We start from the raw sequence: 115,343 nt of genomic DNA on the forward strand, positions 1-115,343 counted from the left end.
GGTTCTTGTTCGGGTGCCGGAAACAGCGGTTATATTTATTACACCGCCTTCCACAATCACGCTTCAGGAAATATCGGGAATGCTGCTGGAATTCTTCAGTATGTGATTTTAAATCTTTAAAAAATCGGCTTGGAAATTGATAAACAAAAGTGGCCTGAAAAGGTCACTTTTTTTATTATTAAAAATTTAAATTATGGAATACTCTCTCATCGTTTTGCTCAGCCTTGTTCTATTGGTTTTAGGCATAGTTGGAACAATTCTCCCCGTTTTGCCCGGACTTGTTTTAAGTCTTGCCGGATTGCTTATTTACAAATATGGAGCAGAAGCAGACCTTTCAATGATCTACATTTGGGCATTTGTGATTCTGACTGTAGCTTCAGTTATTTTAAATTATGCCATCCCCGCAAAAGCCACAAAAAAGTATGGCGGAACTCGCTGGGGCAGCATCGGGTCAGTGATTGGAACCATTGTAGGAATGTTTATCCCAATTCCGCTGGGATTTTTGATAGGAATGTTTGCAGGAGTTTTCATTGGCGAACTTTTACACGACAGCAAAGACATGAATAAAGCTTTGAAATCTACAAAAGGAGCCTTTATCGGATTTCTTTATGGCACAGGATTCAGTTTTGTAGTTGGTGTGGCAATGTTTTTAGTTGTAGTTTTGGATCTTACAAATGTTATTTAAAAAAATGTATTACAAAACAATTATTCTGAGTCTGGGATTTTTAAGTTTAACCAACTGTAAATCTCAAAAAGCAAAATCTGATGTTATTAAAGCCGAAATATCAGAAATTGGCGATGTAAAGACTACCACCAAAGAAGGTGAAATCATCTATCTCAAAGAAGGCGAAAACAAATTTCTGAAGGAATACCAAATGAATGTAACGTTCAAAGGAATTTCTGAAGACAGTCGTTGCCCGAAGGATGTGCAATGCATCTGGAGCGGTGTTGCCGTTGCACAGGTTGAAGTGATGGCTACTACTTCAAGACCGGTAACCTTGCAGATTTCAAGCATCGAAAACAAAGCTAAAAACTATCACAAATCAGCAGATTTCAATGGCTACACGATCTCTCTAGCAGATGTAAATCCGTATCCTGAATCTTCAAAAGGCACTAAAGACTTAAAAGGTAATTATAAAATCGGAATAATCATCAAAAAAGCCGGAGAAAACACTACCACGAGATAGGTTTTTTCCCTTTGGAAACTAAATATTCATTGATTTTAGAGAAAGGTTTGCTTCCGTAAAAGCCTCTGTAAACAGAAAAAGGCGAAGGATGCGCAGACTTAATGATAAAATGTTTAGCCGGATTGATCAATTCGGCTTTTTTCTGCGCAAAAGCGCCCCACAAAACGAAAACTACATTCTCTTTCTTATCTGAAATTTCTTTGATGATATAATTTGTAAAAGTTTCCCATCCCAAATCTTTGTGAGAATTTGGAGAATGAGCACGGACAGTCAACGTTGCATTAAGCATTAAAACGCCCTGTTCTCCCCAGTCATCAAGTTCTTTTGAAGTACGGTTGATTCCCAGATCATCATTTAATTCTGTAAAAATATTTTTGAGAGAAGGCGGCGCAGCAACCTGTTCGGAAACCGAAAAACACAAACCATTCGCCTGAAAATCATTATGATAAGGATCCTGCCCGAGAATTACCACTTCAACATCATCAAAAGGCGTGATTTCCAACGCTCTAAAAATCTGTTTTTTTGGTGGGAAAACTTTTATGGTGGCATATTCCTGTTTTACTTTTTCCCAAAGCTGTTCAAAGTAAGGGGTATTTTTTATGGGTGCTAAAATTTCGGTCCAGGTCATATTTGATTTGTGATTTGAGGTCTGTGATTTGTGATTTGAGATTGCAATTCAAATACCATTATCCTTGTCTGATACTGAAAACCAAATTATCCGGAAAACCTTCATCTTCTCTCACATCTTCCAAAGCAAACCCACTTTTCAAAAGCAGACCTTTAGAATTTTCATTAAATTTATTGGTCATCGCAACGATTTCCTGTAAATGTACATCTGTAAAACCAAAATCTACAACCACTTTCAACGCTTCAGACATCAATCCCTGATGATGAAACTCAGGCAACAATTCGTAACCAACTTCTGCCGTTTTTCGGTCTTCTGTAAAATTATACAGACAAATTGTTCCGATTAAATTCTGTTGATTTCTAAGCGAAATTCCAAAATAAAAAGATTCATTATTCTTCGTTCGTTCCTTGATCATCAGAATGAACTGCAATGCATCAAAATTATTTTTGGGCGTATTTCTTACCACATATTTGTTGGTAATTTCATTACTGCGAATCTTTAAAATATTTTCAACATGAGTTTCGTTGATAGGTTTTAAAATTAGTCTTTCGGTTTCCAGTTTCATATTTCAAATGTAATTAAATGATTTGAGATTTGAGATTTGAGATTTGTAATACATTTTCAAATTCTCAAATTAAACCCATTTTCAAATTAAATTCTCATTTTCAAATTAATTATCTTTGCACTGTGTATATAAATAAAGAAGATTTAGACGAACTGGAGTTTCCGCAACTGCTCGCGGAGATTGCTCCTTTTGCATATTCCCATAAAACTAGAGAGAAAATCCTTGAACTTCGTCCGATGAAGATTGACGAGGCTGAAATTTCGTTAAAAAAGACCTCAGAATATCTTTCAAGTTTTGAAAGTTCGAATGCGATTCCTTTTGATGAATACGAAGATATTGAGAACGAACTCAAACTGATGCTGATCGAAAATTACCGGTTGGAAAACGTTGCTTTCATTAAAATAAAAACGTTAACCGAACAGATCGGAAAACTGCAGAAGTTCTTCCCAACCATGCCTGAAACTTTCCCGAATTTAATTGAGGATGTTTCTGCTTTGGAGTTTAAAAAAGAAATCATTGATAAAATTGATAAAGTTTTCAACCGTTTTGGTGAAGTAAAAAGTGAAGCTTCCCCGATTTTAAAGGTGTTGAGAACGGAAATTCAACACGCCAAAAAAGCGATTACGGAAAATTTCAACAGAGCTTTATTCAATTACGGACAAAGTGAATTTCTGGACGATATCAGAGAAACAATCATAGACGACATGAGAGTTTTGGCTGTGAAATCTGCGTACAAGAAAAGAGTTGCGGGACGTGTTTTAGGTCTTTCAAAAACAGGTTCTATCACTTATATGCAGCCGGATTCTGTGGTGAAGCACTATTTTAAACTTAAAGAAAGCGAAGAAGAAGAGAAAAAGGAAATCGATAAAATCCTGAGAAAACTGACTGCGGAGCTGGCAGAATTCCAACCACAGCTTTGGAGATATCAGATGTATATTTTTGACCTTGACCTCACGAGAGCCAAATCGAAATTTGCCGAACTGATTAATGGTGTATTGCCTAAAATCAACCGTCACAAGACTTTAAAACTGAAAGATGCTTTCCATCCCTTGTTGTTTTTGAGAAATAAGATTGAAAATAAAACCATCTATCCTCAGACCTTAGCGTTAACCGAGCACAATAGAATTATCTGTATTTCAGGGCCGAATGCCGGTGGAAAATCAATCACTCTGAAAACTGTGGGTTTACTTCAACTGATGATTCAGAGCGGGATTCTGGTTCCTACGCATCCGAAATCCGAAATGTTTTTCTTTGATAAAATTATGACCGATATTGGCGACAATCAATCTATTGAAAATCATCTTTCGACCTATTCTTCCAGACTGAAGAAAATGGGAGGAATAATCCGTGAAGCCGATGGAGAAACACTTTTGTTGATTGATGAATTTGGTACAGGCTCAGATCCTGAATTGGGTGGTGCTTTGGCAGAAAGTTTCCTTGAATTTTTCTACGACAAAAAGAGTTTCGCCATTATCACAACGCATTACACCAATATCAAACTGGTTGTGGAACAGCTTCCGAATGCTCAGAATGCGGCAATGCTTTTCAACGAAGAAACTTTGGAACCGATGTACAAACTGGAAGTGGGCTCGGCCGGAAGTTCGTTTACTTTTGAGGTGGCAGAAAAAAACAAAATTCCGAGGTTTATTATTCATTCTGCGAAGAAAAAAGTGGAGCATGATATCGTTAATTTAGATAAAACAATTGTCAAGCTTCAGCAGGAAAAATATGAAGTTGAAAAACTGAAAACCGATCTTGCCGAAAGAAAAGAATCGGTGGAAGACAAAAGAGATAATCTTCAGAAACTGAATGAACAGCTGCAGCAAAAACTCTTTAATTTCCAGAAATTATATGAGGATGAGCATCGTAAACTTCAGTTTGGAAGCAAGATTGAAGCTTTTATCGACGGTTACGTAAAAGGCAGATCGAGGAAAGATGTGGTGAAAGATTTTGTGAAGATTCTGGAGCAGGAAAAATTCAAAAAAATTGGAGCTGATAAGGATGAAACCAAGAGACTACAGGTTGTAAAAAGAAAAATCACGCAACAACTGAAGAAAGAAGATGTCATCGAAAAAATCACAGAAACCAACGAAAAAATAGAGGAAAAACGCAAATCTGATCGTGAACTGTGGATGAAAGTCGGACAGCGCGTGAGAATTACGGGAAGTACGAGCGTGGGAACGATTGAGAAAATTTCGAGGAACAAAGTTACGGTGAATTACGGGACTTTCAAGACTTTGATTAATGCGGATGAGCTGGAGAGGATTTAATTTAAATGACGGTAAAAACGCATATCAGTTTTAAGGATTTTCTGAATTTTAATATTAAAAATTCGTTGCCGAGGATCATTATTTTTTCTTTGGTTTTACTTCTGTTTTTTGTATTAAATTTTTATAATTCTGAAAATGGTTCTAATGAAATCTACAAATATGTTCTGATCTGGTTTCCTGCGATTGTAATTTTCATTTTTATCCGTTCCTATCTTAGTCTGAAAAACGCATTTTATTCAAATCTGAAGATTCAGGAGGAAATCGTCTACACTTTTACTGATGAAAAAATTCAGACAAGAGGCGAAACTTTCGAAAGTGATTTTGCGTGGAATACGGTTTACAAGATCAAAGAAAACAGAGATTGGTTTCTGATTTATCAAAGCAAAACGGTCATGAATATGATCCCGAAAAAGTATTTTTCTAGAAATGAAGTTTCGGAATTGAGAAAATTAATTAAAAACAGCGGTGTGAAAGCGAAGCTTTTAAACAATTAAACTAAAAGAGAGCAAATTTTAGTTGCTCTCTTTTTGCCTTATTTCTTAATAAATTTCTGTTTTATATTTTTAATTTCAACGAAATAAATTCCCTTTGCCAAATCATGTACATCTACGGATGATTGCGATGTCTTTCCCGTCTTTACCATTTGTCCGGTAACTGAATAAATTTCATATTTTTCATCAGAAAAAAGATCCGAAATAAAGAGTTTTTCAGTTGCGGGATTGGGGTAAATATTAAATTTCTCATACTCTTTTTCATCGGTTGATAAAACTTCGGGGGCAACTTTAACTACCCAAATGTCGGAATAAGTAGGATTTCCATAATGAAAAGAAACATCACCATTATCAGAAAAAGAACGGCCATTCATAATAAATCCACCATCAGTTGTTTGACTCATAGATTGTCCATAATCAAGTAAACTGCCACCCATGGATTTTTGCCATATAATATTTCCTACATTGTTTATTCTTACAATCCAAAAATTTCCCGATCCACCTGAATTCCCAACTGTATCGCCATCTGTGGACGAAGAGTATCCTGCAAATGTATACCCACCATTTGGCATCTCTTTAATTGAATACGCACCATCACCACCGGTACCACCTAGTGATTTTTGCCACTGAATAATTCCGTTTACATTTAGCTTGACGATCCAGGCGTCATAAGATATCGCCGAGCCATGATGTCCCGATACATCACCATCATTTGACTGACTTGAACCAGCAAATATATATCCGCCATCGTTTGTTTGAATTATAGACTGTGGAATATCATTACCGCTCCCACCATATGATTTTTGCCATTGAATAACTCCATTACTACTTAATTTTACAATCCAGGTATCATTACCGCCGTAATGAGAAGTTACATCGCCACTTACCGCATCTGTCACCCCGGCTACAATATATCCACCGTCAATCGTTTGTCGTATAGAAGAAGAGTAATCATAACCTGAAATATTCCCCAAGGTTTTATCCCACTGAATTATACCCATACTATCAATTTTCACAATCCAATAATTTGAATAATTAACAGGTGGCACTGTAATATCACCATTGTTAGACATTGTTGAACCGCCAATAATATATCCACCATCTGCAGTTTGCATTATTGAAGATCCAATATCGACGCTTGAACCACCAAGTGATTTCTGCCATTCAATATTTCCAGTATTACTCAATTTCACAACCCAAATATCACTGTAAGTTCCTACCGTTCCATGATGATTTGTTATATCACCATCTACAGAGCTAGATTCTCCTACTACAACATATCCACCGTCCGTAGTTTGCTGAATTGCATAAGGCATATCATATCCACTACCGCCTAACGACTTCTACCATTGAATGTTACCCGCAACATCTAATTTTACAACCCAATAATCTCCATTACCATGGTTTCCGGTAACATCACCATTTATCGATGGTGAATAACTCGCAAGTATTGATCCACCGTCTGTTGTAGCCCATACAGCCTGACCTTGATCCCAATCTGTTCCTCCTAATGTTTTTTGCCATTGGATAGGAGGTGCTAATTGAGCTTTTGTAAGAAAGCCTGACAATACAATTATAATCGAAAATAATTTTTTCATATAAAAAATCAGTTTTTTTTCAATGAGAACTTAATAGATAAATTTAGCAGCAAAAATAAGATATTTTGTTTCCCTCATGCATCTGTTTGATCAATAAATCATATTTCATTGACAAATAAATTATAGATTAAAAAAAATTAAATGAAAATGAAGAGATACATATTTTTAATGCATTAATGTTTGACAATTATCTCCCGAAAAATATTTAATTTATATCTTTGAGCTAAATATTCTTTCAAATGACTTTCATCAACAAAGCAGTTTTATCTTTATTCAGTATATTTTCGTTAAGTCTAATCGATGCGCAAAACAAAATTCCGTTTGGAGTTGTAAAAGCACAGGAAGGTTATGCGATGGTGCGTGTACACAAAGAAGATTACCGCAAGATTGTTGATAAAATCAGAATGAAAAAAGGCGATGTTTTCGTTTACGTAAAACCCGCTCCAGGAGAAACCGAATGGATATGGATAAAATATCCCGAAAAAACCGAAGACGAAAAGCCATTCGTGAGATACGACAGCCTTACTAAAGAAGGTATGGTCAACAAAGACCGTGTCGCTTTCATTGATCAGCTACCGAAATTTACACCGTCGAAATCTAAAAACGGAAGATCTTACACCTTTACAGATAATTCCAATGAAAAACTTCCGACTGCACAACGTACGAAAGTAGTGATCGACATCTACCCTTCCAACGCCAGTTTTAAAAGACAGGAAAAAGATGCCGACGGAAACATTATTAAAATTGATAAAGCAAAGCCGTGGGGCATCGGAAAAATCCTTCCTGAAGGTCTGACAGAAGTAAAATCCATCCGTGTACAGCAGCCAGGACGAGGAACTGTTTTTGTGCGTGACGCCATTAAAAATTTATTTGACCCAACCACCGACTTTGAAAATATTGGTGTTACTGCAATGGATGCTGACCATATTTACATTTATATGATCAATGGAAAAGGCGAAAACAGATACACTACTTTTTGGACAGTGAAGGAAGGAAAAGTAATAAGTCAGATTATTTACAATAATCCTGAATAATTTTTGGACTTTTGAAACATTAACAGCTTAATCTGTCTTAATGGTTCAAATTTTCTGCAGATCAAATTCATCCCTGATTTAATCAAACTTTATTTGTACTTTTGCCGACGGAAAATCACCGAAAATGATCTTCCAGGAAACTGGTTTTGCTTAGCCGCAAATGAAAAGGGAATCGTGTGCAAATCACGAACTGTCGCGCAACTGTAAGTAACCGAAATCTTTATAAAAACCACTGTGCGTAGGCATGGGAAGGAATAAAGATGTTACAAGTCAGGAGACCTGCCTGTTTCTTTAAACAAAAAACTTTCGCGATCTGAAGTTTATTGACCAAATATTATTTCGGGAATTATCCTTCCTGAAAGATTCTTTTTGTATCAGTAAAGTTCATTTTTCGCACAAATTTATAATGAAATATGACTACAGAAGAAAGAATTGATGCCTCGGAAACCAGAATTTTCAAAGCCGTTTTTCCCAACACAACCAATCATTACGACACCCTTTTCGGAGGAACTGCAATGCAGCTGATGGACGAAGTTGCCTTTATCACTGCCACAAGATTTGCCAGAAAGCGTGTGGTAACCGTAAGCAGCGACAAAATTGATTTTAAAAAACCAATTCCTGCCGGAACCATCGTGGAATTAATAGGAAAGGTTTCTCACGTTGGAAAAACGAGTATGAAAGTGAATGTTGAGATTTTTACCGAACAGATGTATTCTTATGAAAGGGAAAAAGCGATTACAGGCGATTTTACCTTTGTAGCCATCGATGAATTTAAGAAACCAATTCAAATTTTATAATAGATAGAGCGGTAGTTTTCAATTGCCACTTCATCACTTTCAGTCTTTATTTAAAAGGTTTCAGAAAACTTAACTGTTCGCTGAAACCTTTTTCTTTAAATGAAATCTATATTTCCTGATCTGAAATTTCCACTACAATATCCATCGGAACGCTTGTAATAATCAGTATTTCATGATTTTGTTCCCGAATTACTACGTCTGCATCAGAAAAACTTCCGTCTGAATTTTTTCTTTTTACTTTTAAATTCTTTGCATCTAAAAATTTTGCAGGAATTGACAGCGTGTAATTGTTTTCACTTTGATGATAATCAAACTCTTCGCGATTGTATTCTTTTATCTGCATTGCTTATTTTTTGAAATAGAAACAATCTGCACACCAAAAGTTGTAAGCTCTCGCAGATTGTGCGGATTTCGCAGATGAAATTTAATAAAGAAAACGCTTCGACAGGCTGAGAGTGACATCGCTAAAACTAATTATCAAGTAATACGTGTCAGGCTGAGCTCGTCGAAGCCTTCGTGTTTTAAAATAATTTGAAATCAGACTAAAATTAATCAGCTCGATCACCAAAATCGGCGTGAGATTTCCAATTATCTTAAAACCTTTGCAGATTCAAGATTTAAATTCATTAAATGATGAAAGGCCTCTTCCATTTCTTCTGATGCTCTACAGATGGCATTTTCAAGGATTTTTCTTACCTGAACTTCTGTTACTTTGGCTTCAGTCCAGCTTTTTCCGGAAGTGTGCGAGTTTAAAATGAAAGGCATAATTCTGTCGATGGCGCAGGCAAAAATAGCATCCGGCGTTTCTTCCTCTTCAAATTCAAGCCAGAGATTAAAGAAATCTGAACGGATGGGCTCATCTAAAATTCCGAAAATCTTTTGGGCAGACAATTTTTCTCTTTCAAATTTTCCAACCATTGCAACTTCATCAAAAATAAACGTGTCGCCCGCTTCAATTTCTACCAAATCATGGATGGAAAGCATTCTGATGACTCTTAAAATATCAATATCTGCTCTGTTTTTAGCATAAGGAAAGAGTATTTGTGCTAAAATAATAATCTGCCATGAATGTTCCGCAGTATTTTCTCTTCTGGAATCATCAGCGTTGTAATTTCTTCGCTGAACGTTTTTCAAAGCATCAACAGCGATGATAAAATCGATTTCTTTTTGAATTTTCATCCGTAGATTTTATTTTTTAATTTTTCAGATGTTATCGCCCAATCTTCATAGTTGCTGGCTTATAAAGTTTTTTATGGGCGATTTCATGGTTCAAAAATAATAAATCTGGATGGAAAATTGATTTTGTTTAAAATTAAAAATTTCTCACTTTAAATTTATTAATCTGAAAATCAACAAATTAAATGATATTATAAATTTATTTTACTACTTTGTATTGCATATTACCATCTTTATTACATATCTTTGTAATGTAAAATCGAAACAGGTTCAACTAGCTAGGAACTGAAATTCGGAAATTATAACCAATTAATTAAAACCTTATTACCAATGAATACCGAAAATACCAAAGCGCAAATGCGAAAAGGGATTCTGGAATTCTGTATTTTAAGCCTTATCAATGTTCGCGAAATGTATGTTTCTGATCTGATAGACGAGCTGAAAAAAGGAAAACTGGATGTAGTGGAAGGAACCCTCTACCCTCTTCTTACAAGACTGAAAAACGGAGAATTTCTCTCCTACAGATGGGAAGAATCTACCGGAGGACCACCGAGAAAGTATTATCAGATCACAGAAAAAGGAAAAACCTTTCTCACTGAACTGCAAAACACGTGGAAGGAATTAACAGATTCTGTAAACCAAATCACTCAAAAACTTTAAAAACAAAAGCTATGAACAAAACACTCTCAATAGGACTCGCAGGTTTTTCTTTTACCATTGAAGAACACGCATATATAAAGCTCAGCGATTATCTGAACGCCCTGAGAAGCTCTATGGAAGCTTCGGAGGCTGATGAAGTAATCCACGATATAGAAATCAGAATTGTAGAAATCTTCAGAGATTCTTTAGGAAAACGTGAGGTGATCAACGATACTGATGTAGAAAGAGTAATCGCCCAAATTGGTTCTCCTGAAAAAATCGAAGAACAGGAAGAAGCTTATTATTCTGAAAAAAATACCAAGACAAAAGCATCCGGAACGATTCATTCAGATAAAAAACAACTGTTCCGTGATCCTGAAAGACAAAAAATTGCAGGTGTATGTGCAGGTTTGGCTCATTATGTTGGGATGGATATCACTGCGATGAGAGCAATCTGGATTGGGGTTTTCATCATTGGCGTCTTCACAGCAGTTTCTGCACCGCTTATCGTAGTTCTTTACATTATTTTATGGATTGTTTTACCTCAGGCTGAAACCGCCGCAGATTTCCTGAAAATGAAGGGAAAGCCTATGAACTTCGACAATCTTAAAAATGAGTCTAATAAACTGGTACAGTTTGCCAACGAATCTACTCAGAGGGTCGGAGAAATCTACATCGAAAACAAACCTCATATTCAGAATGCAGGAAGCGGAATCTGGAATGTCTTCAGATATATTTTAGGAGCATTCTTCGCACTTCTTGCCTTCAGTATGTTTGCCGGGTCTTTCGTGGTCTTTGCTTTTATCGGAAATGATTCTTTCCCACCGATGAATCACATGAACTATCTTTTTGACGACGGAAATATGGAGTATATTCTTGCTGCCATGATCGTGATTGGATGTATCATTCCTGCAATCCTGTTTGCGCTTTTGAGTATAAAACTGATTTCGCCTAAAACCAAACTGAGAAACATTGGATGGGTAATTGGCGGATTATTTTTAATCCTGATCGCTTTGAGTACTTATTTCGGAATTAATATGGCTAAAAAAGATATGTTCTGGAAAGGTCATAAGGAAGATACAGAAGAAATTGCAATCAACACAGATTCTGACACTTTATACGTGGATATCAAACAAATCACTGTTCCTCAGACTTTTAAAGGATATGATGATGACCTTTATTCTGATAAAAAATCTGTATATCAAAAAGACTGGATTCACGTAGATGTAACAAGAAAAGCAAATATTTCAACGCCATATCTTATTATTAAAAAAGAAGCAAAAGGATATAACCTACCTTTAAACATCAGCGTTCCTGTAGAAGTAATCAATAATAAAATTTTGCTTCCAAACTATGTAAAGTTCCCATACGAGCATCGCTTCAGAGACAATTCAGTTGATTATGAACTGGTAATTCCTCAAAATATGATTGTGATCGGTTTGAAAGATTACGGTTTGAATTTTAACGGAGACTTAAACAACAACGGAATCAATGATGATGAAGAAGACAATGACGACAGCGATGGAAATGACAAAGACAACTCGGTAAAAATTGAGAAAAACAAAATTACCATCAACGGTTCAACCATTGAATATGCAGACGGAGACAAAGACAGCGTGATCATCAACGGTAAAAAATATCCTAAGGAAAAGGCGAAGCAGATGATGGATTCTGTGAAAGTGGATCTTGAGAAAATAAAGGATGTAGACATCAAGATGAACGCCAACAAAAAGTAAATCTCTATAAAAACCAAATAACCAACCATCGAGAGTGGCAGAAGGTGTGGATGAATAGCCAAGTGTTTGACGTTCACACTCTTCTTCTCTCGACAAAATCACAAAAAAAATCAAATTTTTGTGTATTATGAACAGAATTTTTATTAAATTCGTACAAAATTAATTAACCCCAACACAAAAAATAGTTCCAAATGATACAACTTGTTTTAGAAATTGCAGTTATGATCGCTGATTTCATCAGCAGTCTGTTTTAAGAGCCATAATATTTCAATATATTTGTAGAGTATAACCATACAGTTGGTTATACTTTTTTGTTTTAAAACTGAATCTTCATGAAAAAGTTATTAGGTAAACTGATCTTAAAAATCGTAGGATGGAAAGTTGTTTTGCAGGGCGACGTCAACGTTCTAAACCGATGCATTCTGGTAGTTGCACCACACACCCACAACTCTGAGTATCTACTGGGAAATCTTGCTTACTGGTCTCTGGAAAAACCTTTAAAAATAATCATCAAAGATGCCCATACCAAAGCCTGGTACGGTTCTGTAGTAAAAGGTCTTGGTGGTGTGGGGATCGACAGAAGTCAGAAAAATGACTTGGTTAATTTCGTGGCAAAGCAGTTTGAAAATGAAGATTTCAGCTTGGTAATCACTCCGGAAGGCACCAGAAGCTGGGTTCCGAAATGGAGGAAAGGTTTTTATCACATGGCATTGGCAGCAAAAGTCCCAATCGTTCTGGCCGCTGGAGATTTCAAAAGAAAAACAATGTTTTTAGGCTACACAATTTCCTACGAAAAATTATCTACCCTTCCCTATGAAGAAATCATGCAGGAAATTGAAGATTATTATGTAAAATACGACATCGTCCCAAAAATCCCAGCCAACTGGAATCCTGATATCACGGGAAGAAAGCAAGCGGGGAGTTAGATGCTTCGGAATGAGCGGTGCGGTTGCGGGATATGTGATGCGAGATTCGGGATACGTGATACGTTATTCGAATACCAAGATGTTATCCACCATAAGCAATCGCCATAAACCATCAGCAAAAAATTACTCATTACTCATTTAACTATGTATACAAAAGACAAAACCAAAGAAGAAATATTAGCATTCATCAACAATTGGGGCGAAGAAACGTTTGCGAAAACACTCGACATTCATTTTACAGATATTGATTTGGATAACGAAACTTTAACAGCGACAATGCCCGTTACGCCAAAAATTCATCAGCCTTTCGGAATTATGCATGGCGGTGCAACTTGTGTTTTAGCTGAAACGATGGGTTCCAGCCTTTCCAATATTTTTATTGATGGCGAAAAGCATTTTGGTGTGGGAACAAATATCAACTCCAATCATTTACGAAGTAAAAAAGACGGTGTTGTAACCGGATTTGCGAGATTTATCCGAAAAGGAAAAACAATGCATGTTTCTGAAATTGAAATCAAAGATGAGAAAGGAAATCTCATCAGCCACACCACGATGACGAATAATATTATCAACAGATAGAATATTTTAAAATTATATTAAAGCTCATTTTTTTGAGCTTTTTTTATTTCCTGCTGCAACCTTTCTCTAATTTTTCATCTTATATATAATTGAAACCCATAAATTTATACATTATGAAAAAATATTTATTAATTCTCTTCAGTGCCCTTTTCTTTATTCTGAATTCCTGCCAGGATGATGAGGAAAATGTGGCTGTACAAACGCCTGTTAGTTTTTCTTTGATCGGAAAAGGAAATTTTTACGGTGGAACTTATGTAACGCCGCAAAAGTCAGTTATTAATAACACAACCGACTGGAATAATTTTCTTACACAGGTAAATGCACAAACCAATGTTTCTGACAGTTTTACCGAAACCAACATCAACTTTAGCCAATTTATGCTCATCGTAGTCGTCGATCAGGTTCAAAATAGTGGAGGTCATTCCATTGACATTATGACTGCGATTGAAAATTCTCAAAACATCACCATCGATGTGGAAAAACTCCTCAATGGCAATGCAGCCACCGTCATTACACAGCCTTATCACATCGTTAAAATTCAGAAAAGTACAAAACCTGTGATATTTAATTAAAATTATCTGCAACCTTTTTACATTTTTCCATCATTAGAGAAAAGAATATCTATGAAAAATTTAATCTTACCTTTTCTACTTTTATTGACGTTTGTTTTTTCTTGTACAAACAGTGATGACAATGAGACCTTAGAAAAAAATATTCAGTCCTACAATGTCTATGTTGGAGGTGTAGATGAGTTTAATGCATGCTACTGGAAAAACGGTCAGAAAGTACTTTTGTCACAAGGTGAAAATCTTCAGGGAACAAGTATTACAGTCGATCAGGGAAATATTTATATGTTAGCAAACAATATTGCAAAACTGGGAGGAAATCACGTAATACCTGCATGGTATTTCTGGAAAAACGGTACCAGATACAATCTTGCAGAATATCTGAACGTTGCTCCCAACAATATGAATGAAACTGATAATCTCCAGATATGGAATAATATAACTGTAGATCACGGAAATGTTTATTTCTTTGGGGTAATAAAAAATCCTTCCACAACTTCCACATCAAATCAATATCAGATATGCTACTGGAAAAACGGAGTTAAAACCGTATTGGAAAATACAGATTACTACGGTTCTTTTTCAGGATGTTTAAGTGTTTACAACAACGACGTTTACACTGCAACTCGCAGAAATATTACACCTTCCGGCGGAATTTTTACTTGGGAAACTATTCTTCATAAAAATGGAATTTACTCACCTCTTTCAAACAACACAATACCCAAATATTTCCTTAAAGACAATTCAGGAATTTCAATATTTACACAAAATTTTAATGGAATTCCGGCTGTAAAAAATATCACTACAAACACTCAATTAACGATTCCCGATTATATCACCCAAAATGGAATTAACGATATCATTTTAGACAACTCAGACCGTTACTTTATTGGCAGCACATTTTATTATAAAAACGATGTTTTAAATCAAATCAGTGACTCTAACAATTTTAATACGATTGGTCATTTTGTTTCAAAAGATCAGAATATCTATATGACAAGATACAACACAAACGCTGGCGGAAAAGCAGTTAAATTTTATGTTAACAATACTGAAATGATGTTTCTTCCCGATGTTTCGCGAGGATGTTTCAATTCAATTTTTGTTGTTCCAAATTAAATCAATGTCTCAATCAACGTTAAACTGGCAAAAAATCTATCTCGACTATTCCCCAAAACTTCTGGGGATTTGTCGCAGATATATAACAGATCTTCAGGCTGCGGAAGATATTGTGCAGGACAGTTTTATGACGGCAATGCAGAAAGACCATCAGTTAAAGGATGAAAAAGCAATTTTTGGATGGCTCAAAAAAATTGTTGTCAACAACGCTTTACAGATGATCAGAAAGACCAGCAAAGAAACTTTTATTACAACCGAACCATCAGAAATTCCAGATACATTAACCGAAATGACAACTTCTGCACCTGACGACAAAAAAAACATTCTAGCATACGACTTTACAGGAGCACAGCTTCTGCAGTCGATCGATAACTTACCTTCGCAGCAAAAATCAGTTTTCAATCTATATTTTATCGAAAATTATTCCCATGTGGAAATTTCACAAATGATGAAAATTCCGGTCAATACTTCAAAATCTCATCTGTTGAGAGCAAAAAAATCGGTGCATAATTATTTATTGACTCACTTTGTAAATAAGGAAACGCCAAAAAGCAAAACGGCTTTGCTCCTTATTTTTTTCGGGTTTGGAAACAGCCTTTGGGGACGGACTTTCCAAAGCAAATTTTCAGATTTTGCGATTATGCCTGAAAAAAGTTTTAATATTCCGTCAAACTCAGCCGTAGATCAGGTGAGTTTTTCTTCAGCCACAAGTTTTTTAACACAAAATCTAATCATCGGAAGTACTGTAGTAATTATCGTTTCAGGAACAGTTGTCTGGTTTAATAAGAAAAATGATATATCAAAAACAACTTCTGCCAATATTTCAAAACCAATTTTTAAGAACGAAAAACCAAAAATTACAACTTTAGAAACGGAATCCGACAAACAGGTTGAAAACAATCTTATTACCGTGGAAATAGTTGCTGACAAAGTAGATCAGGAAAAAATTGAGACTGTAAAAGAGGAAACAAAATCAACTTCGAAAAAGCAAACAACGCAAATAAAAGATTCAGCTGAAAAACCTGCTCAGCAAATCGTCGTAGTAAAAAAAGTTATTCAGAGAGACACTGTTTTTATTGAAAGGTAAATTTTTGAATTATGCTCCAAAGATTCCTGATATTCTGCTTTCTGATTACTCTGACTTCCGTTTCTTCGCAGCGTAAAAAAGTTGATACGGTCTATGTCTATGAAAAAGTAATCGTTTATGACACTATTTATCTGGAGAAAGCTGTCTATTTTAAGTTCATCGATATTAATCTACCAAAAATTTCAACAGGTAACCTGATTTTCAAACAGATATCTTCCGAGAAATCGGATTTTAACCCTGAAACGCCAGGAAATTTGAATTTTGGAGTTGAAGCGGGCATTGGACTGAAAAAAAATATCTGGTCCGAAAGTACCTCAGAAAAAAAACAGTTTGGTGAAAACATCGGGCTTTGGATTTCGGGAAGTTTTTTCAGGTCAAAACTTTCATTTCAGTTATCAGCAAATCTTCATCACTGGAACCAGACTTTTGAGCTCGATGCCAATCAGGATGATACTCTCCTGAATGGTTACTATTTTACTGAAGACAACCAACCTCTTCTTTTTCAAAAATTTAATGATGAACATTTTGAATTGGTTTTAGAGTTGAAAGCGATTTATGAATGGAAAAAATTCCGTCCTTTTGCCGGAATTTTACTGAACAGGAATTGTTATAAAATGAAATTTCTTGTTCCTGAAAACAGAATGCTCGTGAGAGAGGAAAACTTCACAAGTAATCAGATCAACATTGGATTTTCCTTGGGATTACAATATCGAATATTCAAAAGATTTTTATTGGAGCTGGAATATCAGAAGTTTAAAATCAATAATTTATCTTTAAAAAACAATGACTTTCATTTTGACATTTTTAAGACTAACAATACCTTTGCTGAAAGAAAACTGGGTTTAGGAATTTCCTATTTTATTTCTAAATAAAAGTTTTCAAAATGCTTCAATATTATGATTTATTTCAAATTTCCTTTTGACGAGAAACTATATTCTACTGACGAAAATTCAGAGATTAATTTTATCAGTTTTCATTCATTCAATAAAATTGAAAAAATTGATATTAAAGGAAATATCATGGTAAAAGATCTTTTGGAGCTTGAAAATTTAAACTTAAAATCTGAAATTCTTTCTGAAGATAAAACCAATTTTAAAGTAGAAACCAAAGAAGAATATCTGGACAAACTGGAAGATGTAATTGAAATTATTAAAGAAAACAGTCTTCCAAAACTGGTTCTTTCAAGACGGAAATTAGTAAATGACTTTAATGTACTTGATTTAAAAAGCAGTTTTCTCAATCTCTGTAAAAATTATCCCAATGCTTTCAGATATTTATTTATTGAAAAAGAGGCAGCCTGGATTGGCGGATTTTCTGAAGTTTTGGGAAAATTTAATAAGCTAACTCACGAATTTGAAACGATGAGCATTGCCGGGACAATTCCGGTTGCTGAAGAGTGGACTGCCAAAGAAATTGAGGAGCAAAAACCGGTTTCAAACTATATCAGAGAGATTTTGAAAAAGTACTCCGAAAATATAATTGAATCGGAAACTTACGACCATATTTCCGGAAATATCAAACATTTAAAAACAGATTTTAAAATAAAAATCAATCCTGAGAATTTAGATTCGATTATTCAGGAACTTCACCCAACGCCTGCCGTTTGTGGTATTCCTAAAGATTTTTGTAGGGAAATCATTCAAAAAGTCGAGAAATTTCCGAGAGAGCTGTACGCCGGTTACATCAAAATTGAAACGGAAGACTATATTCAGTATTTTGTAAATCTGCGTTGTGCGAGGCTGTATAAAAGTTCGGTTCATCTCTTTGTTGGAGGCGGAATTACAGCCCAAAGTAACCCTGAAAAAGAATGGAACGAGACCGAACTCAAGTCTGAAGCCGTTTTGAAAAATCTTGTATTTAAATAACATAAAAAGCCTTTCATTTCTGAAAGGCTTTCCGTTTGAATGATAAAATTCAAATTATTTTTTTACGCCGATTTTACTCCATGTATTCATTACGAAAATTATAGCGACACCCAGAATACCGGCGATTGCTGAGAATACAAATTTAGAATTGTCTTCTTCCGTAAGTTTCAAATTCCAATCGATTGCGTAAACGTTGATTGCCGTAAACACAATAAAAACTACTAAAAATACCTTATAAAATTTCTGCATAACCTTAAAAATTAATATAATTCTGCACCAGCTGTGTAAAGTTGGCCGTAAATAATTTAACTGAAATTGCCAGCAATATAATCCCGAAAACTTTCTGCAGAATAGACAGTGTAGCCTCCCCCATCTTTTTCTCGAGCCATGGTGCCATTTTCAGCACCAAATATACAAAAATTGTGTTGAGTACGATTCCTAAAATAATGTTAATATCATGATATTCCGCACGTAGAGAAAGCGTAGTTGTTAAAGTTCCCGCACCTGCAACCAATGGAAAAGCGATAGGAACAATAGATGCAGCTTTAGCTTCAGTGGTTTTGTTAATTTCGATACCAAGAATCATTTCTAAAGCAATTACGAAAATAACGAAAGCTCCCGCCACTGCAAAAGAGTTGATATCTACTCCGATAAATTTCAAAAGTTTGTTCCCTACAAACAGGAAGGAAATCATAATTAAACCCGCAGTAATAGACGCTTTTTTGGAATCAATATGACCAAATTTCTGTTTTAAGCTGACAATAATAGGAATGGATCCTAAAATATCAATCACCGCAAAAAGAACCATGAAACAGGTGATTATTTCCTTAATAGAAAAACCGTCAAAAATTTCATTCATAACCAATTTTTAATAATTTCGCAAAATTATGAATAAAAAATGATTATTTGCTAATTTTAGAATAAATATTGACGATATCTTGATAAAGCTCGTCCAGAGACTGCGCAGAATGGAGTGGCGAATATTTTTCCATCTGAATTCTTTGCTGGAGATTTTCATATTCTTCTGCTACAGATCGTCCCTTATAGCTTTCAATAAAAGATACGAAACTGCTTCCGTGACCTTCAAAATACTCGCTCCGGACAGTCGCATCCAGCTCGGAAACTGTTGAAAAGAAACTTTGATAATTCTCTTCTTTCTTCAGACTGTTCAGATATGAAAAATAATCATTTACATCAGTTTTAAGACTTTCTCTGATTTCTGCTTCAGTTTCTGCAACAGACCCTAAGGATTTAGTACTTATACTTTCAACAACTAAACGCTGTTTTTTTTGCCATTTTCTAAATGCAAAATAGATAAACAATAATCCCGCAAGAATTGATGCGTTGATCATTAAAATATTCCAGTGAAACTTTCTTTTTTCCTTTACTCTAAATGCAGTAGTTTTCAAAACCGGGCTGTCTACCGTTTCAAGGAAATCGTTGGTGTAGTCGTTAACCTTTTCCACAGCAGTTTTGCTTGCATCGAGCTGCTCTTCAGTGAGTGCATTCAGAACAAGCGACTTTCCACCCAGGTCTACATACTGTGCATTTTCAGGGTTAAAGAATGAAAATTTTTCCGTTTTTATATTCAGAATACCTGCTTTGTGCGGAATAATAATATAATTAGCTGAAATATCTCCGGTAAAACCTGTAGGCCCCGCCACAATGTTGTTAACAATTTTCGGGGCAAAAATTTCGTAGTCTTCAGATTTTTCAATTTCTGGCAGATGCATATTCGCCAAATTACCTTCCCCTGAAACTTTCACTGTAACGTTAATCGGTTTTTTAGCTTCAATTTTTTCGTCGGTAGTTTTATAAACGTCTACTTTGAATTTCCCAACAGCATTTTTAAATCCTTCAGGAGCATCTGCCGGAAGTTTTTTTACATTAAGTTTTACCTTATTCGAACTTATCTTACTGCTGTTTGAATAGGAGCTTACAGAAGCTGAGACCGATGGCACCTCTACATAGCCAGACTCATTGGGAAAGACCATAAATACGGCCAGAATCTGTGTCGGCATATTAGAAATTCCTGACGGATCAATTTCAGATTTATTAAAATTGATTGGGTGCACATCAAGATGATCATCCTCCGGAAGTGCAATGTTTTTAACCCTTCTTAAATTATCAATATTTTTTGAATATCCTCTTAAAATTGCGATGGTGGGCTGATCCTGATAGACTTCACGGTCATCGATTTCCATATTCAGGTAAACATCATTGGAAGCTACAGTCTTTGCAGGAATTTTTTTCTCAACATCTTTTATGAAAATATCAAAAGGTTCGGTTTTATAAATTTTATTATTCACCGTTACCAGAACAGATCCTATTCTGATTTTACCCTTTTGCTTAGGCTCAAGGGCAATTCTGGTGATTGATTTTGTAGAGCTTGTATTGGTTTCAGGATCCAGAACACCGTCGCGGTAAGATCCGCTACCTACCATATTAAATTTTGAGAGATCAGGAAGGTTCAATCGGCTTTGCTGTACCAGATCATCACCGTTCAGCTCAAGAACTATTGTTAAATTTACTACATCCCGACTCTCATAATCTGTTTTATCAGGCTTCATAGATAAATTTACCTGACCATAAGAAGCTATGGAGGTAAACAGTATCAGTATGTAAATAAATTTTTCTTTCATCACCAATCTTTCTCGTTGCTCTCTGGCATCGAATAAGAATTGTCATTTAATATTCTTCTGGCAGTCTGCTTTTCTTTTTCGCCGATATGATCCAGCAGTCTTTTCTGATCCTCCTTAGAAAGTTTCCCTTCTCTGTCGCCGTCTTTGGCATTTTCAGGATTTTTTCCTTCGCCTTCATTCTGCTGGCCTTTTCCCTGGCTTTGACTTTTGTCTTTGCTGTTGCCATCTTTTCCCTTGTTCTGATCATCACCGCCGCCAGATTTTCCTGAGCTGCTGGATTGATCCTGATCTCTCTGCTCTTTTTTCTGTTTGAGCATTGCTATTTCGTAGTTCTTACGCGTTGGCTCACTGTATGGCTTCTGCTTCAAAGAACTTTTGTAAGCCTGCGCTGCCTTTTCAGCATCTTCCAGCTTCATGTACGCATTGCCCAGATTATGAAGTGCCGCAGCTTTATCTTCGGTATTCTGCGCGAGCTTCTCTGCTTTTGAAAATTCTGCTTTAGCCTCCTCATATTTTTCACTTTTGTAAAGCGAATTTCCGAGATTGTAATGAGCTGCAAAGTCTTCACCATTCTCTTTTACCGCTTCTGTAAATTTAGCAGAAGCACCACTGTAGTCTTTTGCCTTAAACTTTACGTTGCCTTCTTTTACCAAAATCCGGTATTCTGTCTGCCCAAAAACTGAATTCTGAAACAAAAAAACCATTAGAAACGACAAAAAGAATATTTTAGTATTCATCTGATGCAAAATTATTCGTTTATATGTTAATAAACAGTGTTTTAATTGTTAAAGTTGGGTTAAAGTGCCTCTTAAAAAATGAACTGAATATTGTTTAGACAGAAAAATCTCTTTTCGGATTAAAAAAGAAGATGATCAGGAACAAAAATATTGAAATTCCCAAAAAATACTGATAATAGTGATTTGCATTTTGAGATTTTACATACGTTTCAGACCTGCTTCCTTTTTTCATGAGATCTTCAATAATTCTATCCGGCGCATCTTTCAAAGAATTTCCGTCAACATAGCTCCCACCAGTAGATTGAGACATATTTACCATTGCTTCGGTCTGTCTTTTTGTAATCACCATCTGGCCGGAGTTATCCAGTTTGTATCCCATCAGCTGGCCATATTCATACGTCGGAACCGGTGCGCCTTCTTCTGTGCCTATGCCTACGGAAGTAATGGTAATTCCTTCTGAGTTTGCTAGCCTTACTGCTTTGTTATCATTACCCTCATTATCCTCACCATCACTGATGAGCACCACCTTTCTGGAACCTTTTGCAACATCTTTAAATTTGTCTGAAGTGATCTGTATCGCCTTCAAAAAATCTGTCCCCTGAACTCTCATGGCGGTAGTCTGCACTTCACTCAAATATGTTTCTGCGGCTCCGTAATCTGTGGTTAAAGGCATTACTGATACTGCATCCCCAGCAAAAACCACAATTCCGATTTTATCATTTTTCATCTTCTGCATCGTGTTGATCACGATATTTTTTGCCTGATCCAGCCGGCTCGGTTCAATATCTTCAGCATTCATTGAATTGGAGATATCGAGTACAAACATTACGTTGCTGAGTTTCTGTTCAGATTTTACTGTTTCAGAACCATTCAGCAAATCAATTATTGAAAAAATTAAAAATAAAACCGCCAGCAGATACAGAAACGGAAAGAATTTTACAAAAGACGAATTCTTATCAAATAGAGTTTCATGGAATTTCGATTCTGCAAACAGTGCCTTTCTCGCTTTTTTCCATCTTAAAAACCGAATAACGATGAAAGAAAGCAGCGGCAGAAGCAACAGCAGAAGTAAATACCAGTAATTTCCCAGATCCCAGCTCATCAGTTTAAAAATTTATATAAAACCCATCTCAAAAGTGCATCAAAAAGCAAAATCCCGAGTGCTATCCAAAGAAAAAATCTGAAATGCTCTTCATAATTAAAGGTTTTGGAAGATTTTACATCAGATTTCTCAAGTTGATTTATCTCATCATATACCTCCTCAAGCTTATCTCCTGAAGTGGCGCGGTAGTATTTTCCGCCCGTAATCTGAGCAATCTCACGTAAAGTGGCTTCGTCAATGGTTACTGGCATTTCATTGTAAATATATCCAAATTCGTCTACACCAGTGGGCATGAGTGCATAGCCTTCGGTGCCTATCCCTATACAGTAGACTTTTATATTGCTCGACTTCGCCAGTTCGGCTGCCAGAAGTGGAGGAATTACGTTTTGAATATTACTCACCCCATCGGTCATTAAAATCACAATTTTACTTTTCGCCTTGCTTTTGGTAAGATGATTAACTGCGACAGCCAAACCCTCGCCTACCGCAGTTCCGTCTTCCATTTCCCTTTGATTGATGTTTTTAATTTCATAAATCAAAGCATCATGATCGAACGTCAGTGGCATCTTTGGGAAGGCTTCCAGTTTGTATGTCACAAGACCGATTCTGTCATTAGGTCTTTTATTCACAAAATCGACAGCAATATTTTTAACAACAGACAGTCTGTCGGGCTCAAAATCTGTTGCCAACATACTCAGGGAAACGTCTAAAGCAAGCATAATATCAATCCCTTTCGTCTCATCCTGATCCTGACTGATGGTGAAGCTTCTGGGTCTTGCCATAGCAATAATCAGACAGGTCAAAATAAGGTATTTCGAAATCTTTAGAAGAAAAAGAACGGCTTTAATCCCGTTTCGGCCTTCCATATTTTTGGTGGAAGGTACCAAAACCCCTTTTCTTTTTTTTCTGGTAAAATCTAAAATAATCAGTGGCAGAAATGACAGGAAAAGAAGCAAAAACCACGGACTGTACAATTCGATATCAAACATCTTTTCTGAGATTTTCAAATTCAATATCCTTGGCAGACTTTTCCACAACGGTTTTTATATCTGCAAAATCTTTCTGCATCGTGGTTTCATCGGGAAATGTTTTGGCAAATTTCACAAGGTCACCACGAAGGAAAACCTCTTCAACAGTTTTTTCGCTTTCGGGTGAGATTGTATTGCTCTGCTTCATCGCATCTATCAAATCATCAGTAAGCAAAACATCCGCAGGCAGCTGATACTGCGTGGTTATAAAACGTCTTGAAATATCAATTAATTCCACATAAAAAGATCTGAAATCTCCGTTTTCGATGTATTTTTTCTTTTTTAAACCTTCCAGTTCTTTTAAAGTAAGGTTGGTGGTAATTTTCGGGGAAGATTTTGCTCTCCTTCCGTATTTTACAATAATGTAGATTGCTGTGATTAAAGCGATGACGGCAATTGCGGCCAAAATGTAAAATTTGTAAAGCTCCCAGTAATCTGCCATTTCAAGATCAACTTCTTTGTTGCTCATAATGTCGTTGATTACATCTTCTTTTTTGGCAGTATTTACCACTTCAATTTCATAGGCCGGAGTTTTAAGAATTTCATTTCCTACTTTAAATTCGAGCTCAGGGATGGTATATTTTCCTTCTTGAAAAACAGCAAATTCAATTTTTCTGATGTATTGATCGTCCGAAGAACCTATGCTGTCTTTAATTTCTTCGAAATGAAATGGCAAAAGTTCGTTTTCTCTGGCAGAATTTACCTTCTGTGAACCGAGATAATTGATTTTTATAATCAGCTGATCTGTCTCGCCCAATGCCAGCATTTTTTTCTGCAGGTTGGAGGTAATCATCTGCGCCATTGAAAGCGATGAAATAATTATAGAAAATATGAAAAGTATTTTTTTCAATTGAAGTTTAAGTTTTAAAATATCATTAAATTATTTCTTCTGAAAGTACTGATACAGCAGTTTCGAATATTCCGTTCCGGTGCCGATGTTCATAAAACCGGCAGACGAATTGGCGAAATTTTCTTCCAGTTGTCTGAGTTTCTGTTTTTGTGCCTCAGCATAAGTGTAACGCCATCTTGCGTTCGAAGTGTTGACGTAAATTTCTCTTCCTGTTTCAGAATCGTGTAGTAGAGCGTAACCGACATTTGGAATTTCATTGTCTTTTTCATCAAACACCCTCATTCCCAGAAGCTGATGTTTTTTTGAAGCCACCATCAGAATTTTAGAATCAAAATCATCCTCAAAGTCAGACAGGAGAAAAACCAGCGATTTCCTTTTAAAGACGCTCATCATATAATTTAAAGCTTTATCAATCTGAGATTCAGCGGGAATATATTCTGCGGTAAGAATGCTGCTGATCATCGATAAAACGTGCTTTCTTCCTTTCTGCGGTGGTATAACTTTATAGATCTTATCTGCAAAAAGAATCAAACCTACTTTATCATTATTTCCCGCTGCAGAAAAGCCTAAACTCGCAGCGATTTCCGCAACATATTCCCTTTTCAGCTGATGTTTCGTGCCGTAATTCATCGATGCTGAAATATCAACCAGAATCATCATCGTCAGTTCACGCTCCTCCTCCATCACTTTCACAAAAGGTTCCTGAAAACGGGCGGTTTTATTCCAGTCGATTCTACGGATTTCATCGCCAAACTGATATTGTCTTACTTCAGAAAAAGTCATTCCCTGTCCTTTAAAGGCCGAGTGATACTGCCCCATCAGTGAGTTTTCCGTCTTCCTTCTGGTACGGATTTCTATCTGCTTTACTTTTTTAACGATGTCTTTAATTTTCATATTCCAATATAAATGATGGATGATCATTGATGATTGATATGAGTGCGAATTCACATCAATTATCGATTATCATTTATCCATCATAATTATGGTGCCTGTATTTTAGCCAGGATTCTGTTCACAATTTCTTCGGAAGTGATTTCTTCCGCTTCAGCTTCAAAAGTCAGTCCGATTCTGTGTCTTAAAACGTCCTGTGCCAAAGCTTTTACATCTTCAGGAATCACAAATGCTCTACCTTTTAAAAATGCATAGGCTCGTGAAGCGATGGCTAGGTTGATTGATGCTCTTGGTGAAGCTCCGAAACTGATGTAATTTTTAAGTTCAGACAGTCCGTATTTTTCAGGAAAACGGGTTGCGAAAACCATATCCAAAATATATTTTTCAATTTTTTCGTCAAGATATATTTTATTGACAATTTCTTTAGCATCAACAATATTCTGCAGAGAAATCACCTGTCTCACATCCTGTGACTGCGATGTAGAAACCATTCTCATTACCGCTCTTTCGTCTTCAAATTCAGGATAATCGATGGTACATTTCAGCATAAAACGGTCGCTTTGAGCTTCGGGTAAAAGATAAGTCCCTTCCTGATCGATTGGGTTTTGAGTGGCTAAAACCAAAAATGGTTTAGGCAGTTTCATAGTCTCATCGCCGATGGTTACCTGCTTTTCCTGCATAACCTCAAGTAAAGCCGACTGTACTTTTGCCGGAGCACGGTTGATCTCATCCGCAAGTACAAAATTGGCAAATACAGGACCTCTTTTTATTGAAAAATCGTTTTCTCTGACATTATAAATCATCGTACCAACGACATCTGCAGGCAATAAATCCGGAGTAAACTGAATTCTTGAAAACTGTCCGTGAACGGCGTCTGCCAGCGTCTTTATAGCTAAAGTTTTCGCCAGACCGGGAACCCCTTCCAAAAGAACGTGTCCGTTTCCTAAAAGCCCCACCAAAAGACGATCAACCATATATTGCTGACCAATAATTACTTTGTTGATCTCCTGTCTGAGAAGAGAGAAAAAATAATTCTGTTCTTTCACTTTTTCGGTAAGCTGACGGATGTCTTCGGCTTGAAATGTATCTGACATAAGTTTATTAAATAATTGGTAAATTTCTGATAAATACTTGCATTTGCCAACATAACAAATGCCATTATTGAGTTAAAGTTTGTTAAATCTAAAATATTTTATATATTATAAAAGTTTAAACTAAGGCTTAAAATTGTCGCATCCACTTTATTAAACTATTTTTGGAGATTAAAAATTCTGTACGATGAATTATCATTTTCAGGCACACAGACAGGTGAGAAAAAACCTTCTACAGATCCTGCAGGAAACTTCGCATGAAGACCTTCTGCTGATTCCGGATGGTTTCAATAATAATCTTTATTGGAATATTGCCCACACTGTCGCAACACAGCAGCTTCTGCATTATTACCTGAGCGGAAATCCGTTCAGAATAGACAAGTACTGGGTAGAAACCTACAAAAAAGGCACACTCCCAAATCTTAATGTGCAAAAATCTGAGGTGGAAGATCTTGAATTTCTTCTTACAGAAACTTCGAAAATTTTGATGAAAGATTTCGATGCCGACCTTTTTTCAGATTACACGCCGTACACCACAAGTTTGGGGATGGATTTGAAAAGTATTCAGGATGCTATTATCTTCAACAACATGCACGAATCATTGCACTACGGATATGCTTTGGCGCAGAAGAGAGCGATTTTGGGAGAAAAGGATTAGAAAGAGCCAAGGAAAAAGTTAAAAGAGACAAGTTAAAAGGTAAAAGAGCCAAGGCTGATTAAAAGATTATAATAAAGATGAAATTGCTTCGTTCCTTGAAAATGACAATTTCAAATTTCAAATTTTAGATTTCAAATTAAAGAATGAACGACGATTTTATATTCGGGTTGCGTCCCGTACTGGAAGCTATAGAAGCTGGAAAAACAATAGACAAGATATTTGTGCAAAATGCTTTGCAGGGAGAAATATATGCAGAACTGAAAGCGGCTTTGGCAAAAAATAAAATCCGTCCCAATTATGTTCCGGTAGAAAAACTAAACCGTTTCACGAGAAAAAACCATCAGGGAGTAGTGGCATTTATTTCGGATGTGCCTTTCCATAAAATTGAAAATATTATACCTGAATTATTTGAAGAAGGAAAAACACCTTTTATCTTAATTCTGGACAGATTAACGGATGTAAGAAACTTCGGAGCTATTTGCAGAACTGCAGAATGTGTTGGAATTGACGCGATCGTAATTCCTGAAAAAGGAGGTGCACCGGTAAATTCTGATGCCATCAAAACTTCTGCGGGAGCATTATACAACATTAAAATCTGTAAAGAAAATAATCTTGCTCATGTGGTGGATTTTCTTCAGCAAAGCGGAGTTTCAGTGTTTGCAGCATCTGAAAAAGCTCAGAAATTAATCTATGATGTAGATTTCACAGAACCTTGCGCCATCGTTATGGGTAATGAGGAAACCGGAATTTCAAAAGAAGTTCTGCATCATGCCGATGAAAAAATAAAACTTCCGATTGTGGGAAAAACTCAGTCTTTAAATGTTTCTGTTGCTTGCGGAGCAATTATGTACGAGGCCTTAAGACAGAAAACTATCAAAACATCACTTTAATTTTAAACATAATTCATCAAATCGCCTGCATTTGAATACACAAAAACCAATTAAAAGAAAGCGATTGTAAATGGTGAATTAACAACAATAAATATACTTATGAAAAATATAGCAGTATTTGCATTACTATCCATCGCTTTGGTATCGTGCAAAAAAGAAACCGCAACCATCACAAAAGTAGATCCTAAGACAGGAAAAACAATCACGGTGGAAGTGCCTGCAGATTCTATAAAAAAGGTGGAAGCCAACCCTGCAATCAAAGATTCACTGGGAGTTTTCAGACAAACCTTTAAACTTAAAAAAGGAGAAACTTATCCACTTACAACCTATCAGAGAGATGTAAGAACGATGACGGATCCTTCCGGAAAAACCATTTCAGGAACAAGCGATTCTACCGATGAGATGAATTTTACTGTAAATGATATTAAGGGTAAAGTTTACGATATCACCATCAATTTAATTTCAAAAAGAAGTTCACAAAATTCTCAGGGAAAAACAATTGCTGTTGACACAAAAGAGGCCGCTCCAAAGGAAGATCAGCTGAAAATGGTTTGGAATATCAATAAAGCTTTGGTAGGAAATAAACTTCAGATGAAAATGGATGATCATGGGAACGTGATTTCTATTACAGGATTCGAGCCTATTTACAAAAAGATCGCTGACGTTGTCGCTAAAATCGTGAAAGATAAAACGCAGGAAACAGGTGTTGTCGAAAGCTTGAAACAAACCTTCAACGAGAAAGTTTTAAAAGAACAGTTCGAAAAAAACCTTTCTGTAATGCCTAAAAAAGGAGTGAAGATTGGTGAAAAATGGACTTTAAGCGAAAGTGCAGACGAAGCGGGAAAAGTAAAAGTAACATCAAACTACCAGCTGAAAAGTGTAGGAAACGGTATTGCTGAAATCTCTGTAACCGGCGGAATTCCGAAGAAGACCGATAAACAGAAACAGGGTGAAATGACACACAGTTTAACCAGCGAACTTTCGCAGGACGGCGTTATTAAATTTGACCAGAATACAGGTTGGATTACGCATCAGAACATCAGTGTAAAAACCACTCAGGTTGAGACGATTGCCAATGCAAAAGAGTCACAGTCTATGAAGAGTGTTTCTAATTCTACGGTTATGGTAAATCCTTCTGCGAAATAAATCTAAGTCGCAACTATGAAAAATACCTGGATAGCTCTTTTTGTGATTCTTTCAAATTTTTTATACTCACAGCCTGGTTTTGAAAAAGGAGAGGCCATAACAAAAAATGGTGAAAAAATAGAAGGTTTATTCAGCAGGTCGGCGTACCATTCTGTTCCGGAATTTTTAATATTTAAAAAATCTGACGAAGCAAAACCAGAAAATATTTTCACTGGAAATCTGAAAGAATTTTGGGTAGGAAAAAAAATTTTTTTCCTGGGTGAGGCAATGATTGACCGTTCTTTAACAGCCAACCGGATAAGAGCAATCTCAAAGAATCCTCATTTTGAAAGCAATTTAGAGACGATCTGGTTGGAAATCTTATTGACAGGTAAACTCAATCTATATAATTATTACAAACACGAAGTAGTGAGATATTTTTATAGAAAAGAATCAGAACAGGAAATTAAACAGCTCAATTACAAAGAATACTCAACGAATGAGAATTACTTAAAACGAAATGAAGAATATAAAAATCAATTGACAGAATTATTTTCTGACTGTCCAAAAATTACACAGGATAAAATCGAAAAATTGTATTACGACGCAGAGCCATTGAAAAGGATTTTTAAGCTTTATAATAATGACGGCATGGCAAGTAAGAGAAATTGATAACTCAATATAATTAAAAGTAATAGAGCAAAACTCAAAATACTATCTAAAGTAATGAAATATTTATTAGAATTCGTACTCATCACCATCGTACTGTTTTTCGTCTGGAATATTTTAAAGAAAATCTTCTTCAACAAATTTTATAAATATACAGGCTTCAAACCTCAGGAAAGGGCTCCAAAACAGGAGACCAAAAATGCAAACATTGAGAAAAAAGTAAAGTGGGACGCAGAAACTGTGGAATATGAGGAGGTGAAGGAAAGCAAAGACAAAAGGTAATCATTCAGACCAAATAAAAAAAGATAACAACCATCAGCATGGCAAAAAATAAAAACTTAGTTTACATTGCAATTTCAATCGTTGCATTCTTGGTTTTAGCATTTTTATATTCAACGCCGGTACTCACCGGAAAGCAGCTTTTTCAGCATGATATCGTGCAGTATCGTGGCGGCGCAAAAGAACTCATCGATTACAGAGAAAGTTTCGACAAAGAAACCTACTGGAGCGACTCTATGTTTGGAGGAATGCCAACGTATCAGATGGGAAGCCGCTTTGAAGGCGATATCATAAAAAAAATAGACAGCTATCTGAATATTTTGCCAAGACCTGTCAACTATATGTTTTTACTGTTCGCAGGATTTTTCCTTTTGGGAATGGTTGCCGTTCGAAACTGGAAATACGCACTTCTGGGAGCCACATTTTTCGGACTTTCCACCTATTTTTACATCATTATTGCCGCTGGACACAACGGAAAAGTGAATACCATCGAATATTTCGCACCACTTTTAGCCGGAATTCTTTTGGTTTATATCCGCAAAAAATACATCCTTGGTTTCATTGTCACCACCCTATTCTTCGGGCTACAGGTCGCGGCAAACCATCCTCAGATGACTTACTATCTGTTTTTAGGACTCGGATTTTTGTTTATTTCTGAACTGATCAGAGCGATTCTGAAAAAAGTTCCGATGAAACATTTTTTAATTTCTTCAGGAATCATCGCCTTTTCATTAGCCATGGGGGTTGGGATGAATTCCCAGAGAATCATGGCCAATTCTGAGTACATCAAAGAAACCGTAAGAGGAAAACAGATTTTAAATAACGAAAATCACACCGCAGGAAACTCCGGGATGGATAAAGCAAGCATCTTGAACTGGAGCTACGGAAAACTGGAAACCCTGAATCTTTTCATCCCAAGACTGATGGGTGGAGGAAGCCAGCAGGAATTTTCAGATTCTTATCCTAATAAACTGAGAGAATCATTGGCTACTCAAACCAATGACGAAAGTCAGATTGAAGAAGGTGTTCAGAGTATCGTGCAGCAGACAACACCATATTGGGGCGATCAGCCCGGAACTTCAGGGCCTGCTTATCAGGGAGCTGTAGTTTGTTTTCTTGCCATTTTAGGATTCTTCTTTGCGCCAAAAAAATACCGTTACTGGATTCTCGGAGCAACGATTCTGACAGTCCTTTTAGCTTGGGGAAGCAATTTTATGCCGCTGTCGGATTTCTTTATTGATTATATTCCTTTTTACAGCAAATTCAGAGCGCCTTCATCAATTTTAGTTGTTGTGGAATTACTCTTTCCGCTCATTGCAATCATTGGTTTGTATAAATTTTTCACAGATTCTAATTTAACTGAAGAGTATAAAAAGAAAATTCTGCTTTATGTAAGTGGTGGTACTTTAGGTTTAACTTTAATTCTGCTTCTTTTCGGAAAATCTTTACTCGGATTTACGAATGATTCTGAAAAAGAAATTCCGAATTTTATTTTGGATGTAATTATTGAAGACAGGATAAAATTATTCAGAATTGATGCTTTCAAAGCATTGATTTATGTAGGAATCACCGCAGCCGTTTTATTTTTAGCACTAAAACAGAAACTCAATCAAAACATCGCACTTGTAATCATCGCACTGGTAAGTTTGTTTGATTTGTGGAGTGTGAACAGAAATTATCTGAATGACAAAAATTATGTAGACGAAATCTTTGCTGAAAACCCTTTCCAGACAGAAGGCACAGATTATTTGGCGGAAAAAGTGGGCGACAATCCTAATTTACAGTCAATTCTCGCAAGCATTCCTGTTAACAAAACATTGGAAACTATCGCTCAGAAAGACCAAAAGCACTACAGAGTTTACAATCAGGTTTTAGGGGTAACAGGAGAAACAAATACTTCTTATTTCAGACCGTCCATCGGTGGTTACCACGCGGTAAGACTGAGAAGATATGATGATCTGATGAATGCCTATATTTCGCAGCCAGACAGTGTAAAAACTCCAAAAATTCTTAATTTACTGAATACAAAATATATGATTTTCGGTAAGCCATCCGAGCCACAGGTAGTTCCGAATCCTAATGCCAACGGAAATGCGTGGTTTGTAAGTGATTTAAAATTTGCCAATAATCCAAACGAAGAAATCGCTTTGGTGGGTGAAATCGACAGTAAGAAAACAGCAGTTATCAACGTTGATGATAAAAAATATTTTAATGGTAAAAATCTACAGCCAGATTCTACTGCAACGATTAATTTAACGAAATACGAGCCCAACGAACTTGAATTCAAATCTTCTTCAAAAACGCCACAGCTGGCTGTTTTCTCAGAAATTTATTATCCTCACGGCTGGAAAATATCTGTTGATGGAAAAGATGCTGATTATGTAAGAGCAGATTACTTATTGCGTGCCGTTCATATTCCTGCCGGAAATCACAATATCAAAATGGTTTTCGAGCCGCAAGTCATTGAAAACGGAAAATGGATTTCACTGATTTGCTTCGCCCTGTTTGTATTATTGAGCGCTGGTGGAATTTATTTTGTTTACCGTAAGAGAGACGAAGCTACAGTTATCGGTTAACGTAATTGCGAGGAGGAATGGCGAAGCAATCTTTTGAAATTAATTACAGTTGATGAGATTGCTTCGGTCCTCGCAATGACAGTTTCCAAAATTGATTATGGAATTAAAAAAAATCCTTATCATCACTTACTACTGGCCACCTGCTGGAGGCCCGGGCGTTCAGCGGTGGTTGAAATTTGCAAAATATCTCCCCGAATTCGGCTGGAAACCCATTATTTATACCCCGGAAAATCCAAGTTATCCTTTGCTGGATGAAAGTCTGATGAAAGACGTTCCTGAAGGTTTGGAAATCGTAAGAACAAAGATCTGGGAGCCTTATCAGCTGGCTGAAAAGCTCAATAAAAGCAACAAAAAATTCAAAGCCGGACAGTTTGATGTGGGTGAGAATCAAAGCTGGAAATCCAAACTTTCGATTTGGGTGAGAGGAAATTTCTTCATTCCCGATGCAAGAGTTTTTTGGGTAAAACCTTCCACGCAGTTTCTGGAAAAATATCTGAAGGAAAATAATATTGAAACTATCGTTACGACTGGCCCTCCCCACTCGATGCATTTGATTGGATTAAATTTAAAAAAGAAATTCCCCGAACTGAAATGGATCGCCGATTTCCGCGACCCATGGACGGAAATTTCCTACTATAAACATTTAAAACTGACCAACAGATCAGATAAAAAACACCGTTTTCTGGAAAGCGATGTTTTCAAAAATGCAGACATAACTTTGGCGACAAGTTATACCGATGCAGAAAATTTCCGTAAAAACGGAGCCAACGCATTCTGTATTACCAACGGTTTTGACGAAACAGATGCTTCGACTTCGCTCAGCATGACACAGAAGTCCACTAAATTTACTTTAAGTTATATCGGAGTTCTGGAGCAGTTGCGAAACCCAGAAAACCTCTGGAAAGCATTAGATAATTTAGTAAAAACAAATTCAGATTTTGCTGAAAATTTCAGTTTAAAATTTGTGGGTAGAATTGATGATAAAATTTTAGAATCGATTGAAAATTCAGCCTTAAAAAATCACATTTTAAATCTTGGCTACCTTTCCCACGATAAAGCGGTTTCAGAAATGTCGAATTCTAATCTTTTGCTGATGACCAATTTCCCGAACGATTCATCAAAAGGCATTATTCCGGGGAAAATATTTGAATATTTAGCAACCGGTAAACAGATCATTTCATTTGGACCCGACGAGGCTGATGTTGCAAAAATTTTGGATGAAACAAAAGCCGGAAAGCATTTCAGCTACAGTGATTCCAAAGAAATTGAAGATTTTATTCTGGAAAAATTTGAGTTGTGGAAAAACGGAAACCTTCTAGAAAACACGCAGAATATTGAGCAGTTTTCAAGACGGAATTTAACTAAACAACTTTCAGAAATACTATAATTAAATCGTCCACTCATCATTGATTACGGCAACAATATAATATTTCCCTTCAAATTCTTCGAAAACGAAGCGCAGTGCATTCCAGTCCATACCGCTGCTTTTTTCAGAGCCGGAAATGTAATTTTCTGTAAAATTAGTTCCCGGATATATTTCTTTCAGATTATTAAGTGAATTCCCGCTTCTAAGGAATTTATTGTATGCATATTCAGATTTGGTAAAATCTTTTTTAAACACCCAATTTTTCATATACTGGTTGATGGTCGCTTTGTAAATTTCCCCCGAACCGTCACGTGAACCCCACGTAAAAATAGTTTTTGTTGAATAATATTTCTCAAAATCTGCCCTTGAAAAATGCTTGTCTTCATTTTTATTCACAAACGCGTACATTGAAAACCTCACTCCTTTCTGAGGATGAATATATTTTGCAAAAACATCGTAAAAGTTGACTTTCAAGGCTTGCAGGATCTCATCATTGGTCTTTTTCAGCGCAACTTCTGTAGAAAATGATTCCTGTTTGGTCTCCGTTCTTTCATTGCTTCGTTTCAAATTATCTGTAGAAACTGTCGGGCTTCTGTCCTGCTTTTTATCACAGGCCAAAACGGCAAAGACAGATAGGATTGCAAGTGCTTTTCTCATTTTTTTTAATTTTTGAAAAAAGTCCAAATGCGATGCCAGTTTGAGTTGGAGGGGTGGAGTCCTTCGACGGGCTCAGGATGACATTCGTTAGAGTATGAGGGTTTGAGAGTATTAGGGTTTGGGTGATTTTTGTTGTCATCGAAATTAAATATAAAAGCAGTCACTGTTTTTACCTGACTGATTTTTACTTTTCCAAAAGGCTTTTTCGTATTTTTGATGTATGGAAATTTTGGATATTCTCATTATCGGAGCCGGACCGATTGGATTAAACTGTGCTCTTGAAGCGAAAAAAAATAATCTGAATTATTTGATTATCGAAAAAGGAACGATTGTGAATTCACTTTACAATTATCCTTTGTACATGAAGTTTTTTTCGACGGCTGATAAACTTGAAATTGCAGAAATTCCTTTTATTTCCGCCGCTCCCAAACCGGGAAGACAGGAAGCTCTGGAATATTATCAGGGAATTGCAAGGCAGAAAAATCTGAACATCAATCTTTATGAAAAAGTGTTGAAAGTTTCCAAAAATGAAGAATTATTTGAAATAAAAACCTCAAAATCTACATATCAGGCAAAAAACGTCATCATTTCTACCGGATTTTACGACATCCCGAATCTGATGAATATACCTGGAGAAGATTTGCCTAAAGTGAAGCATTACTACAACGAACCCTACCCCTTTGCACGACAGAAAATTGTGGTGGTAGGCTCGAGCAATTCTTCCGTTGATGCCGCCCTTGAAACCTACAGAAAAGGTGCTGATGTCACAATGATTATCCGCAATCCCGAAATTTCTTCCAACGTGAAATATTGGGTAAAACCTGATATTGAAAACCGGATTTCAGAAGGAAGTATTAAAGCTTATTTTAATGCTGAAATGCTTGAAATCAGGGAAAATTCTGTTATTTTTAGAGATGAAAACAGAGATCATATTGAAATTGAAAATGATTTTGTCCTCGCGATGACCGGTTATCTTCCCGATTTTGATTTCCTGAAAAATTCCGGAATTGAATTGCAGGGCGACTGTTTAAATCCTCTTTATAATTCAGAAACCATGGAAACCAATGTTCCGAATTTATATCTTGCTGGCGTAGTTTGTGGTGGAAAAGACACGCATCTTTGGTTTATTGAAAACTCAAGAATTCATGCGGAAATGATTGTGAAAAGTATTCTTTCGAAATAACGTCATTGCAAACAAATTGAAAGAATCGTCATTGCGAGGAATGAGGAAACGAATGACGAAGCAATCTGTTGAAAATGTTACGCTGTCACGAACAGATTGCTTCGTCGTTCCTCCTCGCAATGACGCTAGAAATCTACCTTCATTCCCAATACAAAATTCCGTTTCGCTGCAGGATTGTAATACCGGTTTCCAAATGCGTTGGTATCAAAGCCTAAAACATACTCTTCATTGTAAAGATTCTGAATTTGAAAATATAAATTCAATCTTGTCTTGTCGATATCTACAGGAAATCTGAACTGGATATTTCCTATTAAATTAGCTTCTGACCAAACGGAATTGGCATCATTTAAAGGAATTTTGGAAGTGTAAAAGTGGGAATAGTCAACAGATAATTTTTTGAAAAATGTAAAATTCAGTAAGCTGTTAACTGTGGTTTCAGGAACTCCGGTTAAGTCATTTCCTGAGAAATCATTTCCGTTTTGCTGATAATTCTTAAATTTAAAATCGTAAAAACTCCCTGAAAATCTGAATTTAAAATTGCTGAAAAAGTAGTTTTTCAAATCAAAATTTTTAGATTCCAGTAAAACTTCAAAACCTTTTTGTATGGTTTCTCCGGAGTTGACAAAAAATTCCTGTCCGCTCTCATTTTGCCTTCTCACAATCGCATCTTTCATCCGAAAATCAAAGTAAATTCCTTCTACAAATAATAAATTTCCAAACTGTTTTCTGATGCCGATTTCTTTGTTCCAGCCGTATTCCGGACTTAGATTCTGATTAAACTGCTGCGTTGAAGAACGGATTTCTTCACTCGTGGGTGCAGAATTTCCCTTACCGATTTTTCCTCTGGCTGAAAAACCTTTACCGAGAAAATATGTCACACCAAAATTGGGCAGCCATTGGTTTTTAAATTGAATTTTCCCGGTTTCAGTACTTGGAAAAAGCCGTTCCCAATCGTAGTAATTTGAATTTAAACTGATGGAAATATCGGTAAATAATTTTTCATTAAAATTTAATTTCTGGGAAAGAAAATAAAATCCCGAAGCATTCTTCAGCTGATCAAAATTCTGCGGATTACCCTCAATGCCTCGGTTGTTATCGTAGTTTTTAATTAAAATATCATTGATTCCACCTTCAAAACCAAAACGGTACGCCAGAGAAACTTTTTCCCACGTTTTTTCATAATTAAAATGGGTTCTTAAGGCAAAATTCTTCTCAAAACGATTTTCAAAATTGGTAATAAACGGATTCTCAAAATCCACATACGAACCCTGAAATAAAATGAAATGAGAGAAATTCTGGTTGAACTGATATTCATTTGAAAGTCCGGCCAAAACCATTTTATTTCTGATTCCTGCATTCTGATCTGCCGCTCCTGGAAGCGTCGCTGTTTTTGGTCTAGCCTGTTTTCTATTGAGATTCATCTGTTCCAGGGTAAGTCCGCCAGGTGTTTGATAATCGAGGTCGGAGTACATCAGCATTCCTTTTAAAATTCCTTTTTTTGAATACTGAAGATTGTCTTTTATGAAAATCTGCTTTCTTTTTACCTTCGACTGATCCCTGTAAGAATCTGTCTGATAATAGTTCTGAAAAACTTCCAGAAAATGTTTCCCCAGCTGTTTTGAGAAATCAAAACTTTGGTTGAATGTGCCATAACTCCCGGCTGAAATATTGGCTGAAATGTTATCCGAAGTCTGTGTTCTTAAAAGGATGGTTCCGCCTGTGACGGCACCGTAATCGCCACTTTCAGGACCTTTGTAAATCTCCATTCTGTCAATTAATTCAGGAGAGATTACATTGAAATAGGTATTTCCCGAAGCATCAGATAAAATAAAATCATCCAGATACACTTTCACATTCCGAACGCCGAAAGGTGACCTTAAAGTGCTTCCGCGAAGGGAGATCCTGTAACTTCCCGGCGACCTTTCTTCCATTCTTGCTCCTGCAATCTGGTTGATGGATTCCAGCATTCTTTCCGGCGTATTCTGATTCAGCAAATTTTCTGAAATGACTGATACCGACTTTGTGGAATTGATGAGTGCTGTAGGTTTTTTATAAGCATCGATTTTCACTTCTGAAATGAGATTTGCAGAATCTTTTTTTTGTGAAAATACTATTGAGGCGGAAAAAAGAGGGAGAACGAAGTAGAGCTTTTTCATTGCGAATGGCTATGCAAAAATTGTACTGTTTATCAATGAAAGCTTAAGTTGTGGTTAAAAAATCTTTTTGGTTTATCTGAAAAACCCTGCCAGGGTTTGGAACACTGGCAGGGTTGAGCGGTTGAGCTGGATTTTGCAGATATTCATTTTAGAAAGCCGCAAGAGTTTGAAAACCCTGAAGGTTTGAAGGAGATTGAAAAAGTTGTTTTAGGAAAAAATATGTTTTACGTGTACCCTTCTTTGCGTGAGGGATGTGGCGGGCGGCGACGAAGGAGCCGGTGCGGAGTGAGGTACGAACGGAGCACGGAAGCGAAGCGGACCCCAGAGCAGCCCGACCCGAAGTTTTGGCGGTGGAATCAGCGGTGGAAAAACGAAGGGGCACGCCCAAATTTTCATTTAAATCTTCTCTTTTTGTGCACCAATCATCCACGGAACTACAAAATAAAATGCAATGGCGATGGCAGCTGCTGTGATTCCGGTTCCGATCCACAGGATCGTGAAGCCCAGTTTTTCGGCAATTAATGTTCCTAAATAAGGAGTTACGATGAATGCGATTGAGAATGAAATCCCGTTCAAACCCATGTATGCGCCTTTGTTGTTTTTACCTGATCTTAACGCTGTAATCGTGGACATAAACGGCAACGCCCAGATCTCTCCTACCGACAGCAAAGTCATCGAAATGATAAGCGTGAAGATGCTGTAATCGAAGCCGAGCATGGCATACGAGAGTCCGCAAATAAACGTTCCTAAGAACATGGTTCTTGCAAGGCTTAAATATTTTTCGGCGACCTGAACCAGGCCCATTTCGAGGAGGACTACGATGAAACCGCTGTAACCTAAAAGGTAACCGATATTTTGCTGATTCAGATTTGCAGTGTCTTTGTAAAAGATAGTCAACGTACTGAATAACTGGAAGAAACAGATTGCAAAAAGCATACACAAAACACAGTAAATTAAAAATTTACCATCTCTGTACGGCGAGTTTTCTTTTTTAATTCCTATGATTTCTTTTGCTTTTCTGGCTTTTAATTTGGCTAATTTATTTCGTTTTCTGAAGAAGATGATGTATAAAATTCCCGCTGCCAAAGCCGCTAAAGCATTGGTATAAAACAGAAAATCATAGGAGATTGCAGATAAAATTCCGCCCAAAGCCGGACCGATGGAGAATCCTAAGTTCACCGCCATTCGGTTGAGTGAAAAGGCTCTGGTGATATTTTCCGGTTTGGCATATTTGGTAATCGCCACGGAATTTGCAGGTCTAAATGCATCACTGACAATGCTTTGCAGCAAAATAATCGCAGCAACACCTACTTCTGTTTTGAAAACGGGAATTAAACAGAACAGCGGAACGCTCAGCAACAAACTGAAATACTGCACTTTATACTCCCCGATTCTGTCGGTAATAAATCCGCCCAACCAAGAACCGATTACGGAGCCGATACCGAAAAAGCTGAGAACAATTCCTGTTTTTTCGATGCTGAATTTGAGATGCGCTGTCATATAAACTCCCAAAAAAGGGAGCACCATCGAACCGGCACGGTTGATGAGCATGACCAAGGCAAGCATCCAGCTTTCCTGAGAGAGGTCTTTGAAGGAGTTGGTGTAGAGATTTATGAGTTTCATGATGAATATGATTGAGGATAGATGATGGATGATGGATGATTGGTGTTGGGTGTTTTCTTTTTTCTGAGTGATACAGTCAATATTCGTTAATTTGGCCAGTTTAAAAACAAAAAAACAGGACTTAAAAAAATTAAGCCCTGTTTCATTTATAAAATATAAATAAATTTTTACTCCGGCTTATAGGAGTCTTTTAAAGTCACGGTTCTGTTGAATACAAAATTGGTATCTGTAGAGTCTTTATCTTTTGTGAAATATCCAATTCTCTGGAATTGAAGAGGTTCTTCCACAGCCACATCCTTTAAGCTTGGTTCCCCAAATCCTTTGATAACAGTGACAGATTCAGGATTGATAAAGTTCAGAAAATCTACATCTTTCTCAGCATCAGGTTGTTCTACAGTGAATAATTTCTCGTAATTTCTGATTTCCAGAGGGATGGCATGCTGTGCAGAAACCCAGTGAATCGTTCCTTTTACTTTTCTTAAACTTTCTTCAGTTCCGCTTCCGGATTTTGATTTTGGATCATACGAAGCGTAAATCGTTGTGATTTCACCATTTTCGTCTTTCTCTACTCTTTCACCTTTGATGATGTAAGCAGATTTCAGACGTACTTCACCGCCCAGTTTCAGTCTGAAAAATTTGTTTCCAGCTTCTTCCTTAAAATCTTCACGCTCAATATATAATTCTCTTGAGAACGGAATTTCTCTCGTTCCCGCATCTTCCTGCTCGTTATTATTTTCTGTGGTTAACCATTCTTCCTGTACTTCCAGATAGTTTTCAATGATTAATTTTACAGGGTCTACAACCGCCATTACACGTTTAGCAACCTTGTTTAAATCTTCACGGACGCAGAAATCGAGTAACTGAATTTCAATTAAATTTTCTCTTTTGGCAACGCCTACTTTATCGATGAAATTCCTGATGGCATTTGCTGTAAAACCTTTACGTCTCATCCCCGAAATTGTGGGCATTCTAGGATCATCCCAGCCATTCACTACATTCTCAGCAATAAGTCTCTGCAGTTTTCTTTTGGAAGTAATCATGTAAGACACGTTCATTCTGGCAAACTCTCTCTGCTTGTTTTTTACCTTTCCTTCCTCATACACCTGATCTAAATACCAGTTGTATAAAGGTCTGTGGTTTTCAAACTCTAATGAACACAGCGAGTGTGAGATTTGCTCGATATAATCAGATTCACCGTGAGCCCAGTCGTACATTGGATAAATTTTCCAGTCTGTACCGGTTCTGTGGTGAGGCTTGTTTAAAATTCTGTACATCACAGGGTCACGCATATTCATGTTTGGCGAAACCATGTCGATTTTTGCACGGAGAGACATTGAACCACTTTCGAATTCACCGTTTTTCATCCTTTCGAATAAATCTAAAGATTCTTCCAAAGGACGGTTTCTGTACGGAGATTCAATACCAGGTTCTGTTGGGTTTTTTCTCTGCTCGGTAATGACTTCGGAAGGCTGCTCATCAACGTAAGCTTTTCCTTCTTTAATCAACTGAACTGCCCAATCGTAAAGCTGCTGGAAGTAATCTGAAGCATACAGCACTTTATCCCATTTAAAGCCTAACCATTCAACGTCTTTCATGATAGAATCTACAAATTCCTGCTCTTCTTTTTCAGGATTTGTATCGTCGAAACGAAGGTTTACGGGAGCGTTGTATTTTTCACCCAAACCGAAATTGATGCAGATTGCTTTTGTATGACCTACATGCAGGTATCCGTTTGGTTCAGGCGGAAAACGGAAACGGAGCTCATCATTTCTGAGACCGTTTGCCAAATCATCTTCTATAATTTGCTCAATAAAATTGAGTGATTTTTTTTCTTCTTCCATTAAAATTCGCTTTATAATGCCGATTGATACGACAATTTGCAAATTTAGGAAAATTAAAGATTAAAAAAAAAAGATAATTTACTGCATATTTCATTCGGGTTGTGTTTTTTTTGACGAACTTTAATGTGGAAAAAAGAACTCCGCAAACTTTACCCGAAATCCTGTTATTACAGATTACAGTTGTGAAATGATCGCCTGAATTTTGATTAAACTCTGAATTTCAGGCATCTGTAAATGCTAATTGGAATTAAAATTTCTGATAACATTGTGACAAATGCAAACATTAAGAATTTAATGAAAAAGAAAATTCACCTATTATAGAAAAAATATTCTTAATAATGGCATAAATTTTGTTAACTTTGCAATCCCAATCATGACGTAAAATGAAAACGATGAAGAAAAAGTTTACCACATTTTTAGATTACCTGAAAAAAGCAATTTTTGCTGAAGATGTAGTTTAAAACCCTGATTTACTTAACCTTAAAATAGAGCCGGTCTCCTGTAAGTTTGAGATCGCTTTCGAAATTATTTGTAAATAATCCTCCTGTACCCAAACCTTGAGGCATGGAGTTATTTTTTGTAAATGTATACTGTGCAATAGCATTAAGACCAATATTGCTTTCCAGTGCAGATGTTATCCACCAGCCAATTCTTTTCTCTTCACAAAGAGAAATCCATTCATCACAGCCTGAGAACCCTCCTACCAAAGCAGGTTTGAGGATGATGTACTGAGGTTTTACTGTTTTTAACAATCTTTCTTTTTCAGAAAGATCAGTTATTCCGATCAGTTCTTCATCTAATGCAATGGGTGTGGGAGTCTGTGCACATAATTCTTTCATATCACTCCTGTTCCCAGCTTTTATGGGTTGTTCAATGGAATGTATATTCAAATCTGAAAGTTGCTTTAATACTATTCTTGCCTCATCTTTGGTAAAACCTCCGTTCGCATCAACGCGCAGTTCTAACTCATCTTCTGAAAATTTCTGTCTTAATTTCTGCAGAATCTGATGCTCAGATTTCCAGTTGACGCCAATTTTCAGTTTGATACAGTGGAAACCCTGTTCCAGTTTATCCTGAATCTGCTCTTCCATGAAAGAAATTTCTCCCATCCAGATTAAACCGTTGATATTTACAGGAGTTTTGCCATCGGTAAATTCGCTGGGGAAATAAAGATTACCTCCGTGTTTCAGATTTAAACCAGCCTGTTCATAACCAAACCAAATTGACGGAAACTCTCTTAATTTTTCCTTTAAATATTCAGAATCAAGGTTGATATTTTCACAAAGCCACTGCAGTTTGTCTTCATAATCCGGTCTGTCATCAAAGCTGAGGCCCCGGAAGACTGCACATTCTCCAACTCCTTTTTTATTATCCTTAAAAACCTCCAGAATGAAGGTCTCTTTTTCAAGCAAAACGCCTCGAGAGGTTCCTCCCGGGCGTTTGAATTCTAAAAGATATTTAAAATATTGTGCTGTCATTTATTTTACACTGTCAATTCGCATAAACTCTTCTGCCTTTTCCACCATTTTGATGCTCCCTGCAAAAAACGGAATTCTTTGATGCAGTTCTGTAGGCTCCACTTCAAGTATTCTTCTAAAACCGTCGGTTGCTTTACCACCCGCCTGCTCGGCTAAAAATGCCATCGGATTACATTCATACAGAAGTCTCAGTTTTCCGTTGGGCGACTGCCCGTATGACGGATAAATGTAGATCCCACCTTTTAACATATTTCTGTGGAAATCTGCTACCAATGAACCGATATATCTTGAGGTGTAAGGACGGTCGCCCTCTTCCATCTGACAGTATTTAAGGTAATTTTTTACTCCCTGAGGGAATTTGATGTAATTTCCTTCATTAATGGAGTAGATTTTTCCGGTTTCAGGAAATCTCATGTTTGGATGAGAAAGGTAATAGGTTCCCAAAGAAGGATCTAAGGTAAATCCGTTCACACCATTTCCTGTAGTGTACACAATCATAGTTGAAGAGCCGTAAATTACGTATCCTGCAGCAATCTGATTAACACCTTTCTGTAGAAAGTCTTCGAGCTGAACAGGAGTTCCCGGCTCTGTAACCCTTCTGTAGATTGAGAAAATAGTACCTACAGAAACATTAACATCAATATTTGAAGACCCGTCCAAGGGATCAATTAAAACAACATATTTACTCAGATGTCCGTTTTCTCCACATTTGATATCGATGAAATCGTCGTTTTCTTCAGAAGCAATTCCACAAACCACTTCTCTCTGAGAAAGCGCTGTAATGAAAATATCATTGGCAATAACGTCCAGTTTCTGCTGTTCTTCGCCCTGAATATTCTGATTACCGGCAGCTCCTGTAATATCTACAATCCCTGCTTTGTTTACTTCTCTGTTGACTACTTTGGAAGCCAATCTGATTGCACTTAAAAGACGCGAAAATTCACCTGTAGAATACTGGAAATCTTCCTGTTTATCAATTAAAAACTCACCTAAAGTCTGTAGTGACTGATCTGACATATTTTTATTTTAAAACGGTTTTGTCAAAGGTCGTGAAATTTAAACTATTTTTAAAGTAATTGTTAAACTTTTAATTAAATACTGTAAATCAATGACTTAAAAGCTGAATTTCAATTTAAAAACCTGTTTTTTATTAAAATTTAATTAAATTAAATCACATAAATACGAGTCTGTTGCGTGATTTTGTGCTGATTACGGCTAAGAGGTATCCACAGAAGATGAAAGGCAAGTTTTCATAATTCGCTGTAAATGTATAATTTTGACCTTCGAAAAAAAACTGAATGATTAATATCTAACAATTTTATTCTTAATAATTTAATGAAAATTTTCAAATTTGGTGGTGCATCAGTAAAGGATGCAGAAGGTGTAAAAAATGTATCTGCGGTGTTAGAAAGCCAGGGTTTTTCTAAATGTCTGCTTGTAATCTCTGCAATGGGAAAAACTACAAACGAGCTGGAAAAGGTTGTAGAACTTTACTTTAAAAAAGATAATTACCAAACCGAAATTGAAAAGATAAAACGAAAGCACATTGAAATAGCAAACGGACTTTTCCCGGAAAATCACGCTGTTTTTGCAGAGATCAATCTGTTTTTTGATGATATAGATTCTTTTTTAAGAAGAAATAAATCTCCCAACTATAATTTTGTTTACGATCAGGTGGTGAGTTGTGGCGAAATGATTTCCACAAAAATTGTAAGTGAGTACCTTAATGAAATTCAGTTTACAAACCAATGGCTTGATGCCAGAGATTATATACAAACAGACAATTCTTACCGTGAAGGAATGGTAAACTGGGCAAAAACTGAAGAATTTATTTCACGCCTCAATAAAGACATCTGCTATGTTACACAAGGCTTCATTGGCTCTGATGAAAACAATTTTACGGTGACTTTGGGAAGAGAAGGTTCAGATTATTCTGCAGCTATTTTCGCCTATTGCCTAAATTCTGAGGCGATGACCATCTGGAAAGACGTTCCCGGTGTGATGACCGGCGATCCCCGAAAATTTAAAGATGTAGCACTGCTTTCCAATATTTCTTACGAAGAAGCAATTGAGCTGGCTTACTACGGAGCAAGTATAATTCACCCTAAAACGCTGCAGCCACTTCAGCAGAAAAATATTCCTTTTTATGTGAAATCATTTATTGATCCCACAAAACCGGGAACTAAGGTTGGATTTTCTGAAAGCAACCAGAACGAAGAATCTTATATTCTGAAGGAAGATCAAACCTTGCTTAAGATCTCTACCAGAGACTTTTCTTTCATTGCAGAAGATCACATGAGCCAGGTTTTTGCCTTTCTGGCCAAATACAAAATAAAAGTTTCTTTGATGCAGAATTCAGCAATTTCATTAGCTTTATGCCTTGAAGATAAATTCCTGAATGTGGATGAGCTGAACAGCGAACTGCAAAAAGAATTCGAAACAGAACTGATAAAAAATGTATCTTTATTTACCGTAAGACACGCCAGAAAAGAAAACATCGATCAGTTTTACCAGCAGAAGAATGTGCTTTTGGAGCAAATCTCTAAAAATACACTTCAAATGGTAACACAATAAAACTAATTGCGACTAAAAAAAACATGAGTTTAATTTCGAAAAACGATCTTATTAAAGCTTCCGGACTTGGGCGGCTGGGTTTCCTTAAAAACCCTGTTGCTTCTGCCGTGATGAGTCTTACCAAAATAAATGAAGTCAACACTCTTTATAATAAGCTAAAAGATAAAAAAGACAAAGATTTTTTCGATTCTTTCGTGAAGGAGAGAAATTTAAGCTACATCGTTTTTGAAGAAGATCTCGCTAAAGTTCCTAAAACTGGACCTTTTATATTGGTCTCAAATCATCCGCTGGGTGCGATTGACGGTATTCTGATGTGTAAAATCCTTTCGGAAATCCGTCCGGATTTTAAGGTGATGGGAAACTTCCTTTTAGAGAAAATTCAGCCCATGGAACCTTATGTGATACCTGTAAATCCTTTCGAGAAAAGAAAAGACGCCTACAATAGCGCATCTGGAATGCGTGGAACGCTGAAACATCTGCAAAACGGCGGCTGCGTGGGAATTTTCCCGGCGGGCGAAGTGTCTAACAAAAATAATCCTTATGGGGAGATTTTAGATAAAGAATGGGAAACTCCGGCTTTGAAACTCATCAAAATGGCCAAAGTGCCTGTTGTTCCGATGTATTTCCATGCCAAAAACAGCAGAATGTTTTATCAGGTGGCCAAAATGCATCCCAACCTTCAGACGATCATGCTTCCATCAGAAATGATGAAAGACAGAGAAGAACCCATCAGAATTAGAATTGGTAAACCTATCACCGTCAAAGTGATGGATGACAGCGAAAGTATTGAGGAACTGGGCGAATTTTTAAGACGAAAAGTCTACATGATGAAGTCTTATTATGAGAAAAGAAAATCATTGGCACAGGCCATTAACCTTAAAAATTTATCTTTAAAATTCCCTCTCTTAAAGGAGGAAAATATTGTTCAGAACATCATCGACGAAACTCCGAAAGAGGATTTACTGAAAGATATTTCTAAACTGCGCGGAACCGAACGTATGCTTTTCAGCAACGGGAATTACGAAATTTATTTTACATCATACGAAGAAATCCCTTCTATCATGAGGGAAATCGGTAGACAGCGTGAGCTCACTTTCCGGGCAGTGGGTGAAGGAAGCAACCTCCCTTTTGACCTTGATGAATATGATAAGCATTACCATCATTTATTTTTGTGGGATAATACTGCAGAAAAGCTGGCTGGAGCTTACAGAATGGCATTGGGGAAAGATGTGATGAAAAAATCAGGAATCAAAGGCTTTTATACGAGTTCTTTGTTTGAATTTGAGCAGGATATTCATCCATTCTTCAAAAAGGTAATTGAGATGGGAAGGGCTTATATTTCTGAAGAATATCAGCAGAAACCGCTTCCGCTTTTCCTTTTGTGGCGCGGGATTGTACATGTCTGCCTGAGAAATCCTGATCATAAATTTCTGATGGGCGGCGTAAGTATTTCAAATAAATTTTCAGAATTTTCTAAATCTCTGATGATTGAATTTATGCGTTCAAATTATTACGACTCCGCTGTCGCGCAATACATTACACCCAAAAATGAATTTAAAGTAAAACTTAAAGACCGTGATAAACATCTGTTTCTGGATGAAATGGAATCTGATCTCAATAAACTCGACAAAATCATTGATGACCTTGAGCCTGAATTGAGAATGCCTGTTTTAATTAAAAAATATATTAAGCAGAACGCAAAAGTAATTGCCTTTAATGTAGATCCTAATTTTAATGATGCAATTGACGGCTTGATGTACATCCGAATCAGCGACCTTCCCGAAAGCACGATAAAACCCGTCCTGGAGGAGATGAGTGAGCAGATAAGAAGAGAGCAGGAAAATAATCAAACTGAAAATCAATAGGTTTTTAAGATTTATAGAAAAAAGTAGAATTAATATTTGCATCATATACCAAAACTTGCTACTTTTGCATCACTTTAAAACAACGAAGTATTAAGAATGGTTTCTTAGCTCAGTTGGTAGAGCAATGGATTGAAAATCCATGTGTCCCTGGTTCGATTCCTGGAGAAACCACAAAAAACCGCCTCACCAAAGGCGGTTTTTTCTTCCAGACTTTAAAGTGCAAAACTTCGGTTTCTTAGCTCAGTTGGTAGAGCAATGGATTGAAAATCCATGTGTCCCTGGTTCGATTCCTGGAGAAACCACTTAAACCACTCTTTTCTGAAGAGTGGTTTTTTGTTTTTAAGACGTTTGGGATTTTTTAATTATCTTCGCCTGGTCAATTTTTTAATTTAAAAATGAAAAACTTAGTTACTACATTCTTTATTCTCATATTCTCATTCACATTCGCTCAGGAAGATGGAATTAAATTTGACCAAAGCTCATTTAAAGAACTTCTTGCCAAAGCAAAAAAAGAAAAAAAGCTTCTGTTTATCGATGCTTACGCTGTTTGGTGCGGTCCGTGCAAAATGATGGACAGAAATGTTTTTACCCAAAAATCAGTTGGAGATTATTTCAATAAAAGCTTCATCAGCTCAAGAATTGATATGGAAAAAGGTGAAGGCAGGGAGATTGCCCAGAAATTTTCTGTACGCTCCTATCCTACTTACCTCTTTCTGAACGGCGACGGCGAAATGGTTTCCCAGAACTATGGGTATATGGAACCTGGTCTTTTTCTTTCAATGGCGCAGGATGTGAACGCCGGAAACTCTAAAGGCGGATCTATGAAAGACCGTTTTGCAAAAGGCGAAAGCAGCCCCGAGTTTCTTATGAATATTATGAAACTGAACTCCACTTCAGATTTTGAATTTGCCAAAAAAGCTTCTGAAAAATATTTTGCCGGGAAAAAAGCCAGTGAACCATTAACAAAAGAGGAAGTAGGTTTTTTATTTTTCTTCATTAAATCTTCCAAAGATGCCAACTTTAAATATCTGGTGAATAAAAAATCAGAAATCATTCAGTTTTTACCTGAAGAAAGTTATACCGAGTACAAAAATCAGATTCTTCTTTCAGACATCATCGAAACTGCCATAGACACAAAAAATAACAGAATTGATGATGCAAAATTTATGGCAGCAGCTGAGCCGTTGGTTGGGAAAGAAGTTGCAGAAAAAAAACTTAACCAAATAAAACTGGGCTATTTTGAGCAGAATGCCAACTATGCAGAATACGAAAAAACAGCTTTGGAATATTACAAAAATCCTGATCTTTTCGAGCCCAATGAAATTCTAAAGGCCGCATGGATTTTTTCTGAACATATTAAAGAAAAATCTTCCCTGAAGAAAGCTGCAGAATGGGCAGAAAAATCTGTAATGCGCGGCGAGACATCAGAAAACACATATATTCTTGCAAAAATTTATTTCCTGACGGGCAACAAAGATTTAGCCAAAAATTTTGCCGAACTATCGAACAGCCTCGCAAAACAGACAGGAAAAGACACTAAACTTTCAGACGAATTGTTGAATCAAATAAAAAATTAGAAAATTGAAAAATATTTTATTAGCTGCTGTAACATTGGTATCTGTGAACGCTCTTAATGCTCAGCAGGATGACAGCCCAAAAACACAGTATCTGTCTCAGACAGAAAATTCTGATAAAGGAATCAGGCTAAAAGCCAATGCGCTTTTTCTGCCTTTAGGTATTATAAATGTTGCCGGTGAATTTCAGGTTGATAAAAAAATCACTATACAGGGTGATGTTTTAGTTTCTCCATGGAAATCTTTTTCCGGTCATGAACTGCAGTATTATTCGGCATCTGTGGAAGGTAGATATTATTTCAAACAGGCTTTTGACGGTTTTTATCTGGGTGCCAACATTGCGGCTTCCAGCTACACTCTACAGAAGTGGAATTACTGGAAAGACGAACCTTATTACAACGAAAAAAATGAGACTTTCACAAAATCAGATTTATACCAGAAAGGGCATTCTTATCTTTTAGGAATTACTGCGGGATATCAGTTCAGGCTGTCTGACAAATGGTTTATGGATATTTACGGAACCGTAGGGAGCTCGCAGGATTTTTACAAAGGTTACGAGCGAGGTACCGGAAAAAGATATGACGATGCGGTGGGATATAACAAAAGCAGCGAGATTTTACCGTACAGAGGCGGAATTATGATTGCGTACAAAATCAGATAATTTTATGAAACTTTTCGGAAGAAACCATATCGTTTTAATGGCCATTACTTTTGCCATTTTATTTGCCATGAACTACATTGGCAATACAGAACCAGACAAACTTCAACGTGCGCTGCTAACAGCCGCCTGTGGTATTATTGGTTTAACTATAGGGCTCATCATTTACAACAGAGGAAAGAATGACAACAGCCCACCGCAGAATTTTGACTGATGAAATCTTCAAATTTTTGAAATCAGATAAATAACAAAAAATCGTCCAGAATTTCAGCTCCGGACGATTTTTTATTTTACAGAACAGATGCACAATTTAATTTTCATAAAGAACGTACTTTGCTCTGATTTTCTTAAATTTTTCAAGGTCTGCCTGCCATGAAGCCTTGATTTCTTTTTCAGATTTTCCTGCAGTAATCTGCTTTCTTAATTGGTCACTTCCGGCTAGCTTATCAAAGAATAAATTTTTCAGGAAAAAATCCTGTTGAGGATTCTTGTAATTTTTATAAGCCTTTAAAAGCCATCCTAAATTCAGCTCTCTAAGATCATTTCTGTAGTCAGAAAGATCTTCTCCGTAGCACATCTGTCCGTTTAAAAAAGGATCTTTTGCGCCATCCGAAGGTTTTGGTGTAAACTGATAAGGCAGATTTTTCGTCCACGGAGAACCGTAAATCTGAAAAGGGAGAGGCGTACCACGACCTACAGAAACCTGGGTTCCCTCAAAAAAGCAGAGACTTGGATAAAGGTTGATTGATCTATCGTTGGGTAAATTTGGGGAAGGTTTATCAGAAATAGAATATCTTTTTTTCTTGTAATAATTCTTCATTTCCACTAAAGAATATTTTGCCTGAACACCGTTCTTCAGCCACTTCTCTCCGTTTACCATTTTTCCGTATTCACCTATCGTCAAACCATACACCACAGGAACTTCGTGCATTCCCACGAAACTTTCCCATTTCTTTTTCAGTACCGGGCCGTCTACATATCCATCGTGAGGATTTGGTCTGTCTAGAACAATTACCTCCACATTATTTTCTGCACAGGCTTCCATTACATACGTTAATGTTGAAATATACGTGTAAAACCTCACCCCAACATCCTGAATATCAAAAAGAACTACATCAATACCTTTCAGCTGTTCAGCTTTAGGCTTTTTATTGGGACCGTAAAGTGAAATGATTGCAATTCCTGTTTTTACATCAATACCGTTTTTCACTTTCTCGCCGGCATCTGCATCACCTCTGAAACCATGTTCCGGAGCGAAGATCGATTTAATTTTAATATTGTTTTTAACCAAAAAATCTACAAGATGCGTTTTATCTTTCATCAGACCAGTCTGGTTGGTAACAATAGCCACTGTTTTATTTTTCAGCATCGTAAGGTAGAGCTCTGGTTGATCTGCACCTGTTTTAAAAGCACTCTGTTCTTTGCTCTGTGAAAAAGTGCAATTGATTGTTCCTAAAAAAATTAGGCACATAAGAAGTAAATCTTTAATTTTGAAATCTAAATTCATAAGCTTGAAGTTTCCTTTATATTTCTCAAGAAAAATAGCGTTTTCCAAAGATAACAAAAATAACCTATCAAGGGTGATTGTGGTGATTGGCAGACTTTCTGTAGCAATCGGAATTATCGTTTCTCTCATCACCATTTCTACGGGATATGGCTCTAAAAAAGCGATTAAAGAGAGATTGGCAGACTTTAGTGGAAATATAAATGTAAAATCAACCCGCTCCAACTCTTCTTATAACACCTCGGTTCTTGACAATGACGGTTTGGATATCAAAAAAATCGCTGAAATCCCAGAGGTGGCAGGTGTACAGAAATACGCAACCGTAACGGGAATCATGCGTACTGAAAAAGATTTTGCAGGAATCATCTTTAAAGGTATCGGAACTGATTTTGACAGTCTCAGATTTAAAAAATTCCTGGTACAGGGTATTTCTCCGAAGCCCGCAGATAAGGGATATTTCAACGGCGTAACCATATCCCAGAAAATTGCCGCAGACCTTCATCTGAAACTGCATGACAGCATTGTAACTGTATTCTCAAAAGAAGATCAGCAGCCCATTTACAGAAAATTTGAAGTAGTAGGAATTTATAAAACCGACATCAAACTGATTGACGATCAAACGGTTTTGGGAGATATAAACCATGTGAGAAAAATTCAGAATATGTCTGACACTGATGTTGGTGGCTTAGATATCTTCATTAAAGATTACAGCTTTTTTGAAACTTTCATGGCGAAATTAAAGAAAGCAGACAGAGAAGGAAATTCTATTCCTCACGTGATGGGTTTAATTTTTGAAAAATATGACAGTTCTTCAGAAGCCATGCCTGCCATAGAGAAATTTGTAGGCTACAAAAACTATTTGGAAAACGCACTGGAAAGATACCCGCAGATAAAAGATTGGATCAGCATTTTTGATATCAATATTGCTTTAATCATCGTGATCATGCTCATTGTGGTTATTATCAATATCATTATGGTACTTTTAATTTTAATTATTGAAAGAACAAATTCTATTGGTCTGCTGAAAACTTTGGGAGCCACAAACAGGCAGATAAGAGCAACCTTCATCAATTATACTTTAATCATCATGATTCCAGGGCTTGCAGTAGGAAATGCGATAGGGCTGTCTCTGCTGTTTATACAGAAATATTTTGGTGTGATTAAACTTAATCCGGAAAACTATTATGTGAGCACGGTTCCTGTAGATCTTGATCCTTTGCCTATTATATCAATTTCTTTTGGGATTTTAATTATTTCAGGGCTTGCTTTAATAATTCCGAGTTATCTGATCAGCAAAATTTCTCCCGTAAAGGCAATTAAATATAATTAATTGAGGCTTTTTAAATTCAAAAAAATTCCGAAAATTTCAGACTTTTAAACTGAAGTTTGAAACTGTTATTTATTTTTTCTGATTTTATTGATTTTATTTTTAAATTTCCAACGTAATTTAAAATTTGTATCATTTAAGATTTTATTACATTTAAAACCTTAAAATTGAAAGGTTTATATTTGTGACTTTAGAAAAGATAAGTATGAAATACGCAGAAAATATACTGGAAACCATCGGAAATACGCCTTTGGTAAAGCTAAACAGAGTTTTAGGAGAAGACTTTCCGGCACTGGTTTTGGCAAAAGTAGAAACATTTAACCCCGGAAACTCTGTAAAGGACAGAATGGCGGTAAAAATGATTGAAGATGCAGAAAAAGACGGAAGATTAAAACCTGGTGGAACCATCATTGAAGGTACTTCCGGAAACACAGGAATGGGTCTGGCTCTGGCGGCAATTGTAAAAGGATACAAATGTATTTTTGTGACCAACTCAAAGCAATCTAAAGAAAAATGTGATATTCTCCGTGCCGTGGGTGCTGAAGTGATCGTTTGCCCTACAGATGTGAAGCCTACAGATCCGCGTTCTTATTATTCAGTTTCAAAAAGGCTGGCAAAAGAGACAGAAAATGGCTGGTACGTCAATCAATACGACAATTTATCAAACCGAACTGCTCATTACGAATCTACGGCACCGGAAATCTGGGAACAGACAGAGGGAAAACTTACTCACTTTTTGGTGGGAGCAGGAACCGGCGGAACCATCACAGGATGCGGAAAATTCTTCAAAGAAAAAAACGGAAATATCAAGGTAATTGGTGTTGATACCTACGGCTCTATTTTAAAAGAGATTCACGAAACCGGAGAAATTCACCTTGAAAATGCCTACACCTACGTTACAGAAGGAATTGGCGAAGATATACTTCCTGAAAACTACGATATGTCTTTTATTGATCATTTTGAAAAAGTAACTGATAAAGACGGCGCAGTCTATGCGAGAAAACTGGCAAAAGAAGAGGGAATTTTCTGTGGTTATTCTGCTGGAAGTGCGATGGCTGCTTTGGTTCAGATGAAAGATCAGTTTACGGAAGATGACGTGATTGTTGTTTTGCTTCATGACCACGGCTCAAGATACGTTGCAAAAATTTATAATGACGACTGGATGCGTGAAATGGGTTGGTTAGACTAAGAATTTCCGTTGATAAATAAAAAACTCAGAGTGTAGGCTCTGAGTTTTTTGTTTTTGATTTATATCTCTTACAATTCAGCTGAGTTGCGTTTCAGTCATCTTTTTTAAAGCAGAAAAATCACTTCCGCTCATCGATTTTTTGGGGAACATATAGCTGTATTTTCCTTCCAGAGCAATATAATTTTCGTTGATTTCGTACGTCTGAAAATCCTGCCATTTGCTGGTTTCTTCTTTCCCATCAATGTTTACGGTAAAAAATTCCTGAGTAAAATTCAGTTCATAAATCTTACAGTTTTCGAGTTTGATGAGATATGCATTGACCTGCTTTTTCCATCGCGAAACTTTGTTGACACTTACAGAAAGAAAAACCGCCGTCAATAGAAAAAGGAAACTCACAAAGTACAGAATCCCGAATTTTTCTTTGCTTAAATCATCCTTAAAAAAGAAAAGAATCCCCAAAATCAGAGCAATAATGATGAGCGTAAAAGTTTTACCACGCGTATCGCGGGAAAGAAATAAGCTTCCCTGATTTCCGCTGAAATAGATTTCTTCAAAGTCCTGCCTTTTTGGTTTAATCATGATTTTCTTTCCGTCGCTCATATTGTAGAATCTGTATTGAGGTTGCAAAGATAGGTTTTTAAGTCATTTTTAAAATGGAAGTACAGTTCATTTTGATTTTTACTGCAAACTATTCATTTATCGTCTGTGCATTTTCTCCTGCGTATTTTTCAAGAATATGCTCTGTGGCTGGTCTCAATTCCTTCTGATTGTCGGGATTTTTACCATCCAACGTAAAAAATTCAACTTTATTCTGATGTTTTGAATACCATGTTTTTCCAAGTGCATTTTCTAAGGTTAAAGTATCATTGCGTTTGATTTAATGCGGGACAACTGCCACCACCTCCTTTTACACAGCCGTAATTTTTTTTGAAGGACAGATTGCACAAATCTGTCCTTTTTCATATATTTTGCAGTCTAAACCACCATCTCTTGAAAAAAAATTGGCCGCTCTCCTTTTACTGATTTTAGCCACTGGCTGTGGCAGGAAAAAACGAATCAGCAGAAATTCCGGAAAGGATAATGAGAGCTATGCAAAAGCCCGTAAATTCAGAGATTCCGGCCAAAAAGATTCTGCATTTATCTATTACAATTCAGCTAAAATAGAATACAAAAAAGATAACGACTCATTAGGTTTCATATGGCTCGAATTCAAACCGATCACGGTGATTACTACGGTGGTATAGAATCTTCCTTAGAAGCAGAAAAGTATTTAAAAGACATCAAAATTACTTCGGTACGGGAAAATATTTCCAGAAATTATAATTCTCTTGCGTTGGCTTCCTCCAGACTGAGTAATTATGAAGATTAAATATTATGAAAAAGCTTTGCCCCACACTGCAAAAGAATATCTCTCTTTCATTTACAACAATATTGGAGATTCTTATAATGAGCGGGGACAGTACAAGAAGGCTATAGGTTTGTTCCAACGGTCTTTTCAGGATTCAGACAGCGCCAATCTGGCTCGCGTAATTACTAATCTGGCTACGGCAGAATTCAGATTCAATCCAGAATATAATCCCGCGAAACAATATCATAAAGCTCTAAAAATCAGAATGAGTTTAAATGATCAGCAGGGATTGAACTCAAGTTATTCTGCTTTATCAAATTATTACAATGAAAAAAATAAAGACTCTGCGTTATTTTATGCCAGAAAAATGCTCGGTGAGGCTGTAAAAATTAAAAACCCAGACGATCAGCTTCAGGCTTTAAGAAAGATAATTAAAATTGATGAAGATCATTCTTGCCAATATACTAAAATATTTATTTCAATAAATGACAGCTTAAACGGCGCAAGATTTAAAGCAAAAAATCAATTCGCACTCATCAAAGCAAACATGGCTGAAGCCGAAGCTGAAAATGCAGAACTGGCGTTGAAGTTCAGTGAAAACAGAAATCAGAAAATCTATGCTCAGTTTGGAATTCTGATACTCATTATCCTGCTTATCATAGGTACAAGCTATTATATCAGAAGAAAAAAAATCCAGCAGCAGGAGAAAGAGCTTGAAGTAAAAAAGACAGAAATAAAATATTCTAAAAAAGTACACGATGTAGTTGCCAACGGGATTTATCAAATCATGACAAAAATAGAAAACCATCAGGAAATCAGCATAAATGAAACTTTGAATGACCTTGAAGACGTTTACAACATATCCAGAAATATCTCCTATGATTCTAATGATGATAAAGATGATGATCTTTTTTACTAAAAAATAAGGAAATTATTTTCTTATTTTAAGAATGATAATACCCAGACTTATCTGGCAGGTAATGATGCTGAACTGTGGCAGAATATAGCGCTGCCCACAAGGTCAGAAATTTATCAGATCCTGCGCGAAATACTGGTTAATATGAAAAAACACAGCCACGCTGACCAGGTAACTGTAAGGTTCATAAAAGAGACAGACAAAATAGAAATTGCGTACAACGACAACGGAATTGGCATTAAAAATAAATTTTTTTTTAAAAATGGTCTCCAAAATGTGGTTTCACGTATTGAAAATCTAAATGGAGATATTATTTTTGACACCGAAACAGAAAAAGGACTGAAAATTAATTTTTCATTTCCCATTTCCTAAAAATTAAATGATGTTTAAAAAAATTTTAATCGCTGAAGACCACGAAGTTATCAATCTCTCTGTTCAGCGCACTGTAAAGGAAATTGAAATACCGCTCGTAGATCACGTTTTCTACTGTGATGATGCCTTGGAAAAGGTAAAAAAGAGCCTGCGTGACAATGAACATTATGATTTAATCATCACCGATCTTTATTACAACGATCACCATCAGCAAAATCTTAAGAACGGTAAAGAAATGATTGCTGCAATCAAAGAAATTCTGCCAGATGTGAAAGTGATTTTCTTTTCCGGAGAACATTAATCCGGGGTGATTGATTCGCTTTTTACCCAATTACAGATAGACGGTTTTGTACGAAAAGGCAGAAACGATGCAAAGGAACTTAAAAAGGCTGTCACAATGGTTTGGGAGGGCCAGAAATACCTATCTCTGGATGTGAAAAATGACCTGAAAGAGCTCAACAGCTATGAATTTACCTCTTATGACATTACACTTATTTCTTTGCTGGCACAAGGTGTTTTTCTAAAAAATATCCCTACTTATCTTCAGAATAACAACATTAAGCTCCACAGTTTGAGCAGTGTAGAAAAAAAACTCACGGGTTTACGGGAAGGCCTGAAAATCAATAATAATGAACAGCTTGTGGCATTTTGTAAAGATTTGGGATTAATCTAAAACGAGATATTTAAAATTAAAATGTTTATTTTTATCGGGATTTAATATTTATTTCAATGAAAATTCCTGATTCTGACCATACCTGTTTTGAAACAGTCTCATCCTTTTCTGAACTGATTGATACTGATTTTCACGGAACGGTAAATGCACTATGCTGGAAAAGGGAACTGAACGGTGATTTCAGGGAAGTAGTTTCTCAACTTCAGCTGGAAGAAAATATTACCGTCATTACGTCTGAAGATCTTTCAAAACTGAAACTTTCTGAATATGGTGAGACAGCGAGAGAAATTATCTTAAATGATCTGCGACTCCTTAAAGATTTCGGAGCATCACCAACGCTGAATTTACTCAAAAATTATGAGCGCGATGATGAATTTGATTTTATTTCAACTGACGTCTATTCCTTTCATGTAGACCGTTCGCCAGTTTTGACCGATACTTTTTTATGCACTTATCACGGTGCCTCCAGCGATATTCTGCCGAATGATCAGGCGGTTCAGAATATTTTAATTCCCGAAATACGTGAGAAGCTGAAAGCATTGCATGAAGGTCCGGAAAATGAATTTGAAACTTTTTTAGAGGAAAATTTCTTTGATTTACATTATCAATCAAAGTCTGATTCCCAGCCCATTACTTTAGGACAGGGAAATCTATGGAGACTTGCAGTAGACCATCCGGAACAGAAGGTTTTGCCAAGCATTCACCGTGCTCCGGTGGAAAATGATGGGGAATACAGACTTTTGCTGATTTGCTGAATTGAGTTGGTCAAAAAACAAATTCGGAATGCAAAAAGATATTTCTAAAACAACTTTGCAGAACCAAAAAATCTACCGTTTTTTATCCTTCTTCGCTGGTCCGTTTCTATATTTTAATTGTGATTTCATACAGTATTTCGGAGTTTTCGAATGAGGATTATTTACTTATAATTCCATGGATTTTCATAGTCATTTGGGTATTATATTATTTTAAATTCAGAAAAATAATTAAACTTAAAAGTGAATAATTTGTTTTAAATTTAATTAAATCTAAAAACAAGCAATGATGAAATTATTAAACTACATCACTTTCATTTTCTGTTTTTTATTGATTGCCTGCAGCAACGATACTACCAAGAAAAATATAAAAATCTCTGATGTACATTCTGAAGAGAAAAAATCGGTTCCATTTACATCAGATGCGAAAACCATTCACGTTTTTGTGGCATTGTGTGACAATAAATATCAGGGGATTGTACCCGTTCCCGAAAACATTGGAAATGGTCAGGATCCCGACAACAATCTGTATTGGGGTTGCGGATTTGGCGTACGAACTTATTTCAAAAAAAGTAAGGAATGGAAATTTATCGAAAGCCGAAAACTAAAATCTGAAAAGCTTGAAAGAATAATTTTTAAACATTCCACCAAAAATTATTATCTCGTTGCCGATGCTTACGATGGTCAGTTCATCAAAAATACAACAGTTGATTTCCTTAAAAGCAGTTCAGGAAACTTAAAAGATACTTTAAAAACCGGAAAAACCGTCATAGGAATTGGTGGAAATGCAAAGCTTTTAGCATACGTTGGCCACGATGGACTGATGGATTTCCAATTAAATGAAACCTTTGAAAACACCGATCAACAGAAGCGTGACGTAATCATTCTGGCCTGCTACAGCAAAAAATATTTCACACCTCATCTTCAGAAAACCAACGTCAATCCTTTGGTTTGGACTACAGGATTAATGAGTCCTGAAGCCTACACTTTGCACGACGCCATTTCCGGCTATCTGAATTCCGAAAGTAATGAGCAAATTCGTTCCCGCGCAGCAAAAGCCTATTCAAAATACCAGAAATGCAGTGACAAAGCCGCTCGAAATCTGTTGGTTACAGGTTGGTAGAATTTATAATTTTAAATAATTTTCAGCCTTTCTTCTTCCAGATCAATTTGGTACAGCTGCTGGCGGATGATGTCTTCATTGATTGCAGGATCCTGATTGAGTTCCGTAAGATATTCCCGCTGGCTTTCCAGGATTTCAGTGAAGATCTGTTTGGTTCGTTGTTCATCCAGCTGTCGTCTGATGCTTTTGCGCGTTCTTCCCACTGGGTGAGAAGTTTTTCTATCATCAGATTTCCCTGATATTTGTTTTCATATTTATCTTTCAGCACCTCGTACACGTGTTTTTTTAAGCCCTGTTTCATTTGAAGTTTAGTAGATTCTTCGTTTTCATCGAGGATTAATTCATCAAAAAATTTCATCCTTTTAATGAAAACCGGAAGCGTTAATCCCTGAACTAAGAGCGTTAATAAAATCACGACAAAGGTGATGAACAAAATTAAATTCCGATGCGGAAATGGCTCTCCATTGCTCAGAGTAACCGGAATTGACAGTGCTGCTGCTAAAGAAACCACTCCTCTCATCCCTGTCCGCCCCAAAAGTATAGGCATGAGGAAGCGCATTTTGTTTGATCTTGCTCTTGGTGCAACACCTGGTCTGAAAATCAAGGTAGCAATGAGTGCGGAATAAGAACTGATCATTCTTGCAGCAATTAAAATTGCAGTAACCAAAACACCATAACCAACAGCAGTGCTGAGTGGAATCCCTTCTGAACGGATGCCGTCTGCAATTTCCGGAAGTTCAAGACCGATAATCAGGAAAACAATCCCATTCAAAATGAACACAAAACTTTCCCCAGACGCTGTATCCACGGATTCTGCTTGCGCTGTTTAAGAAAATCAAACGCTTTGAAGACATGTATAATCCGCCGCACACAACCGCCATTACACCAGAACTGTGAAGCTGCTCGGCGATCCAGTACATAAGATACGGTTCAATCAAAGTTAAAGCTATATGTGAAGGTGCGTCTGTAGGCAAACGTTTATGCGCCTGAACAAAAAGCCACGCAATCACCAAACCAATTGCTGCACCGCCGATAACCATCCACAAAAAACTAAGCGATGCTTCCTGCCAGATAAACTGTCCCGTTCCCACAGCAATTAATGCGAATCTGAAAATAATTAATGAAGATGCGTCATTCAAAAGACTTTCCCCCTCGAGAATTGCTGATGTGGATTTAGGAATTTTCACAAATTTCATGATTGCTCCTGTGCTCACTGCGTCTGGAGGAGAAACAATTCCGCCGAGAAGAAATCCTAAGGCAATCGTGAACCCAGGGATAAAATAGTTGGCAGCCAAAGCGACTGCAAAAGCTGTAAAAAATACAACGAGAAATGCAAAACTGCCAATGATTCTCCACCATTTTTTCATTTCTTTAAATGAAATTGCCCAGGCTGCTTCGAAAAGTAATGGTGGAAGAAAAATAAAGAAAATCATGTCTGGATCTATCTTCACAACAGGCAGACCGGGTATAAAACTGATGGCCAAACCGCCAACAACAAGCAAAATGGGATATGCAATCCTGAGTTTTGTTGCCCACATATTGAGCAGTACGATAACGGCAATCATTGCAAGAAAAAATGGAAGAAGGGTGTGCATAAAATCTATTTGTGTTTTAAAAAAAATATCGAAAAAGTTTACATCAGAACATCATTCACAGGCTCGATTGGTTTTGGCAAATCAGTCTCGCCGAGGATCTGAAGCAAATCAATCTCAATGGTTCTGCAGATAGAAAGCATGGGAATATCTGTACCAAGGCCTTCAAAAGGGTTTTCTGAATAGTCGCCAATAAGTTCCATCACAACATATATCCAGCTAACAACCGTTCCGAATGGAATCATCAGCCAAACACCCGCCTCACCTAATTTTGCAAACTCGGCAACAATACCCAAAGGCAGAAGAAAAATAAAAATACCGTTAAAAATAAAGCTCAGATTGGCATACTGACGCGGCAGAGGAAACTTTTTAATACGTTCAGCCCTGCCCTGATGATCGTAGAAATCGTTCAGAATGTTTTGCATATCAAGCTGTCGTCTCATGTGGAGAATTTCCTGTTCTTCCAGCAATGCCAAATCCTGTGACTGCAGATTGATGATTTGCGTAGCTTTGTTGGCTGCTTTGTCCCACTCTTTTTCGTTTGCAAAGTAATTTTTCTGATGTTTGTCATTCAGATAATCCTGAAACTGCCCTACCCCGAATTGATCTCTCCGCCTGGTGGCAATTCTCGCAAAATGATGAGTGAGACTCACATGCTCCCACTGTGTAGGAACGAGCAGCTGCTCCCGGAAGGTCTAAAGCCATGCGATATGACGGTAAATGAGATTGGTCTTTATTTTTTTGATTTCTTCATCAGAATACTGACCGTTTTTCACATAAGAATTAACCATCACACCCCAGCTCCGGCTGCTGTTGACAATCGCTCCCCAGATTTTCCTGGCTTCCCAGACACGGTCATAACTTTGATTATTTTTAAATCCCACATAAAACGCAACCGCCGTTCCCACCAGTGAAACCGGCAGCCAGGGAATCGAAATCCAGTGCCTTTGTATGCTACAGCCACAATCAGTATATACGCAACCAGCCACCATAGGTGATGACCTGCAAACTCCAAAACTCCTTTTACAGTAAAACTCTTCTTAACTAACATCTGTGTAAAATTTTATTTAAACTCCCGAATATAATGAAAGTTTTTTTTATGATGCAAAAAGAGAAAATTTCACACTACAGCTTCTATAGAGTTTAAAGATGACGAATCTTAAATAAAAATGTAATGTCTGAAAACATTGTGAGGAAAATTGATGGCGGTTACTTTCCGATACAAAACTTAGAAAAAATATTCCCCAACACCTCATCATTGGTAAACTCCCCTGATATCTCCCCCAGATATTCCAAAGCATATCGAAGTTCATACGCCAGAAGTTCTGTTGAGATTTTTCCGGAAATGGCAGCTTCCACCTGCTTCACAGATTCCAGAGATTTCTGTAAAGCTTCATAGTGCCGCTGGTTGGTGATGATGGTACTTTCCTGAGTTTCCAGATTTTGAATGTACTCTGTAAGTTCAGACTTTAACTCTTCAATTCCTGTCTTATTTTTAGCAGAAATTCCTATAATCTGGGAAGTATATTTTGGGAAAAGCTCAGATTTCAGATGCGTATCAAACTCATTTACAGTTTGTTCAGACTGAAGATCAATTTTATTATGAAGAAGTATGATTTTCAAATCATCACGGTAAAATTCTTTGATAAACTCAATCACTTCCTGCGGTGTAGAATCGAATTCATCATATAAGTACAGAAGAATTTTTGCCTTTTCAATTTTTTCCTTTGATTTTTTTACACCAATTTCCTCAATAACGTCGGTCGTTTCACGAATTCCCGCCGTATCAATGAATCGAAAGGCGGTTCCCTCAATGTGCAAGACTTCCTCAATCGTATCACGGGTCGTTCCGGCAATTTCAGAAACAATCGCGCGTTCTTCCTTCAGCAATGCATTCAGCAAAGTAGATTTTCCGGCATTTGGTTTCCCGATGATGGCAACATCCACCCCATTTTTAATCGCATTTCCGTACTGGAAACTGTCAATCAGCGAACGCAATTTTACTTCGGTTCTGTTCAGTGAGGCCGTCAGAGCTGCCCTGTCGGCAAATTCTACATCTTCTTCTGCAAAATCAAGTTCCAGCTCAATCAGTGAAGTAAAATTCAATAAATCAGTTCTCAGAATCGAAATTTCATTCGTAATTCCTCCTTTCAGTTGGTTTAAAGCCACTTTTCGCGAAGCCTCGTTTTCAGAAGCAATCAAATCAGCAATCGATTCGGCCTGGCTCAGATCAATTCTTCCGTTCATAAAAGCACGCATCGTAAATTCGCCTGCTTTCGCCATTCTTGCGCCATTTTTAATCAGAACTTCCAGAATTTTCCTCGCAATATGCGGCGAACCGTGAAAAGAAATCTCCACAGAATCCTCAGCCGTAAAAGTTTTCGGACCTTTGAAAAGAGAAACCATCACTTCGTCAATGATTTCAGGCTGGATGTCAGACGCTGGATGCTGGATGTTTTCCGAAGCATTTTCCGCAGTTTGCAAAGTCCCCCTCGGGGATTTAGGGGATTCCACAATAAACCCGTAATGAACCGTATGCGAATCCACTTTTTCAAGATTTTTACCCTTAAAAACGCTGTTTACAATTTCAAAAGATTTATTTCCCGAAATTCTGATAATTCCGATAGCTCCGATTCCGTTGGCAGTGGCCAGTGCGCAGATAGTGTCCTGATTCATGCTGCAAAATTACGGAATAAACATTTAAAATTTAAGATTCATAATTCAGGTTTTAAAACATCACTTTCAATCAAACTCAACTGCCCACACCCCTCAAACCCTCAAACCCTCCTACTGTAACGAATGTCATCCTGAGCCCGTCGAAGGACTCAAACCCAAACACCCTCCCACATTTTCAGGAGCCGGGAACCTGCTGTCCGCTGTATCTTTTTTGCTTTCAGAAAGGTTTTATAACAACAAAGGATGTATCAGCAAAAAAGGATGCCGCTTCCATCAGGGCTAAGGAATAACGCTTTTTTATAAATATCTCTGTTAATTGAAAAACATTTTTTGTAATTTAGATTACAGAAATACATCTGATATTTTTGAAAAGACTTTACGCTATTGCATTAGACAAAAATTGATAAACGTATATTTCATGGGAATTTTAGCACTCGTTTTAATACTTATCATCATAATAATATTTTTTATATTAAAAATTCCCAAACTTTCAGGTTCAGAGAAAATAGTAATTGTAATATCAGTGTTGCTGCTGTGTGCAATCATTTCAGCGGTGTTTTTTATTACAGGCTTTGAGCGGGGAAGAGAGCTGGAAGAGGAAGAAGAACATTTTACGGCCAAAAAAAATCAGACACGGTAAAAAAAGAAGGCAGCCCACTCACAAAAGTTTCAGAAGAAAAAATGCCATCAGCCATTAATTTTAAGGAAAACAACGCAATTTTATTTGAAATTGAAGGTACTTATCAAGCGAAGAATGAAAAAGACTGCAAGATGAATCTGATTTTATACTACTACAAAAATCAGCTTAAATATAAACTCAAAACCAAAACCCAGGAGTTCTCAAATGATGCTGAAATTGAATTGAATGAGGAAAAAAACGGTTATTACATCACCTTTAAAAATATTGAATGGAGTGAATATCTCGGCGCTCTGGATAATGAAGGCGAACCCATCAGCAAAGATATTGAAGTGCCGGACATGGTTTCCGGTTCTCTGTATAAAGATCAGATAACCCTGCAGAATTACGGCAATTCGATGAACTATTATGTATTATTTGATGATTGTGATGAAAAATATATAGAATTGATCAGGAAGTAAAAATATCCTGCAAAATTCAATGCAGGACATTTATATATGTAAACGGTTAGTTTTGAAACAAGCTTAATAATCTGAAAATATTAAATAAATCTTAATGGTTCAGTCTGAAATTCACTATTAACATTTCACTTTTAACATTTTTTAAATCGGGCTCACCAGTTCTAAAAACCAGTCTTTCACTTCGCCTTCCAGATGTGGCGTCAGTTTTTCTTCACAGGTTTTATGGTAGGCGTTCAGCCAGTTGATTTCATCCTGAGAAAGCAGTTCTTTCACGATATCATTTTTGAAAAACGGACAGAAAGTTAATGTTTCAAACTCGTAAAAAGTTCCGTGAATCGTGGTTTCAGATTCTTTTACGGCAATCAGATTTTCGTGACGGATTCCGTATTCACCTTCCAGATAATATCCCGGTTCGTTAGACACAACCATTCCCACCAAAAGCTCCTGCGGATTCATATCTTTTCTGATATTTTGCGGGCCTTCATGCACGTTCATAAAACTCCCAACACCGTGACCAGTTCCGTGATTGTAATCTTTTGCATGCATCCACAACGGCAGTCTTGCAATCGCATCCAACTGAACACCTCTCGTTCCTTTCGGGAATTTCACCATCGAAAGACGGATCATACCCTGTAAAACCAAAGTAGAATTAATTTTAAATTCCTCAGACACCGCTCCCAAGGCCAAAGTTCGGGTAATGTCCGTCGTTCCTTCCAAATACTGTCCACCGGAATCCACCAAAATACTCGCGTCACTCGTCACTTCTTTACTACCCTCGCTTTTTGCGGAATAATGCATCATCGCACCATTTTCTTTAAACCCGACGATGCTTCCGAAACTTTCACCCACAAAATTTTCACCTGCAGCACGGAAACTTTTCAGTTTTTCACCTATTGAATATTCGTTCATCGTTTCTTTGCCTGCACTGTGTGTTAACCAGTATAGAAATTTCACCATGGCAACACCATCTCTCACCATCACTTTTCTGAAACCTTCCAGCTCAGTCTCGTTCTTCTGAGCTTTCATCAGATTTCCGGGAACAGCCGCCTTCACAAATTCGTTTCCAACTTTCAAAGCTTCAAAAACCGACTGGTTGCTGTTCGGAGAAACTAAAACTCTTTCATTTTTTACAGTTCTCAGATGATTGTAAAACTCTTCGTAAGGCATCATTTTTACCCAAGCCTCATCCATTTGTTTTCTGGCCTCAACTTCCATTTTATCAAGGTCGGTAAAGAGAAATGCATCATTTTTAGTGATAATTACATATCCTAAAAATACAGGATTACTTTCTACATCGCTTCCTCTCAAATTCAGAGTCCAGGCCACATCATCCAAACTTGAAATAACGTGAACAGAAACTTCCTGCTCTTCCATTTTCTGGCGGATCGCAGAGAGTTTATCGTTAACAGACTTTCCTGCTCTCTCAACAGGATGCGTATAAATCGGATTTTTTGATGGCGTACCTCTTTCTTTCCAGACTTCTTTCAATAGAGGAAGATCCACCAAAGTCAAATTTTTCGCACTAAGTTTTTGGTAAAGAAGTTCCCAGTTGGAATGTGAAGTTGCCAAAGCATTTACCGCCACTTTTCCGCCTGCCGGGATTTCAGAAATAATCCAGTCAATATAGTTTGGCGTTCCTTCCATCCCATCTTTGAACAGGTCGATTCCTGAACCAGCGAGTTCGATGGGAGCCTGAGTAAAATATCTTCCGTCCGTCCAGAGTCCCGCCTTACCTTTTGTAACTACCACAAAACCTGCAGAACCAAGAAAACCTGACAGCCAAGCTCTTTCCTGCCATTCTTCAGGCAAATATTCGCTCATGTGAGGGTCAGCAGAATAAACTATAAATGCATCGACATTATTTTTTTGCATTTCTTCACGAAGTGCAGCAACTTTTTCGCTAGAAGTCATCTTTTATCAATTTTAAAAACGTGAAGTTACGGATTTTTGGGATTAAAATGTGGAATTTTGGTACGGGATGCGAGTTTCGGGATGCGTGTTTATACTTGTATCTAACTCCGACCTACCATCTCCCACCTCCACTCTTCCCTCCCTTCTGTACTCTTCCCTCCCTTCTGTACTCTTTCCTCTCCTATCTCCTAAAACCTACCACACAAATTCACTTTGGAAAGATTATTGTAATGTTAAATTTATGAAAACGCAGAATTACCAGAATCACCGAAAATTTTATGCTCCTCATCACTTCATTTATCTCCCTTTAGTAATTTTTTTACAGGGATATGGGGTTTATAAAGTTTTCGGTGATTCTGATAATCATCTTTTATGGATTTTATTTTCCATCATTATATTTCTGATTTTATATTTAGCAGTAATGGTTCGGCAACATTATGCCCTCGGACTTCAAAACAGATTGGTGAGACTGGAATTTAAGCAGAGATATTTTGAAATCTTCAATAAAAGGTCTGATGAAGTGGAAGCAAAATTAAACTTTGGTCAGATTGCAGCTCTGAGATTCGCTTATGACGATGAATTTAAAATTCTTTTAGATAAAGCACTACAGGAAAGGATTTCAGGCGACGAAATTAAAAAATCTGTAAAAAACTGGAGAGCAGATGAGCAGAGGATTTGATTCTCCCACACGCTCCGAAATTTGAGATTTGAGATTTCAAACATTTAATAATATTCACCCAACAATACTATAAACATCAAAAATTAAATTATTATGAAAAAGCTAAGTTTATTATTCATGTCAATGTTCAGCTTGATGCTTTTAACAAGCTGCGAAGCTGTAGAAACGATTTTTAAAGCAGGAATGTGGTGGGGAATCATCGTTGTCGTAGGAATTTTGGGAATTATCTTATGGTTATTCTCAAGGGGTAAAAACTCATAGTTGATCGTATGGAAAATTCAGATCTTGAAATTATTTCACATTTAAAACCTTCCAAGATCATCAAAATCATGAAAGATCCGGTGGCTTCTGCAAAGGCTGTAAATTTAATTTACACTTCCGATGCAGAGGCCTCCGGCATTATCCGGCGGAAGAGAGGGAAGAAATTTCAGTATTTCAAAGGCGATGAAAGAGTAAAAGACAAAGAAGAAATTAAACGAATCAACAGTTTGGTGATTCCGCCGGCATGGGAAAATGTGTGGATTTGTGCTTTAGACAACGGTCATCTTCAGGCAACAGGTTTTGATGTGAAAAACAGAAAACAGTACCGGTATCATCCACTTTGGAGTGCACTTAGAAACCACACGAAATTTTACAGAATGCTTCAGTTTGGATATGCCCTGTCAGAAATCCGTCTACAGCTAGAGAAAGATTTGGCCTTAAGAAATTTCGACAAAAGAAAAGTTTTAGCTTTGATTGTCAGCTTAATGCAACGCACTAATATCCGTATCGGAAATAACATTTATGAAAAACTTTACGGTTCTTTTGGACTGACTACTTTAAAGGAAAAACACGTAAAAGTGGAAGGTCAGAAAATCAATTTTTCATTCAAAGGAAAAAAGGGCGTGATGCACAATGTCAATCTTAAAAGTAAAAGGCTGGCAAAACTCATTATGAAATGTAAGGAAATACCGGGTAAAGAACTTTTTCAATACATTGATGCTGAAGGGAACACGCATTCTGTAGATTCAGGAATGGTGAATGATTATATTAAAGAATTGAGCGGCGAAGATTTTACGGCGAAAGATTTCAGAACCTGGTCCGGAACTGTAAATGCTCTGATCGCTTTCAAAGAAATAGGCTATGCTGAAAACAATACTCAATATAAAAAGAAAGTGAAAGCTGCCTTGGATATTGTTGCTGAACACTTAGGCAATACGAGCACGGTTTGCAGAAAATATTACGTACATCCTTTAGTCATCAATCTTTACGAAAATAATACGATTAAAAAATATCTGGATGAGCTTGAAATGATAGAAGAAAATGATGGAAAAGCTGGTTTGACACACGAGGAAAAATTAGTTTTGAAAATTCTGGAAACGGAGAAGATGTGAACAGGTGAATTGTGGATGTTTAATTCGCTTCGTTTGTCAATTTTTTTAATTTTAAACATTTAAGAAAAATTGAACCATTAAGATTTTTTAGTTTATAAGATTTCTTAAGATTCAGATAAATCTGAATCAAGCGATCCGCTCAATTATGTATGCGGATATTTTCCTAAACCAATATAAAATTTCAATATTTCAATGATTAAATTTCGCAGAGATGCTTTCAGCATGATAAAACGACGTGAAATTTAGAATTGCAATATCATCAACTCTAGTTAGAACAAATGGTGTAGATAGCTTAATAAAATCTTCAGATATTTCTTAAACCAACTTAAAAACTTCAAGACCTTAATGGTTTAAAATTCACTATTCACTCGCAAAGCAAAATTCACAATTGCCCTTCTTATTTGCAAAGCAAAATTCACTATTCACATTTTTTCATCATAAATTTTAAAAGTTGTAAATTTGTAAAACAGCAAAATAAAACAATACAACTTATATGTCAAAAGCAATTTCGCAAGTACCATTTGCAGTAAATGAGCCGGTAACTTCTTACGAACCGGGATCAAAGGAAGTAAAATCTCTTCTTGCAACGTACAAAAAAATGTGGGCAGAAAAGACAGAAATCCCAATGGTCATCAACGGAAAAGAAGTGAAAACAGGCGATACTGTTCATCTTCAGTCTCCTCAGGATCACAAACATGATTTCGGTTTTTATCATAAGGGGACGATGCAGCATGTGGATGATGCCATCAACTCTGCTTTAGCAGCAAAACAGGCGTGGAATGACCTGGGATGGGAGCACCGTGCAGCCATTTTCTTAAAGGCAGCTGATCTTTTGGCAGGGCCTTACAGAGATGTAATCAATGCTGCAACCATGATTGGGCAGTCTAAAAATGTTCATCAGACTGAAATTGACGCAGCTTGTGAATTCATCGACTTCTTAAGATTCAATGTAGAATTTATGACTGAAATGTATTCTGAACAACCGATTTCTGACGCAGGAATCTGGAACAGAGTAGAATACAGACCATTGGAAGGATTCTGTTTTGCAGTTACACCTTTCAACTTTACAGCGATTTCCGGAAACTTACCTACATGTATGGCAATGCTTGGAAACGTGGTGGTTTGGAAGCCTTCAGACAAGCAGATCTATTCTGCAAAAGTGATCATGGATGTTTTAATCGAGGCCGGGCTTCCTGCAGGAGTGATCAACATGATTTTTACAGACGGTAAAGAAACTGCTGAAAAAGTGATGGCTCACAGAGATTTTGCCGGACTTCACTTTACAGGTTCTACCAAGGTTTTCCAGGGAATGTGGAAAATGATTGGTGACAATATTCACAATTACAGAACGTACCCAAGAATTGTGGGAGAAACCGGCGGAAAAGATTTCGTAATCGCTCACCCTTCTGCAAACGTAGAAGCTGTTGCTACAGGTTTGGTAAGAGGTTCTTTCGAATATCAGGGACAGAAATGTTCTGCTGCTTCAAGAGCTTATATTCCTAAATCTCTTTGGCCAGATGTGAAAAAAGTAATGGAAACTCAGATCGCTTCAATTAAAGTAGGTTCGCCAGAAGATCCGTCAAACTTTGTGAATGCGGTAATCGATAAAAATTCTTTCGAAAAATGTAAAGGATATATTGATAGAGCGAATGCTTCAAGTGTTGCAAACGTTGTAATAGGTGGAAAAACTGATGATTCTAAAGGTTGGTTTGTATATCCTACAGTTATTGAAACTACAGATTCTCAGTACGAAAGCATGGTAGAAGAAATCTTCGGCCCGATTTTGTCTGTTTTCGTTTACGAAGATGAAGATTGGGCAGAAACTTTAAAAGTGGTAGATTCTTCGTCTCCTTATTCATTAACAGGTTCAGTTTTCGCACAAGACAGATATGCGGTAAATGAAGCTTTCAAAGCACTGGAAAATGCATCTGGAAACTTCTATATCAACGACAAACCAACTGGTGCAGTTGTGGGTCAACAGCCTTTTGGTGGAGGAAGAGCTTCAGGAACCAACGATAAGGCAGGTTCTAAAATGAACTTACTTAGATGGACTTCCGTGAGATCAATAAAAGAAACTTTTGTTTCTCCTAAAGATTATAAATACCCTTATCTGGGATAAGTAATGAATAATGGGCAATGAGTAATTGTTCCTTTTAAATGTAAGCCTCGAAATTCTGGTTTTGAGGCTTTCATTTTGAATAAATTTAAAAATCATTAATGACTGAAGGTAATATTAACAAACTTTAATGTTCTTTATCTTATTTTAAGATTTATTTCTAGTCAATTGGAATAATAATTGACATAAAACTATTACACCAAACAAAATATTATGAAAAAGTTAATAATCGCATCAATCTTTGGATTTACAGTCACAGCTTGTGGAACTAAAGAAACTTCTACCAGCGGAACAGAAAGAGATTCTACTACAGTAGACAACACGCAGAGTATGTCTCCATCTACAATGGACAGTACAATGCAGTCCGCACCAGCTGATACTGCGGTAATGAAAACAGACTCAGCTTCAGTAAAGTAAATTTTATTCAAAAACCTAATCCTCAAATATTGTTTTGAGGATTTTTTTTGCGCTTTTACCAGATTATTTTACTGAAATTAGTTTATATTTGATTAATCAATCCAAATAATTTAAAATGAAAAATACAATCCTGAGTACTTTAACCCTACTCGCATTAGCAACAAGCTGTGCAGACAAAAAAGAAAACAGAGAAGAATTTAAAGAAAATCACAACAAAGATTCTCTCAGAAACACATCGGGAGATAATGCTGTGAATAATTCCGAGCCTGTGAATTCTGCTGATTCTTCCAGATATAAAACAGACACAGCTCAAACTCCTACTAATTACAAAGACCTTCCGGTAAATAAGCAAGGCGGGGGAAGCCGTTAGTTTTATTAAAATTTAACACTGAAATTAATTCTCTTACAGCAGATATTCATAATTTTATATCATGAATTCAGAAAAGACAGGATTAGTGCTGTCCGGCGGCGGAACCAAAGGAATTGCTCATGCAGGAGTTATAAAATTTTTGAATGAAAAGAATATTAAAGTTGACATTCTTTCATGCTGCAGTGCAGGCTCAATCGTAGGCTGTCTCTACGCAATAGGAAAATCTCCTGAAGAAATTTTAGACTTTTTTAATTCTGTCTATTTTTTCAACTGGAAGCATTTTGCGTTTAATCAACCTGGGTTGGTATCTTCAGGAATCTTCAGAAACTATCTGAAACCTATTTTTAGTGACCTAAAAATAGGAGATTTAGAGAAAAAAGTAAAAATTGTTGCCACAGAACTGGTTTCTGGAACACAAAAAATTTTTGATGATGATTTTGAAATCGTAGATGCCATCATCGCCTCCTGCTCTATTCCGGGAATTACCACGCCATATATTATTGGCGGTGAAATGTATTGTGACGGTGGGGTTTTAAACAATTTTCCGGCAGATATCATCCGGAATGAATGTGAGCATCTGATTGGCGTTTTTGTCTCACCACCCCATAATATGGAAATTAATGATCTCAAAACTATAAAAGCAATTGTATCAAGATCTTACGACCTTTTGTCATATCGGGTTGAAAAAATTAAATTTGATTATTGTGATTGGCTGATTACGTCTCAGGATTTCTCCAGCTACGGTACTTTTGAAAGAAAAAAAAACCGTCTGGAAGAGCTTTTCAACATTGGATACAAGTCTGCGGAAAACAGCTATGATCAGGTTTCGGATATTAAACAAAATCCAGCAGACAGCACATTTTAATATATATCTGACTGTAAAAGACTAAAATAGCAAAGAAAAAACCGGGTTATATTTTGTATGTTCAGGTTTTTTCATAAATTTAAACTGTGGATTGGCAATTGATTTGCTGATTTCACCCAAAACCAAAAATCTCAAAATAAATAATAATATGGCAATGTTTAATTATGGCGTTGGCGGAAACGAAGTGAAAGTTGATGCCAATGAAGCAATCGCACAGATTCAGGAAAACAAATCTTTAATCGTGAGCCAGCTTACCACAGACGAATCTTACACCCCGGAAATCGTAACCGGACTTAAAACGGTAGAAGATGTTTTCAGGCACTTCCAGCCTTCCGTTGAAGTGCAGCACGAAGATGCAGAAGGCAATTCTGTTGAAGAAGAATTCCGCTTTAAAAATCTCGCAGACTTTACCCCGAAAAATCTTGTTAACAACTCAGAATATCTTCAGAAACTGAGCATGGAGCAGGATCAGTACAACAAAATTGTACGTCAGCTGAAAACCAACAAAATCCTCAGAAATATGCTTGAAAACGAACAGTCAAGAGCAGCATTTTTAGAAGTTTTGAAAAATGTAGCTCAGGAACTTGAAAAATAAAAAAACACCGCAAAATATTATGGAAAACAAACTTCAGACATCCGAAAATCCGCAAGAACAGAAGCAGTTTCAGGATAAAAGACCGTCGTCTGCCAATCCGTTGGAAGAGCTGAACAGAATTGGAGGCTTTGGCTTTATAGAATCTGTTGTGGATGGCATTGCCAATATGAATCCTACGAGAAAAGCGAGAAAAGAAATATTCTTAAATGATTCTAATAAATCTGATGAAAGGAAAGAACTTCTTCAGAAAATAAATCTTTGGGTAGAGCTTCTGGAAGGAAGCGAAAACGCCGAAAAAATGGCCGAAACCTGTAAAAACAAAGCCCAAAGTGCTGAGAACAATTTAAAAATTAATCTTAAAAACGCCTTAGATTCTGTTCGTCAGTTGGAAACTTCATACCGCACAGTCGCTCAGTTTTATAAAAATACTGAGCTCGATAAAGTAGACAATGTAAGCATCGTCAACGCAAGTCTTGATCAGGTTTCAGATCTTGATAATCCTGTATTTATTGATGCGATTGCAGATGAGTTTAAACAGTATTATGATCGTCTGGATCTTAGGGACAACTACTCTATTCTGGCCATTCCGGGATATTTGGGTTCAAATAAAGTTGTAGAAAAATGGGCTAAGATATGTAATGAAAATAAGGTAATGATGGTTACCGATTTTGCCAATCTTGACAAACCGGATGATGTGGTAGATCTTTTCCACTCTGCAAATCTTACAGGTGGTGAACTTCACAGAAGTAACGTCATTATGACCTGCAACTGGCTTGTAGGAAGAGGTAGAGCTGAAGAAGTGGGCGAAGAAGAAAATGTGGAACTGCCACCATCCACTTCACTGGCAGGAAAAATTCACAAAACTTTGATGTCTCAGGTGGCTGCCGGTAAAAAACACGGTAACATTAACGAAGTAGATGCTGTAAAATTTGATTTAAAGAAAAGTGAAATTTCTCAGCTTGAAAAGATGGGTCTTGTGCCAATGGTTAACGAGTATGGAAAAATCATGGCGTTCTCAGCAAAAACATTGTTTACAGGCGATAACATCGGTCTTCAGACCTATTCTGTAGTTCGTGTTTTTGATTATGTAACCAAAGTTTTACTCGATTTCTTAAACAGAAGAGCTTTCGAAAACTGGAATGCAAGAAACGAAGATGATCTGAGAAGACAAATCGTGAGCTTCCTTGACGGAATCAAAGGAGCAGATAAACTTATCGAAAAATTCAAAATCGTAAGATTTGAGCAGGATAAAGTGAATAAAGACAGAGTTTGGTTAGACATCAGGCTTACTCCTTATTTTCCTACAAAAAGTTTTGTTATCAAACTTGACGGTCACAAAGGCGATGACGGAAACGAGTGGGATGCAGAATATATTCAGGATTAATTTAATTATAATAAATCATAAAAACAGACTGTCATTTTTGGCGGTCTGTTTTGTTTTGATCTAATTCAATATGTGAAAAAATTGATTGCTAGCTAAAGTAAGAGAAACTTTGAATTTTTTGTATATTTTGCAAGCTTTTGAAATTTCTTACTGTAATTAATTCTTTTGTCGCTTCAGCGGTTTCAAAACATTTCATATTTAAGTATCTTTGCACTTTACTATTGAGATTCTTTACTTGAAACCAAAAAAAAACTCCACAGACTTTCTACACATCGGAAACAAAATCCAGAACTGGTACACCCAAAATGCCCGAGATTTACCTTTCCGAAATACAAAAGATCCCTATAAAATATGGATTTGTGAAATTGTGTTTCAGCAAACCAGAATTGCTCAGGGTTTGGGACATTATAACAGGTTTATTGAAAGATTTCCGGATATAGAAACTTTGGCGGAAGCCGATGAAAACGAAGTAATTCTTTATTGGAAAGGTTTGGGATATTACTCCAGAGCCATCAATATTCATAAAGCTTCAAAGCAGATTATGACGGAGTTTTCGGGGAAATTCCCGTCTGATTATGATGATATTTTAACGTTAAAAGGAGTGGGAAAATACACGGCTGCTGCTGTTTCGAGTATTTGTTTCGGGGAAAGAAGACCTGCCGTTGATGGAAATTTCTACAGAGTTTTAAGCAGAATATTTGCTGATGATTTCGATGTTTCTCAAACAAATGCATTTCCCTATTTTTCTGAATTGGCTTTTTTAATTATGCCCGAAAACGCTGGCGATTTTAATCAGGCGATGATGGATTTGGGTTCGGAAATCTGTAAACCGAAAAACCCAGATTGTGGCGATTGTCCTGTAAAAGATGATTGTCTTGCTTCTGCACTCGGGAAAGTCTCAGAATTTCCTCAAAAGACAAAAAAAGTGAAAGTTGAAAATCTTTCATTGAAATATTATTTTGTTCACAGAGACGGAAAATTTATCATTCAGCAACGTGGCGACGGCTTTATCTGGAAAAAACTGTATGAATTTTTACCTGAAATATCATCAGAACTGATTCCGTTTATAAAAAATTTTAAAATAATCAGTCATAAACTTACGCACAGGAATCTCAGCATCGAAATTTGTGATACTGAAATAACTTCTGAAACCGTTTGGAATGAATTGATTTCCGATAAAAATTTCATTATTTCCGACTTTAAAGATTCTCAAAATAGATCATTTCCCAAACCGTTGGAAAATTATATTCAAAACACATTGAAAGACTGAAATTTGTCTCTTAAAATCTAAAATCTAATTTGTATTTTTGCCGGATGATAAAAAAAGTCAGTTTTATTTGTGCATCTGTTGTACTTATTTCATGTGGAAAGGAGACAACACCGAAACCTTTTGGTGAATTAAGATTAGAATATCCAGCACCAAAATATCAGAAGATGGATAAAAACTGTAATTACAGCTTTGAATATTCAGGTTTCGCCAATCTCAGTGACGCAAAACGTCCCTGCTGGTATTACCTTAATTACCCGAAAATGAAGGCAAAGGTTTTTATATCATACTACCCTATTCAGAATAATTTTGACGATCAGGTAGCTGAAGCCGAGAAAATGGTTTACAGACATACCGTAAAAGCAAGTTCTATCGATACAAAATCATTCGAATATCCTGAAAGAAAAGTCTACGGAAATTTTTACGAACTGAAAGGCCAGACTGCCGCCAACATCCAGTTCTATGCAACAGACAGTACAAAACATTTTGTAACGGCTTATCTCTATTTCAACTCAAGACCGAAACCGGATTCTTTAGCGCCTGCTGTAGATTACATCAAGAAAGACCTGATGCACATTTTGGACACTTTTGAGTGGAAAAAATAAAAATAAATAATAAACATATCAATATGAAACCGCTTTTAACTTTTTATAAGAAAAAAATTAAATAAAAATCTGCGGAAACATATAAAAAGAAAATAAACATAAAAATATGAAACTTTTAGTAGTAGGAAGTGTAGCATTTGATGCAATTGAAACCCCATTTGGTAAAACAGATAAAATTTTAGGTGGCGCAGCTACTTACATCGCAATAACTTCATCAATTTTAGGTGTAAAATCAGGAATTGTTTCTGTGGTGGGAGGAGATTTCCCACAGGAATATCTTGATATGTTCAGCAAAAGAGACGTTAATCTTGAAGGCCTGGAAATCGTGAAAGACGGAAAGACATTCTTCTGGTCTGGGAAATATCACAATGATTTGAATTCTAGAGATACTTTGGCTACCGAAGTGAATGTTCTGGAAAACTTTGATCCGAAAATTCCAGATTCTATGCAGGATGCAGAGGTTTTATTGCTTGGAAACCTTCACCCCGGCGTTCAGCTTTCGGTTTTGGAGAAGATGAAAAACCGTCCGAAACTTACAATTCTGGACACGATGAACTTCTGGATGGATACAGCGATGGATACTCTGAAACTGATGATTGCCAAAACAGACGTGATCAGTATTAATGATGAAGAGGCAAGACAGCTTTCAGGCGAATATTCTCTGGTAAAAGCAGCGAAGAAAATTCACGAGATGGGACCCAAATACGTAATCATCAAAAAAGGGGAACACGGAGCAATTTTATTTGGTGAAGGAAAAATCTTCGCCATCCCGGCACTTCCACTGGAGGAAGTTTTTGATCCAACAGGAGCCGGTGATACTTTTGCAGGTGGTTTTGCTGCTTACATTGCTAAAAAAGGTACATTTGATTTCGATACAATGAAGGCTGCCCTGATCGTAGGTTCTGCGATGGCATCTTTCACGGTAGAAAAATTCGGAACGGAAAGAATTGAAGAAGTAGAAGAAACTGACGTTTATTTGAGAATAAAACAGTTCAAAGAATTAACTACTTTCGAAATCGATCTTGCTTAATCATTGGTTTTAAGAAATATTTATAATAAAAAATTTAGTACGTTTCATTAAGAATTCTAAATTTGCAACTTGTTTAATAGTAAAAAATGATAAATAAATTTAAAATTGCTTTTCTTTTAGGTATTTTCGCGATGCTTTTCTCGGTAAACACCTCAGCTCAGCTAAAGAAAGGTCAATTGGTAGATGGGATTGCTGCGGTAATTGGCGATGAGATCATCCTTGAATCTGATGTTGAAGAACAGCTTAATTACGCAAAACAGCAAGGTGCGGCAGAAACCAACAAATGCGAATTTCTTGAAAACCTTCTCAACAATAAACTACTTGTAGTTCAGGCAAAAAAAGATACGCTTATTGAGAACCGTTCTGCAGCCATTAAGGAGCAGGCAAATGCAAAGTACAACCAGCTTATTTCTCAGTTTCCGGACGAGAAAACAATGCTTGCAGCTTACAAATTCCGTAATCAGTATGAGATGAAAAATGCCATCGAAAAAATTGATACCGATCAATATTACGGACAGGCAAAATATCAGAGAATTACTGAAAAAGCAGACGTTACTCCTAATGAAGTAACAGATTTTTACAATCAGTTTAAAACTCAGCTTCCGCAGATTAAAGACGAAGTTTCTCTTTCTCAGATTTTTATGTATCCAAAATTAACGGAAAAACATAAAGACGAATTAATTGCAAGACTGAAAAAAATAAAAGCAGACATCCAGGGTGGTGAATCTTTCGAAAGCCAGGCAAGAATTTATTCTGAAGACAAAGGTTCCGCTGCTACGGGAGGTTTGATGAAAAACGTTTTCAAAGGTCAGATGGTAAAGCCTTTCGAGGCTGCAGCACTGAATCTTCAGGAAGGCGAAATTTCTGATCCTGTAGAGTCTGAATTTGGTTATCACATTATTCAGCTGGTGAAAAAATCAGGTAAAGCTTACGATGCGCGTCATATCCTTTTAATGGCAACACCAAATGAGGAAGAGATTGCTTCTGCAAAGGTAAAATTAGACAGCATCCGAGGTTTGATTCAGTCTGGAAAAATTACTTTCAAAGAGGCAGCCTTCAAGTTTTCTGATGATAAAAGAACAAAATTCAATGCAGGAGTAATTCCTGGTGCGGACGGTTCCAACAAAATCGAAAGAGAAGGTATCCCGGGAACCATAACGTACGAATTGGCAGGTCTGAAAAAAGGAGATATCACAACAGCATTTGATGATAAGGACGAAAGAGACAGAGTTGTGGTAAAAATTGTAAAAATTGAAGATGACATCGCTGCTCACCAGATTACTTTGGAAACAGACTACGACAGAATTAAGCAACTGGCTTTAAACAGACGCCGAAATGAAATGGTAGAGAAATATGTGAACGAAAAAATCCCTACTACATTTGTATCAATCGACGGACGTTACAACTGCGAATTTAAAAGCAACTGGAAGAAAGCTTCCATTTCTAAATAAATCTTTAAACCTTCTTAAATGAAGGTTTTTTTATGCCATAAAGATTAGTTTTAGTATTTTTATCAGGTTTGTACAGTAACATTGATTTCATTTAAAAATAAAATATGCAGGCAGAGCAAAACAGAATCACGCAACTTTTTAATATTCAATATCCTGTCATTCAGGCTGGGATGATTTGGCATTCCGGCTGGAGGCTTGCTTCCGCAGTATCCAACTCCGGTGGTTTGGGACTGATAGGTTCCGCAAGTATGTATCCCGATGTTTTGCGGGAGAATATCCAGAAATGTAAGCAAGCTACAGATAAACCTTTCGGAGTGAATGTTGCCCTGCTCTATCCTAATTTAGATGAAATTATTCAGATTATTTTAGAAGAAAAAGTAGAAATTGTTTTCACCTCAGCAGGGAATCCCAAACTTTATACAGAAATACTTCAGAAAGAAGGCATAAAAGTCGCTCATGTGGTTTCATCTACCAAATTTGCTGTAAAATGCGAAGAGGCAGGGGTGGACGCCATCGTAGCAGAAGGCTTTGAGGCAGGCGGTCATAACGGACGGGACGAGACCACCACACTGTGTCTTATTCCCAATGTTAAAAAACATATTTCGAAGCCTCTAATCGCTGCCGGCGGAATTGCCTTAGGCTCCCAAATGAAAGCTGCGATGATCTTAGGCGCAGACGGGGTGCAGATTGGCTCCAGATTCGCAGCGACGGTGGAAGCCAGCGCCCACGACAACTGGAAAAATAAAATCACGGAGCTTAAAGAAGGCGATACGCATCTCACACTGAAAGAGCTTGCTCCGGTACGTTTGGTTAAAAATAAATTCTTTAATGAACTGGAGGAAATATATAACCAGGGGCGGAACAAAGAAGCTTTGAATGCAACTCTGGGCAGAGCGCGCGCAAAACTTGGGATGTTTGAAGGAAATTTGGACGATGGAGAGCTGGAAATTGGTCAGGTTTCGGCGCTCATTGATGATGTGCTGCCGGTAGAGGATGTAATGATAAATCTCATCAAAGAGTTTAATGATTGCCGGGTACCACATTTATAAGTGCTTTTGAGTTATATTTTATTTAAAAAAAAATTCGATATTAGCAGAATATAATTTTTAGCCAAATTTTCTCAAGTCAAATGGATTCTAAACAGCAATTTTTAAATATATCTGATGAAGCGAAAGAGATATATCTTTCACATATTTCTGCAGATCCCGTAATTTTCGGGTTTGAAAATAACGAGCTCAAAGTTCTTCTCGTGAAAATGAATTACCGCAACAAATGGCTTCTGCCGGGAGGTTACATAAGAAAAGATGAAGATTTGGACGATGCAGTGCAGAGAATTATACAGGAGAGATCTGGTCTTTCTGACGTCTATCTGCAGGAATTCGGGATTTTTGGTAAAAAAAGCCGCAGTGAAGAATATTTTGAAGATTTTGATGATACGCTTTTTCACAAACAGCGCTTTATCTCTGTAGGATATCTGGCTCTCTACAACCCGTCAAGCAGTGATCTGGTGAAAGATGAGCTCAGCCAGTCATGCGAATGGGTCTATCTAAGCCAGCTGAATGATTTTGACCTGGCAATGGATCACCGTGAGATTATTGAGAAAGCACTGCTTGCCCTGAGAGAAAAAATTGCAATCAGACCAATAGGTTACAACCTGCTTCCGGAAAAATTTACTCTGTCTGAAATTCAGAAACTTTATGAAACTATTTTGGGTAAAGAATTAAACAGAGGGAATTTTTACCGCAAGATAAAAAACTTAGGCATCCTCAAAAAGCTGGATGAGCAGAGACGCGGAGGCGCTCACAAGTCTCCCGATCTCTATACCTTTGACGAAGAAAACTACAGAAAAGCCTTAGAAAACGGACTTACCAACTGGTAATCTGATTTTTCAGTCTGCATCTCAGGAAATACATTTCTGATTCTCATCTTCCAAATTTGAAGTACTCTGAAAGGGGGTGTTTTTTCCCTTTCATAAACGCTGAGGCCATTTCCATACCTGTTACCGAGAATGTAATTCCGTTTCCGCCAAATCCGCAGACGAAGTAAGAATTTTTAAAATTTTTGTGCCCGCCAATGTAGGGTAAGCCATCATCAGTTTCACCAAAAGTTCCGGCCCATACAAAATCTGTGTAGAAATGTTCACCGGGTTTTATTCTTTTAAGATTTCTCAGAATTTCTTTTTCTTTTTTGCCCAAAAGAGCATCTCTTTTTTCGGCATTATCAAAATCTTCGTCACCGCCACCTATTAAAAAACGTCCGTCATCTGTACTTCTCATGTAGAGGTAAGGCTCATCTGTATTCCAGATCAGCATATTTTCGATGCTTTTAAACCCTTTCGGATTAACCTCCGATACTAAGGCAAAAGTACTTTTAAGATTTACAAAATTTTCTTTAATTAATTCTTTCGCTTCATACCCTACACAGTAAATGATTTTCTTTGCAGCAATGGTAAATCCGCTTGTGGTTAACGCAAGATTGTGATCTTTAAGATATTTTACAGACCGGAGCTCGGTTTTATCATAAATTTCAATCCCTGATTTTTCATTAAATCTTAGAAGTTCGTGAGAAAATTTAAAGGCATCAATACTTCCGCCAGATTTGGATAAAATTCCACCGTAGGTATTGGTGATTTCGTATCTTCTTTCAATTTCCCGCGAAGAAAGATATTCAACTTCAAAACCTGCTTTGCGCCGTGCTTCAAACTCCTGTTCCAGCCAGTCTGCATCTTTCTTTCTTGCTGCATAGTAAAGAGACATTTTTTTTCGGAATCCGGATCTCGATTTGATGGTCTTCACGAGTTCGGCAATATCATTTATTGATTTTTCACAAGCTTTGTAGCACTCTACAGCTGCCTTTTCACCGATCATTTGAGACATTTTGTACAAAGGAACATCAATTTCGTACTGAAGCATTGAGGTTGTTGCAGAAGTGCTCCCATTACAGATTTCTCTTTTATCAATAAGAATTGTGGAGTATCCGTCTTTAATCATCTGATGGGAAATGAGGCTGCCTGTGATGCCTCCTCCAATGATCAGCACATCACATTTTTTATCTTCTTTCAGAGACGGATAGGATGAAATAAGACCATTTTTAATCAACCAGAACGGTTCATTAGATTTAAGATCCATAGTTTAATTTTTTTAAGGGGATTATCAACAATCAAGCCTTTTTTCCTTCAAAACAGATTGGTTTAATTATTGTTTAAACTGAACCACCCAAACATTAAAAATTAATATATGATCACAATTATTCCAGACGCTCCGGAGAATGTTGCTGCGTTCAAAGCTTCGGGTGAAATTACCAAAACAGATTTTGAAAATATTGTACATCCTGAAGTAAAAAGAAAGGTTGAAAAATACGAGGAACTCAACTATCTTATGCTGATTGATACAGATCTCAGCCAGTTTACTGCCGGTGCATGGTTTGAAGATGTACTTTTAGGTGTGAAAAATCTTGCCAGATGGAACCGTGCAGCCATTGTTACAGACAGTACAGGAATCCAGAATTTCACAGATGCATTCAGCGTTTTGATGCCGGGAGAATTTAAAGGATTTCCGAAAGACAATCTTTACAATGCACTGTACTGGTGCCAGAACGGAAACGAGGTCGAAGGCTAAGGTTTACGTTCAGGTTAAGTAAAAGTTACTTTACAATAAGCTCTGTTTTTATTACAAAACAGAGCTTTTCTATGTTAAATATTTCTAATTTATTCCGAAATCAGTTCTTTAGGCTGAGCACTTCTGTACAATATTAAATAACGGATGCTAATCAACAGTCCGATTCCAGTCATCCCCACACCAACCAGCGAAGGATAATTGTATGGAAGCTTGTACTCCAGAGGAATTCCACCTAAAAATGCACCCATCGCATTGGCAATATTGAAAGCCGCCTGCATAAATGCTGCAGCCATCATCTCACTTTTTGGTGCTGCTTTCATCATCATAATATTAATGGGCGCTGAAACCGACATCGATAAAGCGCCACAGATAAAGGTTAATACAAGTGAAATAATTCTGTGTTCAGACAGGAGAAATACCGAAAGCAAAGCAATCATCATTAAAGATAAAAACAAAATACACGTTTTTTCAGGGCTCATCTTATCTGAAATATATCCTCCGATGAGATTCCCCACCACCATTCCGGCTCCGGCGAGAATCATCACGTAAGCCATTTGGTCTGTTTCAATACCTGAAACTACAGTCATTAAAGGAGTTATGTAGCTGAACCACGTAAACAAACCTCCAAAACCAATTGCGGTAATCATTAAAACAAGCCACGCCTGTTTGGTTTTAAGAAATTTTATCTCATCTCTGAAATGTGCATCTTCATTACTTTCCATTTCGGGAAGCCAAAGTTTGATGAAGAGCAGAGCGAAAATTCCGATCAGAGCCACAATCCCGAAATAATATCTCCAATGAAAAATATGCCCAATGTAAGTAACGAGAGGCACCATCGCCAGGTTGGCAACCGTTAGCCCGGTAAACATCAGTGAAATATAAAATGCTTCTCTTCCTTTGCCTCCCATTCTTGATGCCACAACTGTTCCCACCCCGAAAAATGCGCCGTGTGGAAGTCCTGATAAAAATCTCATCACCATCATCGAACTGTAATCCGGCATAAGAGCAGACAAACCATTGAAAACCGTAAACAAAACCATTAAGGCCAACAATACCTTTTTGGGCGGACACTTCACTGAATATCCAATTAATATCGGAGCACCAATCACGACTCCGAATGCGTAGGCTGAAATTAAATGTCCCGCTTCGGGAATGCTTATTGCCAAGGATTTTGCGACATCTGGAAGTAAACCCATGATGGTAAATTCGGTAGTTCCGATTCCCAATCCTCCGATTGCCAGCGGTAAAATTCTTTTATCTAATGCCATTATTTACTTTAAAATGATTTTAATTGCCTACTTATGAAGCAATGAAAATTTGAAACCGCAAAATTCTGTAAAATTTATCAGAATTTTAGGTTAGGATGATTTAAATTTTGATTAGTAGTAATAAGATTTATTAATAATGCTTCTCCTTTAATTCTAAACCTAATCTCTTTCGAATGACTTATATTAAAAATTATCATTTTCTCAAATGGATGTCCGTTTGTAATCGTAACCATAAAATCAGCAGTCACTTTCTCATTCCGTAGGAAACCTACCGAAGTCAATCTCAACACTACAAAAATAAGGTAGGTAAGATTCCTACAGAATAACAATGAAACTATTATCATTAAACTATACTAATTAAGGACAATCATTTTTACTTTGAAGCATTAATTAAAAACAAGTCAACTGAATATTTCTACTTTTAAAAATATCTTCTACATTAAATTTAAATCAAAAGAAAACTGCCTCAAAAAATGAAGCAGTTTGTACTTTAATGAATATGTTTCTCGGCGTGGTAAGAACTCCTTACGAGTGGCGAACTTTCTACATGTCTGAAGCCTAAACTTCTTGCAAAATCTCCAAACTCATCAAATTCCTCAGGAGTAATGAATTTTTTTACTGGTAAATGTTTTTTGGTCGGCTGAAGGTACTGTCCTAAAGTAATTACATCCACATTGGCATTTCTGATGTCTTCAATAGTCTGAAAAACCTCATCTTTTGTCTCGCCCAATCCAAGCATCATTCCTGTTTTTGTACGGTTTTGACCTGCTTCTTTCAAATATCGTAAAACTTCCAGACTCTTTTCATATTTAGCCTGAATTCTCACCTCACGGGTCAGACGTTTCACGGTTTCCATATTGTGCGAAATTACTTCGGGAGCTACATCCACCAAACGATCCAGATGTTTTGTAATCCCCTGGAAGTCTGGAATTAAAGTTTCCATAGTTGTTCCGGGAGAAATTCTTCTTACTGCATTTACAGTTTCTGCCCATAGAATCGAGCCCATATCTTTCAAATCATCGCGGTCTACAGAAGTAAGAACTGCATGTTTGATTTTCATTAATTTAATTGATCTTGCAACTTTTTCAGGTTCGTCCCAGTTTACATCCATCGGTTTTCCGGTTTTTACACCACAAAATCCACAGCTTCTGGTACAGATATTTCCAAGAATCATAAAGGTTGCAGTACCCTCGCCCCAGCATTCGCCCATATTCGGGCAACTACCGCTCTGGCAAATGGTATTGAGTTTATATTTATCAACCAAAGTTCTCAGCTCGCGGTAATTTTTCCCTGTAGGAAGTTTTACCCTGATCCATTTTGGTTTCTGAACGGTTGTATCCTGAACTAAATTCTCCATCTAACTTCTTAAATTGGCTCCAAAGTTACGTAATTTTTAAATGAAACCATCTACGGTAAGCATTGACAAAATGCATAAAAAAAGGCCTGCATCAACTGCAGACCTTGTATTTTTGATTAAGATTTTAATCCAAAGGCTTTCTACCTGATATAATGTTATATAAAATAACAATAATTGCGATTACCAGTAAAACGTGAATCAGATTTCCTAATCCCATTCCACCTCCTACACCTGCTAAACCAAGTACCCAGACAATGATGCAGATTACTGCTACTAACCATAATAAGCTTCTCATAATAAAATTTTTTTAGTGTTATGAAAACTTATATACACAATCTGTGCCTTAGATTAAAATGTGGTATCTAATGTTAAAATTTATTAAAGATCACCTCCGTGATTCTCCAGCTGACCTTCCCATTTAGAAACCGCTGAAGTAGCCAGAGCATTACCCAAAACATTGGTCATACTTCTTGCCATATCACAGAAATGGTCTATCGGAAGAATCAATGCAATTCCCGCAGCGGGAATATCAAACATGGTACAGGTTGCAACAATAATTACAAGAGAAGCTCTCGGAACCCCCGCAATACCTTTTGATGTTAACATCAGCACCAAAAGCATCGTAATTTGCTGTCCCAAAGTCATATCAACTCCGTAAAACTGTGCGATAAATATCGATGCGAAAGTCATGTACATCATGCTTCCGTCAAGGTTAAATGAATAACCTAATGGTAAAATGAATGATACAACTCTGTTATTACATCCAAATCGTTCCAGCTCTTCCACCAGTTTTGGGAAAACTGCCTCTGAACTTGTGGTGGAAAATGCAATCAGTAAAGGAGATTTTATTCTTTTTAATAACTCAAATAGTCTTTTTCCTAAAATTAAGTATCCTACCAACAACAGAACAACCCATAAAACGGCAATAGCGAAGAAGAAATCTCTTAAATAAACCGCATAAACTTTAAAAATTTCAAAACCATTCGTTGCCACCACTGCAGCAATTGCCCCGAAAACTCCCAATGGCGCAAACCACATAATATAACCCACCATTTTAAGTATAGCATGAGCGATTACATCAAAAAGTTTTATTACCGGTTGAGAATAATCGTCTCCCATATTGGCCAGTGCAACACCGAACATAATTGAAAAGACAACAATCTGTAAAACTTCATTGGTGGCAAAAGCTTCAAATAAACTTTTAGGAATAATATGTTTCACAAAATCTTCCAGCGAAAAACCTTTGCTGGTTTTTACAAGCTCATCAGCCGCAGACAGTTCCTGATTCGGGAATTTTATTGCGTGACCCGGCTCGAGCCAGTTGACGAGTACCAAACCTATAAAAAGTGACACCAGTGAAGCGGAGATAAACCACAGCATTGCCTTCGTTCCTACTCTACCTATCATTTTAATATCACTCATTTTGGCAATACCCACCACTAAAGTTGTAAAAACAAGAGGTGCAATAATCATCTGAACCAATCTGATGAAAACGGTACCTAAAAGTTTAATATTTTTAGAAAAAGCTGCTGCGCTGTCCGGATATTGCAGATGCACAATTCCGCCGAGCAGTACACCCAGCGCCAGAGCAATAATGATTGCAAAAAAAAGTTTGTTCTGTCCTTTCATATAGAGATATCAATTGGCACAAATATAATATTTTTAATCTACAGGAATGATTAAAGTTTACAGTACAAAATTCGCCCTGAAAACCAGATATTTTAAAAAGAACCGAGATTTTTTTTGAAAAATTTTTTGGAAATTAATTTTCAGAACAGAAATAATTATTACATTTACCATAAACAATTTAAAAAAATAAATTCACTTATGAAAAAAACCATTACGATGGCTGCTCTTGCAATAGCAGTTTCTTTCGCATCTGTTTCTTGTAAAAAGAAAGTATCTGATGCAGATTTACAGACTCAGGCAACTACAGCTGTAACTACACCTACAGCATCTGTAGAAATTAAAGAAGGTGTGGCTCACCTGAGTGGTACTTTCCCGGATCAGGCTTCAAAAGACGCTGCAATTACCAATCTTAAAGCGATTAAAGGAGTAAATGACGTGCACGATATGGCTAAAGTGGAAGCTCCTGTAACTGCTGCGCCAATTGAAAATGCTTCAATGGTAGATCCTGCTGTACAGCAAAAAGTGAAAGATGCTCTTAAAGATTTCCCAACTGTAAATGTGGAAGTTGTAAACAACGAGCTTACGCTTACTGGTAATGTATCAGGAACTCAGGCGAGAAAAATTAAGGAATCTGTGGATGCTTTAAAAGTAGGTAAAGTAAACTTCAATTACACAGTAAAATAATTATAGATGAGCACATTAGAAGAAAAATATTCAAGCGTAGTATCTGCGGCACAGTCTGCAGGAATCTCTAATTTAAAAGTACAGGAGCAGGATGGTATTCTTTACGTATCTGGTAACGCGGCAAATACTGCAGCAAAAGATACCGTTTGGAATGCTTTAGGAGCAATTGACGCTTCATATTCTGCATCAGACATCAATATTGATGTACAGATTTCCGGTTTAGCTGCAGGAGCTGCATTGAGCGTAGCAACTGAAGATTCTAACCTGAACATCAGACAAGACCCTTCTACAGAAGCTGCCGTTGTAGGTAAAGCTGCAAAAGGTTCTTCTGTAACTCTTGTAGAGCAGACTTCAGACGACTGGTGGAAAGTGAAAACTTCTGAAGGCGTTGAAGGATATGCGTATGCAAGATATCTGAAAGCATAATAGTTCAATATTTATAGAAATATTAACACACAGAAACATCCCAGCAATGGGATGTTTTTCTATTTTTGCAGCATTAAATTAACTATTAAAAAATGAAGAAAACACTAATTATTTTCTTCCTTTTAAGCACTCTTTTTGCTGCCACCGCACAAAAACTCAGTTTAGATGGAAAAATAAAAACAAATGACCAAAAACCACTCCCCAATGCAACAGTTTATCTCTTAAAATCAAAAGATTCTACCATTATCAATTACACTTCGAGCAACAGTGAAGGAAAGTTTTCTTTAAAGACCGATGCAGTAAGTGAAAACAGTATCCTGAAAATCGAGGCCGATAAATACAATACCTACTCCAGACTTTTCGACAAAATTGAAGCTTCACTCAACATTGGTGAAATTGAGCTTGATGACAGCAAAATTCAGGATATCGCCGAAGTAAAAATTACCGCTTCGCCTGTAAAAATAAAAAAAGACACCATTGAATTTAATGCTTCCGCCATTAAGGTAAGACCCGACAGCAAGATTGAAGAACTTCTGAAGAATATTCCCGGTGTGGAAATAAGCAACGAAGGAAAAATTACAGTAAACGGAAAGGAAGCCGATCAGATTCTGATTAACGGAAAACCTTTTTTTGATAAAGACGGTAAAATAGCTCTGCAAAATCTACCAGCCGATCTCATTAAAAGCATTCAGTTTACCACCACAAAAACAAAGGAAGAAGAACTGAACGGAACTGCTGCAAAATCCAATAACGCCACCATTAATTTTACGATTGATGAGAAAAAAAATAAGGGTCTGCTTTCCAGGCTTACGATGGGATACGGTTCAGATGAAAGATATGAAGGCAGCGGACTTTTAAGTTATTTTAAAAATGATACTAAAATTAGTTTGCTCGCTTCCTCGAACAATATTAATTCACAGGGATTTTCCAATGACGAGGTTTTCGACAGTATGGGACACGGCAGAAACTCCTGGCTCATGCGGGGTGGAACTGTGGTAACCAATGGCGGTACCACTTATTATTCTCAGGGTGGAAATAACAACAAAGGAATTCAGAGATCCACTACTGTGGGGATCAGTTACAGCGATAAATTCGGTAAAGAAGTTGATCTGGAAACTCTAAGTTTAATTCATACAGACAATGATCTTACCACAAGATCAAAAGCTTCAAAAACAACACTTTTGCCTGATTTTACTTTAAAAACAAACTCTGAAAGCAGCGGCAAAAACGAAAGCAGACAATACGGAATTGATCTTACAGCAAGAATCACAATCGATTCTTTATCCAGTATTTACTTTTCACCAAACTTCAACAGAACTGAATCTAAGTCTTTCAGTAATTCACGTTCAAACACGTTAAGAGACAATCTCTTATTAAACGAAAATACAAGCTACGTCAACAACGAAACTGAAAATAACAGCTTTGCTCCCAATATCTACTATTCAAGAAAATTTAAGAAGAAAGGGCGCGTTGCGTATGCCAATATGAGCTCTGCCATCTCTGAAAACAGAAACAACAATCTGAATAATTCACAAACGGTTTTCTACAATTCACCCGATCCTGCCGACATCAGAAATCAGCTGTCGAAAATGAAGAGTCAGACCAACAGATATGATTTCCGAACAGGATACAGCGAGCCTGTCTCCGATTCTGCTACAGTGAGTCTGAATTTGAATTATAACACCACTGCCTTCAACAACAGAAGAAATGTAAACGATTTTAATGCAGCAGACAACGGTTATTCCAACTTTAATAATGATCTGTCCTACGCTATGAATCAGGATGTAGATAAAATTTCGCCTGAAATTGGTTTCCAGGTAAATAAGAAGAAATTTAATCTCTGGTCATCAGCCGAAGTTCAGTTTACAAAAATGGGTCTGAAATCACAATACCAGGGTCAAAACTTCCTTCTGAACAGAGATTTCGTACTACCCGCATTCGATTTCAGTGCAACCTATAATTTTTCAGATAATAAAAGGTTAAGTGTTTACAATTACTCCTATTTTGACATTCCGACCGCAGAGAAACTGACACCTTTTGAAGACAGAATTAATCCTTTGATATCATACGTTGGTAATCCCAACCTTAAAAATACATGGACCAACAGTTTGTACATCAACCTGAACAATTTTAATATGGTGAAAAACATCAATTACTATCTGAATGTTGGGTTTACTTACAGAAATAATGACGTTGTGAATTTTGCATATTTCGATGAATCAGGAAAGCAATATGTTTCCTATGCCAACCTCAGCGGAAACAAAAACATCAACGCAGGTTTCGGTATTACCAAAACTTTGAAGTGGAAAGAAACCAAGTTGAGCATCAACCCGAGAATCAATACCAATTACTCTTACAATCAGGGATTCATTAATACCCAGCAGTTTGTGAGCAATGCATATTCGGTAAGTCCGGGGATGAATGTAACATACGAAATTAAAGACAAAATCACAATTAAGCCTTCATACAGCCTGAATTACAATTTCAGTAATTATGAAAACTACAGTATTGATGAGGTAAAAACCAGCAACCAAATCCTGAAACTGGAACTCACCAATTACATTCTGAAAAGCAAACTGGTGATCGGAAATGACTTCGAGTACAACACTACATCCAATATCGCTCCCGGCTTTAAAAGAGATTTCTATTTCTGGAATACCAGTGTGGGATACTCATTTTTCAACAAACAGCTGACGGCAAAAGTGAAGGTTTATGACATTCTTAACCAAAACCAAAGCGTAAGAAGAACCATTACCAATGCATACTTCGAAGACCGTGAAGATCTGATCTTAAAACGATATGTAATGTTCTCACTCACCATGAAACTCAATAAATTTGCAGGAAAAAAGGTGCCGGAAAATAAATAGACAACTGTCATCGTGAGCCTGTCGAAGGACAAAAAATAACCGGGGAATGTTCTCCGGTTATTTCATTTGTAATCGCAAGTAACTGATTATAAATTTCAGCTATTATCTATAATATTTTACGGTCTTTCCGTCATAATAACCTATGCCATTATTTTTAGTTAAAAAAAGAATTTCCTTTTCACTTATAAATTCAAATTTTGTCACATTTAAATGGATACAATAATCTCTTTCATTTTGTATTTTGCACAATAGTTCTGGACTGAAAAATTTTTTTTTTGTAAATGTGCAATCGTGATTATGTAAACTATAAAAACCTTTTGTGCTATAGATATAAAGTTTTCGGTCGTATTTATTGAATGTAATAGCACCTAATCTATTAATTTCATTTTCGGTCAGTATATTTTCACGTACTTCTCTATTCAGATTTTTAAAACCCATATTATATTTTCCAAAAGCAATTTTATATTTTTCATCTTCTAAAATTTTTTCATCGAAGCAAGATTTAAAAAAATCTTTTTCCTTTTTTGAAATTTTCACTACTGTTCCATCAACAAAATAACTAAAATTATTATTTGTTGAATATATCATACCACCACCACTGGATGTAATGAATAAGTCATTTTTATCATCATACGCAACTCCAGTCATACCGCTAGATATATTTAAATTATATGGAAATCTGTAAAGGGTATCTCTTTTTGTTACCTTAATTATTTCCGGAAATTTTTCTCTTAACTTTGCGAAATAATCATTTCTCTTTTTATATTTAATTCCATCATCAAGTAGCAGCCAATCATCATAAATAAATTGTTTCGTATTCAAATCAAAAAAACAGACATTCCCACCCCACTCTCCTTCATCAAAATCAAACCACATAAAATCCTCTCTGTCAAGATAAAGATAATCGGGTTCTATTAATTTTGTTCCTGTGTATTTATCTCTAACTTTTCCATAAAAGTTAGTTTGCCTTTTCGGTATGTATTCCCTTTTATTATAGTAAATTGATTTGTCAGAATAAATTACAGGCTCATTTTTGGAAGTTATAAAAATTGAAAAAATTTTCGCGTCTATTTTGTCGATCATCCTGAGCCTTTTTCTTTTTTTTAGGATAAATACCTCGCCATACATATTTCCGACAACCAATTCATCATTAGATTTCTTTGCTATTGCAGTGATATTATTTTTTATTAACCAAAAGTTATCTTTTTTTAGATCTATTACAATAAGATCATTGTTTTGAGATAAAGCGTAAATGACATCTTTTACCACAACAAAATCTTTATATTCTGAATTCACAAAGTTTATTTGTTTAGGCGGATAACTTTTTATTTGAGGCTTACTTTGAGCACTTCCCAAAATACCGGAAAAGCAGAGAAGATATTTTATGTAGAATTTCATTAGTGATATTTATATTTATTATTTACTGGAAAATCTGCTCCCTGTAAAACCCAAACTGATCCATCTCCACAGCCGGAGGATAAGTGTTTTTAATATTTTTATGAAACTCTGCAGTCATTTTATTGAGATCCTGCACTCTCACATCTTTATCATCAATATTCAGTTCTACGCCGTTTCCTAATTGGTTTCTCTGTTTTAAGAAAGGATTTGCCAAAAAATCGCCCATCAGTTTATCATATTTCTCAACAGTGATTTCCTGTGCTTTATTAAAATCGAAAGAAAGTTTTTTGGTATCATTTTTAAACTTTTCAATTCCGATCATTTGATAGAAGAAAATATTTTCGCTGTCACTCAGTTCAAAGATCAGTCCCGGCAAATCTCTGAATTTGTAAGGACCTTCCATCATTGATATTTCCGAACAAAACCAAGCCGTCCACTGTCTTCCCCCAAAACTGGTTGTCGCCTTCTGCACTTTATAATCATCAATTTTCTTAAACTCCTCTTCAACTTTCCAGATGATTTTATCGTCAGATTTTATTTTGAAAGGTAAATTTTCGTGACTGTAAACAATCTGCATATTTTCATTGCCAGCCTGCTGATACATCAAAAACTGATTTGATTTTGAAGGATATTTACTGTTTTCCAAAAGCTTTTCATCATAGAAATAACTTTTCCCGCCATCAACATCAAGATTCATATTGTATTTCCTTTCACTTTTGTCCGGATGTACAATTTTCAGATTGTAATTGACTCTGGTTTGAGCCATGAAAATTGTTGCCAGAAATAAAGCCGTGAACAGTATGATTTTTCCCATTGATGAGTATTAAAATTCGGAGTAAATATAGGGATTTGACAGAAAATTTTTTGATAAATATCACATGGTCTTATCTAAATTTTAAATCAGTAAGTTTCGGCTAAAGCCAAATTCCCTTCTGCATTAAGAAGCCGGGCTAAAGCCCGACCCTATTGAATATTGATTTGTCGTATAATTCTAATCAGAACCATGAAATGGTTCAACAACAATAGCCATGGGTGCAACCCATGGAACAACGCAAAACATTACAATCAGAACCACGGAGTGGTTCAACTACATCACAAAAAAAACGGTCCCGAAAGACCGCTATTTAATTATTGTGGTTGATCATCATTTCCCCTTCCCGGCAATGTAGAATTTTTTGCCGCTTTTACCAGTTCATACACCTCGGCATAAGCTTCCTTCCAATCCGTCACATTCTTCATTGCGGTAAGAAGATTCAGAAACGCTTTCAGGGTTTGCTCCAAATCTCTGCGGATAGACGATGCACTTGCCATCTGTCGCAGACCGGCGTTGGCATTGGCTTGTTCGCCAAAAATCATTTCAAAATTCTGATGTTTTGTTTTCATCTCTGCAAAAGCCGTGGAAACTGAGAGTGCCGCCAATTTCTGCGTATTTTCAGGAAGTTCCAAGGTCTCAATCAGTTTTTTCATCTGAGCGGTTTGCGAAGAATAGCTCATGCGGTCTAGGTCTAAACCAAACTCCACAAAAACCTGATACAGATCTTCCGCAAGCTGAAAATTAGGCACCGAACTGAGCTGTCTGTAACCGTCAAGAAAAGCTTTGAGACTACTGAAAGCCCTGTCTCTTTCCCCATCTGCCACAGCAACATCTTTACCCTTCCCGCTGAAAGTCTGCTTCGTATACACTGCATCATAATCAGCATATTTTGTGGCGAGTTCCGTTACCAAAGGATGATTGTTGAGGATGGTATATTTGCCGGAATTTGAAAGTTCAAGGATTCGTTGTGTGAGAGTCGCCAAATCTTTGGTGCTCAATCTCTGTAATGAAATTTTCATACGTCAAATGTGTTTTTGTTATTAATAATTTAAAAATTAACCGATTCAAATATAAAATAAATTGTATTTAAATACAAACACCATTGTTTTATTTAAATGTAAACTTACAGAAAGGACAAACACCGTTGTTTTAATTAAATGTAAATTGATTTTGAATACAAACAGGGGTGTTTGGACTTAATGTAAAATGATTTTTAGGATAAATAAGGGTAGTTGGATATTATGTAGATTGAGTTTTGATGTAAGGTGAAATGTCTTTATTTTAATTAATTTTTTAGAATGATGGAAACCATAAAAATTACTAAATACAGATTTGTATATTTGTCTTTAGATGTAAACATGAATTTCAATGAAAAATATTTTTCCAGGTTATTATAAAAAAGGCGATGTTGAAATTAAGAGCATGTGGGATAATGGAATCATAGTTTTTGATACTAATGTTTTGCTGAATTTATATAGATACTCAGACACTACTAGAGACACCATAATAGATTTAATTAAAAAATTTAGTCATAAAATAATTCTGCCACACCAATCAGCTTTGGAATATAATAGAAATAGATACGAGGTTATTGCTGAACAGGAAAAAGCTTATAAAGAATTTTTAGAAAAGATTGATCAGATTCAGAAAGATTTACAGTCAACAAATAAGCCGCCATTTCTCTCTGAAAGGATTGATAAGGAACTAAACTCAACTTTTAAAGATGTAAGACGAGAAGTTGAGGAAAGTATAAAAAAGTACTGTGATTTTTTAAAAGATGATCCAATTTTCAATGTTCTGTCAGAAATTTTTGAAGAAAAAATATCCGATCCATTTTCAGATGAAGAATTAACTGACATCTATAAAGAAGGTGAATCAAGATATAAAAACAAAACTCCTCCAGGTTTTGAAGATGAAAAAAATAAAGAAGGAGTTAAAAAATTTGGTGATTTAGTATTGTGGAAACATTTTATTAAGATTGCATCAAAAGTAAACAAGGATATTATTCTAGTAACTGATGAAAGAAAAATTGACTGGTGGTGGAAAATAAAGGATGGAAGAACTATGGGGCCAAGACAGGAACTTGTTGAAGAAATAAAAACCTTGGCTAACGTTTCATTCCACATGTATTCATCTGAGAGATTTTTAAGTTATGGTCAAACTTACTTAGATGAGCAAATTAATCAAAAAGCTTTAGAGGAGATTCAGGCAATGAAGCGTGCTGAATTAAGTACAATTAATGAATTAGAAAGAGTTAAATATTCTGAAACTAAAAAGATAGAACAAACAAACCAAGAATTGGAAGATAAAATTAGTCAAATAGAAGAAGAAATACATCTACTTGGTACACATATTAATATGTTAAGAAATAATAAAGATGAGGGAAATGAAAACCCTTCACTTTTATATCAGCATATCGATACTCTTAAAAATCGATTATCCCATTTACAACGTGAGAGGGATCAAATCTCAAAAGAATATCACTATAATCGAACAAAAATTTTCCGAAATCGATCTATGAATAATAAAAGTTTGTTTTTTGATTTTAATGATGATAATTCGTATAAAAAAGATGATTAAATCTAAGTAACTCTATTACAGAATCCTTGCTCATGTCAATTACTAAAGCGGACACACGCGAGACGCCTGCGCCAACGATATAATAGCAACACAACAAAAGACCAGAAGAAATTCCGGTCTTTTTCTTTTCCTAAAACTTCATTTTTCAAAACCTCATCCCCAAAACTTTTTAATCATTAAATTAGCATCAAATTTCAACTATGAACATCCGATATTCATTTTTCCTGATTTTGCTTTTTATTCTTGGGAATGCGCAGACTCAGCAGGCAGACAGTTTTGTGAAAGACAATTTTACCAAGCAGGAATTTTATATTCCGATGCGGGATGGTACCAGACTTTTTACTTCAGTCTATGTTCCGAAAGATATTGCGAAGTCTAAAAAATATCCTTTCCTGATGCAGCGTACCTGTTACAGCGTCGCTCCGTACGGAGAAAATGAATACAAAAGAAGCCTCGGCCCCAACAAATATCTGATGAATGATAAATATATTTTTGTTTATCAGGATGTGCGCGGAAGGTATATGAGCGAAGGCACTTTCACAAACATGACGCCGCAGGTGGAGAGAAAAACCAAAAAAGATGTCGACGAAAGCACAGATACCTACGACACCATCGAATACCTCATCAAAAATATTAAAAACAACAACGGAAAAGTGGGACAGTTCGGGACTTCCTATCCCGGATTTTACACTGCTGTCGGCGTTCTCGCTCAGCATCCGGCGTTGGTAGCTTCGTCGCCACAGGCCCCGATTTCAGATTTCTGGAATGATGATTTCCTTCACAACGGAAGATTTATGCTGGGCTATTTCAGAACATTTCCTGTGTTTGGAGTACAGAAAACTAAACCCGAAAACAAAGCATGGTACACGGATTCGATGATTAAATCTACCTCGGAAGATGGTTTGAAATTTTACCGTGACATGGGAACTTTAAAGGATGGCTACGAGAAATATTACAAAAATAATTTCTTCATGACCGAAATTATGGAGCACACCAACTACGATGAATTCTGGCAAAAACGAAACCTACTCCCCCATCTGAAAAATGTGAACCATGCTGTAATGACCGTGGGTGGATGGTTTGATGCCGAGGATCTTTCAGGACCTTTAAATATTTACAAAACGATTGAAAAAACCAGTCCGAAAGCCAAAAACACGATTGTGATGGGACCGTTTTCTCATGGCGGCTGGGGAAGAGAAGAGGGAAAACATTTTCACAATCAAATCTATTTCGGGGACAGCATTGCGACGTATTATCAGAAAAATCTGGAGACGAAATTCTTCAGTCATTATCTGAAAGGCGACCCCAAGAAGGACGCCGGATTACCGGAAGCAACGATGTACGACACCGGCTCGAAAGAATGGAGAGAATTTGCAGAATACCCTCCGAAGAATACTCAGAAAATCAATTTTTATCTGGCTGACAAATCTTTAAAAAAAACTGCCGGACAGGGTTCTTCAGAATATTACAGCGATCCGAATAATCCGGTTTTAAGTTCAGACAATCTGAAGGATTTCAACGGATTTACACCAAGAAATTACATGTCTGAAGACCAGAGATTTGCCGTCGGCCGACCTGATGTTCTGACTTTCACAACAGATATTTTAACCGAAGATCTGACTTTTGCCGGAGAAATTTTAGCGAAATTAAATATCGCATCAACTTCTACAGATGTTGATTTTGCAGTGAAACTGATTGATGTTTATCCTGAAGATTTCAAACCGAAAGAGAAAAAAGAGGGCGTGATTTATGGAAATTATCATCAAATGGTTAGAAGTGAAATTATGCCTGCGAGATTCAGAAATTCAAGAGAAAAAGCGGAAGCCTTACAGCCGAATCAGAAAACTGCTGTAAATTTCAGATTGCAGGATGTGGTTCATACTTTTAAGAAGGGACATAAAATCCAGATACAGATTTCTTCAACGTTGTTTCCGCTGTTTGCTGTAAACCCGCAGAAGTTTATGGATAATCCAAATTTTGCGCCCAAAGAAGATTACACGAAGGCTTTTATTAAAGTTTTTGAGGATTCTGCAATTGAGGTGCAGGTGTTGAAATAATCTTTTTTCTTTTGCCTTGATGCAAAAGAAACAAAAAATCAAGACTGGAAATTCCGGCTAAAAATTAAAAATTTTTCCTAAAATTTCCAAACTCGGGCGGAAAGATAAATTTAAACCTAAAGAAATCTATTGCCGCCACTCAAACAGTGGAAATTTCTTAACGGAATAATTTATAATTTTTTTAACGCCTTCATTTCCTAAGTCAATAAAAAGAAACGTTACATCAAAAAGGCTGTTCAGTATTCTGAGCAGCCTTTTTATTTTATGCGTCACCGCTTAGTCATTAAAAAAATCAGGAAATTAAAAATGATATGATTAAAATTATCTTTTAACCCAATTTTCCAGTTTTATTTTATCGATTCTTTCAAACTCTCTTGTGTTTTCAGTTACCATAATCAGTTTGTTTGCAATAGCAGTACAACCAATAAGCAAATCAAAATCACTGATCATTTTGCCTTCTCTTTGCAGCCGCGCCTTCTCTTTTCCATAAAGAGGTATTGCATCAAAAATTGGTAACAGGGTAAGTTGATTTATAAAATCGTCGATTATTTTTAGATTTTTCTTTGGATTACCGCTTTTTTCTGCGCCAAAAATTAACTCAGCCAAAGTAATTTCAGAAATCGCACAGTTTTCAATTCCTACGTCATCTAAAGCATCGTTTATATTATACTTACCTCTAAAAAAATGAATGCAGATATTAGAATCAAGCAAATATTTCATAGTTGAATATCGTTGTTTTTTTCAACTCTTGAATCTCTGATATCATTTATAATCTCGTCTGAACTTCTCGCATCTTCCCACGCTCCGTGTAGATTTTTCAAACTCACATTCTCCTTCTTATCAGTTTCAATCGACTCGGTAAGCTTTATAATCAGACGTTTTTTCGATTTATTATCAAGCCTTTTTAAAAAGCCGAAGTACTTATCTATTGTTGTATTTTTTAAAACTATACTCATTGCAACTTTTTTTCTACCGTAAATTTACTAAATCTCAGCGAAAGACAGATAAGTTATTGAAAATCATAATACCTCGCTCCTATTAAAACAGGATTTTCTGCTTCAACAGATTTCAGTCCGAAACCTTCGTAGCTTGGGTTTATTGAGTGTTCCAATTGTTTTCGGTGCAATTTTTCATAGGTTTCAAAGTCGATGGCTAATCTATTTTTTAAACTTTCAAAAAGATTCCATTTTGAAACGACTTTTTTCCAGTTTTCTGAGACTTTTCCGACAAAAACTTTGGATTTGGAACCACTTCCGTAAGCTAAGAAACCAATTTCTTTTCCATATAAATCTTCATCTTCATTGAATGAAATTTGTAATGCAGACAGCAATGCCATAAAAATAGAAGCCGTGTACATATTTCCAATTTCAGATGAGGCACGCTGGGATTTTTCAATTTTATCACTGATGAATTTGAGGTAATCTTCAGACTTTGCGACTGCTTTTTGTTCCTCGGAATTGCTGTACGAAAGTCCGTTTTCTAAACTGTAAATTTCAGTAAAAACCCTTTTCCCATGAAACGCATAAGGCAGGTGGAAAATGAGATATTTCCAGTTCTCATACGGTTTTTCTTTCCCTGTAATTTCTTTATAATGCTGATACGCTTCCCTGATTCTGTCCTGATAACACTGGTTGGAATACTGCCCGTCAAACACAGGCTCATCGGTAAAAATTTCTATTTTCTCCGGAAAATTTTCGGGAGCGTTGGTTAAGTTTTCTTTTTTAAAATGCCTGCGTGGTTTAAAGAAATCAAAAACTGATTCTGTGGCAACACCCCAATTATTCTCAATTTCAATAAGATCGGGATTTGACGAGACCAAAAGCGCTACAGCTCCACCGCCCTGAGTGTATTCTCCTAAAGAAGCCAGTTCGTATTTTGCGTAATCACTTGCTATAACGACTGCTTTTTTATTGGGATTTACCCTAGCAAAATCGAGGGAATTATGAAGTGCATCTACGGCTCCGATGCATGCGAAAGTCATATCTACAACGTCACAGTTTTTAAAACATCTCTCGCCAAACTCCTCAGCCAAAACATTTTCAACCATTTGCATGACATAACTTGCAGTAGGCTTGGCGGCATCGATGGCGCTTTCTGTTCCTAAATAAATTCTTGAAATTTCTTTAGGATTTATATTGTTATCTCTGATTAATTTTAATAATGCTTCTGCCGCAAAGGTTGCTGCATCTTCGTGTACATCGGGAAATCCCATTTTATGAAGTCCTAAACCTCTCTCCAATTTTGCCGGTTCTATGCCTCTTTTTTCGGCTAAATCTTTAACTTCCAAATACAAAGAAGGTACATAGTAGCTCGCCGCTTCAATTCCAAAACTCATAATTTTTCAAATTTTATACTAATTTAGGGAAGATAATGTAAAAATAAAGGTTAAGAAGTACTGATATTTGTTAGATAATTAAAAATTCACATCAAAACTTCAAAATAAAATACCATTACTATTTTAAGGTATTTTATTATTTTTTCAAACATAAAAGCCGACATCATCTGCCGGCTTTCTAATATGATCTAATAAAAAATATTATTTGAAGTCTTCAATCGCTTTATTAATCGCGTCAATCTGTTTGTTGATGCTTGCAGCGTTTTGAGGGTTTTGTTTTAAAACTTCCATCTTTTTGTTGAGACCGTCTTTCAGCATTTGGGAAATCATCATTTTTACCTGAGGATTGTCGCCCATCTGTCCTTTTGCCTGACCTAAAATTTTGGTAATGCTTTCAGTCGCTTTCAGATTGTCTGAACTCATAATCCAGTTGTAGCCATCTTCGGCATTTTTCCCCAATTCAGGATTCTGGAATTTGATGAAAGGATAAAAAGCCACCAACTGACCCAAATGGTGCATTTGAGAAGTCACTTTATTCTTAACAATGACGGGAAGCATCTGAGTCAGCATTTCTTCAGAAGCACCTTCCAAATCAATCTTTTCAGCATACGAAGCCGCTTTTGAAGGATCGATTGCCAAAACAGCACCTACTGAATTAGCTTTTACAGCATTGGAAACTGCATTTACTCCCTTCTCAAAGACTGGCATATATTTTTTATCTTTAGTTTTCGCCAAAGCCGCAATCGCAGCTGCCTGAACCAAAGTTTTGGGATCGTTGGAAGCTAATTTTTCTACTTCTGCTCCAATTGCCTTCATCTGCTCAGGGTTGGAAAGATCAACCATTTCCAGAGCCTTCATTCTGACTCTGAAATACGGATCTTTGATTGCCGCTGCCAACAATCTTGTAGCAGCAGGATTTTTACCAACCTGATCTTTAATTCCGTTTAAAGCTGAATATCTGCTTTTAAATTCTTTTGAACCTGTGAACTGTAGAAGGTTTTGCTCAGGAGTTTTCTTATCGGTAATATCTGCGACTAAAATTCCGTCTGAATTAAGATTAACCAAATCCGGAGTTTTTGATGCATCAAAATCAAATGTATTTTTCGCAGTTGCTTTTACCCAAACCTGCTGTCTTTTTGGCTTTCCGTTGTCATAAACATCGATGGTTAAAGGAAATTCAAACGGCTGATCCTGAGACTGACTGATGGTTACTGACACCTGCTTTTTTATTGGCTCGTAAGACGTTGTGTAAGAAATTTTCGGGTGACCGCTTCCGAAATACCATTGATTGAAGAACCAGTTTAGATCTCTTCCTGAAACTTTTTCGAAAGATAATCTTAACTGATGTGCTTCGGCATTTTTGTACTCGTACGTTTTCAGATAATCTGTGATTCCTGCAAAGAAAGCATCGTCGCCAAGGTAATTTCTCAGCATGTGAAGGATGCCTCCCCCTTTTTGATAAGTTACCAAATCAAAAACATCTTCTCTTGATTTATAATCAAATCTCACCAAATCTTTTTTGAAATCTGACGGATTGTGAATGTACATATTCACATCAGTCATCTGATGGTAATCTGCCTGATCTTTTCCGTATTTGTACTCGTTCCAAAGGTATTCTGAGTAATTGGCGAAAGATTCGTTTACTGTAAGGTTGCTCCAGCTTTCTGCCGTAACCAAATCCCCGAACCAATGGTGGAAAAGCTCGTGAGCAATGGTGTCTTCCCAGCTGTTTTCGTCAATTAACTGTCCGGGTTTTTGAAGAACAGCGCTTCCATGAAGGGTTGCCGTGGTGTTTTCCATGGCACCGCTTACATAATCTCTTCCTGAAATCTGTGCATATTTTGCCCAGGGGTAATCGTAGCCTAATTTTTTAGAGAAAAACTCCATCATTTCCGGCGTGTTACCGTAAATCTGTTTTGCGTAAGGCTCGTATTCTTTTTCGATGTAGTAATCAACAGGAATATTTCTCCATTTATCCTTTACAACGGCATATTCGCCTACTCCCATGAAAAAAAGATATGTAGAATGCGGTTTATCCATTACCCAATGGTCTGTTCTTAAACCGTTTCCGGTTTTCTGAGAATCTTTCAGCAGTCCGTTGGAAAGGGTAACATATTTTTCCGGAACCGTCATGAAGATTTCCTGAGTTGTTTTTTGATTGGATTTATCAATGGTCGGGAACCATGCAGAAGAAGATTCAGTTTCTCCCTGAGTCCAGATTTGAGTTGGTTTATCCGGATCTGTTCCCTGTGCGTTGATGAAATAAAGACCTTTAGCATCGCTGATGGCAGCACTTCCCTCCTGCTTTACTTCGTTCGGACGTGATGTATATTTAATGTAAACTGTATAATCCTGATTTTTCTGATACGTTTTGTCTAAGGTAATTTTAAGAACATCATTTTTATAATCGAATTTTAACGGCGATTTTTTACCATTTTGTTCTAAAGCCACTTCGTGAATAAGCATTGATTTTGCATCAAGAGTCAGCTCGTTGGTTGGGTAAAAATAAGGCGATGCGGTAAGCCATTCTTCGCCGTTCATCTGCTCTTTCTGGTAGTCGAAATTGACTTTAAGTTTGGTGTGTTTCAGTTCGGTAACTTTAGCGTGTGTTGCTCTGTACACTTCCTTTCTGCCTGAAGTTTCGGTTTGTGCAAATGCATCTGCCGAAAAAAGAATCCCTCCCAAAAGAGCGACTGATAAAATGGCTTTTTTCATTATATATGTAAAATTATTTTTTTGTTAAAATGGTAAAAATATCGTTCACCAATGTTTCGTAATCTCCTTTTTTGAACTGTTCTTTTGTTTTTTCGAAAGCCTTTTTCAGTTCGCTTTCAGGGTTTTCTTCGTCGATGATTTCAACGGATACTACACCTTTCAGCTGAAGGACTGCATTTTGCAACAATTCTATATTGGCTGCGTCTTCGGTATTTATTTTTAAATATTTCATTTATTCTTTTGTAAAAGTGGTTTCTGTTCCGGACTGGATAATTGTAAACTGCTTTTTTGCAGTATCAAAGTTAACAACAATTCCGGCCATGTCAAATTTAAAGCTATTCTCTGAAGTAGCCTCTAATGGAAAAGCACTTTGACCGGTCGCCTGAGCCATCAATGTTTTATTTTGAATGAAAATATTAAATTTCACAGGGATATTTGGTGCAGAATAAATTCCTGCAAACTTTTGCAGATCAGTCTCAGAGACGGCAAATGATTTGAAATCAGGCATCTGAAAATCTTTTCCGATTGCTGCTTTTACCATATTGATTGCAATTTGATTGTTATCATAATCCGACTGGTTGGTCACAGAGCTTACCGCAACTTTCAGATCCGGAAAGTAATAAAGAAAAGATCTGAATTCATCAATTCCTCCGGTGTGGCCAAATCCGGAATGTTCATTAAAAGGGACTTTTACCAATCCATATCCGTAATTATCTGAGAAATTTTTCATCTGCTTCAGACTTTCTTTTGAGATCAGTTTCCCGTTTTCCAAACCTAAAATAAATTTGATCAGTTCCGTTGGAGTTGAGATGATATCGCCGGCACCGATAGGAATACTCATGTCGGTTTCAGACGACGGGTTGTATTTTCCGTTTTGATAGCTGTAAGATTTTGCCTGATTTTTATCGGAATTGATTTTACCACCGACTTCTGTCAGAGTAAGCTTTAAAGGTCTTGCAATTTTATCTTTAACTAATTCAGCATACGATTTTTTGTATACTTTTTCTAAAATGAAGCCTAAAAGAATATAGTTCGAATTGCTGTACTGGAACTTCACTCCGGGATTAAAATCACTTTTGAATTTTTTAATAATGCCAACCAAATCCTTCTCAGATTTTGTCTGAGTATTGTACTGCATATATTCCTCTTCATCTGTAAGATTATGAATACCTGAGCGGTGTTGCAACAGGTTTTCAACGGTAATTTTACCTGCGTTTTCTATCTCAGGAAAAATACTGTGAAAGTTTTGAGTTTAAGTTCAATTTCTTATCTTCTACAGCTTTCATTATCAGTACAGCAGTAAATGTTTTGGAAATAGATCCTACACGATACTGTGTATTTATATTGGCTTTCTGCGATTTTTCTGCATCTGCAAAACCTACAACTCTCTGAAATGTTGAATTTCCGTTTTCCGCAATGGCAAAACTTCCCATCAGTTTGTGATGAGAATAAAGAGAATCTATATAATTTGCGAGTTTTTCTTTAGGATTTTGCTGTGAAAAAGAAACCGCCGAAAAACTTACTGCAGATAGAAAAACTATTTTTTTGAACATGGAATGAATTTTAATTGATAAGTTTCAAAAACCTACAAATAGTTACAAAAAAAGTGAAGTTTTCAGCTCCACTATCACATTATTTTAAAATTTAATTTATATTGCCACCGGAGCTTTAATTCCCGGGTGCGGATCGTAATTTTCAAGGGTAAAATCTTCAAAATTAAAACTGAAAATATCTTTAATTTCAGGATTCAATTTCATGGTCGGAAGAGGTCTTGTTTCTCTTGAAAGTTGTCTGTTGACCTGTTCAAAGTGATTATTGTAAATGTGAACATCACCAAAAGAGTGTACATAATCTCCCACCTTCAAATCACAAACCTGCGCCACCATCATTAAAAGTAAAGCATAGCTCGCAATATTGAATGGAACACCCAAAAATACGTCTGCACTCCTCTGATACAACTGCAAAGACAATTTGCCATCAGCTACATAGAACTGAAACAGAGCGTGACAGGGAGCCAATGCCATGTTTGGGATTTCAGCGGCATTCCATGCAGAAACGATTAATCTTCTGGAATCGGGATTTTTTTTGATTTGGTCGATTACATCAGCAAACTGATCTACAACTTTACCGTCTGCACCGTTCCAGCTTCTCCACTGAGCACCGTAGACAGGGCCTAAATCTCCGTTTTCATCGGCCCATTCGTTCCAGATAGTCACTCCGTTGTCTGTAAGATATTTAATATTGGTATCTCCTTTCAGAAACCACAGCAATTCATAAATAATAGATTTTAAATGAACCTTTTTCGTTGTCACCAAAGGAAATCCTTTTGATAAATCATAACGCAATTGGTATCCGAAAACGCTTCGTGTTCCTGTTCCTGTTCTGTCGGTTTTATCGGTTCCGTTATCTAAAATGTGCTGTAGAAGTTCGAGGTAATTTTGCATTTCCAGGTTTTATTATTGATCAAATTGCGAGGTCAAATTTAGAAAAACAAATCCTAAAATCGTTATCAACTGCCAGAAATTTATCATCAGCATCAATCGACAGATTCAATGAGGAAATCTTTCAAAAAACAAACTCAGTATAAGGATTGGTTCACTAATAATGCATTGTAAACATTTTACCAGATTTTTAAAATACTCTGAGCCACATTTTTTAACGAAATCTGCTCTCCTTCAGTTTTGTCCTGCAAAGCTTTTGCTAAAGGTGAATCGGGGGAAATGCAAAATATCTTCACCTGCTCGTAATTCACATTCCCAAGAGAAACAGAGATATAAAAAAAGCCTTTATCCGTTTGCACCAATGCCCCTTTTTCAGATTTTGAAGATTCTTTACAGGATATTGTACTCAGTAAATCCTGTTGTTTCAGAACCTCATTCAGCTGAACCTGAAGATTATTAATTTCCTGCTGCAGCATTTCTCTTCCTGTTTCGTACTTGTCACCCATTGAGCTTTTGGTATCGTTGCTGGATGCACGTGTTTCGGCAATTAGGTTTTCTAAAGTCACGATTTTTTCTGAGATTTTATCTTTTAGAATGTGTAGTATTTCTTCTTTTTTCATTTTGAAAGCAATCGTTAAATTTATATGAAATATGATTAAAAAAAAGAATGATGATCAAAATTTTTAAAAATATTAAATTTCGGCTAAAGCCAGCTCTGAACTTATAAAACAAAAGCGGGCTAAAGCCCACTCCTATTGATATCGTAACTATTTATCTGATCTTACTTTTCAAAAACCGCAAAGTCTGAAACTTTAAAATTAAAATCTTTTCCCTTACTAAAATCTCTTTTTGTCTTATCAAAAACATTTTTGAAAGTTCCATTCAAATTTTCATCCTGAACAGTTAAATTGACTGCGTCTTTTGAGAAGTTTAAAACTACCAAAACTTCATCTTTTCCATTTTTTCTGATATATGCAAAAATTTTATCGTCCGCTGAAGTTTTCAGAATTACTGTAGAAACGGCAGGATCTCCTCCTCGAAGAGCCGGATTTGATGATTTCAAATTTAACAGAGTCTTATAAAATTCAGCCATTTTATAGTCATTTTTCCATTCGATCACATCTTTTTCAAAGAACTCAAGGCGTTTCAGATTAGGTAATTCCTGACCTGAGTAAAGCAGTGGAACGCCATTCCAGGTTGCAGAGAAAACAGCCATGGGTTTGGTGATGTCGCCATATTTTTCATATTCGGTACCGTTCCAGGAGTTTTCGTCGTGATTGGTTGTAAACCACGCTCTCATCGATGAATCGCCAATGGATGAATACTGTTTCAGCAAATCTACCAGTTCGCTGATGGGCTGATTGTTTTTATAAAAATCTGCCGATTTGTGCATCCATTTCCAGGAATAGCTGGCATCGAAAACTTTACCATAGTCCGGGCTTTCAATTTCATCAAATTCTCCGAGCCAAAATAGAGGTTTTAACTTTTCAACCTCAGGTCTTGCCTGCTGCCAGAAATCTACTTCAACCCATGATGCCAGATCACATCTGAATCCGTCAATATTGGTCTCTTTAATCCAGAATTTCATCGCATCGATCATCGCCCGGCGCATTTCCGGATTTGAGAAATCCAGTTCGATAATATCATCCATTCCAGATGCTTTGTGGAAACTTCCGTCGGGATCTTTAAGGTAAAATTCCGGGTGTGATTTTGTCCAGACATGATCCCAGCCGGTGTGATTGGCAACCCAGTCGATGATTACTTTAAAACCTAAACGGTGAGCTTCGCTGACCATGTGTTTAAAATCATCCACTGTGCCAAATTCCGGGTTGATGGTAACGTAATCTGAGGCAGCATAAGGACTTCCCATGCTTCCTTTTTTATTAAGCTGAGCAATTGGTGTGATGGGCATAAACCAAAGGGTTTTCACTCCCATATTTTTGAGGCGTGGCATTTCTTTTTCGAATGCTCTGAAGGTTCCTTCTTTGGTATATTGCCTTACGTTGACTTCGTAAATATTGGTGGTATGCTTCCAGTCTTGCGGTAAATTCATATTTGTTTTTATATTTTGGGAGCCACACGAAAGCAACGTGCAACCCATCATGAATGATAATAGATATTTTTTCATCCTGTACATTAATTTTAAACAAAAATAGGAATTGCTTCTTTAAGAAACTGTATGAAGAATGAATTTAATGCTTATTTTAAATTTTTGGTGAAAGAAAAACCCCAAACTTACGTCTGAGGTTCTGTATTTTAAAAAAGTTTTATCTTTCGTCGTCCTGATCATCTTCATCAAAAACATCGTCGTTATAGTCATCATCTTCATCATCATCAAAAGCATCATCATCTTCGTCTTCGAAGCTGCCTGTGGTTCCAAAATCATCATCAAAGGCAAAATCATCATCCATGATTGGTTTTGCGGCCTTTTTCTTTGCAGAAGCGGCACTTCTAACCGGGGCTTTCAGGGGAGCATTACCAAATCTGTAAGCGGTAAGCGGATAATTTACACCTTTTGTCTCTTCGTTGATCTCTACCAGTTCACAGAAAAACTCCCAAAGATCAAGCAAACCGTATTGGAACTGGGTTTTATCACCAATTTCAGCAAAAGCTTCATCAATGTACACATCAGACATAATCTCGCCATCTCCGTCATCGCTCATGTCTTCTAAAGGAACGCTTTTTACAACGGTTCCGTCGTTCTCCAGCAGATTGAAAGCTGAAAGCTCTTCACCCTGAAGATTAAAAGCAGCTTTAATACCCAAATGTAAGTTCCAAAGCGTCTGTTTTCCTTTAATCTCGATGTCTCTGAAGACATCTTCTTTTGCATCTAAAATTACACGAATCTTGTAAACCATACCAGCTTAAATTTCTTTTTTCTAAATCTATTTCCGTTGCAAATATAAAGTAAATGAAAGTGGACAAAAAAATTTTTGAGAATTTTTTAAAAGATTTTTTTTGCTTACATTTCGAAGCAGTCTATTTGCTTTTTTCGAGCATGAAACTGAATTTTGTGCCTTCCAGATAAACACTTTCTACAGTTATATTTTCATTATGAGCTTCCAAAATATGCTTAACGATGGCCAATCCAAGCCCTGAACCGCCCTGTCTTCTGCTTCTGCTGGTTTCTACCCGGTAAAATCTCTCAAAAATACGGGGCAGAAGTTCGGCTTTAATTCCCATTCCGTTGTCTATTACTTCTACGAGAACTTTATTTTTCACAATGCTGGTTTTCAGAATAACGCGCGCTTCCTGACGGTTTGCATAATGAATGGCGTTTGAAATTAAATTGATAAAAACCTGAGAAATCTTCTGTTTATCTGCTTCCACAAAGATCTGCGTCTGCGGGGTCTGAATCTGGAGCGTTGTATTGTGTTTCTCGGCTTCAAGATCCAGAAGGTCAAATATTTCTTTTATCAAAAGATTGATATCAAATTTTGACAGGGAAACATCAATTTCGCCTGCTTCCAGCCTGTTGATCATATCAAGATCTTTTACAATTGCAATAAGTCTTTCTACAGATTTATCAATTCTCTCCAGATATTTGTCTCTGATGTTTAAATTTTCTACACCGCCATCCAGCAGAGTTTCAACGTAGCCCTGAATTGAAAATAAGGGAGTTTTGAGCTCATGAGATACATTTCCGATGTAATCTTTCCTGTAGCTTTCCATCTCTTTCATCAGATCTATTTCTGTCACTTTTTTCTGGTTTAAATCTGAAAATCTTTCACCCAGTTCTTTCAGTGTAAGATTATCCTGATCGTCGTATACCATTTCTTCGGGCAGAATTTTAGAAATATTCCGGATCTGTTTTTTAGCATAATAATTAAAAAGAAGTTCCAGAACCGTGTAATTGATAAGAAACATCACAATAATGCTCACTGCAATCCCCAAAGTGAAAACGGAAGAGTCTGCATAAAGATCCTTTACAGAATCAAACAGGAGAACGAGAACAAACATCACCAGAGTGATGAGTAATGATGATACGAGTGTAAGTCTGTAAAATTTCAATTTTACAACAGTTTTATTTAATGATTAAAAACAAAAAACTGCTTAAACAATAAGTTTATAGCCAATTCCTTTTAAAGTCTGAATGGTATTGATGCCTAATTTCTCTCTCAGCCTTCTGATGTGCACGTCTATGGTTCTTTCGCCCACAATGACATCATTGCCCCAGACTTTCTCAAGAATCTCTTCTCTTTTGAAAACTTTTTCGGTGTTTGAAGCCAGAAGATACAGAAGGTCAAATTCTTTTTTCGGGAGAAGAAACTGCTGTCCGCTTTTAGAAACTCTGAAATTATCTCTGTCGATAATCAAATCTCCCACTTCAATTTGCTTTGACGAATCAGAAACCTGAGAGGTAAGCTGCAACAGGGCATTTACTTTAGAGATCAGGATTTTCGGTTTGATCAGCTTTACAATATAATCATTGGCCCCTGCCTGAAAACCTGCCAGCTGAGAAAACTCTTCGCTTCTTGCGGATAAAAATACGATAAGGGTTTTCTGAAGTTCTTTGATTTTACGGAGTTCCTGACAGGTTTCTATACCGTCTTTTTCCGGCATCATCACATCAAGAAGAATAAGATCGGGAAGAATTTCTTTGGCTTTTGCCACTCCTTCGTTACCGTTTACAGCGGTGTAGATATCGTAACCTTCTTTTTCCAAATTATAAGAAAGTATCTCCAGGATATCCATTTCATCGTCAATTAAGAGGATCTTTTTTGAGTTCATTTTAGAATTTTGCTGGTCAAAGTTAATCATTTTTAAATCACAGGTTAAGGTTGTGGCAATCGTTCACATAAAGTTAACAATAATTACCCATTAGTAACATTTCGTTAAAGAAAATTTAAATTTAGCTAAACCAAAGCAGGCATAATTGTTTAGTTCCTTTGCAGCGAAGAAATTAGTAAAAAAGAAATGAACTTTAGAAAAATCAGTATTGCAGTTTTGTTTTTAACCTCAACAGGAGCTGTAATGTACGCCCAGGAAACGAAATCTGACACCGCAAAATCTGAAAAGAAAATTGAAGGTGTAGTGATCCAGGGAACAACAAAGAAAGGTGCAGAATCCAACATCATCGGTCTGCAGAAAAAATCAGTAGAAGTAATAGAACGCGTTGGTTCTGTTCAGTTGGAAAAACAAGGTGTAGGCGATGCGTCTGTAGCGGTAACTAAAGCAACCGGTTCTCAGAAGCAGGAAGGCAGCGGTCAGATTTTCATCAGAGGTCTTGGTGACAGAAACAACTCTACAACGATCAACGGACTTCAGGTTCCTTCCAACGATCCTTTATACAAAAACATCGATTTGAGTATCATCAAAACTGATATGATTGATTTTATTGGTTTGGAAAAAGTGTACAACCCTAGACTTTGGGGAGATATGTCTGGTGCCAACGTAGATATCGTATCTAAAGTTTATACCGGAAAGCCTTATTTTAAAGTAAATTTGGGATCTTCTGTAAATTTTAACGCTGTTCAGAAGAACAATTATTTTCTGCAGGACGGACCGAATTATTTTGGAACCAAAATGCTTGAAAAGCCTTCTAAAAATGCTGTCTTAAACAGAGGATATGTTTTCAAAACATCTTTACAGAACCAGGAAATTAATAACCCGGTAAATTCTAATTTAAGCTTTGATTTCGGAACTAATTTTAAAATTGGGGAACAGGGCAAGCTAAGCATTTTCGGATACGGTGGATTTGATAACAGCTATGATTATTTTCAGGGAATTACAGGTGGATCTTTTGATACCACAACTGGTCCTAACAGAATCTATAACAATTCTGAAGAATTCAAATACACTACCAACAGTACCGGTTTACTTAATGTAAATTATAAAATTAACAGTAATCACAACATTAATATCTCTTCCAACTATATTCATACTACTGAACAGAAATTGGGGAATTACAATGGTTACAACAGAGATTACTATGATGTAGATGTTGCTCAGGAGAGATTTACAACTCAGCTGAGAAGAGCAACTTACAAAACAAATGACTTACTTGTTAATCAACTTAGAGGGGAGCACAAAATTACTGAACCTCTAAAAATCAGCTGGAACTTAGGTTATAACAGACTGGACAGCAGAAGACCAGACAGACAGCAGAATGTAACAATTCTGGACAAAGTTCAGAACTACAGCTTCTTTGCAAGCTCAAATCCCGGGGCAAACAACAGATACTACGACAGACTACTTGAGAATGATTTCACAGGTGATGTACATGCTGACTATAAACTGGGAGAAAACACAAAAATCACTTTAGGATACAGCGGTAGATATAAAGACAGCGATTTTAAAGCTACTCAATATAATTTACGTGTTTTACCTCTTCAGGGAACTTATTTTGTAGATCCAAATAATTACGATTCATTTTTTAACAATGCCAACTATCAGGCAGGTGGATTCTTTGATATTGTAACTTTCAGAGGAGACATTAAATCCAGCCCGACTGCATTCATTCCACAGGCATTTACGTCAGAAATAATGAATAATGCAGGGTATGTAAATGTAGATTACAAATTCTCAGAAAAATTTACTGCACAGGTGGGTGTACGCTATGATAACCTGAAACAGGAGATCCTTTACAACACAACATTATATCCGGACGGAGGTAAAGTAAATAAAGATTATTCTAAAATTTTACCCGCTTTCAACTTAAAGTACAGCCTGAACGATCAGCATAACTTAAGATTAGCCGGATCAAAAACATACACTACTCCGTTGCTGCTGGAAGTTGCTCCATTTGAGTATGAAGATATCGACGAATCCAGCTTAGGTAACCGTGATGCTTATCTTGCAGACAACTACAATGTTGATTTGAAATGGGAATGGTTTCCAAAGAAGAATGAGCTGATCTCAGTAACTGCTTTTGGTAAATACATACAAAATCCATTGGCAAGAATTGTAATTGCATCATCTTCCAACAGTGTCTCGTTCCTGAATATTGGTGATACCGGAAGAGTTTTAGGTTTAGAAGCAGAAATCAGAAAAGATATTTATGATTCTGGCAAAACAAGATTATACACATTCGTCAACGGAACTTATCTGAATACAGAGCAGGATCTTGACGAAGATAAAGTAAGAAGAGAAAACACGAAGTTTGCTATAACTCTGAATGATGGTGTTACCAAAGACAAAATTCAGGGAGCATCAGAATTCCTTGCAAATGCCAACTTAGGACTGGAGCAAAAATGGGGTAACAAAAACACAGCTGATTTGGTAGTTTCTTACTCTTACATTTCAGACAACATCTACGCAATCGGTACACAAAACAAAGGGAATCTGGTAGATAAAGCTTTCAGCACTCTGGATACCACTTTAAAAATAAAACTGGCCAACGGAATGGGCTTCTCGCTTTCAGGCAGAAATTTACTTAACCCTTATTTCACGAGAGTACAGGATAATAAAGTTGGAGAACAAATTTCAAGAAAATACAAAAGAGGTGCTGGTATTGGAGCAAGCGTTTCTTACGAATTTTAATAAAATTTGAATAAAATCTAAATAAAAATTTAAAAATATTGTAAAATGAAAAAGAACACTTTAAAATTATTAGCTGCAGCATTTATTATGTCTACAACAGCTGTAGTATTTCATTCTTGTAGTGACAACAGCGATGATGAAGAATTAATCATCAATCCAGGAACAGGCACCGGTATCGCTTCTGACCCGGCAAATTTCAAAGGAGAAATTAAATCCGGAGAAAACATTACTCTTGACGCTACTAAACTTTACAAACTTACAGGTTCTGTAATTGTTAGAGGTGGCGGTACTTTAACAATCCCTGCGGGAACAAGAATTGAAGCTAACGGTGGTACTTCTGCATACATCGTAGTTGAGCAAAATGCAAAAATATTTGCTAACGGTACATCTACAAATCCTGTAATATTCACATCTCCAAACCCAACGCCGGGAAGCTGGGGAGGCATCGTGATCTGCGGTAAAGCACCAATCAACAGAGGAGCAACGGCTACTTCAGAAGTTGGTGATTCTATCTATGGAGGTACAGTTGCCAATGACAACTCAGGATCATTAAAGTATGTAAGAATAGAATATGCTGGTGCAATCTTTACAGGAACTAAAGAATTTAACGGACTCTCTCTTTTCGGAGTGGGCAACGGAACTGTAATCGACAATGTATCTATGGTGAACGGATCTGATGACGGTATCGAATTCTTCGGTGGAACTGTAAACGTATCAAATATCGTTTCTATCTACAACGAAGATGATGCTTTTGACTGGACAGAAGGATGGAACGGAACTGCTACAAATATCTTCACCAAAAGAAGAGCAAACGGTGTTGGAAACAGAGGAATTGAAGCTGACAACAACGCTGATAACAAAGACGCAAACCCAAGATCTAACCCTACAATTAAAAACGCAACGTTCATTGGTGGTACAGCCGGTGAATCTGACGGATTAAAATTAAGAGAAGGTACTTACGCATCAATAGATAACGTTGTATTGTCAAGCTGGACTACAGGTATCAACGTGGAGCATGATCAGTCTGTAGCATATTTCAACGGTCAAAACAGAATCACGAGAGTGAAATTTGACAATGTTACTACAAAAGCTTCTGTGAAAGCTACTACAGGAAGCCCAACTGCAACATTACAGACAAACACCTACACTGAAGATGCATCTGCTACAGGTGCCGGAAACGGAACAACTGCTCCTACTTGGGCTGCAGGATGGGCTGGAATTCAATAATCAATTAATTTCTTCATATCAATTGAGAAGGCCTCTTCAGAATTTTTTCTGAGGAGGTTTCTTTTTATTCTTCAATCGTCCTGAAAGTTAAATTGATTCTCGGAGTTTTCACTTTAGTCGTGGGCGGAAGGCGGTGCAGCCAGTTTTCCTGCGTAGTTCCTTTCATGACTAACAAACTTCCGTTTTCCAAGAAAATATCGATTGTTTCTTTGGTGGTTTTATGTTTAAACAAAAACTTTCTTTCGGCACCAAAACTTAATGATGCGATAGCACCATGTTTCTTCAAATCCTTTTCGCCGTCGCTGTGATAGGCCATTCCTTCACTGCCGTCGTGGTATAAATTCAGTAAACAGGAGTTGTAGGTTTCCCCTGAAACTTGTTCACATTTTTGTTTTAATTCCAGCAATTCCGGCGTCCAGATTTTGGCGTATTTTGTCCGTTTGGAATAAGTGTATTCAAATTCTTTTTCTCCAAACCAGGCCACTTTTCTTTTTGTTAAAATCAACTTTCCGAAAATAACAGCTTCATCATTTTCCCACGGAATTTGGTTTAATAAATATTGTTCATATTTCAGGCATTCCTCCTCAGAAAATATTTTACCATAATATTCTGTGATTCCGTCCTGCGGGAGAATATTGATTGGAAATTTTGTTATATCGTCGAAAAGATTGAGCATTTTACAACTATAAATTACTTAGTACTTGCATCGAATTTATCACACAAAATCCGTGTAAATCTGTGAGATCTGTGAGATTTGTGAGAGAGAATTATTTATTTTAAAATATGATGATCCGTAAAAACCCTAGCACTCTCCCACCCGATCATCAGCTGTTTTCTGTCGGTTCCCCACATGTACCCTCCGACCTTACCACTCGACTGTATCACACGGTGACATGGAATTAAAAACGCCACGGGATTACTTCCAATCGCCGTTCCAACCGCTCTTGATGCTTTGGGATTTCCAACATCGTGAGCCAGATTTCCATAAGTTGACAATCTTCCCATTGGAATTTTAAGCAGACTTTCCCAGACTTTTAACTGGAAATCAGTTCCTTTCAAATGAAGTTTAATCTTATTTAAATTTTCCCAGTCTTCATTAAAAATAGACAACGCATTTTTCTGCAAATCATCTTTTTTTTCAACAAATTCTGCATTAGAGAATCTAATTTTTAAATGTGAAAAAGCTTTCATTTTATCATCATCAAAAGCGATATAACAAACTCCTTTTTCTGTGGAAGCCGATATTAAATTTCCAAAAGGACTTTTTGAAAAACTGTAGTTGATTTTTAAATTCTTTCCGTCATTTTTATATTCTGCTGGCGACATGCCTTCAATTTTAACAAACAAATCGTGCAAACGGCTCGTACTCGACAGACCTGTTTCCAAAGTCGTATCAAAAAGATTTGTTTTTTCTTCTTTTAAAAGATTTTTCGCATGATTTAAACTGATGAACTGCAAAAATTTCTTCGGGCTCGTCCCTGCCCAATCCGTAAACATTTTCTGAAAGTGTGCCGGACTCAAACCCACAAATTCCGCCACCTCATCCAAATTTGGCTGAAACTGAAAATGTTTCTGAATATAATCTATTGCCTTTGCAATTCTCTGATAGTCTAAAATTTGCTGAGCCGTCATGCTTTTTTATTTAAAACAAATTTCAGAAGAAAAATCCGAAGAAAAAATCCGTTTCCTGTGGAATTTGGTTTAAATTCAAATTAAAGAGGTAAAAATATGATGACAATGAAATTACAAATATTTAGAATTTACAGGACAACAATATTTAGAACAAAGGTTTTGCTTCTATGGAGCAACGAATTTACCAGCAAAAAGTTACCAATATTTCGGTGCTTCGCACCTTGTTTTTGTCCATAGTAAAATGTTTCTACCTACATTCCGCAGTTTCGCTTCTCTCTTTTCTAAAGAATAAATTTTCAAATTAAAAATGCGACCTCATCCTCAACCTTAACCTTAACCTCAAAATCCCTACCTTTGCAAAAACAGAAAATATGTCATTAAAAGCTGTGCTGTTCGATATGGATG

Annotated in this window: 116 protein-coding genes, 2 tRNA genes and 1 riboswitch (2 of these 119 cut by a window edge); of the genes, 66 read left to right on the plus strand and 52 right to left on the minus strand. The window is 36.7% G+C overall.

Going from position 1 to position 115,343, the window contains the following annotated elements:
* The 3 genes from ASG31_RS11150 to ASG31_RS11160 all read left to right on the plus strand — a co-directional run.
* Positions 1-120, plus strand: the final stretch of a protein-coding gene (locus ASG31_RS11150) for a carboxypeptidase-like regulatory domain-containing protein (RefSeq protein WP_056032205.1). The gene continues 1,056 nt to the left of window position 1, outside the view; only the last 120 of its 1,176 coding nucleotides appear in the window; the start codon falls outside the window, past its left edge; the stop codon is at positions 118-120.
* 73 nt (positions 121-193) lie between these two features.
* On the plus strand, positions 194-685 hold the full coding sequence (locus ASG31_RS11155; RefSeq protein WP_056032208.1) for a DUF456 domain-containing protein: 492 nt from the start codon (positions 194-196) through the stop codon (positions 683-685).
* Between the two features lie 4 nt (positions 686-689).
* Positions 690-1,187 (plus strand): hypothetical protein, encoded by a 498-nt coding sequence (locus ASG31_RS11160; RefSeq protein ID WP_056032595.1) that lies wholly within the window; start codon positions 690-692, stop codon positions 1,185-1,187.
* Here ASG31_RS11160 and ASG31_RS11165 read toward each other — a convergent pair.
* Together ASG31_RS11165 and ASG31_RS11170 are read right to left on the minus strand one after the other, a co-directional pair.
* Complete coding sequence (locus ASG31_RS11165; protein WP_056032210.1) at positions 1,174-1,815, minus strand: uracil-DNA glycosylase; 642 nt, start codon at positions 1,813-1,815, stop codon at positions 1,174-1,176. The two genes, ASG31_RS11160 and ASG31_RS11165, sit on opposite strands and share 14 nt — an antisense overlap.
* A 58-nt stretch (positions 1,816-1,873) precedes the next feature.
* Entirely contained in the window at positions 1,874-2,380 is a 507-nt protein-coding gene (locus ASG31_RS11170) for a GNAT family N-acetyltransferase (RefSeq protein ID WP_056032212.1), read from the minus strand.
* Between the two features lie 122 nt (positions 2,381-2,502).
* Between ASG31_RS11170 and ASG31_RS11175 the strand changes: the two genes are divergently transcribed.
* The gene (locus ASG31_RS11175) at positions 2,503-4,650 is read left to right on the plus strand and encodes an endonuclease MutS2 (protein ID WP_056032214.1); all 2,148 of its coding nucleotides are present in this window, start codon (positions 2,503-2,505) and stop codon (positions 4,648-4,650) included.
* A gap of 5 nt (positions 4,651-4,655) precedes the next feature.
* Positions 4,656-5,144, plus strand: a complete 489-nt coding sequence (locus tag ASG31_RS11180; protein ID WP_056032217.1) for a YcxB family protein — start codon at positions 4,656-4,658, stop codon at positions 5,142-5,144.
* A gap of 38 nt (positions 5,145-5,182) precedes the next feature.
* Here the strand turns inward: ASG31_RS11180 and ASG31_RS11185 are convergent, their stop codons facing one another.
* Together ASG31_RS11185 and ASG31_RS18370 are read right to left on the minus strand one after the other, a co-directional pair.
* Entirely contained in the window at positions 5,183-6,457 is a 1,275-nt protein-coding gene (locus ASG31_RS11185) for a T9SS type A sorting domain-containing protein (protein WP_056032221.1), read from the minus strand.
* Between the two features lie 27 nt (positions 6,458-6,484).
* The gene (locus ASG31_RS18370) at positions 6,485-6,739 is read right to left on the minus strand and encodes a hypothetical protein (RefSeq protein WP_056032223.1); all 255 of its coding nucleotides are present in this window, start codon (positions 6,737-6,739) and stop codon (positions 6,485-6,487) included.
* 239 nt (positions 6,740-6,978) lie between these two features.
* Between ASG31_RS18370 and ASG31_RS11195 the strand changes: the two genes are divergently transcribed.
* A complete protein-coding gene (locus ASG31_RS11195; RefSeq protein WP_056032225.1) occupies positions 6,979-7,773 on the plus strand; it encodes a hypothetical protein in 795 nt (264 codons plus the stop codon).
* Positions 7,774-7,897: 124 nt separating this feature from the next.
* A riboswitch (cobalamin riboswitch) is annotated at positions 7,898-8,075 on the plus strand.
* 111 nt (positions 8,076-8,186) lie between these two features.
* Positions 8,187-8,570, plus strand: a complete 384-nt coding sequence (locus tag ASG31_RS11200; RefSeq protein ID WP_056032228.1) for an acyl-CoA thioesterase — start codon at positions 8,187-8,189, stop codon at positions 8,568-8,570.
* A gap of 106 nt (positions 8,571-8,676) precedes the next feature.
* Here the strand turns inward: ASG31_RS11200 and ASG31_RS11205 are convergent, their stop codons facing one another.
* Together ASG31_RS11205 and ASG31_RS11210 are read right to left on the minus strand one after the other, a co-directional pair.
* Positions 8,677-8,913 (minus strand): hypothetical protein, encoded by a 237-nt coding sequence (locus ASG31_RS11205; RefSeq protein ID WP_056032231.1) that lies wholly within the window; start codon positions 8,911-8,913, stop codon positions 8,677-8,679.
* Positions 8,914-9,158: 245 nt separating this feature from the next.
* On the minus strand, positions 9,159-9,749 hold the full coding sequence (locus ASG31_RS11210) for an HD domain-containing protein (protein ID WP_056032233.1): 591 nt from the start codon (positions 9,747-9,749) through the stop codon (positions 9,159-9,161).
* A gap of 327 nt (positions 9,750-10,076) precedes the next feature.
* Between ASG31_RS11210 and ASG31_RS11215 the strand changes: the two genes are divergently transcribed.
* From ASG31_RS11215 to ASG31_RS11255, 9 genes are all read left to right on the plus strand, one after another.
* A complete protein-coding gene (locus ASG31_RS11215; protein WP_056032235.1) occupies positions 10,077-10,406 on the plus strand; it encodes a PadR family transcriptional regulator in 330 nt (109 codons plus the stop codon).
* 11 nt (positions 10,407-10,417) lie between these two features.
* The gene (locus ASG31_RS11220) at positions 10,418-12,121 is read left to right on the plus strand and encodes a PspC domain-containing protein (protein WP_056032239.1); all 1,704 of its coding nucleotides are present in this window, start codon (positions 10,418-10,420) and stop codon (positions 12,119-12,121) included.
* Between the two features lie 332 nt (positions 12,122-12,453).
* Positions 12,454-13,047, plus strand: a complete 594-nt coding sequence (locus tag ASG31_RS11225) for a 1-acyl-sn-glycerol-3-phosphate acyltransferase (RefSeq protein WP_056032242.1) — start codon at positions 12,454-12,456, stop codon at positions 13,045-13,047.
* A gap of 144 nt (positions 13,048-13,191) precedes the next feature.
* Complete coding sequence (locus ASG31_RS11230; protein WP_056032246.1) at positions 13,192-13,626, plus strand: PaaI family thioesterase; 435 nt, start codon at positions 13,192-13,194, stop codon at positions 13,624-13,626.
* A 113-nt stretch (positions 13,627-13,739) separates the two neighbouring features.
* Complete coding sequence (locus ASG31_RS11235; protein ID WP_056032249.1) at positions 13,740-14,198, plus strand: protease complex subunit PrcB family protein; 459 nt, start codon at positions 13,740-13,742, stop codon at positions 14,196-14,198.
* 51 nt (positions 14,199-14,249) lie between these two features.
* Positions 14,250-15,311 (plus strand): hypothetical protein, encoded by a 1,062-nt coding sequence (locus ASG31_RS11240; protein ID WP_056032252.1) that lies wholly within the window; start codon positions 14,250-14,252, stop codon positions 15,309-15,311.
* 4 nt (positions 15,312-15,315) lie between these two features.
* Positions 15,316-16,398 carry an RNA polymerase sigma factor gene (locus ASG31_RS11245; RefSeq protein ID WP_056032254.1) on the plus strand — a complete coding sequence of 361 codons (1,083 nt, stop codon included), beginning with the start codon at positions 15,316-15,318 and terminating at the stop codon, positions 16,396-16,398.
* An 11-nt stretch (positions 16,399-16,409) separates the two neighbouring features.
* Positions 16,410-17,270, plus strand: coding sequence for a hypothetical protein (locus ASG31_RS11250; RefSeq protein ID WP_056032258.1), 861 nt, complete (start codon positions 16,410-16,412; stop codon positions 17,268-17,270).
* 24 nt (positions 17,271-17,294) lie between these two features.
* Positions 17,295-18,263: a chorismate-binding protein gene (locus ASG31_RS11255; protein WP_056032264.1), complete on the plus strand. Its 969-nt coding sequence runs from the start codon at positions 17,295-17,297 to the stop codon at positions 18,261-18,263.
* Positions 18,264-18,317: 54 nt separating this feature from the next.
* Here the strand turns inward: ASG31_RS11255 and ASG31_RS11260 are convergent, their stop codons facing one another.
* The 9 genes from ASG31_RS11260 to ASG31_RS11300 form a co-directional block, all read right to left on the minus strand.
* The gene (locus ASG31_RS11260; RefSeq protein ID WP_056032267.1) at positions 18,318-18,512 is read right to left on the minus strand and encodes a hypothetical protein; all 195 of its coding nucleotides are present in this window, start codon (positions 18,510-18,512) and stop codon (positions 18,318-18,320) included.
* 4 nt (positions 18,513-18,516) lie between these two features.
* On the minus strand, positions 18,517-19,122 hold the full coding sequence (locus ASG31_RS11265) for a MarC family protein (protein ID WP_056032270.1): 606 nt from the start codon (positions 19,120-19,122) through the stop codon (positions 18,517-18,519).
* 43 nt (positions 19,123-19,165) lie between these two features.
* Complete coding sequence (locus ASG31_RS11270; protein WP_056032276.1) at positions 19,166-20,905, minus strand: BatD family protein; 1,740 nt, start codon at positions 20,903-20,905, stop codon at positions 19,166-19,168.
* The gene (locus ASG31_RS11275) at positions 20,905-21,642 is read right to left on the minus strand and encodes a tetratricopeptide repeat protein (protein WP_056032278.1); all 738 of its coding nucleotides are present in this window, start codon (positions 21,640-21,642) and stop codon (positions 20,905-20,907) included. The genes ASG31_RS11270 and ASG31_RS11275 overlap by 1 nt, the downstream gene beginning before the upstream one ends.
* A gap of 94 nt (positions 21,643-21,736) precedes the next feature.
* On the minus strand, positions 21,737-22,744 hold the full coding sequence (locus ASG31_RS11280; RefSeq protein ID WP_056032284.1) for a VWA domain-containing protein: 1,008 nt from the start codon (positions 22,742-22,744) through the stop codon (positions 21,737-21,739).
* Entirely contained in the window at positions 22,744-23,733 is a 990-nt protein-coding gene (locus ASG31_RS11285) for a VWA domain-containing protein (protein ID WP_056032293.1), read from the minus strand. Before ASG31_RS11285 ends, ASG31_RS11280 begins: the two co-directional genes overlap by 1 nt.
* Positions 23,726-24,622 carry a hypothetical protein gene (locus ASG31_RS11290; RefSeq protein WP_317038654.1) on the minus strand — a complete coding sequence of 299 codons (897 nt, stop codon included), beginning with the start codon at positions 24,620-24,622 and terminating at the stop codon, positions 23,726-23,728. The genes ASG31_RS11285 and ASG31_RS11290 overlap by 8 nt, the downstream gene beginning before the upstream one ends.
* A gap of 30 nt (positions 24,623-24,652) precedes the next feature.
* The gene (locus tag ASG31_RS11295) at positions 24,653-25,516 is read right to left on the minus strand and encodes a DUF58 domain-containing protein (RefSeq protein WP_056032303.1); all 864 of its coding nucleotides are present in this window, start codon (positions 25,514-25,516) and stop codon (positions 24,653-24,655) included.
* Positions 25,517-25,602: 86 nt separating this feature from the next.
* Positions 25,603-26,607: an AAA family ATPase gene (locus tag ASG31_RS11300; RefSeq protein ID WP_056032305.1), complete on the minus strand. Its 1,005-nt coding sequence runs from the start codon at positions 26,605-26,607 to the stop codon at positions 25,603-25,605.
* Positions 26,608-26,791: 184 nt separating this feature from the next.
* Between ASG31_RS11300 and ASG31_RS11305 the strand changes: the two genes are divergently transcribed.
* The 7 genes from ASG31_RS11305 (at position 26,792) to ASG31_RS11335 (ending at position 34,188) form a co-directional block, all read left to right on the plus strand.
* Positions 26,792-27,262, plus strand: coding sequence for a DinB family protein (locus ASG31_RS11305; protein ID WP_056032307.1), 471 nt, complete (start codon positions 26,792-26,794; stop codon positions 27,260-27,262).
* A gap of 143 nt (positions 27,263-27,405) precedes the next feature.
* Positions 27,406-28,152 carry a 23S rRNA (guanosine(2251)-2'-O)-methyltransferase RlmB gene (gene rlmB, locus ASG31_RS11310; protein ID WP_056032313.1) on the plus strand — a complete coding sequence of 249 codons (747 nt, stop codon included), beginning with the start codon at positions 27,406-27,408 and terminating at the stop codon, positions 28,150-28,152.
* A 99-nt stretch (positions 28,153-28,251) separates the two neighbouring features.
* Complete coding sequence (locus ASG31_RS11315; RefSeq protein ID WP_056032315.1) at positions 28,252-29,298, plus strand: DUF6263 family protein; 1,047 nt, start codon at positions 28,252-28,254, stop codon at positions 29,296-29,298.
* 15 nt (positions 29,299-29,313) lie between these two features.
* Positions 29,314-29,949 carry a hypothetical protein gene (locus ASG31_RS11320; protein WP_056032318.1) on the plus strand — a complete coding sequence of 212 codons (636 nt, stop codon included), beginning with the start codon at positions 29,314-29,316 and terminating at the stop codon, positions 29,947-29,949.
* 54 nt (positions 29,950-30,003) lie between these two features.
* Positions 30,004-30,228 (plus strand): hypothetical protein, encoded by a 225-nt coding sequence (locus tag ASG31_RS11325; RefSeq protein WP_056032321.1) that lies wholly within the window; start codon positions 30,004-30,006, stop codon positions 30,226-30,228.
* Positions 30,229-30,266: 38 nt separating this feature from the next.
* Positions 30,267-32,801: a YfhO family protein gene (locus ASG31_RS11330; protein WP_056032323.1), complete on the plus strand. Its 2,535-nt coding sequence runs from the start codon at positions 30,267-30,269 to the stop codon at positions 32,799-32,801.
* Positions 32,802-32,898: 97 nt separating this feature from the next.
* The gene (locus ASG31_RS11335) at positions 32,899-34,188 is read left to right on the plus strand and encodes a glycosyl transferase family 1 (protein WP_056032326.1); all 1,290 of its coding nucleotides are present in this window, start codon (positions 32,899-32,901) and stop codon (positions 34,186-34,188) included.
* On the opposite strand, the gene ASG31_RS11340 is transcribed toward ASG31_RS11335, so the two are convergent.
* Complete coding sequence (locus ASG31_RS11340) at positions 34,189-34,824, minus strand: hypothetical protein (protein ID WP_056032328.1); 636 nt, start codon at positions 34,822-34,824, stop codon at positions 34,189-34,191. It lies immediately after the preceding gene.
* 220 nt (positions 34,825-35,044) lie between these two features.
* On the opposite strand from ASG31_RS11340, the gene ASG31_RS11345 reads away from it, so the two are divergent.
* On the plus strand, positions 35,045-36,007 hold the full coding sequence (locus ASG31_RS11345; RefSeq protein ID WP_056032331.1) for a YpdA family putative bacillithiol disulfide reductase: 963 nt from the start codon (positions 35,045-35,047) through the stop codon (positions 36,005-36,007).
* Between the two features lie 125 nt (positions 36,008-36,132).
* On the opposite strand, the gene ASG31_RS11350 is transcribed toward ASG31_RS11345, so the two are convergent.
* The 5 genes from ASG31_RS11350 to fbp form a co-directional block, all read right to left on the minus strand.
* Complete coding sequence (locus tag ASG31_RS11350; RefSeq protein WP_056032334.1) at positions 36,133-38,163, minus strand: TonB-dependent receptor; 2,031 nt, start codon at positions 38,161-38,163, stop codon at positions 36,133-36,135.
* A gap of 396 nt (positions 38,164-38,559) precedes the next feature.
* Positions 38,560-39,786: an MFS transporter gene (locus ASG31_RS11355; protein WP_056032336.1), complete on the minus strand. Its 1,227-nt coding sequence runs from the start codon at positions 39,784-39,786 to the stop codon at positions 38,560-38,562.
* 167 nt (positions 39,787-39,953) lie between these two features.
* Entirely contained in the window at positions 39,954-41,627 is a 1,674-nt protein-coding gene (locus ASG31_RS11360; RefSeq protein WP_056032339.1) for a glutamine--tRNA ligase/YqeY domain fusion protein, read from the minus strand.
* A 470-nt stretch (positions 41,628-42,097) separates the two neighbouring features.
* On the minus strand, positions 42,098-43,105 hold the full coding sequence (locus ASG31_RS11365) for an o-succinylbenzoate synthase (protein WP_056032341.1): 1,008 nt from the start codon (positions 43,103-43,105) through the stop codon (positions 42,098-42,100).
* The gene (gene fbp / locus ASG31_RS11370) at positions 43,106-44,122 is read right to left on the minus strand and encodes a class 1 fructose-bisphosphatase (protein ID WP_056032345.1); all 1,017 of its coding nucleotides are present in this window, start codon (positions 44,120-44,122) and stop codon (positions 43,106-43,108) included.
* Between the two features lie 318 nt (positions 44,123-44,440).
* On the opposite strand from fbp, the gene ASG31_RS11375 reads away from it, so the two are divergent.
* From ASG31_RS11375 to ASG31_RS11405, 7 genes are all read left to right on the plus strand, one after another.
* Entirely contained in the window at positions 44,441-45,679 is a 1,239-nt protein-coding gene (locus ASG31_RS11375; RefSeq protein ID WP_056032347.1) for an aspartate kinase, read from the plus strand.
* A gap of 23 nt (positions 45,680-45,702) precedes the next feature.
* On the plus strand, positions 45,703-47,544 hold the full coding sequence (locus ASG31_RS11380) for a lysophospholipid acyltransferase family protein (RefSeq protein ID WP_056032350.1): 1,842 nt from the start codon (positions 45,703-45,705) through the stop codon (positions 47,542-47,544).
* Positions 47,545-47,642: 98 nt separating this feature from the next.
* Positions 47,643-47,715: transfer RNA gene (locus ASG31_RS11385), tRNA-Phe, on the plus strand.
* A 58-nt stretch (positions 47,716-47,773) separates the two neighbouring features.
* A tRNA-Phe gene (locus ASG31_RS11390) sits at positions 47,774-47,846 on the plus strand.
* Positions 47,847-47,939: 93 nt separating this feature from the next.
* Entirely contained in the window at positions 47,940-49,121 is a 1,182-nt protein-coding gene (locus ASG31_RS11395; RefSeq protein ID WP_056032352.1) for a thioredoxin family protein, read from the plus strand.
* Positions 49,122-49,125: 4 nt separating this feature from the next.
* Entirely contained in the window at positions 49,126-49,779 is a 654-nt protein-coding gene (locus ASG31_RS11400) for a DUF3575 domain-containing protein (RefSeq protein WP_056032355.1), read from the plus strand.
* Between the two features lie 4 nt (positions 49,780-49,783).
* Positions 49,784-49,990: a hypothetical protein gene (locus tag ASG31_RS11405; RefSeq protein WP_056032358.1), complete on the plus strand. Its 207-nt coding sequence runs from the start codon at positions 49,784-49,786 to the stop codon at positions 49,988-49,990.
* Positions 49,991-50,086: 96 nt separating this feature from the next.
* Here the strand turns inward: ASG31_RS11405 and ASG31_RS11410 are convergent, their stop codons facing one another.
* Positions 50,087-51,283 (minus strand): exo-beta-N-acetylmuramidase NamZ domain-containing protein, encoded by a 1,197-nt coding sequence (locus ASG31_RS11410; RefSeq protein WP_056032600.1) that lies wholly within the window; start codon positions 51,281-51,283, stop codon positions 50,087-50,089.
* Positions 51,284-51,287: 4 nt separating this feature from the next.
* Here ASG31_RS11410 and ASG31_RS11415 point away from each other — a divergent pair, with 4 nt between their 5' ends.
* Positions 51,288-52,610 carry an ABC transporter permease gene (locus ASG31_RS11415; protein ID WP_056032361.1) on the plus strand — a complete coding sequence of 441 codons (1,323 nt, stop codon included), beginning with the start codon at positions 51,288-51,290 and terminating at the stop codon, positions 52,608-52,610.
* 202 nt (positions 52,611-52,812) lie between these two features.
* Positions 52,813-53,796: a PLP-dependent cysteine synthase family protein gene (locus ASG31_RS11420; protein ID WP_056032364.1), complete on the plus strand. Its 984-nt coding sequence runs from the start codon at positions 52,813-52,815 to the stop codon at positions 53,794-53,796.
* 75 nt (positions 53,797-53,871) lie between these two features.
* Here the strand turns inward: ASG31_RS11420 and ASG31_RS11425 are convergent, their stop codons facing one another.
* On the minus strand, positions 53,872-54,423 hold the full coding sequence (locus ASG31_RS11425; protein WP_231433750.1) for a YcxB family protein: 552 nt from the start codon (positions 54,421-54,423) through the stop codon (positions 53,872-53,874).
* Between the two features lie 571 nt (positions 54,424-54,994).
* Between ASG31_RS11425 and ASG31_RS18570 the strand changes: the two genes are divergently transcribed.
* The 7 genes from ASG31_RS18570 (at position 54,995) to ASG31_RS11455 (ending at position 58,980) form a co-directional block, all read left to right on the plus strand.
* Positions 54,995-55,165 (plus strand): hypothetical protein, encoded by a 171-nt coding sequence (locus ASG31_RS18570; RefSeq protein ID WP_157844464.1) that lies wholly within the window; start codon positions 54,995-54,997, stop codon positions 55,163-55,165.
* Entirely contained in the window at positions 55,155-56,063 is a 909-nt protein-coding gene (locus ASG31_RS11435; RefSeq protein ID WP_056032371.1) for a tetratricopeptide repeat protein, read from the plus strand. The genes ASG31_RS18570 and ASG31_RS11435 overlap by 11 nt, the downstream gene beginning before the upstream one ends.
* 108 nt (positions 56,064-56,171) lie before the next feature.
* Entirely contained in the window at positions 56,172-56,432 is a 261-nt protein-coding gene (locus tag ASG31_RS11440; RefSeq protein ID WP_410493192.1) for a sensor histidine kinase, read from the plus strand.
* Positions 56,433-56,442: 10 nt separating this feature from the next.
* Positions 56,443-56,733, plus strand: coding sequence for a hypothetical protein (locus ASG31_RS18945; RefSeq protein WP_241493139.1), 291 nt, complete (start codon positions 56,443-56,445; stop codon positions 56,731-56,733).
* A 6-nt stretch (positions 56,734-56,739) separates the two neighbouring features.
* Entirely contained in the window at positions 56,740-57,105 is a 366-nt protein-coding gene (locus tag ASG31_RS18950) for a hypothetical protein (protein ID WP_231433748.1), read from the plus strand.
* A 56-nt stretch (positions 57,106-57,161) separates the two neighbouring features.
* On the plus strand, positions 57,162-57,860 hold the full coding sequence (locus ASG31_RS11450; protein WP_056032377.1) for a DUF1826 domain-containing protein: 699 nt from the start codon (positions 57,162-57,164) through the stop codon (positions 57,858-57,860).
* A gap of 283 nt (positions 57,861-58,143) precedes the next feature.
* Positions 58,144-58,980, plus strand: coding sequence for a hypothetical protein (locus tag ASG31_RS11455; protein WP_231433747.1), 837 nt, complete (start codon positions 58,144-58,146; stop codon positions 58,978-58,980).
* A 22-nt stretch (positions 58,981-59,002) separates the two neighbouring features.
* Here ASG31_RS11455 and ASG31_RS19110 read toward each other — a convergent pair whose 3' ends face one another.
* From ASG31_RS19110 to mnmE, 5 genes are all read right to left on the minus strand, one after another.
* Positions 59,003-59,752, minus strand: coding sequence for a cation:proton antiporter (locus tag ASG31_RS19110; RefSeq protein ID WP_317038655.1), 750 nt, complete (start codon positions 59,750-59,752; stop codon positions 59,003-59,005).
* Entirely contained in the window at positions 59,718-60,575 is an 858-nt protein-coding gene (locus ASG31_RS19115; RefSeq protein ID WP_317038656.1) for a cation:proton antiporter, read from the minus strand. Before ASG31_RS19115 ends, ASG31_RS19110 begins: the two co-directional genes overlap by 35 nt.
* Before the next feature lie 38 nt (positions 60,576-60,613).
* On the minus strand, positions 60,614-61,225 hold the full coding sequence (locus ASG31_RS18955; protein ID WP_231433746.1) for a bestrophin family ion channel: 612 nt from the start codon (positions 61,223-61,225) through the stop codon (positions 60,614-60,616).
* Between the two features lie 42 nt (positions 61,226-61,267).
* On the minus strand, positions 61,268-61,564 hold the full coding sequence (locus tag ASG31_RS18960) for a bestrophin family ion channel (RefSeq protein WP_231433745.1): 297 nt from the start codon (positions 61,562-61,564) through the stop codon (positions 61,268-61,270).
* A gap of 217 nt (positions 61,565-61,781) precedes the next feature.
* Positions 61,782-63,248 (minus strand): tRNA uridine-5-carboxymethylaminomethyl(34) synthesis GTPase MnmE, encoded by a 1,467-nt coding sequence (mnmE, locus tag ASG31_RS11470; protein ID WP_056032380.1) that lies wholly within the window; start codon positions 63,246-63,248, stop codon positions 61,782-61,784.
* A gap of 418 nt (positions 63,249-63,666) precedes the next feature.
* Between mnmE and ASG31_RS11475 the strand changes: the two genes are divergently transcribed.
* Both ASG31_RS11475 and ASG31_RS11480 read left to right on the plus strand, forming a co-directional pair.
* Positions 63,667-63,888, plus strand: a complete 222-nt coding sequence (locus ASG31_RS11475; protein WP_056032383.1) for a hypothetical protein — start codon at positions 63,667-63,669, stop codon at positions 63,886-63,888.
* Positions 63,889-63,929: 41 nt separating this feature from the next.
* Positions 63,930-64,346: a hypothetical protein gene (locus ASG31_RS11480; RefSeq protein WP_056032386.1), complete on the plus strand. Its 417-nt coding sequence runs from the start codon at positions 63,930-63,932 to the stop codon at positions 64,344-64,346.
* A gap of 141 nt (positions 64,347-64,487) precedes the next feature.
* On the opposite strand, the gene ASG31_RS11485 is transcribed toward ASG31_RS11480, so the two are convergent.
* A complete protein-coding gene (locus ASG31_RS11485) occupies positions 64,488-66,257 on the minus strand; it encodes an aminopeptidase P family protein (RefSeq protein ID WP_056032390.1) in 1,770 nt (589 codons plus the stop codon).
* Positions 66,258-66,498: 241 nt separating this feature from the next.
* Here ASG31_RS11485 and ASG31_RS11490 point away from each other — a divergent pair, with 241 nt between their 5' ends.
* From ASG31_RS11490 to ASG31_RS11560, 15 genes are all read left to right on the plus strand, one after another.
* Positions 66,499-66,936, plus strand: a complete 438-nt coding sequence (locus ASG31_RS11490; protein WP_056032392.1) for a DUF6526 family protein — start codon at positions 66,499-66,501, stop codon at positions 66,934-66,936.
* Between the two features lie 93 nt (positions 66,937-67,029).
* Entirely contained in the window at positions 67,030-67,197 is a 168-nt protein-coding gene (locus tag ASG31_RS11495; RefSeq protein ID WP_056032395.1) for a hypothetical protein, read from the plus strand.
* A gap of 8 nt (positions 67,198-67,205) precedes the next feature.
* On the plus strand, positions 67,206-68,309 hold the full coding sequence (locus ASG31_RS11500) for a DNA topoisomerase IB (protein WP_056032398.1): 1,104 nt from the start codon (positions 67,206-67,208) through the stop codon (positions 68,307-68,309).
* A 493-nt stretch (positions 68,310-68,802) separates the two neighbouring features.
* Positions 68,803-70,428 carry an L-glutamate gamma-semialdehyde dehydrogenase gene (pruA, locus tag ASG31_RS11505; protein ID WP_056032401.1) on the plus strand — a complete coding sequence of 542 codons (1,626 nt, stop codon included), beginning with the start codon at positions 68,803-68,805 and terminating at the stop codon, positions 70,426-70,428.
* Positions 70,429-70,638: 210 nt separating this feature from the next.
* Positions 70,639-70,842, plus strand: a complete 204-nt coding sequence (locus tag ASG31_RS11510; protein WP_056032404.1) for a hypothetical protein — start codon at positions 70,639-70,641, stop codon at positions 70,840-70,842.
* Between the two features lie 115 nt (positions 70,843-70,957).
* Complete coding sequence (locus tag ASG31_RS11515; protein WP_056032408.1) at positions 70,958-71,212, plus strand: hypothetical protein; 255 nt, start codon at positions 70,958-70,960, stop codon at positions 71,210-71,212.
* Between the two features lie 61 nt (positions 71,213-71,273).
* Positions 71,274-72,077, plus strand: a complete 804-nt coding sequence (locus ASG31_RS11520) for a patatin-like phospholipase family protein (protein WP_056032411.1) — start codon at positions 71,274-71,276, stop codon at positions 72,075-72,077.
* A gap of 148 nt (positions 72,078-72,225) precedes the next feature.
* Entirely contained in the window at positions 72,226-72,672 is a 447-nt protein-coding gene (locus ASG31_RS11525; RefSeq protein ID WP_056032606.1) for a type VI secretion system contractile sheath small subunit, read from the plus strand.
* Between the two features lie 19 nt (positions 72,673-72,691).
* Complete coding sequence (locus ASG31_RS11530) at positions 72,692-74,056, plus strand: DUF5458 family protein (RefSeq protein ID WP_056032608.1); 1,365 nt, start codon at positions 72,692-72,694, stop codon at positions 74,054-74,056.
* Positions 74,057-74,291: 235 nt separating this feature from the next.
* The gene (locus tag ASG31_RS11535) at positions 74,292-75,326 is read left to right on the plus strand and encodes an A/G-specific adenine glycosylase (RefSeq protein WP_056032414.1); all 1,035 of its coding nucleotides are present in this window, start codon (positions 74,292-74,294) and stop codon (positions 75,324-75,326) included.
* 44 nt (positions 75,327-75,370) lie between these two features.
* Positions 75,371-75,928 (plus strand): gliding motility lipoprotein GldD, encoded by a 558-nt coding sequence (gldD, locus tag ASG31_RS11540; protein WP_056032417.1) that lies wholly within the window; start codon positions 75,371-75,373, stop codon positions 75,926-75,928.
* Positions 75,929-76,034: 106 nt separating this feature from the next.
* Complete coding sequence (locus ASG31_RS11545; protein WP_056032420.1) at positions 76,035-76,958, plus strand: PfkB family carbohydrate kinase; 924 nt, start codon at positions 76,035-76,037, stop codon at positions 76,956-76,958.
* Between the two features lie 86 nt (positions 76,959-77,044).
* Positions 77,045-78,409, plus strand: a complete 1,365-nt coding sequence (locus tag ASG31_RS11550; protein WP_056032424.1) for a peptidylprolyl isomerase — start codon at positions 77,045-77,047, stop codon at positions 78,407-78,409.
* Between the two features lie 104 nt (positions 78,410-78,513).
* Positions 78,514-79,458 (plus strand): NAD(P)H-dependent flavin oxidoreductase, encoded by a 945-nt coding sequence (locus ASG31_RS11555; RefSeq protein WP_056032427.1) that lies wholly within the window; start codon positions 78,514-78,516, stop codon positions 79,456-79,458.
* Between the two features lie 80 nt (positions 79,459-79,538).
* The gene (locus ASG31_RS11560; protein WP_056032431.1) at positions 79,539-80,288 is read left to right on the plus strand and encodes an NUDIX hydrolase; all 750 of its coding nucleotides are present in this window, start codon (positions 79,539-79,541) and stop codon (positions 80,286-80,288) included.
* A 43-nt stretch (positions 80,289-80,331) separates the two neighbouring features.
* On the opposite strand, the gene ASG31_RS11565 is transcribed toward ASG31_RS11560, so the two are convergent.
* The gene (locus tag ASG31_RS11565; RefSeq protein ID WP_056032433.1) at positions 80,332-81,537 is read right to left on the minus strand and encodes an NAD(P)/FAD-dependent oxidoreductase; all 1,206 of its coding nucleotides are present in this window, start codon (positions 81,535-81,537) and stop codon (positions 80,332-80,334) included.
* Positions 81,538-81,645: 108 nt separating this feature from the next.
* Here ASG31_RS11565 and ASG31_RS11570 point away from each other — a divergent pair, with 108 nt between their 5' ends.
* Entirely contained in the window at positions 81,646-82,026 is a 381-nt protein-coding gene (locus tag ASG31_RS11570) for an STAS/SEC14 domain-containing protein (protein WP_056032435.1), read from the plus strand.
* An 89-nt stretch (positions 82,027-82,115) separates the two neighbouring features.
* Here the strand turns inward: ASG31_RS11570 and ASG31_RS11575 are convergent, their stop codons facing one another.
* The 4 genes from ASG31_RS11575 to ASG31_RS11595 all read right to left on the minus strand — a co-directional run bounded on the left by ASG31_RS11575 (position 82,116) and on the right by ASG31_RS11595 (position 86,280).
* The gene (locus ASG31_RS11575; RefSeq protein WP_056032438.1) at positions 82,116-83,294 is read right to left on the minus strand and encodes an MFS transporter; all 1,179 of its coding nucleotides are present in this window, start codon (positions 83,292-83,294) and stop codon (positions 82,116-82,118) included.
* A gap of 490 nt (positions 83,295-83,784) precedes the next feature.
* Entirely contained in the window at positions 83,785-84,651 is an 867-nt protein-coding gene (lipA, locus tag ASG31_RS11585; RefSeq protein WP_056032442.1) for a lipoyl synthase, read from the minus strand.
* Positions 84,652-84,775: 124 nt separating this feature from the next.
* Entirely contained in the window at positions 84,776-84,946 is a 171-nt protein-coding gene (locus ASG31_RS18375) for a lmo0937 family membrane protein (protein WP_056032445.1), read from the minus strand.
* An 83-nt stretch (positions 84,947-85,029) separates the two neighbouring features.
* On the minus strand, positions 85,030-86,280 hold the full coding sequence (locus ASG31_RS11595; RefSeq protein WP_056032449.1) for a dicarboxylate/amino acid:cation symporter: 1,251 nt from the start codon (positions 86,278-86,280) through the stop codon (positions 85,030-85,032).
* Positions 86,281-86,478: 198 nt separating this feature from the next.
* On the opposite strand from ASG31_RS11595, the gene ASG31_RS11600 reads away from it, so the two are divergent.
* The 3 genes from ASG31_RS11600 (at position 86,479) to ASG31_RS11610 (ending at position 90,257) form a co-directional block, all read left to right on the plus strand.
* Positions 86,479-86,964 (plus strand): BON domain-containing protein, encoded by a 486-nt coding sequence (locus ASG31_RS11600; RefSeq protein ID WP_056032610.1) that lies wholly within the window; start codon positions 86,479-86,481, stop codon positions 86,962-86,964.
* Between the two features lie 6 nt (positions 86,965-86,970).
* On the plus strand, positions 86,971-87,390 hold the full coding sequence (locus ASG31_RS11605) for an SH3 domain-containing protein (protein ID WP_056032452.1): 420 nt from the start codon (positions 86,971-86,973) through the stop codon (positions 87,388-87,390).
* A 92-nt stretch (positions 87,391-87,482) separates the two neighbouring features.
* Complete coding sequence (locus ASG31_RS11610) at positions 87,483-90,257, plus strand: TonB-dependent receptor (protein WP_056032455.1); 2,775 nt, start codon at positions 87,483-87,485, stop codon at positions 90,255-90,257.
* A 102-nt stretch (positions 90,258-90,359) separates the two neighbouring features.
* Here ASG31_RS11610 and ASG31_RS11615 read toward each other — a convergent pair whose 3' ends face one another.
* From ASG31_RS11615 to ASG31_RS11625, 3 genes are all read right to left on the minus strand, one after another.
* Complete coding sequence (locus ASG31_RS11615; protein WP_056032459.1) at positions 90,360-91,655, minus strand: hypothetical protein; 1,296 nt, start codon at positions 91,653-91,655, stop codon at positions 90,360-90,362.
* Between the two features lie 22 nt (positions 91,656-91,677).
* A complete protein-coding gene (locus ASG31_RS11620) occupies positions 91,678-92,469 on the minus strand; it encodes a GLPGLI family protein (RefSeq protein ID WP_056032462.1) in 792 nt (263 codons plus the stop codon).
* A 314-nt stretch (positions 92,470-92,783) separates the two neighbouring features.
* Positions 92,784-93,488, minus strand: coding sequence for a DUF6261 family protein (locus ASG31_RS11625; RefSeq protein ID WP_056032465.1), 705 nt, complete (start codon positions 93,486-93,488; stop codon positions 92,784-92,786).
* Between the two features lie 349 nt (positions 93,489-93,837).
* Here ASG31_RS11625 and ASG31_RS11630 point away from each other — a divergent pair, with 349 nt between their 5' ends.
* Both ASG31_RS11630 and ASG31_RS11635 read left to right on the plus strand, forming a co-directional pair.
* Complete coding sequence (locus ASG31_RS11630) at positions 93,838-95,049, plus strand: PIN domain-containing protein (RefSeq protein ID WP_056032469.1); 1,212 nt, start codon at positions 93,838-93,840, stop codon at positions 95,047-95,049.
* Between the two features lie 200 nt (positions 95,050-95,249).
* Complete coding sequence (locus tag ASG31_RS11635; protein WP_056032471.1) at positions 95,250-97,106, plus strand: CocE/NonD family hydrolase; 1,857 nt, start codon at positions 95,250-95,252, stop codon at positions 97,104-97,106.
* Positions 97,107-97,427: 321 nt separating this feature from the next.
* Here ASG31_RS11635 and ASG31_RS11640 read toward each other — a convergent pair whose 3' ends face one another.
* The 13 genes from ASG31_RS11640 to ASG31_RS11695 form a co-directional block, all read right to left on the minus strand.
* Positions 97,428-97,826, minus strand: a complete 399-nt coding sequence (locus ASG31_RS11640; protein WP_056032474.1) for a type II toxin-antitoxin system VapC family toxin — start codon at positions 97,824-97,826, stop codon at positions 97,428-97,430.
* Positions 97,823-98,062: a hypothetical protein gene (locus tag ASG31_RS11645; protein ID WP_056032477.1), complete on the minus strand. Its 240-nt coding sequence runs from the start codon at positions 98,060-98,062 to the stop codon at positions 97,823-97,825. Before ASG31_RS11645 ends, ASG31_RS11640 begins: the two co-directional genes overlap by 4 nt.
* Before the next feature lie 53 nt (positions 98,063-98,115).
* Entirely contained in the window at positions 98,116-99,441 is a 1,326-nt protein-coding gene (locus ASG31_RS11650; protein ID WP_056032480.1) for a hydroxymethylglutaryl-CoA synthase family protein, read from the minus strand.
* Positions 99,442-99,642: 201 nt separating this feature from the next.
* On the minus strand, positions 99,643-102,156 hold the full coding sequence (locus ASG31_RS11655) for a M1 family metallopeptidase (RefSeq protein WP_056032483.1): 2,514 nt from the start codon (positions 102,154-102,156) through the stop codon (positions 99,643-99,645).
* A 13-nt stretch (positions 102,157-102,169) separates the two neighbouring features.
* A complete protein-coding gene (locus tag ASG31_RS11660; protein WP_056032486.1) occupies positions 102,170-102,388 on the minus strand; it encodes a hypothetical protein in 219 nt (72 codons plus the stop codon).
* On the minus strand, positions 102,389-103,342 hold the full coding sequence (locus tag ASG31_RS11665; RefSeq protein ID WP_206549390.1) for a serine hydrolase domain-containing protein: 954 nt from the start codon (positions 103,340-103,342) through the stop codon (positions 102,389-102,391). It lies immediately after the preceding gene.
* Positions 103,343-103,379: 37 nt separating this feature from the next.
* A complete protein-coding gene (locus ASG31_RS19085) occupies positions 103,380-103,709 on the minus strand; it encodes a serine hydrolase domain-containing protein (protein ID WP_206549391.1) in 330 nt (109 codons plus the stop codon).
* A gap of 96 nt (positions 103,710-103,805) precedes the next feature.
* Entirely contained in the window at positions 103,806-104,600 is a 795-nt protein-coding gene (locus ASG31_RS11670; RefSeq protein WP_056032490.1) for a thymidylate synthase, read from the minus strand.
* Between the two features lie 176 nt (positions 104,601-104,776).
* Positions 104,777-105,217, minus strand: a complete 441-nt coding sequence (locus ASG31_RS11675; protein WP_056032493.1) for a hypothetical protein — start codon at positions 105,215-105,217, stop codon at positions 104,777-104,779.
* Positions 105,218-105,378: 161 nt separating this feature from the next.
* Positions 105,379-106,650, minus strand: coding sequence for an alpha-amylase family glycosyl hydrolase (locus tag ASG31_RS11680; protein ID WP_231433744.1), 1,272 nt, complete (start codon positions 106,648-106,650; stop codon positions 105,379-105,381).
* A 214-nt stretch (positions 106,651-106,864) separates the two neighbouring features.
* Complete coding sequence (locus ASG31_RS11685) at positions 106,865-107,455, minus strand: IS1096 element passenger TnpR family protein (RefSeq protein WP_056032499.1); 591 nt, start codon at positions 107,453-107,455, stop codon at positions 106,865-106,867.
* A 121-nt stretch (positions 107,456-107,576) separates the two neighbouring features.
* Complete coding sequence (locus ASG31_RS11690) at positions 107,577-108,608, minus strand: sensor histidine kinase (protein ID WP_056032502.1); 1,032 nt, start codon at positions 108,606-108,608, stop codon at positions 107,577-107,579.
* Positions 108,609-108,650: 42 nt separating this feature from the next.
* Entirely contained in the window at positions 108,651-109,328 is a 678-nt protein-coding gene (locus tag ASG31_RS11695) for a response regulator (protein ID WP_056032612.1), read from the minus strand.
* A gap of 186 nt (positions 109,329-109,514) precedes the next feature.
* Here ASG31_RS11695 and ASG31_RS11700 point away from each other — a divergent pair, with 186 nt between their 5' ends.
* Both ASG31_RS11700 and ASG31_RS11705 read left to right on the plus strand, forming a co-directional pair.
* Positions 109,515-112,079 carry a TonB-dependent receptor domain-containing protein gene (locus ASG31_RS11700; RefSeq protein WP_056032505.1) on the plus strand — a complete coding sequence of 855 codons (2,565 nt, stop codon included), beginning with the start codon at positions 109,515-109,517 and terminating at the stop codon, positions 112,077-112,079.
* Between the two features lie 45 nt (positions 112,080-112,124).
* Entirely contained in the window at positions 112,125-113,306 is a 1,182-nt protein-coding gene (locus tag ASG31_RS11705) for a hypothetical protein (RefSeq protein WP_056032508.1), read from the plus strand.
* Between the two features lie 64 nt (positions 113,307-113,370).
* On the opposite strand, the gene ASG31_RS11710 is transcribed toward ASG31_RS11705, so the two are convergent.
* The gene (locus tag ASG31_RS11710) at positions 113,371-113,982 is read right to left on the minus strand and encodes an alpha-ketoglutarate-dependent dioxygenase AlkB family protein (RefSeq protein WP_056032511.1); all 612 of its coding nucleotides are present in this window, start codon (positions 113,980-113,982) and stop codon (positions 113,371-113,373) included.
* A 95-nt stretch (positions 113,983-114,077) separates the two neighbouring features.
* The gene (locus tag ASG31_RS11715; RefSeq protein ID WP_056032514.1) at positions 114,078-114,938 is read right to left on the minus strand and encodes a methylated-DNA--[protein]-cysteine S-methyltransferase; all 861 of its coding nucleotides are present in this window, start codon (positions 114,936-114,938) and stop codon (positions 114,078-114,080) included.
* 371 nt (positions 114,939-115,309) lie between these two features.
* On the opposite strand from ASG31_RS11715, the gene ASG31_RS11720 reads away from it, so the two are divergent.
* Positions 115,310-115,343, plus strand: partial view of an HAD family hydrolase gene (locus ASG31_RS11720; RefSeq protein ID WP_056032517.1) — the start only. The gene runs 626 nt beyond the window's last position; only the first 34 of its 660 coding nucleotides appear in the window; the start codon lies at positions 115,310-115,312; the stop codon falls past the right edge of the window.

The organism is Chryseobacterium sp. Leaf404, assembly GCF_001424145.1.
Lineage (GTDB): Bacteria > Bacteroidota > Bacteroidia > Flavobacteriales > Weeksellaceae > Chryseobacterium.

Bases quoted from the DNA above. Each gene is read 5' to 3' on its own strand.
- ASG31_RS11155 (WP_056032208.1), top strand. From the start codon at position 194: ATGGAATACTCTCTCATCGTTTTGCTCAGCCTTGTTCTATTGGTTTTA.
- ASG31_RS11160 (WP_056032595.1), top strand. From the start codon at position 690: ATGTATTACAAAACAATTATTCTGAGTCTGGGATTTTTAAGTTTAACC.
- ASG31_RS11165 (WP_056032210.1), bottom strand. From the start codon at position 1,815: ATGACCTGGACCGAAATTTTAGCACCCATAAAAAATACCCCTTACTTT.
- ASG31_RS11170 (WP_056032212.1), bottom strand. From the start codon at position 2,380: ATGAAACTGGAAACCGAAAGACTAATTTTAAAACCTATCAACGAAACT.
- ASG31_RS11180 (WP_056032217.1), top strand. From the start codon at position 4,656: ATGACGGTAAAAACGCATATCAGTTTTAAGGATTTTCTGAATTTTAAT.
- ASG31_RS11185 (WP_056032221.1), bottom strand. From the start codon at position 6,457: ATGCCTTATGCAATTCAGCAAACTACGGACGGTGGATATGTTGTAGTA.
- ASG31_RS18370 (WP_056032223.1), bottom strand. From the start codon at position 6,739: ATGAAAAAATTATTTTCGATTATAATTGTATTGTCAGGCTTTCTTACA.
- ASG31_RS11195 (WP_056032225.1), top strand. From the start codon at position 6,979: ATGACTTTCATCAACAAAGCAGTTTTATCTTTATTCAGTATATTTTCG.
- ASG31_RS11200 (WP_056032228.1), top strand. From the start codon at position 8,187: ATGACTACAGAAGAAAGAATTGATGCCTCGGAAACCAGAATTTTCAAA.
- ASG31_RS11205 (WP_056032231.1), bottom strand. From the start codon at position 8,913: ATGCAGATAAAAGAATACAATCGCGAAGAGTTTGATTATCATCAAAGT.
- ASG31_RS11210 (WP_056032233.1), bottom strand. From the start codon at position 9,749: ATGAAAATTCAAAAAGAAATCGATTTTATCATCGCTGTTGATGCTTTG.
- ASG31_RS11215 (WP_056032235.1), top strand. From the start codon at position 10,077: ATGAATACCGAAAATACCAAAGCGCAAATGCGAAAAGGGATTCTGGAA.
- ASG31_RS11220 (WP_056032239.1), top strand. From the start codon at position 10,418: ATGAACAAAACACTCTCAATAGGACTCGCAGGTTTTTCTTTTACCATT.
- ASG31_RS11225 (WP_056032242.1), top strand. From the start codon at position 12,454: ATGAAAAAGTTATTAGGTAAACTGATCTTAAAAATCGTAGGATGGAAA.
- ASG31_RS11230 (WP_056032246.1), top strand. From the start codon at position 13,192: ATGTATACAAAAGACAAAACCAAAGAAGAAATATTAGCATTCATCAAC.
- ASG31_RS11235 (WP_056032249.1), top strand. From the start codon at position 13,740: ATGAAAAAATATTTATTAATTCTCTTCAGTGCCCTTTTCTTTATTCTG.
- ASG31_RS11240 (WP_056032252.1), top strand. From the start codon at position 14,250: ATGAAAAATTTAATCTTACCTTTTCTACTTTTATTGACGTTTGTTTTT.
- ASG31_RS11245 (WP_056032254.1), top strand. From the start codon at position 15,316: ATGTCTCAATCAACGTTAAACTGGCAAAAAATCTATCTCGACTATTCC.
- ASG31_RS11250 (WP_056032258.1), top strand. From the start codon at position 16,410: ATGCTCCAAAGATTCCTGATATTCTGCTTTCTGATTACTCTGACTTCC.
- ASG31_RS11255 (WP_056032264.1), top strand. From the start codon at position 17,295: ATGATTTATTTCAAATTTCCTTTTGACGAGAAACTATATTCTACTGAC.
- ASG31_RS11260 (WP_056032267.1), bottom strand. From the start codon at position 18,512: ATGCAGAAATTTTATAAGGTATTTTTAGTAGTTTTTATTGTGTTTACG.
- ASG31_RS11265 (WP_056032270.1), bottom strand. From the start codon at position 19,122: ATGAATGAAATTTTTGACGGTTTTTCTATTAAGGAAATAATCACCTGT.
- ASG31_RS11270 (WP_056032276.1), bottom strand. From the start codon at position 20,905: ATGAAAGAAAAATTTATTTACATACTGATACTGTTTACCTCCATAGCT.
- ASG31_RS11275 (WP_056032278.1), bottom strand. From the start codon at position 21,642: ATGAATACTAAAATATTCTTTTTGTCGTTTCTAATGGTTTTTTTGTTT.
- ASG31_RS11280 (WP_056032284.1), bottom strand. From the start codon at position 22,744: ATGAGCTGGGATCTGGGAAATTACTGGTATTTACTTCTGCTGTTGCTT.
- ASG31_RS11285 (WP_056032293.1), bottom strand. From the start codon at position 23,733: ATGTTTGATATCGAATTGTACAGTCCGTGGTTTTTGCTTCTTTTCCTG.
- ASG31_RS11295 (WP_056032303.1), bottom strand. From the start codon at position 25,516: ATGAAAATTAAAGACATCGTTAAAAAAGTAAAGCAGATAGAAATCCGT.
- ASG31_RS11300 (WP_056032305.1), bottom strand. From the start codon at position 26,607: ATGTCAGATACATTTCAAGCCGAAGACATCCGTCAGCTTACCGAAAAA.
- ASG31_RS11305 (WP_056032307.1), top strand. From the start codon at position 26,792: ATGAATTATCATTTTCAGGCACACAGACAGGTGAGAAAAAACCTTCTA.
- rlmB (WP_056032313.1), top strand. From the start codon at position 27,406: ATGAACGACGATTTTATATTCGGGTTGCGTCCCGTACTGGAAGCTATA.
- ASG31_RS11315 (WP_056032315.1), top strand. From the start codon at position 28,252: ATGAAAAATATAGCAGTATTTGCATTACTATCCATCGCTTTGGTATCG.
- ASG31_RS11320 (WP_056032318.1), top strand. From the start codon at position 29,314: ATGAAAAATACCTGGATAGCTCTTTTTGTGATTCTTTCAAATTTTTTA.
- ASG31_RS11325 (WP_056032321.1), top strand. From the start codon at position 30,004: ATGAAATATTTATTAGAATTCGTACTCATCACCATCGTACTGTTTTTC.
- ASG31_RS11330 (WP_056032323.1), top strand. From the start codon at position 30,267: ATGGCAAAAAATAAAAACTTAGTTTACATTGCAATTTCAATCGTTGCA.
- ASG31_RS11335 (WP_056032326.1), top strand. From the start codon at position 32,899: ATGGAATTAAAAAAAATCCTTATCATCACTTACTACTGGCCACCTGCT.
- ASG31_RS11340 (WP_056032328.1), bottom strand. From the start codon at position 34,824: ATGAGAAAAGCACTTGCAATCCTATCTGTCTTTGCCGTTTTGGCCTGT.
- ASG31_RS11345 (WP_056032331.1), top strand. From the start codon at position 35,045: ATGGAAATTTTGGATATTCTCATTATCGGAGCCGGACCGATTGGATTA.
- ASG31_RS11350 (WP_056032334.1), bottom strand. From the start codon at position 38,163: ATGAAAAAGCTCTACTTCGTTCTCCCTCTTTTTTCCGCCTCAATAGTA.
- ASG31_RS11355 (WP_056032336.1), bottom strand. From the start codon at position 39,786: ATGAAACTCATAAATCTCTACACCAACTCCTTCAAAGACCTCTCTCAG.
- ASG31_RS11360 (WP_056032339.1), bottom strand. From the start codon at position 41,627: ATGGAAGAAGAAAAAAAATCACTCAATTTTATTGAGCAAATTATAGAA.
- ASG31_RS11365 (WP_056032341.1), bottom strand. From the start codon at position 43,105: ATGACAGCACAATATTTTAAATATCTTTTAGAATTCAAACGCCCGGGA.
- fbp (WP_056032345.1), bottom strand. From the start codon at position 44,122: ATGTCAGATCAGTCACTACAGACTTTAGGTGAGTTTTTAATTGATAAA.
- ASG31_RS11375 (WP_056032347.1), top strand. From the start codon at position 44,441: ATGAAAATTTTCAAATTTGGTGGTGCATCAGTAAAGGATGCAGAAGGT.
- ASG31_RS11380 (WP_056032350.1), top strand. From the start codon at position 45,703: ATGAGTTTAATTTCGAAAAACGATCTTATTAAAGCTTCCGGACTTGGG.
- ASG31_RS11395 (WP_056032352.1), top strand. From the start codon at position 47,940: ATGAAAAACTTAGTTACTACATTCTTTATTCTCATATTCTCATTCACA.
- ASG31_RS11405 (WP_056032358.1), top strand. From the start codon at position 49,784: ATGAAACTTTTCGGAAGAAACCATATCGTTTTAATGGCCATTACTTTT.
- ASG31_RS11410 (WP_056032600.1), bottom strand. From the start codon at position 51,283: ATGAATTTAGATTTCAAAATTAAAGATTTACTTCTTATGTGCCTAATT.
- ASG31_RS11420 (WP_056032364.1), top strand. From the start codon at position 52,813: ATGAAATACGCAGAAAATATACTGGAAACCATCGGAAATACGCCTTTG.
- ASG31_RS18570 (WP_157844464.1), top strand. From the start codon at position 54,995: ATGGCTCGAATTCAAACCGATCACGGTGATTACTACGGTGGTATAGAA.
- ASG31_RS11435 (WP_056032371.1), top strand. From the start codon at position 55,155: ATGAAGATTAAATATTATGAAAAAGCTTTGCCCCACACTGCAAAAGAA.
- ASG31_RS18945 (WP_241493139.1), top strand. From the start codon at position 56,443: ATGTTTAAAAAAATTTTAATCGCTGAAGACCACGAAGTTATCAATCTC.
- ASG31_RS11450 (WP_056032377.1), top strand. From the start codon at position 57,162: ATGAAAATTCCTGATTCTGACCATACCTGTTTTGAAACAGTCTCATCC.
- ASG31_RS11455 (WP_231433747.1), top strand. From the start codon at position 58,144: ATGATGAAATTATTAAACTACATCACTTTCATTTTCTGTTTTTTATTG.
- ASG31_RS19115 (WP_317038656.1), bottom strand. From the start codon at position 60,575: ATGCACACCCTTCTTCCATTTTTTCTTGCAATGATTGCCGTTATCGTA.
- ASG31_RS18960 (WP_231433745.1), bottom strand. From the start codon at position 61,564: ATGGTGGCTGGTTGCGTATATACTGATTGTGGCTGTAGCATACAAAGG.
- mnmE (WP_056032380.1), bottom strand. From the start codon at position 63,248: ATGAATCAGGACACTATCTGCGCACTGGCCACTGCCAACGGAATCGGA.
- ASG31_RS11475 (WP_056032383.1), top strand. From the start codon at position 63,667: ATGGGAATTTTAGCACTCGTTTTAATACTTATCATCATAATAATATTT.
- ASG31_RS11480 (WP_056032386.1), top strand. From the start codon at position 63,930: ATGCCATCAGCCATTAATTTTAAGGAAAACAACGCAATTTTATTTGAA.
- ASG31_RS11485 (WP_056032390.1), bottom strand. From the start codon at position 66,257: ATGACTTCTAGCGAAAAAGTTGCTGCACTTCGTGAAGAAATGCAAAAA.
- ASG31_RS11490 (WP_056032392.1), top strand. From the start codon at position 66,499: ATGAAAACGCAGAATTACCAGAATCACCGAAAATTTTATGCTCCTCAT.
- ASG31_RS11495 (WP_056032395.1), top strand. From the start codon at position 67,030: ATGAAAAAGCTAAGTTTATTATTCATGTCAATGTTCAGCTTGATGCTT.
- ASG31_RS11500 (WP_056032398.1), top strand. From the start codon at position 67,206: ATGGAAAATTCAGATCTTGAAATTATTTCACATTTAAAACCTTCCAAG.
- pruA (WP_056032401.1), top strand. From the start codon at position 68,803: ATGTCAAAAGCAATTTCGCAAGTACCATTTGCAGTAAATGAGCCGGTA.
- ASG31_RS11510 (WP_056032404.1), top strand. From the start codon at position 70,639: ATGAAAAAGTTAATAATCGCATCAATCTTTGGATTTACAGTCACAGCT.
- ASG31_RS11515 (WP_056032408.1), top strand. From the start codon at position 70,958: ATGAAAAATACAATCCTGAGTACTTTAACCCTACTCGCATTAGCAACA.
- ASG31_RS11520 (WP_056032411.1), top strand. From the start codon at position 71,274: ATGAATTCAGAAAAGACAGGATTAGTGCTGTCCGGCGGCGGAACCAAA.
- ASG31_RS11525 (WP_056032606.1), top strand. From the start codon at position 72,226: ATGGCAATGTTTAATTATGGCGTTGGCGGAAACGAAGTGAAAGTTGAT.
- ASG31_RS11530 (WP_056032608.1), top strand. From the start codon at position 72,692: ATGGAAAACAAACTTCAGACATCCGAAAATCCGCAAGAACAGAAGCAG.
- gldD (WP_056032417.1), top strand. From the start codon at position 75,371: ATGATAAAAAAAGTCAGTTTTATTTGTGCATCTGTTGTACTTATTTCA.
- ASG31_RS11545 (WP_056032420.1), top strand. From the start codon at position 76,035: ATGAAACTTTTAGTAGTAGGAAGTGTAGCATTTGATGCAATTGAAACC.
- ASG31_RS11550 (WP_056032424.1), top strand. From the start codon at position 77,045: ATGATAAATAAATTTAAAATTGCTTTTCTTTTAGGTATTTTCGCGATG.
- ASG31_RS11555 (WP_056032427.1), top strand. From the start codon at position 78,514: ATGCAGGCAGAGCAAAACAGAATCACGCAACTTTTTAATATTCAATAT.
- ASG31_RS11560 (WP_056032431.1), top strand. From the start codon at position 79,539: ATGGATTCTAAACAGCAATTTTTAAATATATCTGATGAAGCGAAAGAG.
- ASG31_RS11565 (WP_056032433.1), bottom strand. From the start codon at position 81,537: ATGGATCTTAAATCTAATGAACCGTTCTGGTTGATTAAAAATGGTCTT.
- ASG31_RS11570 (WP_056032435.1), top strand. From the start codon at position 81,646: ATGATCACAATTATTCCAGACGCTCCGGAGAATGTTGCTGCGTTCAAA.
- ASG31_RS11575 (WP_056032438.1), bottom strand. From the start codon at position 83,294: ATGGCATTAGATAAAAGAATTTTACCGCTGGCAATCGGAGGATTGGGA.
- lipA (WP_056032442.1), bottom strand. From the start codon at position 84,651: ATGGAGAATTTAGTTCAGGATACAACCGTTCAGAAACCAAAATGGATC.
- ASG31_RS18375 (WP_056032445.1), bottom strand. From the start codon at position 84,946: ATGAGAAGCTTATTATGGTTAGTAGCAGTAATCTGCATCATTGTCTGG.
- ASG31_RS11595 (WP_056032449.1), bottom strand. From the start codon at position 86,280: ATGAAAGGACAGAACAAACTTTTTTTTGCAATCATTATTGCTCTGGCG.
- ASG31_RS11600 (WP_056032610.1), top strand. From the start codon at position 86,479: ATGAAAAAAACCATTACGATGGCTGCTCTTGCAATAGCAGTTTCTTTC.
- ASG31_RS11605 (WP_056032452.1), top strand. From the start codon at position 86,971: ATGAGCACATTAGAAGAAAAATATTCAAGCGTAGTATCTGCGGCACAG.
- ASG31_RS11610 (WP_056032455.1), top strand. From the start codon at position 87,483: ATGAAGAAAACACTAATTATTTTCTTCCTTTTAAGCACTCTTTTTGCT.
- ASG31_RS11615 (WP_056032459.1), bottom strand. From the start codon at position 91,655: ATGAAATTCTACATAAAATATCTTCTCTGCTTTTCCGGTATTTTGGGA.
- ASG31_RS11620 (WP_056032462.1), bottom strand. From the start codon at position 92,469: ATGGGAAAAATCATACTGTTCACGGCTTTATTTCTGGCAACAATTTTC.
- ASG31_RS11625 (WP_056032465.1), bottom strand. From the start codon at position 93,488: ATGAAAATTTCATTACAGAGATTGAGCACCAAAGATTTGGCGACTCTC.
- ASG31_RS11630 (WP_056032469.1), top strand. From the start codon at position 93,838: ATGAAAAATATTTTTCCAGGTTATTATAAAAAAGGCGATGTTGAAATT.
- ASG31_RS11635 (WP_056032471.1), top strand. From the start codon at position 95,250: ATGAACATCCGATATTCATTTTTCCTGATTTTGCTTTTTATTCTTGGG.
- ASG31_RS11640 (WP_056032474.1), bottom strand. From the start codon at position 97,826: ATGAAATATTTGCTTGATTCTAATATCTGCATTCATTTTTTTAGAGGT.
- ASG31_RS11645 (WP_056032477.1), bottom strand. From the start codon at position 98,062: ATGAGTATAGTTTTAAAAAATACAACAATAGATAAGTACTTCGGCTTT.
- ASG31_RS11650 (WP_056032480.1), bottom strand. From the start codon at position 99,441: ATGAGTTTTGGAATTGAAGCGGCGAGCTACTATGTACCTTCTTTGTAT.
- ASG31_RS11655 (WP_056032483.1), bottom strand. From the start codon at position 102,156: ATGAAAAAAGCCATTTTATCAGTCGCTCTTTTGGGAGGGATTCTTTTT.
- ASG31_RS11660 (WP_056032486.1), bottom strand. From the start codon at position 102,388: ATGAAATATTTAAAAATAAATACCGAAGACGCAGCCAATATAGAATTG.
- ASG31_RS19085 (WP_206549391.1), bottom strand. From the start codon at position 103,709: ATGTTCAAAAAAATAGTTTTTCTATCTGCAGTAAGTTTTTCGGCGGTT.
- ASG31_RS11670 (WP_056032490.1), bottom strand. From the start codon at position 104,600: ATGCAAAATTACCTCGAACTTCTACAGCACATTTTAGATAACGGAACC.
- ASG31_RS11675 (WP_056032493.1), bottom strand. From the start codon at position 105,217: ATGAAAAAAGAAGAAATACTACACATTCTAAAAGATAAAATCTCAGAA.
- ASG31_RS11680 (WP_231433744.1), bottom strand. From the start codon at position 106,650: ATGAATTTACCGCAAGACTGGAAGCATACCACCAATATTTACGAAGTC.
- ASG31_RS11685 (WP_056032499.1), bottom strand. From the start codon at position 107,455: ATGGTTTACAAGATTCGTGTAATTTTAGATGCAAAAGAAGATGTCTTC.
- ASG31_RS11695 (WP_056032612.1), bottom strand. From the start codon at position 109,328: ATGAACTCAAAAAAGATCCTCTTAATTGACGATGAAATGGATATCCTG.
- ASG31_RS11700 (WP_056032505.1), top strand. From the start codon at position 109,515: ATGAACTTTAGAAAAATCAGTATTGCAGTTTTGTTTTTAACCTCAACA.
- ASG31_RS11705 (WP_056032508.1), top strand. From the start codon at position 112,125: ATGAAAAAGAACACTTTAAAATTATTAGCTGCAGCATTTATTATGTCT.
- ASG31_RS11710 (WP_056032511.1), bottom strand. From the start codon at position 113,982: ATGCTCAATCTTTTCGACGATATAACAAAATTTCCAATCAATATTCTC.
- ASG31_RS11715 (WP_056032514.1), bottom strand. From the start codon at position 114,938: ATGACGGCTCAGCAAATTTTAGACTATCAGAGAATTGCAAAGGCAATA.